Below are 115,343 nucleotides of genomic sequence, written 5' to 3' on the forward strand. Positions count from 1 at the left end.
GTGCCGGCGGCGTCGCCGGAAGCTGCCGCGATGCCGGAACCGGTCGCCGTGATGCAGGTGCCGACCGTGCAGGTGGGGGCGACGACGGCCGCCGACCCGTGCTCGGACCCCGCCGTACAGCAGGCCGTCCAGGCCGGTGACGACGCGGCCACGGTCGCGGGCTTCGGTGGTGGAGCGGCTTTCCGCGAGGCCGTGGTGGCGGGCAACGCCCCCTGTATCTCGCTCCGCGATCCGGCGCGGGTCTGGGTCGTCGTGAACAAGAGCCTCCCGCTGAAGCCTGCGGACTACGAGCCCGGGGCGCTCGACTCGGTGCCGCTGCAGATGACGACGCCCTCGGGCCGGGTGCGGACCGATGTCGCGGCCGCCGTCGGGCAGATGGCCGACGCGGCGGATGCTGCCGGTGTGGGGCGCATCGGTGCCAACAACGGCTACCGGTCGTACGGGCTGCAGGTCACGACCTACGACTCCCACGTGCGATCCCAGGGTCAGGGGCAGGCGGATGCCGGCTCGGCGCGCCCCGGCCACAGCGAGCACCAGACCGGGCTCGCCCTCGACGTCGTCGCGTGCGGCTCGAACTGCGGCGGTCTCGACGGTTTCGGCGGCACCGCGCAGAGCGACTGGGTCGCGGCCCACGCGTGGGAGTACGGGTTCATCGTGCGGTACGAGCAGGTGGGCACGCCGGTGACCGGCTACGCGCCCGAGCCGTGGCACCTCCGCTACGTCGGGATCGACCTCGCCGCCGCGTACCACGACGGCGGATTCCACACGCTGGAGGAGTTCTTCGGACTCCCGGCCGCCCCCGATTACGCGCACTGACGACGGCGCTCGTCGGTGGTCCGTGATGCCGTCAGCCGGCGGGACGCCTCTCGGTGACCGGAGGAGTCTCGGCGGCGTGCTGCGTCTGGGCGGGATCCATGATCACGAGGAAGAACACGGCGATCGGGCCGAAGAACAGTGTCAGCAGGAACCAGATGAATGCGGAGCGATTGCGGGTTCGCGCATATCCGCCCGCGAGGAGGGCGAGCGTCGTCCACATCGCCGAGATGTACGGCCACACTTCTTGCATACGCGGAGCCTACCGGTCGCGTCTGGACGCGTGGCCGGGCGGAAAGCCGCGGAATGACCCGATCTGCGGCATCCGACAACCGCGGTACCCAGTGTCACGATGTTTGGGATGCATTCTCACAACGTCCTGTCCGCGGCAGTGCCCGACACGTAGAATCGCCGGAGCAACGATGCACGATACGTTCAGGAGGACGGCATGGAACGCGACATCTACGACGAGGATCACGAGGCATTCCGGGACCTGGTCAAGGACTTCGTCAAGCGCCACGTGACAGGCGAGGCGATCGAGAAGTGGGACGCCGCGGGTGAGATCGACCGGGCGACCATGCTGGCTGCCGGCGAGGCAGGACTGATCGGGCTGTCGGTTCCCGAGGAGTTCGGCGGTGCCGGGATGCTGCAGGATTACCGCTTCCGCACGGTCGTCATGGAGGAGGTCATCGCCGCGGGCGCCGGCTCGCTCGCAGGCGCCTTCGGCATCCAGGACGACCTGGCCGTGCCGTACCTCGTGCACATGGGAACGCAGGAGCAGAAGGAGAAGTGGCTGCCCCGGATGGCCACGGGTGAAGTGCTCGGCGCACTCGCCATGACCGACCCGGGAGCGGGTTCGGACCTCCGCGGCATCAAGACCAACGCGAAGAAGGTCGACGGTGGCTACATCCTCAACGGCGCGAAGACCTTCATCTCCTCGGGCACGACAGCCGACGTCGTCGTGACCTTCGTCAAGACCGGTGAGGGCAATCGTCCTGACGCCTTCAGCCTGCTGCTCGTAGAGAAGGGCATGGAGGGCTTCGACCAGGGCAAGAAGCTCAGCAAGATGGGTTTCCACGGCTGGGATACGGCCGAGCTCAGCTTCACCGACGTGTTCGTCCCCGACGAGAACCTCATCAGCGGCAAGGAGGGGCAGGGCTTCATCCAGCTGATGCTGAACCTGCCACTCGAGCGTCTTTCGATCGGCGTTGCCGCGGCCGCAGCTGCGCAGGCCGCTCTGGACTGGACCGTCGCCTACACGAAGGACCGGGAGGCGTTCGGCGAGCGCATCGCCGACTTCCAGAACACCCGCTTCCGGCTCGCCGACATGGCGGCGACCACCGATGCGATGTGGGCGTACATCGACCGCGCGCTGCTCGCCTACAAGAACAGCACGCTCACCGCCGAGGACGCGGCGAAGGTCAAGTTCTGGGCTACCGAGCGCGAGTGGGAGGTGCTCGACACGGGCGTGCAGCTGCACGGTGGCTACGGCTACATCATGGAGTACCCGATCGCCCGCGCCTTCACCGATGCTCGGGTGCACCGCATCTACGGTGGCACGAACGAGATCATGCGCGATCTCGTCGGTCGTCAGATCGCCGGCAAGCGCTGACGCACGTCTCGAAGAGGCCCCGGATGCTCTGGCATCCGGGGCCTCTTCGCGTGCAGCCGGGGACGCTGCAGCGCTCGAATGCTCGAGGGAGGCGGGTGGTACCGACGGTGCTACCGAAGTAGTATTACTGCATGTCCACCGCAAAGGTCAGCCTCAGTCTGAGTGAGAGCGATTTGGCGTTCCTCGACGCTCAGGCCCTCGAAGGCGGGTACCCCTCGCGCTCGGCCGTGGTGCACGCGGCGGTTCGCCTTCTTCGTGAGAGCCGTCTCGCCGACGCGTACGCCGAGGCCTACGCCGAGGGATACGACGACGAGTGGGATTCCGCGGCCGACGATGGCCTGGCCACCGCGTGAGCGACAGTGCGGTCTCCCTGCTTCGTCGTGGTCAGATCATCCTCGTCTCGTTCGACCCCACGGTCGGGTCCGAGGCGCGGAAGACGCGACCGGCCGTGCTCGTGAGCAACAACACGGCGAACGCGGTCGCTGCGCGACGCCCGCAGGCCACGGTCACCGTCGTGCCGGTGACGTCGAACGTCACGCGGGTGCTGCCGTTCCAGGTGCTGCTTCCCGCCGCCGCCACCGGGCTGGATCGTGATTCGAAGGCGCAGGCGGAGCAGGTGCGGACCATCTCGACCGCGCGCATCGTCCGTCCGCTCGGCTGGGTGCCGGCCGAGTTGATGGGGGAGATCGACGAGGCACTGCGCGTGCATCTGTCGCTCTGAAGCCCCGCGGGGGTTCCACTTGTACCGGCCGCCGCGGCGCTCCCCGCGTTGCTCCGGGGTCGGATCGACCTTCGAGGGCACTTGCTGTTCCGGGAAATGCCTGACCAGTCGAAATAAATCCGAGGTGAGAGCAGGCGTCGGAGAATTTCCTGACTTGTCTCTTCAGGGGATACAAGTATCGGTCCATGATCGATACATGTCCGGACAGGAGAGTCCGGCTCGGGAACGCAGATGTTCCCGCACCCGCTCACCGAAGAGGCCGGAATGTCCACTCTCAGCCTGCCGCTGCTCGACCGCACGTCGACGGCTCCGATCTGGTTCCAGATCATGCGCGCCATCGAAGCCGAGATCGCCCAGGGCACCTGGGGACCGGGTGATCGCCTGCCCAGCGAGAACGAGCTGCGGGAGCACTTCTCGGCCTCGCGCACCTCGATCCGCGACGCGCTGTCCCGGCTGGAGAGCGCCGGCATCATCTCCCGACAGCAGGGCAAGGGCGCCTTCGTGGAACGAGCCCAGGGTCCGTCGGCCTGGACGCTCCCCTCGGCCCCGAGCCTTCTCGGCGAGTACAGCGAGGACGGCCGCAGCGCCCTGAGCTCGGAGATCCTCCGTGCCGGCATCGAGCCGCTTCCCTCGTGGGCCGCCGCGGTCGTCGGACGCGACTCTCCCGACGGCACGGGCTTCGTGCTGGAGCGCGTGCGCGCCGTGGGCTCGCGCACCGCCGTGCACGTGATCAACTATCTGCCGTCGCGCTTCGCCGGGGTGCTGCCCGACCTCCGCGACCCCCGCGCGAGTCTCTACGCCGCGATCAGGAACGTCGCCGGCGTCCGCATCGCCCGCATGCACAGGACGATCGAGGCCGTCGCCGCCGATCGGGCGCTCGCGGGCCTGCTCGAGGTCGAGCCGGGGCATCCGATCGTCGTCGTCGAGGCCGTCGCCTACGACCAGAGCGGCCAGCCCATCGACTTCTCCCGCGCCTCCGTGCGCACCGATCGCCTCCGCGTCAGCGTCGACACCGGTTTCGATGCGGGAGGCATCTCGACCGAGACCGCCTCCGGTCGTTACCCCGCCGCTCTGCGCTGACCCACCCACTCACGAACCCCGGGAGCCCTGCACATGACCGACCACCGCATCCTCGTCATCGGCGACAGCTACATGACCGCCGAGATCTTCACCCGTGCCTTCGCGCAGCGGGGCCTCGCCGTCGACGCGACGACGATGACGATCACGACGCCGACGTGGGACACCTCCTCCATCCGGGAGTACGAGGGGGACCCGGCGGAGGTCGCGAGCCTCGGCCGCGGCTACGACGTCATCGCCTTCCACGCGGCGCCCGTGACCGCCGACGTCCTGGCCGCGCTCCCCGACCTGCGCCTCGTCGGATGCGCACGCGGCGGCCCCGTCAACGTCGATCTCGACGCGGCGCGCGAGCGCGGGGTGCGAGTGACCACGACGCCGGGGAAGAACGCGGATGCCGTCGCCGACCTCACGATCGGCTTCCTGATCTCCCTCGTGCGCAACGTGCCGGCGTCGCTGCGTGACGTGGACGAGCGGGTCGCCGACGGCCGTCCGCTCGCCGAATCGACCTTCGAGGGGGCCCGCTGGTTCGGCCGCGAGGTGAAGGGACTGCGACTCGGTCTCATCGGCTACGGCAACGTCGCCCGCCTCGTCGCGGCTCGGGCGCGGGCGCTCGGCGCGACCATCACCGCGTACGACCCCTTCGTCGACCCGGCCTCGGTGACGGATGCCACGATCGTCTCCGACCTCGACGCGCTGCTCTCCGCGAGCGACGTCGTCAGCGTGCATGCGCGAGCCACCGACGAGAACCGCCACATGATCGGCGCCGCGCAGATCGCCCGCATGCCGGAGGGGTCGTTCCTCATCAACACCGCCCGGGAATCGCTCGTCGACGAGCACGCGCTCCTCGAAGCGCTGCGCAGCGGCCACCTCGCCGGAGTCGCCCTCGACGTGAACGAACCCGATGGACCGTGGCGGGAGCTCGTCGCGGAACCGAACCTCATCCTCACGCCCCATCTGGCCGGCGCGACGAACGAGACGCTCGTCCGCGGTGCGGACATGCTCGCCGCCGAGGTCGAGAGCTTCCTCACGGATGGGAGCCTGCGATGGGAACGATGACGGACGTCTTCCTCGCCATCGACGCCGGTACCGGATCGGCGCGAGCGCTCGCCTTCGACATCGAGGGCCGACTGGTCACCCGAGCAGCGCGCGAGTGGACGCACACCGCGGTACCGGGGCACCCCGGCGGCACGGTCTTCGACACCGAGAGCGGATGGAAGGCCATCGCCGCCGCCGTCTCGGACGTCGTGGCGCACCTCGGCGCGCGGCGCGTCGCGGCCGTGGCCGCGTCGAGCATGCGGGAGGGATTCGTCCTGTACGACGCTGAGGGCAGCGAGCTCTGGGCCTGCCCGAACACCGACGGTCGGGCACGCGCGGAGGCCGACGAACTGGTCGCCGAAGGTGTGGCCGACGAGGTGTACCGCACGGCGGGGGACTGGGTGTCGATCACGGCCCCGGCCCGCCTGCGGTGGATCGCTCGCCACGAGCCCGACCTCTTCGCGCAGGCGCGCCACTTCGGGATGCTGAGCGACTGGGTCACGACGCGCCTGACGGGCGAGTTCGTCACCGAGCCGACCAGCGGTTCGAGTTCGGCACTGTTCGACCTGCGGTCGAGGAACTGGTCGGACGATCTCGCGGGACTCGTGGGCGTGGACCGCAGCATCCTGCCTCCCGTGATCGAATGCGGCGAGGTCGTGGGTGCTGTCACGCCCGCCGCGGCTGCCGCCACCGGACTCCCTGTGGGCACACCCGTCGTGACCGGCGGTGCAGATACCCAGCTCGCGCTCCATGGCATCGCGGCCCGCGAAGGGGTGCCGACGATCGTCGCCGGCACGTTCTGGCAGACCACGGCCGTCACATCGGAACCGCTGATCGACCCCGAGCGGCGACTGCGCACGCTCTGCCACGTCGATCCGGGTACCTGGATGGTCGAGGGGATCGGCTTCCTCTCGGGACTCGCGATGCGCTGGTTCCGCGATGCGATGTGCCCGGATGCCGCCGAGCTCGGACGCGCAGCCGGAACGTCCGCGTTCACCGTCATGGAGGAATGGGCCGCGGCGGTTCCGGCAGGCGCCAACGGAGTCGTAGCGACCATGGCGAATGTGATGCAGGCGGACGCCTGGCATCACGCGGCCCCCGCGTTCGTGGGCTTCGACATCAACGACGCGGCCCGCTCGTCACGGGGAGCATTCGTCCGCGCGATCGAGGAATCAGCCGCGATCGTGGCCGGCGCGCATCTCGACATCCTCGCTTCCCTCACCGGCGGCCGAGCGGTCGCCGAAGGATCGGTCACCTTCACCGGCGGCTCGAGCGCGGGCGCTCTTTGGCCGCGGGTGATCGCCGGAGTGACCGGACTCGACACCCGCGTGACCCCTGCGCCGGAAGCCACCTCGTACGGCGCCGCCCGCCTGGCCGCGCGCGGTGTGGGCGCCGCCCTGCCGCCGATGGGCGATCCCGACCGCATCGAGCGTGTCGACCCCGGCGAACACGAGCAGTACCGCGCGGTGACCGAGCGCTGGCACCGCGTGTATCGCGACATGCTCTCGATCTCGGGCCCCGACCTGCTCCCGCTCTTCACCCCACCGGGTGCCGCCCGCGGCGCCCACGACCTTTCCCCCACCCGACTCTCGCCCGTCGGCCACGCCGGCTGACGATCACCAGAAGGAGACACCATGGCAGACCTCGAAGGCAACGCCGCAGCGAAGAAGTTCCACTCCGAGACACCGGCCGTGCGCTTCTCGCAGAACATCCGCGGAGCCGCGAACCTCGACTGGGGCATGCAGAACCGCCTCTCCCGCATCCTCGACCCCGACACCGGCCGCACGGTCGTGCTGGCGTTCGACCACGGATACTTCCAGGGACCGACGTCCGGCCTCGAGCGCATCGACCTGAACATCGCCCCGCTCGCCGAATACGCGGACGCCGTGATGTGCACACGTGGCGCGCTGCGCACCTCCGTGCCGCCGGCCACCCGCGCCGGTCTCGTGCTCCGCGCCTCGGGCGGACCGTCGATCCTCAAGGACCTCTCCGACGAATACACCGCGATGGCGATGGCGGATGCCGTGCGCATCAACGCCGACGCCGTGGCCGTGCAGGTCTTCGTCGGCGGTGAGCACGAGAGCCGCAGCATCCGCAACCTCACGACGCTCGTCGACGAGGGCTACGCCGCCGGGATCCCCGTGCTCGGTGTGACGGCGGTCGGCAAGGAGCTCGTCCGTGACTCCCGCTACCTGGGCCTCGCCACCCGCATCATCGCGGAGCTCGGCGCCCAGCTCGTCAAGACCTATTACTGCGACGAGGGTTTCGAAGACGTGGTGGCGGGCTGCCCGGTGCCGGTGATCATGGCCGGGGGGAAGAAGCTCCCCGAGCTGGAAGCCCTCACGATGGCGTCGAACGCGGTCCGCGCGGGCGCTGCCGGCGTCGACATGGGGCGCAACATCTTCCAGAGCGCGGATCCTGCGGCGATGATGCGCGCAGTCCGCGCGGTCGTCCACGATGACGCCGCTCCCGCCGACGCGTACGAGCTGTTCCGCGAGGCCACCGAGACGCGGGTGCTCGCATGAGTGCCGACGTGCTCCGCGCCGCCGATGCCGCGCTCCGGTTCGGCGACTGGGGGCCGGGCTACCTCGCCCAGAGCGACGACGCCGCGTTCGGCGTGGTCGTGCTGCGGCCGGGCGACGAGTTCGGCAATCACCTGCACGAGCACCACACGGAGTCCTTCGTGGTGCTGGAAGGGCGCGCCGAGATCTGGCTCGATCGCGACACCTGCAGGGTCGTCTCCGTCGGTGATGTGCTCCGCGCCGAACCGCACGAGGAGCATTTCGTGCGCAACCCGTTCGACGAGACGTTCCGAGCCGTCTTCGTGAAGACCCCCTGGGTCGATGGCGACAAGGTCGATCGCCCCTGGACGCCGGACCCCGAATCCGCATCCTGACCGCTTCACCCCCTCACCCGAAGAAGAAACATCGAAAGGACAGCACCATGAGTGTGCAACGACGCTCCTCATCCCTCGCGCGCTATGCGCGTCGCTCCCTGCCCGTCATCGCCCTGGCTTCCGTCGCGGGCCTCGTGCTCGCGGGCTGCTCCGGCGACGCCGGCGGATCCTCCGGCGACGGCGGTGACAAGACCCTCAAGGTCCTCATCGCCGCCCCGCAGGAGGGGGCCGGAAAGATCCTCGAGGCCGACTTCGAAGCCGAGACCGGTGTCGAGGTCGAAGTCGAGGTCGTGCCCTACGACCAGATCCAGACCAAGGCGGTCCTCGACGCGCAGTCCGGAACGAACAACTACGACGTCATCCAGTACTGGTACACGTCGGTCGGCGCGCTCGCCGACGCCGGTGCGCTCGCCGACATCACCGACTGGGTCGAATCCGACGAAGACATCGACTCGTCCGACTTCATCGAGGCGATCTTCGGCCCGTACTCGCAGTACGAGGGAGGCACCTACGGCCTGCCGATCGACGGCGACACACACGTGCTCTTCTACAACAAGGCGATCTTCGAGCGGAACGGCGTCGAGGTGCCGACCACGTGGGACGAGTACATCGAGGTCTCGAAGAAGATCACCGATGCCGAGAAGGCGGACGGCGTGTACGGCAACGCCCTGCTCGGCTCGAAGAGCGCGTTCAACATCGGCTCCACGTTCTTCAACAGGCTCGCCACGATGTCGCCCGATCCGATCGACCCCCAGATGCCGCAGCTCGACACCGAGTATGCGGTCGCGGCCGCGCAGTCGATGCTCGACGCCGCCCCCTCGGCCCTGCCCAGCCCGCTGGAGATCGGGTTCGAGCAGGCGCTGCCGCAGTTCCTCTCGGGGTCCGTCGGCATGATCGAGTTCTGGACCGACCTCGGTGTCTTCGCGCAGGATCCCGAGCAGTCGAAGATCGTCGACGGCTGGGGTGTGGCACCGCTGCCCATCGGGCCGGAGGGCAAGATCTCCGGCGCGCTGAACGCCGGATGGGCGATGGGGATCAGCCCCAACGCGAGCGATGAGGAGCTCGCCAAGGACTTCGTGGCCTTCGCCTCCTCGAAGGAGACCAACGAGAAGCTGATCACGACGACCGGCTCCGGAGTGGATCCCACCCGGACCTCGACGCTGGAGAGCCCGGAATACGTCGAGTTCGCCCCCGAGGTGTCGGCGGTCGCCGCGCAGGTGCTGCCGAACGCGCAGTCCTGGCCGACGTCGCCGCAGGCACCGGAGATGATCCAGTCGCTGAGCGACAACCTCGCGCTCATGCTCCAGGGGAGCCTGACCGCCGAACAGGCGATGCAGCAGACCTGGGACTCCTGGCAGTCCCTGGCCGGCTGATCCCCTCGTCGAACCCGAAAGGACCGCTCATGTCGCAGCCCGTCACCCACCGACGCGTCTCCCGACGTGCGTCGTGGACGGGGCGCGCCCTGCTCGCCCCTGCCGTCATCGCGATCGTCATCATCGCGATCTACCCGCTCGGCTACATCATCGCCGCCTCCTTCTCGGAATCGTCGCTGGGACGTCCGTTCTCGGAATGGGTCGGGTTCGACAACTTCGCGGCGCTGCTGGGGGACGGGATCACCCTCCCGTCCCTCGGCAGGTCGCTCCTCTTCGCCATCCCGTCGGCGCTCATCGCGCTGATCGCAGGGTTGGCGGTCGCGCTCTCGCTCGATGCGGCCGTCAAGGGCGGGCGCATCATCCGGGTGCTGCTCCTGCTCCCGCTGATGACACCGCCGGTCATGGCCGGAGTCATCTGGAAGCTCATGCTGGCCCCCACGGGCGGGCTGCTCAACAACATCGGGCAGTCGCTCGATCCGGGCTCCGAGCCGTTCCTGTTCCTCGGGTCCAGTCCCGCCGCGATGATCTCGGTGATCACGGTCGACGCCTGGCAGTGGACGCCGTTCTGCGTCCTGCTGGTGTTCGCCGCGCTGCAGACATTGCCCACCGAGGTGTACGAGGCCTCGCAGGTCGACGGCGCCGGAGTGTGGCAGACCTTCTGGCGCATCACCCTCCCGCTGGTGCTGCCGAGCCTGATCACGGTGCTGCTGCTGAAGCTCGTCGTCTCGTTCAAGGTCTTCGACCTCGTGTTCATCATGACCAGCGGCGGGCCGGGGTTCGACACCACCGTCAGCAGCTACGAGATCTACCGCACCGGTCTGCAGACCTTCGATGTGGGGGCGGCGGCCGCGCAGACCATCGCCTTCCTCGTCCTGGTCACCATCGTCATCCTGCCGCTCAACGCCGTGCGGCAGCGCCTGCACAAGGAGAGTTGACCATGTCGCTCATGCTCCGCGCATCCGATCGCCTCGAGGAGAGCGCGACCGAGACGCTCATCGTCCCCTCCGCCCGTCGCCGAGGGCGCTCCAAGGTGCGCACGTCGAGCACGTCGCGCCCCGGGCGTCCGTCCGCACTGGTCACGGCGGTGAAGTGGGTCGTGATCGCCGTCGCGATCACGCTCGCGCTCCTGCCCGTGCTGTACATGGTCGGCATGTCGTTCAAGAGCCCGGACGACATCCTGTCGACACGGATCCTCCCCTCGCGCCTCGCGTTCGAGAACTGGACCGCGGCCTTCGAGAACTGGCCGATCCTCACCTACCTGCGCAACTCGTTCGGCGCGGCGATCATCGCCGTGCTGGTGTCACTCCTCGTGTCGATCCCCGCGAACTACGCGATGGCCCGGCTGCGCGCCGGCGGGAAGCAGACGCTCGGGCTGATCGTCTCGGCCTACGTCGCCCCGCCGGTCGTCGCGATCATCCCGCTCTTCGTGCTGGTGCGCACGGCGGGGTTGATGGACTCGGTTCTCGGGCTCGGGATCGTCGAGGGGCTGCTGCTCACGCCGGTCGCCGTCTGGCTGCTGGACGGTTTCTTCCGTGCGATCCCGTTCGAGATCGACGAGGCGGCGCAGATCGACGGATGCGGACCGCTCCGCACGCTCTGGGCGGTGATCCTGCCGCTCACCGCGCCGGGGATCGTCGCGGTCTCGATCATCGTGTTCATCCTCGCGTACAACGACTTCCTGATCCCGCTGCTGCTTACGCAGAGCGTCGATTCGCAGACGCTCCCGGTCGGCATCGCTCTGATGCAGGGCGGCCGCGAGGTGATGTTCGGGCAGATGGCGGCCGCGAGCCTGTCCGGGTTGATCCCCATCTATCTGCTGGCGCTCTTCCTGCAGAAGTGGCTCGTCGGTGGGCTGACGCAGGGGAGCGTGAAGTAGCGGGGTTGTCGGGGGTTCTGTGATGACCTGGTGTGCCTGTTGTGGCGTTCGTGGATAGCTTCGAAGCTGGCGAGTCCTGTGGAGGAGAGGTCGCGAGCGTACTGTAGCGGGATTCGGCGGAATTCTGGCATGTAATACGTAGAGATCTTCGAATGTAGCGTGTTAGTCGGTTAGAATGAAGCATGTCCACTTTGGCCGGGTTGCGCGAGGCGATGAGTACCCTCGGCGAGGCGTGGGCGGGTGCGGGCGAGGCGGGGGATCTGTCCCGGGCGCAGTTGATCGCGGTCAGTGACGCGATGGGTGCGCTGCAGCGGCGGGTGGACGCGATGCATGTCGAGGTCGCCGCGCGCCTCGCCTACGAGTCGCGGCCCGAGTTGGGGTCGGAGAGCCTGGCGAAGCAGCAGGGGTTCCGCACGGCGGCGGCGTTGATCGCCGCGACCACCGGGGTTTCCACGGGCGATGCGGCCCGGCTGGTGAAGGTGGGGGAGGCGACGGCGCCGCGCGCGGACCTTCTGGGGGCGCCGCTTCCGGCGAGGTATCCGTTGGTGCGGGCCGCGCTCGGCTCGGGCGCTCTCAGTGCGCCGGCCGCGGCGATGATCATCACGGTCCTGGATCGGTGCCGGGTGACGGCCGGGGCGGAGCGTGTCGCCCAGGGCGAGCGGGTGCTGGTCGAGAAAGCACAGGGGCTCGCGTTGGATGATGTGCGAAAGCTCGTGGTGCGGGCAGAAGCGTGGCTGGACCCCGAGGGGGTGGAGCCGAAAGAAGAGGAGCGGCGGGGGAAGCGGGCGTTGACCCTGTTCGAGCGGGACGGGATGGTGCACCTGAACGCGGTCCTCGACGCCGAGACCGCCGCCCCCGTTGTCACCGCGATCCGCGGGTTCGTGACCGCCGCGTTCGCCGCCCGGCAGGAAGCCCCCGACGCGGAGGCCCCGGATGCGGACCGGCGCACGGTCCCGATGATCCAGGCCGACGCGCTCGCGGTGTTCTGCGCGCACGTCCTCGGCTGCCAGACGCGGGTCCCGGTCGCCGGGGCCACGGTGATCGTCCGGATGAACCTCTCGGACCTGGAATCGGGGGCGGGATCGGCGGCCATCGACGGTCTCGACCAGCCGGTCAGTGTCGGGGCGGCGAGGCGGATGGCCGCCGGCGGAGGGATCATCCCCTGCGTCCTCGGGGCGGACAGTGAAGTGCTCGACTGGGGGCGGGAGAAACGCCTGTTCACCCGCGCACAACGACTCGCCCTCGTGGAACGTGATGGCGGGTGTGCGATGTGTGGGCTCCCACCCGAGATGACGAAAGCGCACCACATCCGCTGGTGGAAACGCGACCACGGGCCCACCGACCTGTCCAACGGGGTGCTGCTGTGTGAAACCTGCCACCACCGTATCCACGACAACGGGTGGGAAATCCGCGTCGACCGGCCCCGACACGGGACCGCGAACGGGGCCGGGACCGGGGGACGAGTGTGGTTCTTCCCACCCGCCTACGTCGACCCCACCCGCACCCCACGACTCGGCGGCCGCGCCCGCTTCGACATCGCCGCCTGACTGTCCGCCTGCGGATGGGTGCGGGCGGCGGATGGGGCGACGGCAGCGGATGCGGCCAGCGTCACGTCAGGATCGCTGCGATCGGCGCCCGCCGACGCCGGCCTTGCGGAGCCGGTCGGCGATGATGATTCCCAGGGCTGTGGTACCGACGCAGCTAGCCAGGGTGATCGAGAAGAACAGGGCCTGCACCGCGAGTGGGAAGCTGCCCAGATCGAACGATGCCCACGCCAGCACCGGATACACGACGCTGACCACGACCGCGCCGACATAGTGCATCCACGTGCCCCAGTACCGCCAGATCACGAAGAGGAACGGCAGCTCGGTGAACGCCGCCCACCACAGATTCGTCGCCACGCTGCCGAACCCGTAGCCGGAGAACGGCACGATCACGAGGCCGGCGAGCAGACCCACCAGGAGTCCGACCAGCGGGCGTCGCAGCAGACGCAGCGCGATGACCGACGGCAGCATCCAGAGCCCGGCCAGCGCCACGCTCGCGAACGGCGCCACGGGGAAGAGCAGCGTCGACAACCAGTTCGCCGGTGCCAGCAGCAGGCCGCCCGCCACACCGAGCGCCGCGCAGGTCAGCAGGATCGCGGTGGGAAAGCGGAACCGCCCACCCGGCTTTCGCGCGGTACCGCCCGATCCTCGCCGGGGAACCGCCGCGTCCGTGCCCGCCGCATCCACACCGCTCATGCCAGCGGCTCCGCTGCTGCCTCGCGAGCGGCCTTCGATGCGGGTGAGGCCGCACCGATCTTCCAGTACCCGCAGAAGCTGACCGCGTTCTTGTCGACACTGCGCTCGCCCACCAGGTGCTTGCGAGCGCCCGAGGCGAGCGCCTGCTCACCGGCCGCATACGCGTGGAACGGGGCATCCGGCAGCGCGGTGCGGCCCAGCGCCTGCAGCGCCAGCGCACCGGGGGCGACATCGTGAGGCCGCACGATCCAGACGACCTCGAGACCGGACGGATGCGGGAATTCCAGCGCATCCTCCGCGCTCGGCACCTCGATGATCGCCGTGCCGGTGGCATCCGCGGGCAGCGAGGCACTGATCGAGGCGATCGCCGGCAGTGCCGTCTCATCGCCGACCAGCACCACGCGGTCCGTGCCGCGCTGCGGGTTGAAGGTGAGCCCCTCGTCGATGATCAGCACGTGCTCGCCCGGCTGGCAGGTCTCCGCCCAGCGCGACGCCGGGCCGGCCGTGCCGTCGGCCGCCGAGCCGTGCAGCACGAAGTCCACGTCGATCTCGGCGCCGGCCTCCGCCGTCGCCGCACGATAGGCGCGCACGCTGTAGTTGCGCATCACGGGGCGTTCGCCGTCGGGGATGCGCAGGAACTTCAGATACCCGAACATCTTGTTCGCCTTGGCGGGCACCCGCTCGAGGCCGGCGTCGCCGCCGATCGGCAGGAACAGGCGGAACCACTGGTCGAAGCCCATCGGGCGGAACTTCTCGATCTCGCCGCCGCCGAGAGTCACGCGGATCCAGTGCGCCGAGAGGCGCTCCGAGCGCAAGACCGTCAGATGGATGAGCTCGGTCGTCTCGGGCTTGACCATCTTGCTGTATGCCATGGGGCGCCTTTCAGGGAAGCTGCCAGGGGAAGAGGGCGACGAAGATGGCGGCGGACGCCAGCAGTGTCGCGAGAGTGAAGACCGTGTCCCGCGTGCGGAACGGCACGAGATGCCGCTCGGTGCGGGTGGGATGAGCGCCGAACGCCCGGGAATCCATCGCCAGGGCGACGCGCTCGGCATGGCGGATGGCCCCGGCGAGCAGCGGCACGATGTAGCCCCAACCGCGCGCGATACGGGCGAACGGTCCGCGCCCGCCGTGGTACCCGCGCACCCGATGCGCCGCGCGGATCACGGCCAGCTCATGTCCGAATCGCGGCACGAACCGGAACGCCGCGAGCGCCGTGTAGCCGACGCGGTAGGGCACCCGGAGCTGCTGCACGCTCGCCCGTACGAGGTCGGGGCCGCTGGTGGTGAGTCCGCCGACGAGGGCGAGCGCCATGATCGAGCCGAGCCGCAGCGCGGTCGCCGCGCCGATCACCAGAGCGCCGCTGTACAGCGTCCAGTCGCCGATCCGCACCACCGGCGTGCTGCCGTCGACGAGCCCGGCATCCACCCACAACGAGAATCCGACCGCGACCAGCAGCATCCCGGCCGGGAGTCCGAGGAGCAGCAGAGCGAGCAGACGTCGCGTGAGGCGGGCGCCGACCAGGATCAGCGCGTATGCGAGCACGAGGAACGCGGCCGGGGTGGCGAGGTCGCGGACGAACACGAGCAGCACCATCGCCGGGGCGAAACCCGCGACCTTGGCGAGCGGATTCAGGGCGTACAGGAACTGCCGGGGCGAGGTCGCCGTCATCCGGGCGTACGGGTCGAAAGCGCGGTCTCCGCCGGCGGCGCCGGTGTTGCGGACGGTGCTGCCCGCGGCATCGGCGCTCATCGGATCACCTCGAGCCCCGCGGATACCAGCACGCGCTGCAGCGCGGGTACGCGGAGCCCGGCATCGGCGAACAGCTGCTGGTCGCGGAACAGCGCTGCGGTGGCGCCCGCCGCCCGCACCTGCCCGCCGGCGAGGAGCACGACGTGCGTGCTGTGCTCTGCGACGAGCTGCAGGTCGTGCGTGACGATCACGATCGTCGTGCCCTCGGCGCGGAGGTTCTGCAGGAGATCGAGGAGCTCGGCCGCCCGTGCGCGGTCCTGCCCGAAGGTCGGCTCGTCCAGCGCGAGGACGCGCGGCCGCGTGATCAGAGCCGTCCCCACCGAGAGCCGTCGCTTCTCGCCTCCTGACAGGAGGAACGGGTGCACGTCCGCCTTGTGCTCGAGGCCGAACCGCGCGAGCATCTCCTCGACGCGCGCGGCGATCTCCGCGTCCGGCACGTGCCGCAGCCGTAACCCGTGCGCCAGCTCGTCGAAGACCGTGTGCGCGATGAACTGGTGCTCGGGGTTCTGGAACACGAATCCGATGCGCGCGGCGAGGTCGCGAGGTGAGGCCGTGCCCGGATCGATGCCGTCGACCGACACCTGCCCCCGCGGGGGTGGTACGACGCCCGCGAGAGCCTGGATCAGTGTCGTCTTGCCGGCACCGTTCGCGCCGACGATCGCGGTGAGGCTTCCGGGCTCGAGGTCGAGGTCGATCCCGTGCAGGATCTCGGTCCGCCGGCGCCGCACGGTCAACCCGCGGGCGCGGATGATCGGCTCGGGTCGGCTGGCGTCCGCGCGTTTCGCGTCGCTGCCCTCGTCGCTGCCCTCGTCGGTCGCCGAGCCAGCCGAGCCAGCCGAGCCAGCCGAGCCAGCCGAGCCAGCCGAGCCAGCCGAGCCAGTCGAGCCAGTCGAGCGAGCGGAGCGAGACGAAACGCCCTCCCGCTCCAGCACAACCGCGAGCGCCTGCGGTGTCAGCGGCAACGGATCGAGCGCGAACCCCTGCTCCCGAAGCCGCAGGGCAGCGAGCGTCGCCGCCGGCAGCCAGACGCCCATCTCGACGAGCTCGTCGGCATGCGCGCGGATGATCTCGCCCGCCGGCCCGTCGAACACGACTCTGCCGTCGCGATCGAGCACGATCGTGCGCGTCACGAAGTCCATCGCCGCGTCGAGGTTGTGCTCGACGAGGAGGATCGCGCGGTCTCCGGCGGCGACCACATCCGCCAGCGCCGCATAGACGTCGTCGATGCCCTGCGGATCGAGGTTGGCGGTCGGCTCGTCGAGCACGATCAGCGGCGAATCCATCGCGAGGGCGCAGGCGATCGCGAGCCGCTGCCGTCCGCCGCCGGACAGGTGGTCCGGGTTCTCGTCCCGCCGATCCCAGAGCCCGACCCGGCGCAGCGCCGCTTCGACGCGACCCCGCACGACGTCGAGTGCGAGCAGGAGATTCTCCGGGCCGAAGGCCACCTCGTCGTAGACGGTGCCGGTGACGATCTGCGAGTCCGGGTCCTGGAACACCATCGCGACGTGCGTGCTCAGAGCGGCGGGCTGCGCGGCGGCGGTGTCGATTCCGCCGGCCTCGACGGTGCCGACCATGGTCGCCGGCAGGGCATGCGGGATCAGGCCGTTGAGGGCGAGCGTGAGCGTCGACTTGCCGGATCCGGAGGGTCCGAGCAGGAGGACGACCTCGCCGGGGCCGATGTCGAACGTCACGTCGCGCGGCGAGGGGTGCGCGGCATCGGCGTGGGTGAGCGAGAGCTCACGCACGCTCAGCAGGGGCGCAGATGGGCGCACGGCGGAGTCCCGGGTCGACGGATCGTACCCGTCTAACTTAGCTGAGCCTTACCTGATCCGCCATCGACCGGCACGGGGCGACCGGCGCCCAGGCGACCGGTGCCGAGGGGTCAGCGCCGAGCGACTCCGGCCCGGCGCAGCGCCGAGCCGATCGCGAGCCCCACTGCGGTCCACGCGATCGGGCCGAGCACCGAGATCGCCAGGTACAGGATCTGCGCCCACGGCGCCATGACCGACAGGTGCGCGGCGAAGAACACGACGACCGCGACGATGACCCCGATCACGGCGGCCGAGATGAAGAAGCGCCACGGCCCCCAGGCGCGGTAGCGGGTGAGGGCGGCGACGCCCTCCTGGATGAGGCCGAACAGCAGGGCGGTGCCGATGAACCGCAGCGCCCACGCCGGGTTGAAGGCACTCGCGATCAGCGCCGCGAACACGTGCGTGATCAGGGCGACGAGCGGCAGTCGCAGCACCTCCTGGGCGATGATCCCCGGCAGCACGTGCGAGCCGAGCACGAGTCCGTAGAGGAAGAGGAGGGGGCTCGCCAGCAGCACGGGAGTCACCCATCCGGCGATGCCCGCGAGGATGCCCGTGGCCACTCCGATCGCTGCGCAGACGAGCAGTACTCGAGTCGACAGGAGGGGGGTGCGGGCCACCTCTCCAGCTTACTGTCGACCTATCGGGAGGGAGGCCGTGGATAACCCTGGCCGATCGGCGAAGGCCGGTTGGCCGATCGGCCAGTTCTCTCTCCGGCGGCGAAGAGCGGGACTATGTTGGCCGCGGTGCAGCAACGCGGTTGCACCGTGATCATCGGGAGCACCACATGGGTCGAACACCCCTCCGGATGGCAGCAGCCACCACCCTGGCGACTCTGTTCATCGCATCGACGGCAACTACCGGCTACGCGGCGACCGGGGAGGTGACGCATCCCGTCCCGGTCGCAGGCACGCCCGGCCACTACATCGTGGTCATGAAGTCCGATCCGCTCGCGAGCTATGAGGGCGACGTCAAAGGCCTGAAGGCGACGAAGCCCGCCGAGGGCGAGCAGCTCGAGACGCAATCGCAGGACTCGCAGCGGTACGTCAAGCACCTGCAGACGCAGCAGACCGACCTGGTCGGCGACATCGGAGTCACGCCCGACAACACCTATCAGGTCGCGCTCAACGGTTTCAGCGCCGACCTCTCCGGTGAGCAGGTCGATGCGCTGCGTGCGTCGAAGGATGTCCTCGGCGTGTACCCGGACGAGGTCCGGCACCCCGACGCGCAGACGTCCACCGACTTCCTCGGCCTCGGCGACGACCGCAAGGGGCGAGGCGGAGTGTGGCAGCAGACCGGCGGCGTCGAGAAGGCCGGCGAGGGCGTCGTGGTCGGCGTGATCGACACCGGCATCGCGCCGGAGCATCCGTCCTTCGAGGGCAAGAAGATCAAGAAGCAGAAGAAGCAGCAGAGCCGACACAAGGGCAACCAGCCCTACACCGACGGCACCAACGTGTACTTCGACAAGTCCGACGGCGGGCAGTTCCAGGCCGCGATGGTCGAAGGCCAGGACTGGGACACGAGCGACTACTCCTCGAAGCTCATCGGCGGACAGTACTTCTACGCCGGGGCCGAGGCCGCCGGATTCGACTTCCAGTACGACTACCTCTCGCCGCGTGATGGCGACGGCCACGGCTCGCACACCGCGAGCACCGCGGCGGGTAACTTCAAGGTCGACGCCGCCATCGAGGGCGTCGACTTCGGGACGGTCTCGGGCGTCGCACCCGGTGCGAAGGTCGCGGCCTACAAGGCCTGCTACGTCGGGCCGGACACGACCGTCACCACCGACGACATCTGCGCTCTGAGCGACCTCGTCGCGGCGATCGATCAGGCGGTCGCCGACGGCGTCGACGTGATCAACTACTCCATCGGCGGAGGGGCGGCGAGCACCGTGCTGTCGCCGGAGGACCTCGCGTTCTTCAACGCCGCGGCCGCGGGTGTCTTCGTCGCGACGAGTGCCGGCAACGACGGCCCCGACCCGGTCACGGCCGACCACGCCTCGCCCTGGTACACGACCGTCGCCGCATCGACCATCCCGACCTGGGAGGGCACCGTGCAGTTCGACGGGTTCGAGCAGGCCGGAGCCTCGGTGAGCGTGCCGTTCGGTGAGAGCGTCACCGGCCCGTCGATCGCCGCGGTGGATGCCGCCGCGGCAGGAGCGGTCGACCCGCAGCTCTGCCTGCCGGGCACCCTCGACCCCGCGAAGGTCACAGGGCGCATCGTGGTCTGCGACCGCGGCGGCAACGCACGCGCCGAGAAGTCGCAGGTCGTGAAGGATGCCGGGGGCATCGGCATGGTCCTCGTGAACGTGCCGGGTGGCGCGGACTCGCTCGACAACGACTTCCACGCCGTGCCGACCGTGCACCTGAACGCCGTGCACCGCGCCGCCGTGCTGGCGTACGTCCAGGGCGGCGTCGACCGTCCGATCACCCTCGTCGGCGAGAACACCACGGGCGTGACCACCCCGACGCCGCAGATCGCGGGCTTCTCCAGCCGCGGGCCGATGCTGGCCGACGGCAGCGATGTGCTGAAGCCGGATGTCGCGGCCCCCGGCGTCGCCATCCTCGCGGCGACGAACAACGGACCCGACGAGGAGCCGACCTTCGGCATCCTCTCCGGCACGTCGATGGCCTCGCCGCACGTGGCAGGTCTCGGAGCGCTGTACCTCGGTGAGCACCCGAAGGCGACGCCGGCGGAGATCCGCTCGGCGATGATGACCACCGCGTACGACACCGTGCTGCCCGACGGATCGAAGAACACCGACCCGTTCGAGCAGGGCGCGGGTCAGGTCGACCCGAAGCGGTATCTGAACCCCGGGCTGCTGTACCTCAACGGGGTCAAGGACTGGGCGGCGTTCCTCGACGGGAAGGGCCTGTCGGACTTCCCGGGGATCGAGCCCATCGACGGCAGCGACCTCAACCAGGCGTCGATCTCGATCGGCTCGCTGGCCAGCGCGCAGACCGTCACCCGCACCGTCACCTCGACCGAGAAGGGCACCTTCACCGCGAAGGCCTCCGTTCCGGGCGTGAACGTCAAGGTCACCCCGCAGCAGTTGAAGTTCGACAAGCCGGGTCAGACCAAGACCTTCACCGTCACGTTCGACAACAAGAGCGCGCCGGTCGAGGAGTGGGCGACCGGTTCGCTCACCTGGAAGAGTGCGAAGAACTCGGTGCGTTCGCCGATCGCGGTGTTCCCGGTCACGGCGGATGCTCCGGCCGAGGTCACCGGCACCGGCGTCGACGGCAGCACGTCCGTGGAGATCACCCCCGGTCTCGACGGCGACCTGGCGCTGAACCTCTCGGGCCTCACCGCCTACGAGCTCCTGACCGACCCGGACAACCCGGTCGAGGGGCACTCGGGCGATGAGAACTCGGGTGATGCGAACAAGGACGTCGCCTGGATCGTGGACGTCCCGGAGGGCACGACGCTCTCCCGGTTCGACCTCGACTCGTCGGACGACGACGGCAGCGACCTCGACCTCACCGTGTACCGCGTGGTGAGCCCGGACGACCTGCGGTATTACGAGAACTGGCAGTCGGCGACCGGCTCGGCGGACGAGCAGGTCACGGTGCCGGCACCGACCGCCGGCACCTATCTGGTGGTGGCGAACGTGTATGCGACGACGGGGCCGATGACGTGGGACATGTCCTACGCCAACGTGCAGCCCGCCGGCGACGGGGCGTTCACCGCGACGCCGAATCCGATCGCCGCGGTCCGCGGTGAGAAGACGAGCTACGACCTCAGCTGGACCGGCCTGACCGCCGGCACCCGCTATCTCGGACTCGTCCAGTACGGCGACTCGGCCGTCCGCACCGTCGTCACGGTGACGACGCCGGACGCCGCGAAGCAGGCGCCGCCGACGGATGCCCCGGAGACGGATGCCCCGCCGACGGATGCGCCGGAGCCGGATGCCCCGGAGCCGGATGCGCCGGAGACCGAGGCTCCGGAGACCCCGGCGCCGGAGAGTCCCGCACCGGAGACGGAGGCCCCGGAGACGCCGAAGCCGGAGTAGCCCCCACAGCACAGCGCCCCGCGGTCTCCCTTCCGCGGGGCGCTGTGTGCGCGCACGGGCATCCGTTCATCGCGTGATCGATGCCGCTCGTCGCAGCATCCGCTCCCACCCCGGCCTCCGGTCTCCGCGTCTTCCTAACGTGGGGGAACGCAATGTCGCGTATCCCGAGGAGACTCCCATGACCGCACCGGGCACCGAACCCGTCATCGTCACCGACCCGAAACTCCCCTCCGTCGCCCTCACCGAGGAGCATCACGAGAAGGCGAACCGCTGGACCCTGCCGAAGATCATCCTCTGGGCGGCGATCGCCCTGCTGGGTGCTGTGGCCTGGACCATGCTCGCGATCGTGCGTGGCGAGACCGTCAACGCGATCTGGTTCGTGTTCGCCGCGGTCTGCACGTATCTGATCGGCTACCGGTTCTACTCGAAGGTGATCGAGAAGTACATCACCCGGCCCGATGACCGCCGGGCCACCCCCGCCGAGGTCCGCCAGGACGGCAAGGACTACGTCCCCACCGACCGGCGCGTGCTCTACGGCCACCACTTCGCCGCCATCGCCGGCGCCGGCCCGCTCGTCGGCCCGGTGCTCGCCGCGCAGATGGGCTACCTCCCCGGTACCATCTGGATCATCGTCGGCGTCGTGCTCGCCGGAGCCGTGCAGGACTACACGGTCCTCTTCTTCTCGATGCGCCGCGGCGGCCGCACGATCGGCCAGATGGCCCGTCAGGAGCTCGGCAAGATCGGTGGCACCGCCGCGATCATCGCCTCGCTGCTGATCATGCTGATCATCGTCGCGATCCTCGCGCTCGTCGTCGTCAACGCGCTCGGCGAGAGCCCGTGGGGTGTCTTCTCGGTCGCCATGACAATCCCGATCGCGCTCTTCATGGGCGTCTACCTGCGCTACCTGCGCCCTGGCAAGGTCACCGAGGTCTCGATCATCGGCTTCGCGCTGCTGATGGCCGCCATCATCGGCGGCGGCTGGGTCGCGGGCACCGAGTGGGGTCAGGCGATCTTCCACCTCGACCGCACCACCATCGCGTGGGGCATCATCATCTACGGTTTCATCGCCGCCGTGCTCCCGGTCTGGCTGCTGCTCGCTCCCCGCGACTATCTGTCGACCTTCATGAAGATCGGCGTGATCGTCATGCTCGCCGGAGCCATCGTCCTGGTGCGCCCCGAGATCACCGTCCCCGCGGTCAGCATCTTCGGCGAGAACGGCATGGGTCCGGTGTTCGCCGGTCCGCTCTTCCCGTTCCTGTTCGTCACGATCGCCTGCGGTGCGCTTTCGGGGTTCCATGCGCTGATCGCGTCCGGAACCACACCGAAGCTCATCGAGAAGGAGCGCCAGACGCGCTTCATCGGCTACGGCGGCATGCTCATGGAGTCGTTCGTCGCGATCATGGCCCTCGTCGCCGCGATCTCGATCGACCAGGGCATCTACTTCGCCATGAACGCGCCGGCCTCGGCGACGGGCGGCACGGTCGAAGGCGCCGTCGCCTTCGTGAACTCGCTGGGCCTGACGGGGGTGAACCTCACGCCCGAGATGCTCACCGGCACGGCAGCGGCGGTCGGCGAGGAGTCGATCGTCTCGCGCACCGGTGGGGCTCCGACGCTCGCCCTCGGCCTCGCGCACATCATGCAGCAGGCCCTCGGCGGTCAGGCGCTCATGGCGTTCTGGTACCACTTCGCGATCATGTTCGAGGCGCTGTTCATCCTCACCGCGGTGGATGCCGGCACCCGCGTCGCCCGTTTCATGCTGCAGGACTCCATCGGCGCCTGGTTCCCTAAGTTCCGTGACGTGTCGTGGCGCCCCGGCGTCTGGATCTGCACCGCGATCATGGTGGCCGGCTGGGGAGCGATCCTCATCCTCGGTGTGACCGACCCGCTCGGCGGCATCAACACCTTCTTCCCGCTGTTCGGCATCGCGAACCAGCTGCTCGCCGCGATCGCGCTCGCCGTGGTGCTGGCCATCGTCGCCAAGCGCGGCCGCAGCTACTTCAAGTGGCTGTGGATCATCGCCCTGCCGCTCGCGTTCACCGCGGTCGTCACCATCACGGCGTCGTTCTACAAGATCCTCTCCCCGGTCCCCGCGATCGGCTACTGGGCGAACCACTTCAAGTACGTGGCGGCCCGCGACTCCGGCGACACCGCGCTCGGTGGGCCCGAGGTGCTCGACGCGGTCATCCGCAACACGGCCGTGCAGGGCACCCTGTCGATCATCTTCGTCACCCTCGCGATCATCGTGATGGTCATGGCTGTGATCGTCACGGTCAAGGCGATCCGCAACGGCGGCGGCGAGAACACCGAAGACGAGCCGGTCGCCTCGCGCCGCTTCGCCCCGGCCGGGTTCCTGCCGAGCACCGCGGAGCGCGAGCTCGAGAAGCAGTGGGAGCCGATCCTCGCCGACGAGCGCAAGGCGTCGTCCCACTGAGATGGCCGACACCATGACTCGGACGGATGCCGCGACCACCCTCCTGCGCGCTCTCCTGGGCGCCGTGGGCCGGGTGGGCCGCGGCATCCGCTGGTACATGACGAACCTGATGGGCGACAGCGCCTATGCGACCTATGTCGCCCATCAGCGCCGCGTGCACCCGGACGAGGAGCCGATGACCGAGCGGCAGTTCTGGCGGGAGCGGATGGACGACCAGGACCGCAACCCCGGTGCCCGCTGCTGCTGAGCGCGGAGCGGCCGATCCGAGGCGAGTTATGACCAGTATGCTCGCCATAACCGCATGTTATGACTAGTATGTTCGTCATAACAGACTGGCGGAGGTGGCGCGCATGGCCGGATATCGGATCGCTCGGGACATGGAGACGTTCGGCGAGCACATCCGCGGATGGCGCATGGTGCTGGGGCTGACCGCCCAGCAAGTCGCCGAGCGAGCGAACATCTCGCGCGACACGTTGCGCAAGATCGAGAACGGCAATGCGACAGTCACGTTCGAGAATGTCGCCCAGGTGCTGCGGTCACTCGGCATTCTCGAGGCGGTCGTGAACGCCGTCGATCCGTTGAGCACCGACATCGGCAGGCTCCGCGCCTCGAGCCTCGAGAAGACGCGCGCTCGATGAGCGACTACGAGGTCTATGGTGACGACCGTGGCGACCTGCAGCTGGTGGGGCAGGCGCATTTCACCAGCGGCAGGTCGCTTGCCACCACCTTCCTCTATGACGCGGCGTACCTCGCCCGCGGCGGCGCGAACATCGATCCGTCGCTGCAGCTCGTTCCCGGACCGCAGTACCAGTCCGGGATGCTGCGGGCGTTCTCCGACAGCTCGCCGGACCGTTGGGGCCGCAACCTCATCGACAAGGCCGAGCGGATAGCCGCCCGCGAGGCCGGTCGCGCTCCGAGGAGCCTCGACGACGTCAGCTACCTCTTGGGTGTCAGCGACGACACTCGCCAGGGCGCGCTGCGCTTCCGTGCCGTGGGCACCGAGGACTTCCTCGGTGCAGAAGCTCATGTCCCTGCGATCGTCGAACTTCCGAACCTCCTGCGCCGCAGCGATGAACTCGCCGGCGACGACGACTACACCGAGGCGGTCAAGCAGCTGCTCGACACCGGAACCACAGGCCTGGGTGGCGCGCGGCCGAAGGCATCCGTGCGTCTCGAGGACGGATCCCTCGGGTTCGCGAAGTTCCCGCATTCCAGCGACGGGTGGGATGTCATGGCGTGGGAGGCGACCACTCTCGGTCTGCTGTCGGACTGCGGAATCGCAGTGCCAGAATTCCGTCTCACACGCCTGGGAGAGCGCTGCGTCCTCATCCTGCGCCGCTTCGACCGGGACGCGAAGCAGCAGCGGATCGGGTACATCAGCGCCATGACCGCGATCGGAGCCGCCGACGGCGAGCACCACGACTACGTCGAGATCGCCGACGCCATCCGCGACATCGCGCGCTCCCCTCGCGCCGCGCTCTCTGATCTCTTTGACCGCGCGATCGTCAATGTCGCTCTCGGCAACACGGATGATCACCTGCGCAATCATGGTTTCCTCAGCGATGGCAACGCCTGGACGCTCAGCCCCGCCTTCGACGTCAATCCGAATCCTGATCTCGCCCGGAGCCGATCGACCTCGATCGCCGGAGCCGACACGTACGACACGGAGATCGAGGGTCTGCTCGCGCTCGCGGACGACTGCGACCTGACGCAGAGCCGGGCTCGAGAGCACATGGCGAGTATCTCCGAGGCGCTCTCATCGTGGCAGGATCGCGCGCGTCGAAATCGCCTCCCCGAGAAGGAGATCTCACGCATGGGCGAATCGATCGCTCCGAGGCTGGACCTCGTGGCCACGGCCGGTCGAAAGTAGTTGATCCCATGACCGACGTCGTTCTCGCCGCAGTGCTCGGCGTGCTCGGCGGCGTCGTCCTGACGCTGCTGCTGCTGCTCGCCCGTCGGCTCGCGCGCGGGGCGACCGATCTCGGCAGCGACGCGGAGCAGGCGGCGCTCACGGCCCTGCATCAGGCGAGCCTCGCCGCTCCGCACCTGCGCGCGGGTCTGGCGGCCCCCGACGTCGTCAAGGCCGCGCGCCACCTGCGGGTGCTGCTCGGCAGCGCCGCCGTGGCGATCGTCAGCGCCGACGACACCGTCTCGTTCGACGGCTCGTCCGACGGGCTGGAGTCGGCGGCGGTCCGTATCGCGGCGCAGGTCCGGGCCTCCGGGCGTCGGCAGGTGTTCCCCGCGTCGGGCCGCGACGACGACCTCGAGGCCGTCGGGGCGCCGATCCGCGTCGACGGCCGTGTGGTCGGCGTCGTCGTCGCGTTCGCGGCACCCGTCGGGGCGGCGCTCGTGCGGGCCGCCGAAGAGGTCGCCGACTGGTGCGCCGCGCAGGTCGAGCTCGGGGTGCTCGACTCATCACGGACCCAGCTCGCCGAGGCGGAGCTGCGGTCGCTGCGAGCGCAGATCTCCCCGCACTTCATCTACAACGCCCTCACGGCGATCGCCTCGTTCATCCTCACCGACCCCGAGCGTGCCCGCGAGCTGGTGCTCGAGTTCGCCGATTTCACGCGCTACTCATTCCGGCGACAGGGGGAGTTCACCACGCTCTCCGAGGAACTGGGCAGCATCCACTCCTACCTCGAACTGGAGCGCGCCCGCTTCGGCGACCGGCTGCGCGTGACGCTGCAGATCGCGCCGGAGACCCTGGCGACGGTCATCCCCTTCCTCTCTGTGCAGCCGCTCGTCGAGAACGCGGTGCGGCACGGGCTCGAGCCGGGTGAGGGCGGCGGCGAGATCCGCATCGCCTCACGCGACGACGGCACGCACACCGAGATCACCGTCGAGGACGACGGTGTGGGAATGGACCCCGAGGCCCTGCGCGCCACGCTCACCGCGAGCGACGACGGCGTGCACGTCGGCCTCCGTAACGTCGACACCCGGCTGCGCCAGCTCTACGGTGCGGACGGCGGTCTGGTGGTCGAGACGAACACCGGCGCGGGTACCCTGGTGCGCATGCGGGTCCCGAAATCTCAGCCGCAGCACGATCCGGACACCGAGTGACGACGATGCCGACGAACAGTGCACCCCCGGTAGACGTCCTCGTCGCAGACGATGAGAACCCTGCGCTCGACGAGCTCGTTCACCTGCTGCGCACCGATCCGCGCATCGGGCAGATCCTCACGGCGTCGTCGGGTGCCGAGGCGCTGCGGCTGATGTCCGAGCGCGCGGTGCGGATCGCGTTCCTCGACATCCACATGCCGGGTCTCAGCGGCACCGACCTCGCGCGGGCGCTGATGACTCTCGCCGCGCCACCGGCGGTCGTGTTCGTCACGGCCGACGACGCCAAGGCGGTGGAGGCGTTCGAGCTGCGAGCCGCGGACTACCTGCTCAAGCCTGTGCGGGCCGCGCGGCTGCGTCAGGCGGTCGACCGCGTGGTCGAGCTCGGCGACACCGCGGCATCCGGCGACGACGAGATGCTGCCGGTCACGGTCGGCTCCGCGGTGCGGTTCGTGCGGCGCAGCGACGTGACCTGGGTGCAGGCGCAGGGCGACTACTCGCGGCTGCACACCGGCGACGGCGCGGGGCATCTCGTGCGCATCCCCATCTCCGAGCTGGAGACGCGGTGGACGGATGCCGGGTTCCTGCGCATCCACCGCTCGTCGCTCGTGCGCATCTCCGCCGTGACCGAGGCCCGTCTGTCCGGCACGGAGGCTGCCGTCTCGATCGGTGGACTCTCGCTTCCGGTGAGTCGGAGGATGGTGCCGGCCGTGCGCGAGGCGCTGGTGCGCGGTGAGGGCGCGGGATGACCGAGAAGCCGAAGCGGGTCCGCGTCACCGCCGATCTCCCCGACCGGCGCCCGGTGCCCCTGACCCGCGGCATCGCACTGCCCGGTGCCCCCGTGGACGAGGCGGATGCCGTCTACGCGCGGGCCCTGATGCGCAGCCAGCTCCGCCTCGCACTGGGGACCGTCGCCGGATTCGTGGTCGTCGTCGTCGCGCTCACCCTGGCGATCGCGCTCATCCCCGAGATCGGACGCATCCTGGTGTGGGGCCTGCCGCTGTCCTGGCTGCTGCAGGCGTACGCGTTCTACCCGATCATCGTCGTCTTCGCGGTGCTGTACGTGCGCACCGCCGGCCGCAACGAGCGCCGGTACCGGGCGCTGCGGGATCGCGAATGAACGCGGTGCTCGACCTCATCGGGGTCGCGCTCGTCATCGTCGCCACGCTGCTGATCGGCGTCTACGGGCTGCGCATCTCACGCACGACGGGAGACTTCTTCGTCGCCTCGCGCACCGTGCGACCGGTGTGGAACGCGTCGGCGATCAGCGGCGAGTATCTGTCCGCCGGCACGTTCCTCGGGCTGTCGGGCCTGGTGCTGCTCGACGGTGCCCGCGGCTTCTGGTTCCCGATCGGCTATGCCGCCGGCTACCTGCTGGTGCTCGCATTCGTCGCCGCCCCGCTCCGGCGCAGCGGCGCGTACACGATCCCCGACTTCATCGAGGCGCGGCTGGAATCGACTTCTGCACGGCGGGTGACCAGCATCGCGGTGCTCGTCATCGGCTGGCTGTACATCGTGCCGCAGCTGCACGGCGCCGGGCTCACCCTGCTCGTCGTGGCCGGCCTTCCCGAATGGGTGGGCGCGGTGACCGTCGCGGTGCTCGTGGCGGCGGCGGTCGCGGCGGGCGGCATGCGGGCGATCACCTACGTGCAGGCGTTCCAGTACTGGCTCAAGCTCACCGCGCTCCTGGTGCCCGTGGTCTTCATCGCCTTCGCCCTGAGCGGGGGACCGCACGACTTCGATCCGGCGCTCGTGTTCCCCGTCGAGGCCGGTCCCTCCGGCTTCGACGTGTACGAGACGGCCTCCCTCCTGCTGGCACTGCTGCTGGGCACGATGGGCCTGCCGCACGTGCTGGTGCGGTTCTACACGAGCCCGACCGGGGTGTCCGCTCGTCGCACGACGGTGATCGTGATCGGCATGGTGAGCGCGTTCTATGCGGTGTCGAGCACGATGGGCCTGCTGGCCCGCATCGCCGCTCCCGACCTCGCCGTGCCGGGGGTGGCGGACACGGTGGTGCTGCTGCTGCCCTCGCGGGTCTTCCCCGGAATGCTCGGGGAGCTGCTGACCGCGCTGATCGTCGCCGGAGCGTTCGCCGCGTTCCTGGCGACCTCGGCCGGGCTCGTCGTGTCGCTCGCGGGGGTGATCAGCCAGGACGTGTTCTCCGGCTCGGTGCGGTCGTTCCGGCTGTCGGCCGTGCTCTGCGCCCTGGTGCCGCTCGTGGTCGCGCTGCTCACGGCACCGGCAGGCCTCGGATCGAGCGTCGGCGTGGTGTTCGTGGTGGCGGCGTCGACGCTGTCACCGGTGGTGCTGCTCGGCGTGTGGTGGCGCGGGCTCACCGCTCGAGGGGCCGTGGCCGGGATGGTGTCGGGCGGATTGGCCGCAGGTCTCGCGCTGCTCGTGCACGCGGCGGTCGGGGGAGTCGGCGTCGCCGCGCCCTACCTCGCGCAGCCGGCCGCCTGGACGATCCCGCTCGCCACGGCGGTGACGGTCGTGGTCTCGCTCCTCGACCCGCGGGGGCCGTCGCCGCGCACGGAACGCTTCCTCGCGCGGGTGCACACCCCGGAGCGCGGCTGAGTCAGGGCTGGAACGCGCCTGAGTCAGCGGGCTGAGTCAGGACCGGGGAGTGCGCAGCGTCCAGGCCGGCCACCAGCCGTCGGGGAGACGCGCGAGGAGGTCTTCGGCATCGTCCAGCTCCTCGGCCGGGAACGACGGGTCGGGTTCGCCGCCGCCCGACCGTCCGCCCCCGTCAGGGGTGCGCAGCTCGGTATGCAGCCAGCGTCGCTGCCCGACGGGGAAGACCTCCCGCAGCCCTCCGGCGGCGATCGCGAGCAGGGTCTCCTCGAGCTGGTCGGCGACACTCTCGGCGGTCTCGTCGCAGGCATCGCAGGTGCAACTGGGCGCGTATTCCCGGGTCAGGGCTCCGGACCGGATGACGACGGATTCGGCCGTCCCGGTGAGGGTGATCTGCGCCCCTGTCGTGGGCCGCAGGTGCCAGACGCGTGCCCCCGATTCGTCGGACCGTCGGTCGACATCGACGTCGTACCAGGTCTCGAGGTGGTCGACGAGTGCGTCGACGACCGACATCACGGGGGCGAACCGCTCCGGATGGGTCACCCGGGAGTAGGCGTCTTCCGGAGGCGAGCCGCCGGCCCAGCGGGATCCGTAGTGGATGACCTTGCCGGACTCGTCGACGAACTCCGGGACCGCGAGCACCGGGCGCGTGAACGGAACCGGGGCGACCACGAAGTCGATGTCGACCTCTTCGCGCCGCAGGGCGTCGAACTCCTCGGCGTCGCGGTCGGCCTGCGGCCAGGACGCGAGCATCTCCCGGAACGGCTCGCGCTGCTCCGGGTGCTCGATGATCCCCCTCAGCAGGCCGGCGACCGGGACCGAGATCGTCGAGGTGCCCACCTCGGGTTCGCTCGTGAAGCGCCACCTCGCCGCCGGATGCGCCACAGCGATCGCGTTCCCCAGGAACCGTGCCGCCGCCTCCGCCGTCTCGGGAGCATCGAGGAGTTCGGGGTGCGCGGCAACGAAGTCCCACAGTGCGCCGAGGTCGGCGGCGAGGACGACGGGGTCGGTGCCGGCGTCCCGCGCTAAGGCCTCGAAGAGCTCGAAGCCTTCGACGAATCGCGGGGGCGCGACCGGCTCGGGGCTCGGCCAGATCAGCATGGCGGACATGGCGTCCGGCATCGGCGCGAGCGCGCCGGGAAAGGTGTTCGACGTCGACATCGGGCTAGAGCTTCCGGCTGCGCGGCATGAGCCGTACGTCGGGGAGCGGCGGGGCCGGGATGCGCACGTCGTGACCCTCGACCGCGCCGAAGCGCGGGGATGCCGCGCCCGTCGCGGACTCCGCCTCCCACTCCTCGCGCGCCGCGACGATCTCGTCATGCGAGCGGCCGGCGAAGTTCCACCACATCACGATGTCGTCCTCGAAGGGCTCGCCGCCGAGCACGAACAGCAGAGCGCCATCGCGGCTGGCCACCTCGACCTCGTCGCGGGAGTCGCCCAGATAGAGCAGCCCGTTCCGGTCGAGCGGATGCTCCGCCACCACGGCATCGCCCTCGACGAGCATGAGGGCGTGCTCCCAGTCGGAGCCCAGCGGCAGTCGCACACGGGAACCCGGGGCGAGCACGATCTCCGCACCGACGATCGGAGTGTGCACCGTGGCGGGCGAGCGCACGCCCGCGAACTCGCCGAGCACGACCGTGGCCTCGGCATCCGCTCCATCGTCAGCCGGGAGTGCGACGGAGGGCAGCTCGGTGTGGCGCTCGAACCCGGCCGCGCCGTGGCGGGCGGAATCCGGCAGCACGACCCAGAACTGCAGGGCGTCGAGGGGCACCGGACCCTCGCCGATCGAGTACTCGGAGTGGGAGATGCCGTTCCCGGCCGTCATCAGGTTCAGCTGACCGCGGCGCAGGTCGGCGTCGCTGCCGAGCGAGTCGCGGTGGCGGATCTCGCCGACCAGGGGCCACGTCACCGTCTGCAGCCCGATGTGCGGATGCGGCTCGACCCGCATCTTCGTGTCGGCGGGCCCGAACCGGTCGAGGAAGCACCAGGCGCCGATCGTCGGCAGGTTGCGGTGCGGCAGTGCCCTCAGCACGTTCATGCCGCGCACCCCGCCCAAAGGCACCTCGCGCGGCTCGAGGATGAGGCGGCGCTGCCCGATCATTCCGCTCGGCCCGTCGGGTCCTCACCCGCGGATCCGGCGGGCCCGGAGGGAGACTTCGGCCAGCGGACCTCAGCGCCCGGCACCTCATGCGTCTCGAGGTACTTCGCGATGTAGGGGCAGAGGGGAACGATCGCCTCGCCGCGCTCGGCGGCATCCGCCAGCGCGGCCGCGGCGAGCTTCCCCGCCAGCCCGTGGCCCTGGAACGCCGGGTCGACCTCGGTGTGGAGGAAGCGGATGGATCCGGGGCGCAGATCGTACGCCGCGAAACCCGCGAGCACGTCGTCGGAGCGGATCTCGTAGCGCGATGCGTCGTCGTCGCGGGTCACGGTGATGTCGGTCATCGGATGCTCCTTCGAACGGGGTGCCTCCAACCTACGCCCGCCGCGCGGGGTGGGCTCCTGTGGATGAGGCGCCGCCCGCGTCGGCGGGGGTCGTTACGCTGGAGGGATGCCGCAGACTCCCCGTGACCCGTACGCGGATCTGCCGTACGCCGACGAGCCGTACGACGACGGGTGGGAGTCGTCCGCTCCTCCGGAGCCCATGGACTGGGAGCCGCAGGGCTCGGGCTATGAACCGCCGCTCGATTGGGGACAGGGGCCGGTCACTCCGGTGGCCTCGGCTCCCTCCGCCGGCCGTGCGCCCGCCGTGCGTCAGGCCACTCCGAGCCGCTATCCGACCGCGCGCGAGGCGCTGCACACGGTGTTCGGCTACGACGAGTTCCGCGGCGACCAGGCCCACATCGTCGAGCAGGTCATCGCGGGCGGCGACGCCGTCGTCCTGATGCCGACCGGTGGCGGAAAGAGCATCACGTACCAGGTGCCTGCACTCGTGCGCGAAGGCACGGGTCTCGTGATCAGCCCCCTCATCGCGCTCATGCACGACCAGGTCGACGCGCTGCGGGCCAACGGCGTCAACGCGGCCTACCTCAACTCCACGCAGGCGATCGACGAGCGTCGCGAGGTCGAGCGGGCCTACCTCGCCGGCGAGCTCGACCTCATCTACGTCGCCCCCGAGCGTCTGTCGAACGCGCAGACGACGGCGCTTCTGCAGCGCGGAACGCTCAGCGTGATCGCGATCGACGAGGCCCACTGTGTGTCGCAGTGGGGCCACGACTTCCGCCCCGACTACCTCACCCTCGGCGACCTGGGCGAGCGGTTCCCCGGGGTGCCGCGCATGGCGCTCACGGCCACGGCGACCGCCGCGACGCACAAGGAGATCACCGAGCGGCTGCGCCTCGACACCGCGAAGCACTTCGTCGCGAGCTTCGACCGCCCGAACATCCAGTACCGGATCGTGCCCAAGGTCGACCCGCGAAAGCAGCTGGTCGCCTTCATCAAGGCGCAGACCCCGGCGAGCGACGACAGCGCGCAGCCCGCGGGCATCGTCTACGCGCTCAGCCGCAAGTCGGTCGAGCAGACGGCGACCTATCTCGCCGCGCAGGGGCTCGACGCACTGCCGTATCACGCGGGTCTTCCCGCCGAGGTGCGGGCCGCCAACCAGGCGCGCTTCCTCCGGGAAGACGGTGTGGTCATGGTCGCGACCATCGCATTCGGCATGGGCATCGACAAGCCCGACGTGCGCTTCGTCGCGCACATCGACCTGCCGAAATCGGTCGAGGGGTACTACCAGGAGACCGGTCGTGCCGGACGCGACGGCGAGCCCGCGGTGGCGTGGATGGCATACGGCCTCGGTGACGTCGTGCAGCAGCGCCGGCTCATCGACCAGAGCCCCGGCGACCGCACCTTCAAGATGCGGATGGGGCAGCACCTCGACGCCATGCTCGCGCTGTGCGAGACGGTCGAGTGCCGCCGCCAGAACCTGCTCGGGTACTTCGGCCAGGAGTCGCAGCCCTGCGGCAACTGTGACACCTGCCTCGACGACACCGAGACGTTCGACGGCCTCGTGCCGGCACAGAAGCTGCTCTCGACGATCGTTCGGCTCAAGCGCGAGCGCAACCAGTCGTTCGGCGCCGGGCACCTCATCGACATCCTCCGCGGCGCCTCGACCGAGCGCATCCGGCAGCAGGGGCACGAAAAGCTCGCGACGTACAGCATCGGCAACGACCTCTCCGACCAGGACTGGCGCAGCGTCGTGCGGCAGCTGCTGGCCCGCGGCATCCTGGTCGCCCAGGGCGACTACGGCACCCTCGCGCCCGGTGAGCAGGCGGCGGGAGTGCTACGGGGCGAGACCGCCGTGCCGCTGCGCAAGGACACGATCGGGCGTCCGGCCTCGTCGTCGCGGGCGCGCAAGGCGAGTGCCGCCGATGCGCTGGATGCCGGTGATCGCGGCCTGTTCGAGGCGCTGCGCGCCTGGCGGGCCGAGACCGCTCGCGAGCAGGGTGTGCCCGCGTACATCGTGTTCGGCGACGCGACCCTGCGCGCGCTCGCCGAGCACCGGCCGGCATCTCTCAAGGATCTCGACGGCATCACGGGCATCGGCGCCAAGAAGCGCGAGGCCTACGGCGAGGGCGTGCTGGCGGTCATCGCCGCCGCCTGACCGCCGCGGCCCAATCGCATAGACCCATAGCGTGCGGTCGGGAGATCGGCAAGAACACCTAAGTACACTGGGTACACAAGAGTTCACAGAAGGGCAGCGATGATCGGCGTGAATCCCTTCCGCCCGACAGCCGGAGCCGAGCCTCCGCAGTTGATCGGTCGTGCCGGGATCCTCGATGAGTTCCGCTACGGGCTCCGCATCCGCTCCGGGGCGCCGGGGCTGCTGACCATCTTCACCGGCGCGCGAGGCATCGGCAAGACCGTCATGCTCGGTGAAGCCGAGGACGCGGCGCTCACTCACGGCTGGATGGTTGTCTCGGAGACCGCGACCCGTGGCTTCCTGGGTCGCATCGGCGAGGCGATGCGCGCCGCCGCAGAAGAACAGGGGCAGGGTCCGGCCGGAAGGCGGATCACCGGTATCGGCGCCGCAGGCTTCTCCATCACGACGCAGCTCCCTCCCGAACAGCAAGCAGGATGGCGACAGGTCGGCGAGAAACTTCTCCGACAGCTCGACGAGAACGGAACCGGGCTGGTCATCACCCTGGATGAGATCCACGGGGCAGACCGGGATGAACTCGCTCAGCTCGCAGCCTCGGTCCAGCATTACATCCGCGATGGTCTCCCGATCGCGCTCCTCTTCGCGGGCCTCCCCGCGGCGGTGTCCGATCTCCTCAACGAGGGGGTCGCGACCTTCCTGCGGCGGGCGGATCGGATCGATCTGCACGCTGCAGCCATCGACGAAGTCGAGAACTCATTCGCAGACATCTTCGCCGTCTGGGACACGCCACTCGATCCTGTGCTGATCAGGGCCGCGGCAGAGTCGACGGGCGGCTATCCGTTTCTGATCCAGCTGATCGGTTATCACCTGTGGCAGGTGGCCGAATCGACGGATCGACCGCTCGGCGCCGAAGACGTCGACCTGGCGCTGTCTGCCGCACACCGCAGAAATGCCCGTGTGGTCATCGAGGCTGCACTGTCCGCTGTCTCCCCGAAGGACCTCGACTTCCTCAGAGCGATGGCCGAAGACGATATCCCTGCGACCGCGGCAGACATTGGCCGTCGCCTCGGTGATAAGAAGAACACGGTCGGCAACTACCGCGCGCGGCTCATCGCTGCGGGCCTGATCCAACCAGCGGGCCACGGTCGCGTCGACTTCGCGATCCCCGGACTGCGGGAACATCTCCGCACTCGTTGAGCCTTTGTCGCGGTCGCCCTGTCGCGAGGCGACAACGGAACGCCGGGATATGCCCGCACGCGGTTGGAGGATGCTCACAGCGGAGTTCGCCCGGGTTTGTCGCAGACCTACCATGGAGGCACCCCTACTTCCCTGGAGGAATGCCATGGTCGACGCTGCCGTCCGTCCTTCGACGACACCCGATGAATCGCCCGCGACCGCGCTCGCCCCGCAGCTCGACGTCGCCCGAGTCAACGAGGCCCTGATGGGCACCTGGGGCGACGTGCGCCGTCAGGCGCGCGAGATGATCAAGGACTCGGCGTTCTGGCGCAAGGACGAGCTCGGTAAGGACGAGCACCGCGAGCGTGTGCTCAGCCAGCTGCACCTGCTGGTCGAGAACAAGGCCGTGCACCGTGCGTTCCCCAAGTCGCTCGGCGGCGAGGAGAACAACGGCGCCAACATTGCCGGCTTCGAAGAGCTCGTGGTCGCCGACCCCAGCCTGCAGATCAAGTCGGGCGTGCAGTGGGGGCTCTTCGGTTCGGCCGTGCTGCAGCTCGGCACCGCGGAGCACCACGAGAAGTGGCTCCCCGGAATCATGGACCTCTCGATCCCCGGCGCCTTCGCGATGACCGAGATCGGCCACGGCTCGGATGTCGCCGCCGTCGGGACGACCGCGACCTACGACGCGGCGACCGAGGAGTTCGTCATCAACACCCCGTTCCGGGCGGCCACCAAGGAGTACCTCGGCAACGCCGCGCTGCACGGTGTCGCGGCGACCGTGTTCGCGCAGCTGATCACCAACGGCGTGAACCACGGGGTGCACTGCTTCTACGTGCCGCTGCGCGGTGAGGACGGCGTCGACTTCCCCGGTATCGGCCGCGAGGACGACGGTCTCAAGGGCGGCCTCAACGGCATCGACAACGGACGCCTCTCATTCGACCACGTGCGCATCCCGCGCACCAACCTGCTCAACCGCTACGGCGACGTGGCCGTCGACGGCACCTACTCCAGCGCGATCGACAGCCCCGGCCGCCGCTTCTTCACGATGCTCGGCACCCTGGTGCAGGGACGCGTGTCGCTCGACGGCGCAGCATCCTGGGCTTCCGCGCTCGGCCTGCACATCGCGATCACCTACGCCACCCAGCGTCGCCAGTTCGACGGCGCGGACGGGCAGGAGGTCGTGCTCATGGACTACGGCAAGCACCAGCGCCGTCTGCTGCCGCGCCTGGCGACCACGTACGCGCAGATCTTCGCGCACGACGAGTTCCTGCAGAAGTTCGACGGCGTGTTCTCGGGTCGCACCGACACCCCCGCCGACCGCGAGGACCTCGAGACGCTGGCCGCCGCTCTCAAGCCGCTGTCGACCTGGCATGCCCTCGACACGCTGCAGGAGGCCCGCGAGGCCACCGGCGGGGCCGGCTTCATGTTCGAGAACCGCCTGGTGGGCCTGCGCGCCGACCTCGACATCTACGTGACGTTCGAGGGCGACAACAACGTCCTGCTGCAGCTGGTGGGCAAGCGTCTGCTGACCGACTACGCCAAGCAGTTCCAGGGCAAGGATGCCGCGGCCCTCGCCAAGTTCGCCGTCGGGATGACCGCGGGCAAGCTGTTCCACGGCGCCGGACTCCGTCAGCTGGGCCAGGCCGTCTCCGACTTCGGCCAGGTGAGCCGTTCGGTCGAGCGGGGTCTCCGCGAAGAGCAGCAGCACGATCTCCTCGCCGGACGCGTGCAGCAGATGGTGGCCGACATCGCCTCCCGCCTGCGCCCCGGCGCGAAGGACAAGGCCCTCGGCGCCCGCCTGTTCAACGAGAACCAGGCCGAGCTCATCGAAGCCGCCCGCGCGCACGGAGAGCTGCTGCAGTGGGAGGCGTTCACCGACGCCGTGCACCAGATCGACGACGCCGACACCAAGAAGGTGCTCACGTGGCTGCGCGACCTGTTCGGTCTGCAGCTCATCGAGAAGCACCTCGCCTGGCACCTGATCAACGGACGCCTGTCGACCCAGCGCGCCGCCGCCGTGTCGAGCTACATCGACCGGCTGTGCGCGCGGCTGCGCCCCCATGCCCTCGACCTGGTGAACGCGTTCGGCTACGAGCCCGAGCACGTGCGGGCGCCGATCGCGAGCGGCATCGAGAAGCAGCGCCAGGACGAGGCCCGGGCGTACTACGCCGACCTCGCCGCCACGGGCAAGGCGCCCATCCAGGAGAAGGCGCTCAAGAAGAAGCAGCGCTGATCGCTCGGCGGCGGGGCGCCGGTCAGGATGACCACTTCGTGAGGTCGATGCCGCGTTCGACGGCCAGCGCCTGAAGGTGCTCGGCGGAATCCGTCTCGACGCAGACGCACGCCTGCAGCCCCGCGGCGTCGTCGTCGCGCAGCAGGTAGTAGCTGGTCGCGTCGGTCAGCAGTTTGCCGTCGGCGTCGCGGAACAGCCAACGCACCTTCACCAGCACGAGCCGATCGGACAATTCGTTCGCGTCGAGGAGCTCGTGCCCGACGGAGGCGAGGCCGAGCTCCCGGTACAGGGGATAGGACTGCTTCAGCCCCGCGACCATCTCCTCCCGGGTGTCCAAGACGCCGGAGACCCGATCGTCGGCGATCATGCCGGGGGTCGACCACAGCTCGACGGCGGCTTCGGCGTCGAACTCCGTCAGGGATGCCGCATAGCGCGCGAGGTACTGTTCGATCCGGTCGGTGTGGATGCTCATGATGTCGAGGGTACGGACCGTTCGCATCGACCGTCAGGGGCCTTGACGGCAGCGGGTGCGTAGGGTGGATCGAACCCCAGAAGAAGGAGTCCCCGTGACCCGCGTCAACGCCTACGCCGCACCCCGCGAAGCCGCCCCGCTGGAGAAGACCGTCATCGAACGACGTGACCTCGGCCCGCTCGACGTGCTCATCGACATCGCGTTCGCCGGCATCTGCCACTCCGACATCCACACCGTGCGCGGCGACTGGGGTCCGCAGAGGTACCCGCTCGCTCCGGGGCACGAGATCACCGGGACGGTCGCTGCCGTGGGAGAGGCCGTCACCCGGCACGCGGTCGGCGACCGCGTCGGCGTCGGATGCCTGGTGAACTCGTGCGGCGAGTGCCGCAACTGCCTGCGCGGCGAGGAGCAGTACTGCACCGAGGGTGCGGTGCAGACCTACGGCAGCTCGGACCGCGACGGCACCGTCACGCAGGGAGGCTACGCCGAGCAGGTCGTGGTGACCGAGAAGTTCGTCCTGCGCATCCCGGATGCCCTGCCGCTGGATGTCGCCGCGCCCCTGCTGTGCGCCGGCATCACGACCTACTCGCCGCTGCGGCACTGGAACGTCGGTCCCGGCACCCGCGTCGCGGTCGTCGGCCTCGGTGGGCTGGGCCACATGGGCGTGCAGATCGCGCACGCACTCGGCGCCGAGGTGACCGTGCTCTCGCAGACCCTGAACAAGAAGGACGACGGCCTGCGGCTCGGCGCCGACCACTATCGCGCCACGAGTGACCGGGACACCTTCCGCGAGCTGCGCTCCTCGTTCGACGTGATCCTCAACACCGTGAGCGCCGTGATCGATGTGCGCTCGTACCTGAGCCTGCTCGACGTCGGTGGTGCGCTCGTGTGCGTCGGCGCGCCTGCCGAACCGCTGTCGGTCGGAGTCATGTCGCTGATCGGCGGCCGACGCTCGCTCGCCGGCAGCAACATCGGCGGCATCCGCGAGACGCAGGAGATGCTCGACTTCTGCGCCGAGCACGGTCTCGCCGCCGAGATCGAGGTGATCCCGGCCTCCGAGATCAACGCCGCCTACGAGCGCGTTCTCGCGTCCGACGTGCGGTACCGGTTCGTGATCGACGCGGCCACCTTCGCCTGAATTTCGGCATTATACGCCTTAATCTCGGTATAGGGGTCAGCTCCGATCTCCGTTGTGTAACATTACACGCGGCCACCGCCTCGAGGTGTGTCGACGAATCGGAGATCGGAGATTGCATGTGCCCTGGTTTTGGTCGGCGAGAGTTCATCGGTTTCGCGGTCGTGTCGGCGGCATCTGCCGCCGTGCAGTTGAGGCTTCCGGCAACTGATCCGACAGCTCGTCGCGCTCTCGGTGGGGGCCCGCTGCAGGCTGCGGTCGACGGGGCTGCACCGGCGCCCACCGTCGCGAAGCCCACCGACGAGACCACCCAGAAGTTGAATGCGCTCCGCACGAAATTCAAGGTGCCGACGACGGAGCTTTCGGATGTGGCCGGGACCATCTCTGCCGACGGGAAGACCCCGATCGGCGCGGTCGCGGTCATGGATCTCGCGGCGGCCTACGCCAAGGACACGAATGTGTCGTGGAGCAAGGCGCTGCAGTTCAGTGTTGACGCGAATGCTCACAACGCCGCCGACACCGACCCCGACGCAGGCTCGGACAGTGGCAAGGCGGCCGTCCTGAATCGCGCACTCTTCGCGAACGCGTCGAACTGCCTGAAGCTGTGCGCGACGGGGATTCTGGGGAATGCGCAGTACACCACCCCTAACACGATCAGCGGAGTAGCGGGCGGAGGGTACAGCTTCCCTGTGTACCCGTCGGATATGACATACATCGTCAACGGCACGACCAATACACCTGGCTCCGGTCAGGCCGAGGCGCTGCGAGTCCTGAGCAGCGCGCTGTCGAACCGCGCGGTCGTGTGCGACTACAGCAACTTCTGCATCGGGGCGACCAACTCGCTGGCGTCGACGTCCGGGGGGAAGACGCCGCCATCGCAGCAGTGGGCGCAGACGCTCTTCGACGCGCGCTCGACCACCGGATACCAGAACTACCTTCGCGAGGTGAACGTCGACGACTCCCTCCGAGACGCCGAGAAGTACTGGCATGCCAAAGAGTCCGAGACACTGAACATCCTCAACGAGGGACTCTCGCTTCGTGTGGGAGCAGTCCAGGCGAGCGCGTACTTGGCCACACCCTTCGACGACATGCTCGCCGGCAAATACCCGGAGCCGGTCGCTGCCTACGATCAGGCCATCCAGCACTACATTCTCGCGAAGGCCCGGGCGACCGTCGCCGGGTCTTCGTCCTCGAGCGTGAAGAGCGTCCTCGCATCCTTCGATGCCCTCCTCACCCTGTTCACCGAGAAGCCCGAGGATGTTCCCGGACTCGAGCAGAGCGTGGCGATCAGGAACGTCTTCATGCGGCTGACCTCGTTCGAGTATCTCGGCAAGTCGAGCGGGATCTTCACGGACGATCAGATCAATGAGGCCCTCGGTGCCGGAGGCAAGCTGATCACCGACAACACGACCGTCAAGGCGAAGTTGAGCACTGCGTTGCTCGCGTTCAACAGCAGCGGGATCCTCGGCAGCATCTCGGCGGTGATCGGAGTCACGCGACTCGTGCTCGAGTCCCTGCTGCTCCACGATGCCATCGGCAAAGGCGAGGTCTCTCCGGCTCAGGCCATCGGCTTCACCGCGCGCATCGTCGCTGTGTACTCGTCGTTCGGAGCGCTCAGGAACCTGACGATGTCGTTCCTGACGGCGGCTCCGACAGCGGCGCGCACGGCGGCTCGGATCCTCAGTTGGAACACTGTCTCTCCCGAGACGTACGAGATGACGACGGGAGCGATGTGGAGCGCGGCGCGGCCCGCTGCAGACATCTCGACCGAGGCGCAGGCGGCGTCGACGAGCTTCGCCGACGCGATGTCCGGTACCTCCGGCAAACTCGTCGATACCGCCGAGGACACGGTGACGGTGTTCTTCACACAGGCCTCGGCGGAGGCCGGCGCCAAGGTGCCTTCCGCTCAGCGTGCCGTCGCCACGCAGGCTCTCACTAGCGCAGTCGAGACCGCGAGCACGCGCATCGTGGAGCAGGCGTCCATCGAGCAGGGAGCCATCCTTGCGAAACCGTCCGCCTCCCTGGCGTCGAAGGTCTTCACCGCGTCGCTCGCGGGGGCGGGCCTCATCGCGGATCTGCTGTTCGTCAGCTCGGACATCGCTGCGATCGTCGCCAGCGGCGGCATGGTCGGGGCTTCCACCTGGCTGTGGCTCGTCTCGGACGGCATCGCCGTCGTGGCGTCAGGAATCGGAGTGGGGATCGCCATGTCCTTGTTCACGGCATCCTCGCTCAACTTCGTCGCGCTCGGACTCACGCTCGCGGCGGCGATCATCGGGCTCATCGCCGGCGCGATCAGTCTCCCGAACGTCGCGAAGCAGACCAGGGATGAGATGACAGCGACGTTCCAGCGCCTCGAGAAAGACGGCTATCTGCGGGAGTGGGGCCGGAAGATCGCCTTCATGGCGGTGTACTTCGACGCCCTCAGCCAGGAGGAGCCCGTGCGCTTCGTGGATCCGTCGAAATCGCTCTTCGATGTGCAGGGGAAGGCGTTCGAGATCTTCGCGGCGTCGAAAGGGGCGACGGACTGGGACAAGTTCAAGGAGTGCCGGAGCAGCCTCGTGGGGGTGGCATAGCACTCGCGCATGTCATGTCCGCCGCCGCGGATAGCCTGAGGGCATGACCTCTCTTCTCACGGGCCCCGATGCCCGCGACCGCTGCGCCTGGGTGGGCGACGACGTCGAGTACCGCCGCTACCACGACGAGGAGTGGGGTGTGCCCCTGCACGGCGACCGCGCCCTGTTCGAGAAGATGGCGCTCGAGGGCTTCCAGGCCGGACTCTCGTGGATCACCATCCTGCGCAAGCGTCCGCGGTTCCGCGAGGTGTTCGCCGGTTTCGAGCCCGAGACCGTGTCGGAGTTCGATGAGGCCGATGTCGAGCGGCTCATGGCGGATGCCGGCATCATCCGCAACCGCGCCAAGATCCTGGCCACCATCGGCAACGCCCGCCTGGTGCGCGCGATGGCGGAGGGCGAACTCGACGAGCTGATGTGGTCGTTCGCGCCGGCGGCATCCGGCACGCGCCCGGCGTCGTTCGCCGAGGTTCCGGCGGTCACGCCGGAGTCGACGGCGATGAGTAAAGAGCTGCGTCGACGCGGGTTCCGCTTCGTCGGGCCGACCACCATGTATGCCCTCATGCAGTCGGCCGGGATGGTCGACGATCACATGGCAGGATGCTGGCGCGCGTAACGGAGGGTGATGGGGATATCTGCCCATCGAGTGATATTCCGCGACGCGGTTAGGATGTACGAGTGCTCAGCGGCCAGTCGGGCCTGCGCATGAGTAATCGGAGAGTGTGACCCTGGGGGGGAACCGGGCATGAAGGCCTTGTCATGGATGCGCGCGCGACCCAAGACGCTGGCGTCCGCCGCCGGCGTCACCGTCGGCGTCATCGCCATCACGACCATGGCCTTCACCTATGAGGGCTTCCCGACCACCAAGGTCGACCTGAACGACGGCGGCGTCTGGATCACCAAGACCTCGAGCCTGCTCGTCGGCCACTTCAACCACGAGTCCACGATCCTCGACGGCGGTCTGCGCACCACCAGCGAGAACTACGACATCCTCCAGGCCGCCGCCAACGTGCTCGTCGTCGACCAGAGCGCGTCCACCGTGACCGCGATCGATCCGGCCCGGGTCTCGCTCGGCGACTCCACGATCATCCCCTCGTCGGCCAAGGTCGCCATGGGGGCGAACACCGCGGCCATCCTCGATGAGAAGTCCGGTGACCTGTGGGTCGTGCCGGTCAAGGGCATAGCCTCCTTCGAGATCGAGGCGGCGGAGCCCATCGCCGAGCTCGGCGAGAACTCCGACGTCACGGTCGCCGACGACGGCACCGTCTTCGCCCTCTCCGGAGAACGCGGCGAGGTCGTCACGGTCCCGGTCGACAACGAAGGTGCGCCGGGCGAGACATCGGCCGCGTCGGTCGGCGAACTTGACCTGTCGGTGCGCCCCACCATCACCGCCGTCGGACGCACCCCTGTCGTGTTCGACGAGGCGGCCGGAGTCGTCACGACGCCCGGAGGCCTCCGCACCGAGGTCGCGGGCGCGGCGGATGCCGTGCTGCAGCAGGCGTCGGCCGAGACCGACGCCGTCGCGATTGCCACCCCGACCGCGCTCGTGCGCGTGCCGCTCGACGGCGGCGAACCGGAGCAGACCTCCGCGGGCGGCGAGGGCACGGCTGCGGCACCGGTGTGGCTCCGCGGCTGCACCTACGGGGCCTGGGCGGGATCGGCGACCTTCATCCGCGAGTGCCCCGGCGAGAACAATGACGTGAACGCCCCGATCGACGGCGCCGAGGAATCCGCCAGCTTGACGTTCCGCGTCAACCGCGACGTCATCATCCTCAACGACGCCGTCGGCGGCGCCGCCTGGATGGCCAACGAGAGCCTGCAGCGCGTCGACAACTGGAACGACCTGACGCCGCCCGAGGGCGAGACGGAGAACCAGGAGGACTCGACCGAGGAGACGGTCGAGACCACACTCCCGGAGCGCAGCGAGGAGAACACGCCTCCCATCGCCGAAGACGACTCGTACGGCGTGCGCCCCGGCGCCACGACGCTGCTGCCCGTGCTCGACAACGACAACGACCCCGACGGTGACGTGCTCGTCGCGGCGCTCGCCGAGGCGCAGCCGTCCATCGGCACCGTGCAGCCCATCAACAACGGGGGCTCGCTGCAGATCACCGTCGGCGAGAAGGCCTCCGGCACCGCCAGCTTCACCTACGAGGTCGACGACGGACGCAAGGGCAAGGACACCGCGGTCGTGACCCTCGCGGTGCACGACTGGAACGAGAACGCCGGTCCCACGTCGAAACGGAAGACCTCGCTCGCGGTCGAGACCGGCGGCACGATCTCGTACAACATCCTGCCGGACTGGATCGACCCCGACGGCGACGACATCTACCTCAAGGAGGTGCTCGCCGCCCCCGGCGACGAGGTCGACTTCAGCAAGGACGGTCAGATCACCTACAAGGCGACCGCGAGCCTGCAGGGGCGTAAAGACGTGCAGGTCACCGTCGCCGACGCCTTCGGCAAGCTCGGCACCGCGACCATCGCCCTCGACGTGCGCCCGCAGGGCTCGACGAACCCCAAGACCAACGCCGACCACGTGATCACGCGGGCCGGCGAGCAGGTCACCGTCGCCCCGACCGCGAACGACACGAGCACCTCCCGCGAGCAGCTGCGTCTGAGCCGGGTGCTCGACACGGCCGGGGCGACGATCGTCCCGAACACGGCGAACAAGACCTTCTCCTTCATGGCGGAGAAGCCCGGCGTCTACTACGTGCAGTACCAGGTCACCACAGGCCCGAAGAACGGCGAGGGCATCGTCCGCGTCGATGTGATGCCCGAGTCGGAGACCGACCTCCCGCCCGTGGCCGTCCGCGACGTCGCGCTGCTGCCCACCGGCGGCGATGTGCTGCTCGGCGTGCTCAACAACGACACCGACCCCGCCGGCGGCATCCTCGTCGTGCAGTCGGTGTCTCTGGAACCGAACAGCGGCATCTCGGTGTCGGTGCTCAACCACGAGACGTTGCGGATCACGGATCAGGGTGCGCTCGAAGAGCAGGTGCGCGTCAAGTACCGCATCTCGAACGGCTCCAAGTCGGCCGAGGGCGAGGTCGTGGTCATTCCGATCCCCGCGCCGGACGAGCTCCTGCAGCCGATCGCGAATCCCGACACGGCGACCGTCCGCGTCGGCGACGTCGTGACCATCCCGGTGCTCGACAACGACACCCACCCCAGCGACGACGTCATGCACGTCGAGCCCGAGCTCATCGAGCCGTTCATCGATCCGGAAGACGGCGAGGCCTTCGTCTCGCAGGACGCGGTGCGCTTCAAGGCGGGCCCCGAGGCGAAGACCGTGTACCTCACGTACGAGGTCTCCGACTCGCGCCAGCAGAAGGCTGCCGGCTACGTCACGATCCAGATCCTGCCCATCGACGAGGAGAACAACGCAGCTCCCCGTCCTCAGGATCTCGTCGCCCGCGCCCTCGCCGGCACCGAGGTGAACATCGCGGTGCCCCTCGACGGCATCGACACCGACGGCGACTCCGTGGAACTCGTGGGCATCGAGTCGAGCCCCGCCAAGGGACGCATCACGAACGGCCCGAACTACTTCACGTACGAGGCGTCCGACGGGGCGTCCGGTGTCGACGTGTTCAAGTACCGCGTGCGCGATCGGCTCGGAGCAGAGGGCATCGCGACCATCCGCGTCGGCATCGCCCCCACCGAGCAGATCAATCAGCCTCCGTACGCGGTGAAGGACGCGGTGGTCGTGCGACCGGGCCGCGAGATCGCCGTGCCGGTGCTCGCGAACGACTCGGACCCCGAGGGTGACAAGGTGTCGCTCCTCAAGGACGGCCTCGAGCTTCCCGACGGGCTGGAGGCGCGCGTCTCCGGTGACCGGGTGCTCGTGCAGGCGCCGAACGGCCCGACCGAGACCTCGCTGCAGTACACCGCGGTCGACGCGCGTGGTGCCGAAGCCACGGCGACCCTGCAGATCACGGTCGACGAGGATGTTCCGCTGCAGGCGCCGGTCGCCCGCGACGACCGGCTGCAGCCGGTGGACCTCAAGGACGGCGGCCTGAGCGCCGACCTCGAGATCCTCGCCAACGACGAGGACCCCGACGGCACCACCGACAGCCTCACTGTCGAGGTCGGTGAAGGGGGAACGCAGCTCGAGAACGGCAAGGTGCGCGTCACCGTCACCGACGAGCTGCAGCTGATCCGCTACACGCTCGTCGACCGCGATGACCAGCGGGCTTCGGCATTCATCTTCGTGCCGTCGCGCGCCGATCTCCGCCCGACACTCACCTCCACGAAGCCGCTCGAGGTCGTCAGCGGCGAGACCGAGGAGGTTCCGCTGTCGGAGTACGTCACGGTCGCCGGCGGCGGCGACGTGGTGATCACTGAGAAGGCGAAGATCAGGGCGAACCACGCCGACGGCTCCGACCTGCTCAAGGATGCGAAGACCCTCGTCTACACCTCGGCCAAGGGCTTCTTCGGACCGGATTCCCTCACGTTCGAGGTGACCGACGGCGATGGGCCGGACGACCCCGAGGGCCGCAAGGCCACGCTCAGCATCCCGATCAACGTGCTGCCGCCCGAGAACCAGCAGCCCACCTTCGTGCAGGGACAGGTCAACGTCGCCCCCGGCGAGCCGGCGACCTCGCTCGACCTGGCCGCACTCACCGACGACCCCGACCCCGAAGACGAGGGCAAGCACGACTACTCCCTCGTCGGCGGCGAGGAGAAGGGCGTCTCCGCCCGCATCGACGGTGACGACAAGCTCGTCGTCGAGGCCGCGTCGAATGCCAAGAAGGGCACCGCCGTCGCACTCAAGATCCGCATCTCCGACGGCACGACCGAACCGGTCGAGGGCACGGTCCAGGTCATGGTCACGGCGTCGACGAGGCCGATGCCGGCGGCGAACACCGACACGGTCGCCGAGGCGGATGCGGGCAAGACCATCACGGTGCCCGCCCTCGCGAACGACTACAACCCGTTCCCCGAGACACCGCTGAAGATCGTGACCGCGGTCGCGGAGTCGGGCTCCGGCGAGGTCACGTTCACCGACAGCGAGGTCACCGTCACCCCGAACGAGTCGTTCGTGGGAACGCTCGTCGTCCGCTACCGCATCCAGGATGCGACCGAGGATGCCGACCGCGAGGTCAACGGCCAGATCGTGGTCACCGTGCAGGATGTGCCGGATGCGCCGGGCGTCCCGGTGATCGCGAGCGTGCAGGACCGCACTGTCGTGGTGTCGTTCTCGGCACCATCGAACAACGGCGCCGAGATCACGAAGTACACCGTGAAGTCGGTCGGCGGCAGCGCGTACACGAAGGAGTGCCAGTCCACCACCTGCACGCTCGACGGTCTCACCAACAACGTCGAGTACACGTTCCAGGTGACCGCGACCAACCGCGTCGGCGAGTCCGATCCGTCCGCCCTGTCGGCGCCCGCACGCCCCGACGCACGTCCGGACACCCCCAACCCGCCGACCCTGAAGTTCGGCGACAAGTCGCTCCAGGTGTCGTGGGTCACCCCCACCACGCCGGGCTCGCCCGTCGATCGGTACACGCTCGAGATCTCGCCCGCGCCGCCTTCCGGCGTGACGCAGAAGGAGGTCACGGGCAACTCGATCACGTGGGAGGGGCTGGAGAACGGCTCGGACTACCAGGTGAAGGTGCAGGCGCACAACAAGGCGCCCGACCCCTCCAGCTGGAGCGGCTGGTCGGCGTCCGAGATTCCGGCCGGACCTCCGCTGGCTCCGGCTGCCCCGACGACGGTCGAGCTCTCGCCCGTCGGCAACCAGGCGCAGATGCAGGTGAACTGGACCCCGCCGGACAAGAACGGCGACGCGATCCGCGGCTACAAGCTCGAAGTGCTGCGCGGCGGCCAGGTCGTGCGCACCATCACCCCCGGCCCCGAGGCGAGGAGCCAGGCGGTCGTCGTCGACACCTCGGAGACGGCGTACACCTACCGCATCCAGGCCTACAACAAGGCGGGCTGGGGCGACATGAGCGCCCCGTCGGCACCGCGCCGCGGCGTGATCGCACCGGGCGCGCCGACGAGTCTGAAGGTCACCAAGGAAGCCGATCGGGCACTGGTCATCGACTACCGTCCGGGGTCGAGCGGTGGCGCGTCTCCTGGCGAGATCACCTACCAGTACCGGCTGAACGGCGGCGACTGGAACACGATGCCGGGCAACAAGACCATCGGCGGACTCACGAACGGTCGCGACTACACCGTCGAGGTGCGGGGCGTCACGCGCCTCGCCACAACGGACTTCGACGGGTCGACCTATGCCGGTGCCGTCTCGAATGCCGCGAAGGGCAACCCGTACGGGAAACCGAACCCGCCGGAGGTCAGCGCGGAGTCGCTCGAGAGCCAGGTGCGGTTGAACTGGAACGCGAACGGCTCAGACAACGGACGAACGATCACCGAGGTGCAGGTCAGCATCGACGGGGGTGGGTGGCAGGGTGTCGGCATGACCGGTTCGACCAACGTGGGTACGTACAGCGAGAGCCACAACATCAAGGCGCGCGCGAAGGACAGCACGGGCGTCTGGTCGAACGAGAGCCCCACGAGAGGCGCGACCGCGCAGGCCAAGCCGCAGCCGCGTTGGTGGGCGTCGCAGGGTCCGGACTCCGGCAACTGCAACCCCGATACCTGTTACAAGCTCAACCTCAACACGGCGAACGTCCCCGCCGGCAGCTACATGATCCGCTGCCTCGACAACGGCCAGCCGTACCGCTCGTCGTCCGGTCAGACCTCGACCTACAACCGGTACAACGTGCCGGCGAACGGCACGATCACGCTCTCGTGCTGGCACGGCGGTATGAACCGCACGCTGCAGGCCGACATCCAGGGCGTCGGTTGGTCCGAAGGCACCACCTGGCCGTAACAGCCACGGCTCCCGCTACACGAACTCCCTCACGACAAAGGAATCCTACCCTCATGACAATGACCCCCGAGCAGGCCGCCTGGTTCCAGGGCACCTTCCAGCGACTGGTCGAGAACGTCGACAAGGCGGTGCAGGGCAAGAAGGAGATCGTCGGTCTCGTGATGGCGTCGATGCTCGCCGAGGGCCACGTGCTCCTCGAGGACGCCCCCGGCACCGGCAAGACGAGCCTCGCCAAGGCGCTCGCGGCGACCGTGCAGGGCACCAGCGCGCGCATCCAGTTCACGCCCGACCTGCTGCCGTCCGACGTCACGGGTGTGACGATCTACGACCAGCAGTCGCACCGGTTCGAGTTCCACAAGGGCCCGATCTTCGCGTCGATCGTGCTGGCCGACGAGATCAACCGCGCCTCGCCGAAGACGCAGTCGGCGCTGCTCGAGGTCATGGAGGAGTCGCGGGTCACGGTCGACGGCGTCACGCACGAGGCCGGTCGCCCGTTCCTCGTCATCGCCACACAGAACCCGATCGAGCAGGCGGGAACCTACAAGCTCCCCGAGGCCCAGCTCGACCGCTTCCTGATCAAGACGTCGATCGGGTACCCCGACCTCGCGGTCACGGAGAGCATCCTCGCCGGAGCATCCGACCGCAACCCGTCGGCCGGCCTGTCGGCGATCATCACCACGAGCGCCGTCGCCGACATGGCCGACCTCGCTGCGACCGTGCACGTCGAGCCGGCCGTGCTGCGCTATGTGGCGGAGCTTGCCGAGGCGACCCGTGAGGACGGCGCGATCCGCCTGGGCGTCTCGGTGCGTGGTGCCATCGCGATGATCCGCGTCGCCAAGGTGTGGGCCGCTGCGCAGGGCCGCCACTTCGTGCTGCCCGACGACATCAAAGCCCTCGCGCGGCCCGTGTGGCAGCACCGTCTGCTGCTCGACGCCGAGGCGGAGTTCGCCGGTACGAGCAGCGACACCGTCATCGCCCGCGTCCTCGACGGCGTCGCGGCACCTCAGGCCCGAGCAGCGGCCTGATGACCGCGGAGGCTCTTCAATCGGCGCCGCCGCAGACGGAACGCGACGCCGGATGGCGTGACATCGCGGCCGTCATCGGCGCGCGCGTGCTGACGCGCCTCCGGAAGATCACCGCGGCGATCCGCCCGCTGGCCTGGGTGCTGATGGCCATCGCCGTCGGCTTCTGGGTGATCGGGCAGATCGCCGGCTGGTCGGAGTTCACGATCGCCGCCGCAGTCATCGCGATCGCCGTGGGCGTGTGCGCGCTGTTCCTCATCGGCCGCACCGCCTACGACGTCTCGCTCGACCTCGCCCGCACCCGTGTGGTCGTGGGGGAGCGCGCGGTCGGCGCTCTCACCCTGGCCAACCGCGGCAGCCGGGCCATTCTGCCCTCGCGCGTGGTGCTCCCCGTCGGCTCCGGCCGCGGCGAGTTCGGCATCCAGCGGCTCGCACCGGGGGAGGAGGCGGAGGAGCTCTTCGCCATCCCCACCCAGCGCCGCGGCGTGGTCAAGGTCGGCCCGGTGAGCGTCGTCCGCGGCGATCCGCTCGGACTCTTCGAGCGCGCGCACCGCCGTGACGATCCGGTCGACCTGTTCGTGCACCCGCGCACCGTGCTGTTCGACGGCCAGTCGCTCGGCTACCTGCGCGACCTCGAGGGGCTTCCGGCCGCGGACCTCTCCCGTGACGACGTCTCCTTCCACGCGCTCCTGGAGTACCAGCCCGGAGACGACCTGCGTCACGTGCACTGGAAGTCCACCGCCCGGACGGGCACGATGATGGTCCGTCAGTACGAGGAGACCCGTCGCTCGCACTTCGTGATCGGCCTGTCCCGCTCCCTCAACGAGTACGCCACGGCCGATGACTTCGAGCTCGGCATCTCCGCCGCGGGCTCGATCGGCCTCCGTGCCCTCCGCGACTCGCAGCGCGTCGACGTGCGCGTGCAGGGCCGGGAGCTGCCCGCCGGCACCGGCAAGCAGCTGCTCGACTCCCTCGCCGCCGTCGAGAACAGCAAGGCGAAGGAGGGCGGGATCGCCGACCTCGCCGGCATCGTCTCGGCCACGATGCCGCTCGCCAGCGTGGTGGTGCTCGTGTGCGGCTCCCGCGTGCCCTCCGACGACCTCCGCCTCGCCTGCTCGCGGCTGCCCTTCGGCGCCAAGGTGCTCGCCGTCGTGACCGACACGACCGCGACCGCACCGACGCTGCGGCGTATCGGCGATGCCGACGTCGTCACGGTCGGTGCGCTCGAACAGATTCCCCTCGCTCTGCAGAAGGTGCTCGCATGACCGCGCCCGCCACCGCGTCCGCCACGCTGACCCCGCGGCGTTGGATCCTCGACCTCGGGGCGACGGCTCTCCTGGTCGCGACGTCGATGGTCGGATTCTGGCCGACCTTCGCCGGACCCTCCTTCCTCCCCGCCGTCATCGGCGGCATCCTGCTCGGCCTCGCGATCGCGGCCGTCGCGACGTGGCGGCGCTGGGGCATCCTGATCGTCGCGGGGCTCACCGTGGCCGCGTACTTCGTGTTCGGCGCCGCGTTCGCGCTGCCGCAGACCGCGATCCTCGGATTCATCCCCACGCTCGAGACGCTGCAGAAGCTCGCGCTGGGCACGGTCACCGCGTGGAAGCAGATGCTCACCACGGTCGCCCCGGTGGCAGCGGCCGACGGGCACCTGATCGTCCCGTTCCTGCTGGCGCTCGTGGTGACCGCGCTGACCGCCTCGCTCGCACTGCGCCTGTCGCAGGTCGCGTGGGCGCTGCTGCCGGCCGGTGTGCTGCTCATGCTCGTGATCGCGCTGGGCACGCCGGAGCCGGCCTTCCCGCTCGTGCAGGGGCTCGTGTTCGCCGTGGTGAGCATGTCGTGGCTGGCACTGCGTCAGCTCTGGGCGCCGCAGAACATGGCCGTGTCGGTGAGCGAGGTCGATCCGTCCCGCGCGGCGCACATGCGCACTCGGCGCCTGCTGGCCGGAGTGGCCGTGCTGGCCGTCGCAGGTGGGGCGGGCGTCGCCACGGCCGCGGTCGCGACCCCCGCACAGCCGCGTCACGTGTTCCGCGACGTCATCATCCCGCCGTTCGACATCCGCGACTACCCGAGCCCGCTGCAGGCCTTCCGCAAGAACGTGCGCGATGAGGCCGAGGAGACGCTCTTCACCGTGCAGGGTCTGCCCAAGGGCGCCCGCATCCGCACGGCTGTGATGGACCAGTTCGACGGCATGGTCTACAACGTCACCGACGGCGGTCCGACGTCGTCGAGCGCGTTCGCTCCGCTGCGGTCGAACATGGCGCCGGAGGCCGAGGGCGTCCCCGTCACGCTGAAGTTCGAGATCGACGAGTACCGGGGCGTGTGGATGCCGACGGCCGGCGAACTGTCCGAGATCCGGTTCGACGGCGACCGCGCGGAGGACCTGCGCCGCGGCACCTTCGTCAACACGGTGACCGGCACGGCCGTGGCCACGCCGAAGCTGACTGCGGGCGACGAGTACGCGGTCGACGCCGTGATGCCGAGCGAGCCCGACGACGAGCAGCTGGCCGAGGTGGCGTTCGGCAAGGTGTCGATGCCGAAGCCCAGCAACGTGCCGGAAGAGCTGACCTCGCTGGCCGCCGAGACCGTGGCGGGTGCCGAGACGCCGATCGAGCAGGTGCGGGCGCTGGAGACCTTCCTCTCCGAGGGCGGCTTCTTCAGCCACGGCCTCGAGGGTGAGGTGCTGTCGCGTGCCGGCCACACCGCCGAGCGCATCTCGACGCTCGTCGGCGCCGACCAGATGATCGGCGACGATGAGCAGTACGCCGTGGCGATGGCGCTGCTGGCCGGGCAGCTCGACATCCCCGCCCGCGTCGTCATGGGGTACTACCCCGACGACGAGCAGGCGGGAGAAGCGGTCTTCACCGCCACCGGCGACAACGTGCACGCGTGGGTCGAGGTCAACTTCGAGGGCGTCGGATGGATGACCTTCAACCCGACCCCGCCCGAGGACCAGGTCCCCAACGACCAGAACACCAAGCCCCGCGTCGACCCGAAGCCGCAGGTGCTGCAGCCGCCGCCCCCGCCGCAGGAGCCGGTCGACCTGCCGCCGACGCTGCCCGACGACCGCGAGTCGGAGGACGAGAGCCTGAACCTCGCCGGCATCATCGGCGCGATCCTGCTGATCGGCGGGATCTCGCTCGCGGTGATCGCCGTGCTCGCCTCGCCGTTCATCGTGATCGGCGCGTGGAAGGCCGCGAAGCGTCGCTCCCGTCGCGCCGCCGCCCGCACCTCCGACCGCATCAGCGGTGGCTGGGACGAGCTGACCGACCGCGCCGTCGACTACGGAGCGCGTCTGGCCCCCGGCGGCACCCGCATCGAAGAGGCCGCCGTCGTGGCGTCCGCGCTGACGGTCCCGCAGGTGACCGCGCTGGCCGAGCGCGCCGACTCGGAGGTGTTCGGTCCTGCCGAGCCCAGCCCGCAGGACGTGGAGTCGTTCTGGCACGAGGTCGATGAGATCGTCGGCGGACTCGGCAAGGAGGCCGGCTTCTGGAAGCGCGTCAAGGCGCGACTGAGCGTGCGGTCCCTGGTCGGCGGCACGGCGGTCTCGAACGGACTGCAGAACCTGAAGGAAGCGGCGGCCGCGCGCGTTCGTCGCGAACCTGGCACCATCAAGAACAGCACGACGACTTCGTCCTCCGAGAGTGAGACCCCATGACGCAGCCAGCGCTCGATCAGATCGCGCCGATCTCCCGTCGCGCGGTCGCCTACGTCATCGACGCCCTGATCGCCGGCGGACTCGGCCTCGTTCTCGGCGGTGGCCTGCTGCTCGCCTCGATGCTCTCGGGTGGACTCGAGGCCTCGATCACCGTGCTCCTCATCGGCGGCCCGATCGTGAGCCTGGTGCTGCTCGCCTGGTTCATCGTGTACACCGTCATGCAGGCGGGTAAGGGCTCGATCGGGATGCGGGCGAAGGGCCTGCGCCTGGTCTCCGCCGCCGACGGAGAGCCGCTCGGGTTCGGGCGCGCGCTGCTCCGCAACATCATCTTCGGCCTCGCCGGAGCCATCGTCGTCGGCTACTTCAGCCCGCTGTTCGACGGCTCGGGCCGCTTCCAGGGATGGCATGACAAGGTCGCGTCGTCGCTGATGCTCGACGCCCGGGTGCCCGCACCGGAACCCGACGTCGAGGAGGCACCGGTGCCCGAGGCGCCACCGCTCCTGCCTGCACCGTCGTTCGAGCGCCTTCCTCCGGCACCGATGCCGGGATTCGCTCCGGCGGCGCATCCCGCAGCCGCACCGGCACCCGCACAGGCCGCGGAGCCGGCCCCGCCCGCTGCCCCGGCGCCGGTCGCTCGGAGCTACATGGCCCCCGTGCAGGACTCCGGCATGATCGCCTACGTCCCCGGGGTCACCCAGCCGTCGTCGCCCGCGAAGGCTCCGGCACCCGCAGCGCCTGTCGCCCCTGTGGCTCCCGCAGCTCCTGCGGCTCCCGCGCCGGTCGCGGCTCCGCCCGCCCCGCCGGCGCCCGTCGCCGCCCCGCCGGTTCCGCCCGCACCCGCGGCACCGCCCGTGCCACCCGCGCCGGTGACGCCGGCAGCACCGCCGGCACCGCCGACCCCTCCGGCCGCACCCGCCGCCGCAGCACCGGCTGCGACCGCACCCGCTGCCGCGGCGCCGACACCCGCGCCGGCGGACGACGACCTCGAAGAGACCCGCATCAGCATCCCGGGGCACCGGCTGGTGTTCACGTGGGACGACGGGACGCGCATCCCCGTCTCGCGTCGCACCGTGTTCGGGCGCAACCCCGCCCCCGAGGAGGGCGTCGTGGTCGTGCCCGTGCGCGACGAGACCCTCTCGCTGTCGAAGACGCATTTCGAGGCCGCAGCCGAGACCTCGGGCGGCTGGATCCTCGACCGTCACTCCACCAACGGGCTGACCCTCGTGCGCGAGGGTCAGCGCATCTCCTGCCCCGCAGGCCAGCGCGTGCCGATCAAGCTCGGCGACGTGATCGAGATCGGCGACCGCGTCGTCATGGTCGGAGGATACGCATGACCCGTCCGCTCATCGTCGCCACGGGCGCCGCGACCCATTCGGGCCTGCGCCGCCCGCTCAACGAGGACTCGTACATGGCGAGCCCGCCACTGTTCCTCGTCGCCGACGGCATGGGCGGGCACGAGGCGGGCGAGCGCGCGAGCGCGACCGTCATCGACGAGTTCGCGCGCTACATCGGCCGGGTCGACCTCGAGCTGGAGGATCTGCTCGAAGCGCTGGCCCGCGCCCGGTCGGCGGTCGAGGCCCTGTCCACCGACGGCAGCGGCCGGGCGGGCACCACGCTGAGCGGCGTCGTCGTCGCCTCGGTCGAGGGGATGGGCTACTGGCTCACCGTGAACATCGGCGACTCGCGTACCTACCGCCTCGCCGACGGCGAGCTCGAGCAGATCAGCGTCGACCACTCGGTGGTGCAGGAGCTCATCGAATCGGGCGAGCTCACCGCGGCGGAGGCTGCCACGGATCGTCGCCGCAACATCATCACGCGGGCGATCGGCGCCAGCAGCACCGGCGACGCCGACTACTGGCTCTTCCCGGCGGAGCTCGGCGATCGGATGCTCATCTGCTCCGACGGTCTGACCACCGAGGTCTCCGACGAGCGGATCACGCAGATCCTGGCCGCCGAGCCCGATCCGCAGCGGGCGGCCGACATTCTGGTCGACGAGGCCGTGCAGGCGGGCGGTCGCGACAACATCACCGTGGTCATCGTCGATGCCGTGTCGGTGGCGGCGCGCCGGGGGGCGCTGCTCCAAGCCGACGACGTCGATGCCGACACGCGTCCACGAGAAGCCGCAGCAGGAGGGGTTCGCTGATGCAGACGATCTACCGACCGGGACAGTGGTACCTGATCGTGATTCCGGGCGCCCTGGTGGCGCTGCCACCCGACGCGACGGGTGAGACCGTCGCCGCGCTGTGGGATCGGCTGCCGCGCGAGCGGAGCCTCGCCACGGTCATCGACGTGCTCACGACGCAGGCGGGCGGTTCGTTCGCCGACATGCCGCCGTTCGTCGCAGCCGTGCTGGAGGGCACCGACGCCAGGGTCGCCGTGCGCGGCTCGCTCGCCGTGCGGGTCACCGGCGCGGACGCCGAGGCGCAGACGTTCTCCGGCGCCGACGTCACCACGTGGAGCGAGCGCTTCGTTCCGGGGGTCTCGAAGGTGGAGATCACGGTCGACGAGGGCGGTTCGGGCTCCGCCCTTCCCGTGCAGAGCGGCATCGTGCTCGCGGCAGCCGTGAGCGCCGACATCGAGCCGGCCGACGCCGAGGCGATCGCGGTCGCCGCGGGCCCGGCGCCCGTGCTCGATCCGGCATCCGCACCGGCGTCCGCGCCCTCCGTCGTCGCTGCGCCCCCGGCTCCGGTGGCCGGCACCTCGGTCCCGCTGCCGCCGCCACCCGGGGCCGTGCCCGTGGTGTCGGTGCCGGCGCCCGACGCCGCATCCGACCTGCCCGCTGTGCCCCCGAGCGACGTCGCCGACGAGACACCGGATGCCGATGCCGAAGCCGACGCCGAAGCCGCGGCAGATGTGGCCGACGCCGACATGATCGAGTCGACGCTGGTGCCGGGGGAGGCGACCTTCGCTCCGCCGGTCGACGAGTTCGACCACCTGTGGGGCGCGACCGTGCACACCCCGATCGAGGCCGCCGCGGTCCGCCCGAGCGAGGAGCCGGAGACGCCCGCCGTCGACGCCGGTGCCGCGACCGGCGATCACGACGGTGCGACGATCTCCGCCGAAGAGCTCCGCAGTCTGCGACAGAGCGCGCCCGCGGCACCCGAGGCTCCCACCGAGGTCATCCCGGTGGCCGCTGCGGCCCCGGCGTCCTCGGGGCGCATCCGGGTGTCGTCGGGGCAGGTGGTGACCCTCGACCGGACGGTCATCATCGGACGCCGACCGCGCTCCACCCGCGCGAGCGGGGCGAACCTGCCGCATCTGATCGCGGTGGACAGCCCGCAGCAGGACATCTCGCGCAGCCACCTCGAGATCCGGCCGGAGGGCGACACGGTCGTGGTCATCGACCTGCACACCACGAACGGCTCGACGCTGCTGCGTCCCGGCGCCGACCCCATGCGACTGCACCCCGGTGAGCAGACTCTCGTCCTGTCCGGGGATGTGGTGGACCTCGGCGACGGGGTGACCGTCGCGTTCGAGGACCTGCCGTGAACCGACGCCCCTCGCCGCCGCCCTCGCTGCCCGGCTTCACCTATGTGGAGCCGCTGGGCACGGGTGGGTTCGCCGACGTGTTCCTGTACGAGCAGGAGATGCCGCGGCGTCGCGTCGCGGTGAAGGTGCTGCTCGCCGACCGCATCTCCAGCGGTGCGGCGCAGGAGTTCGCCGACGAGGCGAACGTCATGGCGATGCTGTCGACGCATCCGGCGATCGTCACGATCTACCAGGCGGGTGTCGCCGGCGACGGCCGTCCGTACCTGGTGATGGAGTACTGCCCGCGGCCGAACCTGCAGATCCGCTCCCGCAAGGAGCCGTTCTCGGTGGCCGAGGCGCTGCGCGTCGGCATCCAGGTGGCCGGAGCGGTGGAGACCGCCCACCGTGCCGGGGTGCTGCACCGCGACATCAAGCCGGCGAACATCCTCGTCACCGAGTACAACCGTCCGGCGCTGACCGACTTCGGGATCGCGTCGACGACCGGTGCGACGGGCGAGTCCTCCGGGATGTCGATCCCGTGGTCGCCGCCGGAGTCGTTCGCCGAGCCGCCGCAGAGCGGTCCTCGTACCGACGTTTGGGCGCTCGGTGCCACGCTGTACACGCTGCTGGCCGGACGCTCGCCGTTCGAGCGGCCGAGTGAGCGCAACTCCAGCGCCGACCTGATCGAGCGCATCGAACGCGCCGCCCTGCCGAATCTGGCCCGCCCCGATTCGCCCGACAGCCTGCAGCGCCTCCTCGACCGTGCGATGGCGAAGAACCCCGACGACCGCTTCCCGAGCGCCGTCGCCTTCGCTCGTGCGCTGCAGAAGGTGCAGATCGAGCTCTCGCACTCGGTGACGCCGATCGACATCGTCGACGATCACCCGCCGGCGGAGGACCTGGAGGACGACGGCGACGGGCTCACCCGCGTGCGGGAGATCGTCAGCATCGACCCGGGGACGCAGAGCGCGACCCGGCCGTCGGCGATGACGCAGCCGAAGGGTCCGTCGGTCGTGGTGCCCGACGCTCCGCGCTTCGAGATGCCGCCGCGCCCCGAGCCGGCCGTCGAGCAGACGCAGCGTCGCCGGGATGTGGAGGCGTCCGTCCCGGGCGCGACTCCGTCTCCCGCCGCCCCGGTGGTGCCCGATCGCGATGACCGCACCATCGTGCGGCCGCCGCAGGTCGTGCAGCCGCAGGCGCCGGTCGCGGCGCCCCGGATCGAGCCGGCGGCGCCCGCCGCATCGGCCGCCGCGCCCGCCCCCCTCGCCGAGGCGGCCGACCACCCGCAGCGCAGCCGCAGGGGACTGTGGATCACTCTGGCCGCCGTGGCAGCCGTCGTCGTGGTCGTCGGCGGGATCTTCGGCCTGAACGCCCTGGTCGCGAACCTCGGCACCGAGCCCCAGCCCGAGGCCACCGCGCAGGAGGTCGACCCGCAGGACCCGGTGTCCGACGCCGTGCCCAAGGTCACCGAGCTCACCGGCACGCGGCAGGGCGACCAGGTGACCTTCACGTGGACGAACCCCGATCCGGTCGAGGACGACAGCTTCATCTGGTCCGAGACGGGTGGTGCGGCAGACGGCGCCGTCCGGCAGGCGCCCGACGAGACGGTCACGTTCACGCCCGCGTCGACGGGCGAGGTGTGCATCGAGGTGATGCTGCGTCGCGGCGACGGGCGTGCTTCCGAACCCGTCACGGGGTGCGTCGGATGACCGCGCCCGCGGCAGTCACCGTCGAGTTCGCGGGGGAGTACTTCCCGATCGAACCGGGGAGCCGCTTCATCGTCGGGCGCGAGGGAGACCTCGAACTCGACGACAACCTCTTCCTGCACCGCCACTTCCTCGAGATCAGCGACGGCGAGGGGCTCTGGTGGCTCGCGAACGTCGGCACGCGCCTCACCGCGACCGTGACCGATTCGGCGGGCGGTGTGCAGGCGTGGCTCGCCCCCGGTGCGCGGCTGCCCCTGGTGTTCGAGACCACGACGATCGTGTTCAGCGCCGGTCCCACCACGTACGAGCTGGTGCTGCACGCCGCCGAGCCGACGTTCCGCGCCACCAAGCGCGAGCACGACGACGGGGGCGCCTCGACCATCGGCGACGTTCCCCTCACGCAGAGTCAGAAGCTGCTGATCCTCGCGCTGGCCGAACCGCAGCTTCGTCGCGACGGCACCGGCATGAGCGAGATCCCTTCATCGGCGGCCGCCGCCGAGCGTCTGGGCTGGACCGTCACGCGCTTCAACCGCAAACTCGACAACGTGTGCGACAAGTTCGACCGCATCGGCGTGCCGGGTATGCGGGGAGGTCAGCGCAGCTTCGCGACCAACCGCCGCGCGCGACTGGTCGAGCACGTCATCGCCTCACGGCTGGTGAGCAAAGACGACCTCCCGCTGCTGGATGCCCCGCAGCCGAGTGAGGCAGAGGGAGAGAACGAGTGAAGGTACGGCTGACCCTGCTCCGTCAGGGCGCGGCATCCAGCGACATCGAGGTCACCGCTGAGAACACGGCGACGATCGGCGAGATCGCCGCGATGATCGTCCGGGCGGACCCGCTCGGATCCTTCGCCACCGCCGATCCGACCGCGGTGACGCTGGAGGCGTACAGCTCGGTGGTCGCCGGCTCGGGTGACCTGCTCGCGCCGGAGTCGACCTTCGCGCACGTCGGTCTCGCGCACGGAGCGACCGTCCGTGTGGTGCCCGCCACGTATCAGCAGCGCCCGGTGATCGGTCGCATGGAGGTCGGCACGGGGCCGGGAGCGCGATCGATCGCGCTCACCCGCGGCACGATCGTGCTCGGTCGAGACGACACCTGTGATGTCGTGATCGACGATCCGCTGGTGTCCAAGCGCCATGCGCGGCTTGAGATCGGCGATCGCGTCGAGATGATCGACCTGAACTCCGCGAACGGCATCCTGATCGACGGGGCCTCTGTCGTGCGTCTGGTCGCCGCAGAGGGGGAGCTCGCCGTCGTGATCGGCGACACCCCGATCACGGTCAAGGTCGAGCCCGATGCCGCAGCGCCCTCGCCGGCCGTCGCCTCGATCCGCCAGGTCGAGTTCGTGCGATCGCCGCGCGTCGAGGAGCGCTACCTCGGCGAGGAGCTCGACGGCACGGATCTGCCCGTCCCCGCCCGCAAGCAGCCGTTCCCGATGCTCGCGCTCGTCGCCCCGGTGCTCATGGGCGGCGCGATGTTCGCCTTCACCCAGAGCCCCATGTCGCTGATGTTCGTGGCCCTGTCGCCGCTGCTCATGATCGGCACCTGGGTCACGACCAGGAACCAGAACAAGCAGGAGCTCGAAGAGGACAAGAAGCGGTTCGAGGAACAGCTGGAGCGTCTGGACGCCCGCCTGCAGAGCGAGCGCGAACGCGAGATCGACGTGCGACGGCGCGAGGTTCCGCTGCTGCGCGAGGTCAGCGACGCCGCGCTCGCGGCCGGACCCACCATCTGGACGCGTCGAGCCGAGCACTGGTCGTTCCTGCACGTGCGACTCGGTATCGGCGACACCGGCTCCCGCAGCTCCGTGAAGGATTCCAACGGCCGGGATCGTGCGATCCCCGAGTACGTGGAGAAGCTCGACGCGGTGATCGATTCCACCAGGATCGTGCCGCAGGTGCCGATCCTGGAAGACCTCAAAGACGTCGGCGCGCTCGGCATCGCCGGCCTCGGCGGTCGTTCCACGGGATACGCCCGAGCGCTCCTCGCCCAGATCACCGGCCTGCACGCGCCCGGTGACGTCGGCGTCGTGGGCCTGTGGGGCCCGCGCTGGGGTGCGCAGCTCGCCGACGCGAAGTGGCTGCCGCACGCCTGGTCGGCGCAGGCCGCGCTCGGTGTGCAGCCGATCGGCGACGGTCCGTCGTCGGCGGGGCAGATCGTCGCCCGTCTCGAAGAGCTGATCGACACGCGCTCCAGCCGTGGCGGTGAAGCCGTCGAGCTCGGTGCACTCCAGGCCGAGAAGGCCGCGACGAACAGCGGCTCGAAGGTCGGCGAGGATTCCTCGCGCAACCGGAACGACTCGGTGCCGAAGCCGGCGATCGTGGTGCTGATCGCGCCGGATGCGCCGATCGACCGCGGCCGCCTCATCCAGCTCTCCGAGCGCGCCGCCATGCGCGGGATCTTCCCGGTGTGGCTCACCGAGGATGCGGCCGCACTCCCGGCATCCTGCCGCACGTTCGTGGAGCTCGGTCAGACCGACAGTGCGCACTTCGTGCGACTCGGTGAGACGGTGGACAACCTCTCCGTCGACGAGCTCACGCGCGAGCAGTTCGCCGTCTTCGCCCGCGCCCTGGCCCGCCTGACCGACGCCGGCGAGGTGGCCCTCGACCGCAGCGACGTGCCGCGGACCATCTCGATGCTGCACCTCCTCGGGCGCGACATGGCCACCCAGCCCGAGAGCGTCGTCGACCGCTGGACCCAGAACGACTCGCTCCATTCCCGGCGCAAGTCGGGTTCGGCGCGGCGCTACCAGCCGAAGCTGCGCGCCCTGGTCGGCGCCGGCGCAGAGGGTGCGTTGCAGCTCGATCTGCGCCAGCAGGGACCGCACGCCCTGGTGGGTGGGACGACGGGCTCCGGCAAGAGCGAGTTCCTGCAGGCATGGGTGCTCGGCATGGCGACCGAGTACAGCCCGGAGCGCCTGACGTTCCTGTTCGTCGACTACAAGGGCGGCTCGGCGTTCGCCGACTGCACGAGCCTGCCGCACTGCGTCGGCATCGTGACCGACCTGAACGAGCACCTCGTGCGCCGCGTGCTGGTGAGCCTCCGGGCTGAGTTGCACTACCGCGAGCACCTGTTCAACCGCAAGAAGGCCAAGGACATCCTCGAGCTCGAGCGCGCCGGCGACCCTCAGGCCCCGCCCGCGCTGGTGCTGGTGATCGACGAGTTCGCCGCTCTCGCCAAGGAGGTCCCGGAGTTCGTCGACGGCGTGATCGACATCGCGCAGCGCGGTCGTTCGCTGGGCATCCACCTGATCATGGCCACGCAGCGTCCGGCCGGTGTCATCAAGGACAACCTGCGGGCGAACACGAACCTCCGTGTCGCCCTGCGCATGGCGGATGAGACCGACAGCAACGACGTGATCGGCACGAAGGACGCCTCGCTGTTCGACCCGGGCACACCGGGTCGAGGCATCGCGAAGACCGGCCCCGGCCGCATGACCCTGTTCCAGTCGGCGTACGCCGGTGGCTGGAGCCTCGGCGAGAGCGACGGCGTCGATGTGGCGATCGCCGCATTCGGCACCACCGACCAGGGGCCGTGGGAGCTGCCCATCGACGAGAACGCGGTCGTGGTCGATGAGGACCTCGGTCCGAACGATCAGCAGCGGCTCGTCAGCACCATGGTGCTCGCCGCTCAGGCGGCCCAGGTCGAGAAGCCGCGTCGGCCGTGGCTCGACGAGCTGGCGCCCACGTTCGACCAGCTCAAGCTGCCGCAGCGCACCGACGCTGCCCTGCTGCTCGGCGTCGTCGACCAGCCGGAGCGCCAGGAGCAGGTGCCGTTCCATTTCCTGCCCGACACCGAGGGCCACATGGTGATCTACGGCACCAGCGGCGCCGGTAAGAGCGCCGCGCTGCGCACCCTCGCGGTGTCGGCCGGCATCACGCCGCGCGGCGGCCCCGTGCACGTGTACGGGCTCGACTTCGGCTCCGGCGCGCTGCGGATGCTGGAGCCGCTGCCGCACGTGGGCTCGGTCATCTCGGGCGACGACGCCGAGCGTGTGGCCCGGCTGTTCGCGACGCTGCGCAGCGAGCTCGATCGTCGTGGTGACGCCTACTCCGCGGTGGGCGCGGCGACCCTGACCGAGTACCGCGCGCTGTCCGGCAAGTCCGACGAGCCGCGCATCGTGGTGCTCATCGACGGCTTCGCGGCGTTCCGCAACGACTACGAGGCCGTGATCGGTCGCTCCGACACCTACAACGCCCTGCAGGAGGTGCTCTCCGACGGACGAGCGGTCGGCATCCATGTGGTGCTGTCGGCCGACCGGTTCCAGAGCATCCCGAGCGCGCTGAACGCGATGATCCAGCGCCGCGTGGTGCTGCGCATGTCCGACACCGACGCGTACAACATCCTCAACGTCCCCAAGGACGTGCTGAACCCGGAGTCGGTGCCCGGACGCGCGATCGTCGGCGAGAACGAGGCGCAGATCGCGATCGTCGGGGGCACGCGCAGCATGAAGGAGCAGTCCCTCGCGATCGAGCGGATGGCGGCATCCATGTCGCGCCGTGGTGTGCCGGATGCTCCGCCGGTGCGGGCGCTCCCGCTGAGCTACCGCATCGACGAGGTCCCCGCTCTCCTCGGCGACCAGCTCGTGGTCGGGCTCTCGGACGCCGATCTCGGCCCGTTCGGGATCGAGCCGACCGGCACGTTCGTGATCGCCGGCCCTCCCGCGAGCGGGAAGAGCAATGCGCTCGCGGCGATCACCCAGCAGATGCTGCGGGCACGGCCGGGCACGCCCACGCTGTACCTCGGGTCGTCGCGCTCGCCGGTGAAGAACGCGGTGGCGTGGACGGCTTCGGCGGCCGACGGCATCAGCGGCACGGCGGCCGTCGCCGAGATCGTCGAGAAGGCCGAAGCCGGTCTCAAGCCGGTCGTGGCCGTCGAGGGCGTGGCGGAGTTCGCGTCTTCGCTGCTGGAGATGCCGCTGTCCGACCTGGTCAAGCGGGCCGGTCGCGGCGAGCTGCTGCTGCTGTTCACGGGCGACACGAGCGAGTGGACGAGCAACTTCGGTCTGCTCGGCGAGATCAAGCAGTCGCGCCGCGGCGTGGTGCTCCAGCCCGAGACGATCGACGGCGAGCTCGTGCTCAAGGCGCCGCTGCCGCGGATCGGTCGGGGCGAGTTCCCGGTGGGTCGCGCGGTGCTCGCGCAGCGCGGAAAGGTGGTGCGTGTGCAGTTCCCGCTCGTCATCCCCGAGACCGTCTGAGCGCACATCCGAGACCCGATGGGGACTTCTCCCCATTTGCAGACCAGAACCGCTTCGTTAGTCTCGAAGCACAAGAACTCTCCGGCACCCGCCGGGGCGACCGGAAGGTAACACCATGACGAACCTCAAAGTCAGCTACGCCGACATGAAGGATGCTGCTGGCCGTCTCCGCACGGGCCAGCAGGACATCGAAACGCAGCTGAAGAACCTCCGCGCATACGTCTCGCAGCTCGTCTCGGGCGGCTTCGTGACCACGTCCGCCTCTGGTGCGTTCGACGCGTCGTACGCGCAGTTCAACCAGGGCGCGACCGCGACCATCGCCGGTATCGAGGGCATGGCTCGCTTCCTCGACGTCGCAGCCCAGTCGCTGCAGTCGACCGACGAGCAGCTGGCCGCGCAGATCCGCCAGTAATCGCCGCACACCACACGAGGGGATGCCGACCTCGGCATCCCCTCGTGTGCGCCTGCACGACCTTCATCCACTCCGGGGGGAACGATGAGCGACCTCACGCTCGAGAGCAGTCTGCTGGACGCGTCGCGTTCATCGATCAGCGCCGCCATCCAGACGTTCGCGAACGCCGACCGGTTCGGCGATGACGTCGCCGGGCTCACGGGCCACAGCGGGCTCTCCGGCAAGGTGCAGGACTTCGCCGGCAACTGGGATCGCAAGCGCGGCCAGCTGCAGAAGAGCCTGGAAGGCATCCGCGACACCCTGCAGGCGATCGCCGACACCTTCGGTGACCTCGACCGCAACATGGCGAAGAGCGTCACCGACGGGATGAAGCACGTCGAGCGGCCACAGGGCGGCCCGGCTGAGACGCCTCCCACCGTCGGCGGCGGTCCGGATGGGGCCACTGAGCCGACTCCCGGACCTGCTCCCGGCCCCTCGCCGGCTCCTGCGCCGGCCCCCGGCCCTGCGCCCGAACCGATTCCTGCGCCGTTGCCGTCTCTTCCCGACCCCGGTATCGGTGGCGGTCCTGCGCCGGTGCTGCCGTCGCTTCCGGATCCGATTCCCGGGCCGTTGCCGTCGCTTCCCGACCCCGGTATCGGTGGCGGTCCTGCGCCGGTGCTGCCGTCGCTTCCGGATCCGATTCCCGGGCCGTTGCCGTCGCTGCCCGAGCCCGGCATTGGTGGCGGTCCTGCGCCGGTGCTCCCGTCGCTTCCGGATCCGATTCCCGGGCCGTTGCCGTCGCTGCCGGGTGGGGTCGCCGGCCCCGACTTCCCCGACCTGATCGCGGATCCCCCGCGGGTGGATGTGCCCTCCCTTCCCGGCGCGCCGATCGCGCCCGCCCCGGGCATCGGTCTCCCGACGATCGAGGCGCTGCCCATGCCGTTCCCGGTCGCCGATCTCCCGGCCGCTCCCGAGTTCGTGACCCTCCCCGCCGAAGCCGTGCTGCCTCCCGAGAACCTCATCGCGTTCTCCGCGCCGGCCGAGCGCATCGACACGGTCCTCTCGGATCTCGGCTCCCTCATCGACATGCGCAGCGAAGGCGAGGCTCTCCGATGAACGGTCTCTGGAACCAGAACGACTGGTCGCAGTTGCTCGAGGGCGACCCCGGCACGCTCGAGACCCGCTCCGGTGCCCTGTCCCGTCAGGCCACCGCGATCAACGACGCCGCCCTGGCGCTGCAGGACATCGTCTCGGGTCAGCTGAGCAAGTCGACGACGGCGCTGCGGTCGACCGCCGCCGAGCTGCAGACCTCGATGTCGCAGGCGTATCTGCGCTACGACGAGACCGCCACAGCGCTGCGCACGTACGCCGTGACGCTCGCGCCCATCAAAGAGCAGGCGGCCAGGGACATCCCCGCCCTCGAGGCCGCGCAGGGGCGATTGGGTACGGCCGAGCACGCGGCCGGCGATGCGCAGCGGCGGCAGTGGTTCGAGGGGCTGAGCAACTCGCCACAGGACGTGCGTCAGGACACCGCCGACGACCTCTCCCGCGCCGAGCGCCAGGCGACCGCCGCCCAGTCCGACATCAACGCGATCGTCGCTCGTCTCCGCGCCGGAGCACAGAGCAAGGAGGATGCGGCCCAGGCCGCCATCCGCGCGATCGAGAGCGTCATCAGCCAGGGCAAGGACTCGGTCCTCGACAACATCGCCCAGTTCTTCGAGGGCGTGGGAGATCTGCTCGCCAGCATCGGGCGCTGGGTCACGGATGTCATCAAGGGGGTCCTCGACACCCTCTCCGACATCTGGAACGCGCTGCTGCCGAAGATCATGACGGTGCTGTTGCTCGCACTGATCCCGATCGTCCTCGGGCTGGCGGGACTCCTCCTCGGCGGACCGCTGCTCGGCGCCGTGCTCGCCCTCCTCGGCGGTGCTGTCGCGCTGACGATCGGCGGGGTGCTGATCACCCGCATCCTCACCGACGTGCTCGCACCCGACCCCGAGGTCACCCCCTTCGAGATCAATGAGCGGGACAACCCGATGCCGTCGCGCGCGGACTACGCGAGCGACGCCGAATACCAGGCGGCCCTCGAGGCATGGAAGGACCAGACCTCGACGATCGGCGATCCCTCCCTCGAGAACGCCTTCGCAGAGGCCGGCCTGGTGGACTGGCTCGGTGGCACCTCGCCCGCCGATGAGCAGGGCGTCATCCGCGTCGAGCAGGTCGTCGGGGCAGACGGAGTCACCCGCTGGCGCGTGGTGCTTCCCTCCACACAGGACTGGGTCATGAGCCTCGACGGGATCAACGACGCAGGGGCGACCAACGACCTCGACAGCAACCTCGCGCTCATGCTCACGCCCGAGCTGCAGACGCAGTACGAGCGTGCCGTGATGCAGGCGATGCAGGATGCCGGCATCGATCCGGGCCCGAACGGCGACCCCGTGATGCTCGTCGGGTTCAGCCAGGGCGGCATCATGGCGGGGCATCTCGCGGCGAACCGGTCGAGTGCCTACAACTTCGAGGCCGTGATGGCCTGCGGTTCTCCCATCGATGCCATGCGCATCCCGCCGACGACGCAGGTCATCTCGATGCAGCATCAGGGTGATCCGGTGCCGATGCTCGACACGCTCACCAACGGCGCGGTGAATCCTCGGCAGGAGGAGAACTGGCGCACATTCACGCCGGTCGCCCCCGGTCACCAGCCGGCCGCGATCGACGCCGGCGCGCATAACGCGGCTCTCTACAACATCAGCTGGCAGGAGCAGCTCGCGAATCTGCCTGCCGACGAGCGTGCGAGACTGGAGCAGTTCTACGCGCACGACGGTGCGACGGTCGTGACCGAAGAATATGCATGGAGTGAGTGATGTCCCGACGTCTGACACTGACCGCCGCAGGAATCGGCGTCGCCGGGTTGCTGTTGACCGGGTGCTTCCCGACCGGTGCGCCCGCGCCGGAGAAGACTCCGCCCGCATCCACCCAGGAGGCTGAAATGACCGATCCCGCACCCGTTGTCGACTCGGTGAAGTCCGCGCTCCCCGATGCGCTGCAGGTCGAGGTCGAACCCATCAGGGACGGCCTCACCGGCGGATGGCTGATCCACGCCGAGGTACCACTGGGCTACGTCGTCACGGGCGATGCGCTGCAGTCGGTACTGGTCGCCGCCTGGAACGCCTCGGAGCCGAAGCCGGCGTTCGTCGCGTTCAACCCGTGGTCGACGTTCGAGGGCAAAGAGGGTGCGATCGAGGCCCAGCGGGCGGCCGACGAGCTCGGCATCGACTGGAGCCCGAGCTTCTCCGTGGGCGTGAACGTGCCGGACTACGAGATCGAGAAGCTCGCCGGTGAGTGAGGTCGCCGTCGAGGCGGCGACGCCCGAGCTGCGCTTCCGACTTCTCGGCGCCTGGCACCCGGTGCTGCTGAACGACCTCGACAGCGGTCCGCTGGTCTCCGACTTCGTCGACGAGGTCTTCGGCCGTCGCGACGAGGATTCGACGCTGCGGGCGCTGACCCGCCGTGACCTCACCGAGGCGGTCGCGAGTGCTCGCGCGCTGCACGCCAAGGCGATGTTCCTGATGACCGAGCTGCGCCCCGGCACGCCGCTGCCGGTGACCCTCACGGTCTTCGAGCAGCCCGATCTGCGGATGTCCCCGGCGATCGGGGTCTCGCCGCAGGCGGTCGTCGCGACGCTCGAGAAGGTGTTCACCGAGCTGCAGCGTCCCCACCTCGACACCGCCCACCGACTGCAGATCCCCGGCTCCGCGATCCTCCGACTGCACAGCATCGAGGAGCAGAAGCTGGCCGACGAGGAAGACCTGCGTGAGGCTCCGGAGGAGTTGGCGGCTGAGGCGGGGGCGGCCTCGATCCGTCGGCTGTCCGCCGACTACTGGTACACGGTCCCCGGCTCGAAGCAGGTGCTGCTCGTGAACCTCTCGACGCCGGTCGGCGACATCCCGCACGTGCTGCTCGGGTTCTTCGACAGCATCGTCGAGGCGTCGTACTTCGAACTGCCGGCTGCACCGTCGGGGGCGTTCGCCGAAGCCTGAGCCGCCCTGGTCCCAGCGCGGTCAGCGCGTGGCGGCCGCGGCGTCGGCGAGGTGCCGCGCGTTGTGGCTGAGCACCTTGACGATGATGCCGTGGCGGCGGAGTTCCGCGACCGTCCTGGCGCCCTCGTCGCTGTCGCGACCGAGAGCGGCGATCGACACGACGACCAGCACGTCACCGGGACGCAGGGTGCCGATGAGGCGGGAGAGGCGGTCGCTCCAGCTCTCCAGGATGTCGGGGGCGGGGTGACGGAAGCCCTCGATGGGCACACCGAACCGTGTGAGATCGGCGCGCTGCTCCACGACCGACGGCATGTCGTCGCGGGAGACCACGAGTCCGACCAGGCGTGAGCCGTCGGGGCGGGCGAGCCAGAAGTTCCGGTTCTCCTGCAGTTCCGTGAAGCACTTCGGGCACACCGCCGCGTCATGCGGAAGGTGCAGCGGGCTCGTCAGGGCAGCATCAACGGATGCCGCCTCCGTGGGTTCGATCGTCTCGCTCATCGCGCACCTCCGCGTTCCATTCTGCCCTGTCGCGGGTGCGGATGCAGACCGTTGTCAGGGGGTGCCGTTGTTCGCCGAGTCCGTGATCTCGGCTTCCTGCGTCTCGAATGCGGTGGCGGAGTCGCGGGCGACCACGCCGGCGCCGGCGGTCATGCTCTGCAGCTGCAGGAGCGAGGCCTTGGCCCACATGGCCCAGGTGTCGGCGGCGGCCGAGACCGTGGAGCTGCCGCAGCCGGCGAGGGAGAGGTCGACGTCGAGGCTCATGCCCCATGCCGTGCTCTGGAGCGTGCTGCCGGTGGCGCCGACGGCGTCGGAGTCGAACTGGAGATCGGTCATCACGGCACCTTCACATCGTCGGGAGAATAGGTCTCGGTCGGGTCGGGCTGCGGGTCGAAGAGGGCGATGCTCGCGTCTGCGATGTCGCAGTCCTTCGTGGTGACGGAGTCGGTCTCGACGAGGTGGGTGTCGTCGTCGCGGATCACGCGGTAGACGACCTCGCGGCCCTCGGTGGGCTCCGGCGCGGAGGTGCGGTCGGCGTCCAGGTACCAGTCCTGCGCCTGGCAGACGGTCACGAGCGCCTCGTCACCCTCCTCGTCGACCGAGAGCGGGATCATCGGAACCGGGCCGGGGTAGGTGAAGAACCGGTCGGCCTTCGCCTCGTCGCGCTGCCACTGGGCCGCAGCGTCGATCGCCGCTGCGGTCGTGGTGTCCTGCAGCTCGTCGGAGGTGTAGTCGCGGGTGAACGCCGCGATGCTGAGGGCGGTGTCCGATGCGCGGACGGCCTGCACCCAGGGGCTCGACTCGAGCTCACCCGAGGGCTCGCCCGATTGCCAGCTGACCGACGGCGGCTCGACCGCTGCGGGGGTGCACCCCGTCAGCGCGAGACCGATCGCCGCGATCCCGACCACTGTCAGACCCATGAGTCGACGCCTGTACTGCATTCTCAATGCCCCTCTGCCCACGACGAGCTGGCCTCGACGCCTCGCTGATAGTCCGCCAGCATCTCCTCGGCCAGATCTGTCGCCTCCGCCGGGGAGAGCCCCTCCGTCATGCCGAGATCGGCGAGCATCTGCTCGATCGTGTTGATCATCGCGATCTCGCGGCCGGAGGCGCTGTTCTGCTGCTCCTCCAACAGTACTTCGTGCGAATTGCCCCACGCCGCCTCGGCATTGCCGAAGCCCCAGTCGGAGACGCCGCCGATGACGGCATCCTGCACGACATCGATCGCGACGCTGCCGCCCTCGACGAGGACGTCGCCGACGGCCGGGATCGGGATCAACCCGACGACCGTGCTCACGCCGTCGATGGCCTCCTGGACGGCCGCATCGTGGCGTCCGGCCTCTCCGAGCGCGGCGCCCTCCCCCGATCCGTCGAGCCAACCCTGCAGCTCGACGGCGCGCTCGAGGGCGTCCGCGGCGAAGGCGCTGCCGGGAGGAGCGATGTCGGCGAGCGCGATGAGCGCATCCTGGTACTGACGCACCGACTGGGAGATGACATCCGCACCGGCTGATGGCGAATCGCCATCGCTCCAGGTCGCGGTGCCGAGAAGCTGGGACAGCTGCGCCTGCGTGACGTTGGGGATCGAGCGCGGGTCGGTCGTCCCGATGAGTGCGTCCTGGATCGACAGCGCACTCGCGGTGCGGGGGTCGCTCTCGCTGAGGTTCTCCGAGAAGTACGGCATCGCGACGGAGATGCCCTCCGCGATGCGCACCTGTCCGATGCTCGTGAGGTTCTCCGGCAGGAAGCTCTCGTTGGTGGTGAGCTCCCGCACGATCTGGGTGGTGAGCTCCGCCACGCGGTCCCAGGTCTCCGGGTTGTACGTGTGCGTCGCGTCGGCAGGGCCGCCCGCGGCCTGCTGCGCACCGGCCCAGAGCGCGCCCGGACCCTCGAAGCCGTCGCCGCTGCCGTCGGCACTCCAGTCGCGGTCGCCGTACCAGTACTCGACGCGTCCGGGGCCCAGGTCGCCGTCGCCGTACGGGTCTTCTCCGGTCGCCGTGAGCCAGTCCAGTGCCGCGTCGGGGTAGGTGCCGAGCGTCGAGAAGACGCGGCCGGCGAGGTCGTCGACGCGGTTGCCGTTGAGCCCGGTCGTCTCGCCCTCGAGCTGCGCGAGGAAGCGACCGCCCGCGTTCGGCGAGGTGTCGTACCAGCCGCCGTTCTGCATGCTCATCGGGTCGCGTTCGATGCGGTCGATCTCGTCGGCCATGGCCACCGTGAGGTTCACACCCAGCGGGTTGTTCTTCTCGTCCGAGAAGAGGAAGCCGATCGCCGCGACCGCGCCGCCCACGGTCGAGGAGGCGCCTTCGAGCATGCTGTCGGCGAAGTCGCTCGAGGTCGACGGCATCCAGATCTGGGAGCCGGTCGACAGGCCCCCGCGGATCATGGTCGCGAGCGCGAGTGCCGCTGCGGGGTCGAAGCCCTCGGTGATGGCCGCGTCACCCAGGTTGTCGATCATCGAGACGGTGCTCTCGCCGCCGACCTCGAGGAAGAACTGCGACATCACGAACGTGTCTTCGCCCCAGACCGAGAAGAAGTCCTGCAGGGCCTGCACGTTCTCGTCGGTGACGTCGCCCTCGGCGATCTCGTCGGCGAGGTTCGCGAACGCGTCTCCGAGGTTCTCGAAGGTGAGGTCGTCGATGTCGTCGATGCCCGCGGCGCTCAGCGCCGACTGCATCTGGTCCCACCGCGCCGATGCCGGCGGCTGGAGCGCCGTCGTGAGCGTGCTGTCGGCGGTCTCGCGCTGGTCGGCGAGGGTGCGCAGCTGCTGTGCGGCCATCCGCATGTCGTACAGGCCGGGCTTGTTCCCGCTCGGCACCCAGAGGTTCGACCCCAGGGTGGCATTCGGCGCGTTGGGGGTGAAGGCCGACGGCAGGAACGGGCTGTCCTCCTGCTCCGCGGCCTTCCACGTGGCGTAGCCGGTGGCGTACGCCTGGTGCGCCGCCGTGGTGGCGACGCGGATGCGGTCGACCTCGGTGGCGTAGGCGGAGAGGGCGGACTGCACGGCGGCGAACTCCGTCTTGAGCTCGTCGCACAGGGTCTGCGGCTTCGCCAGCGACGTGCGGAACGCGGCGCCCGCGTCTCCGGCCCAGATCTCCTCGGTCGTGCCGGTGGCGGCGTTCGACAGAGCCGTGCGCACCGTCTCGGTGCCGGTGTTCCGGTTGCTGACGCGTGTCGCGGCATCGTTGACCGCCCCGGTGTTCCCCCGGCCTGGATGCAGTTCGTCCCACTGAGTCATGTCGTGCGCCCCTCCTCGACGGTGTTCCCGTCCCCCAGCAAATCTAGCGGGGGTGACGAAGACCGGCGATGGGCAGAACTCCCCATGCGCCTGACCGCTCGTGCGCGGTCAGGCGATCACAGCATGCCGAGGGCGCGCACGGCTTCGCGTTCGTCGACCAGCTCGGCCACCGAGGCGTCGACGCGGGCGCGGGCCCAGTCGCTCAACTCGAGGCCTTCGACGATTCGCCACTCGCCGTCGACGGAGCGCACGGGGAACGACGAGATCAGACCCGCAGGAACCCCGTACTCGCCGTGCGAGACGACGCCGGCCGAGGTCCAGTCGTCGGTGCCCTGCACCCAGTCGCGCACGTGGTCGATCGTCGCGCTCGCCGCGGATGCCACGGACGACGACCCGCGCACCTGGATGATCTCGGCGCCGCGCTTGGCGACGCGCGGGATGAAGGTCTGATCGAGCCAGGCCGGCACGTCGCCGACGATCTGCTCGAGAGCGTCGCCGACCGGCTTCCCGCCGACGGTCGCGTGCGAGATGTCGGGGAACTGCGTGGCCGAGTGGTTTCCCCAGATGGGCACCCGGCGCACGGTGTGCACCGGAACGCCGAGCGTCTGCGCCAGCTGGGCACGAGCGCGGTTCTCATCGAGCCGGGTCAGGGCGGTGAACCTCTCGGCGGGCACGCCGTCGGCTGCCGCGGACGCGATCAGGGCGTTGGTGTTGGCGGGGTTGCCGACGACCGTGACGCGTACGCCGGATGCCGCGTTCGCCGCGATGGCCGCGCCCTGCGGGCCGAAGATACCGGCGTTGGCCGCGAGCAGGTCGGCGCGCTCCATGCCGGGGCCGCGCGGGCGGGCACCGACGAGCAGTGCCAGATCGGTGCCGTCGAAGCCGACGGCGGCGTCATCCGTCACCTCGACGTGCTCGAGCAGGCCGAACGCGCCGTCCTGCAGTTCGAGCGCCGCACCCTCTGCGGCGCCCAGCCCCTGCGGGATCTCCAGCAGCCGGAGCCGCACCTTCTCATCGGGTCCGAGCAGGTCGCCCGCCGCGATGCGGAACAGCAGTGCGTAGCCGATCTGTCCGCCCGCGCCGGTGATGGTGATCGTGGTCGTCATGCCCCGAGCCTACGACCGTTCGGCCGATCTCCGCGCGGAGTACCCTCGACGCATGACCTTCAATCCCGACGCCGACATCTCGGGCAACACCACGCGTCGACGCGGCCGCAACGGAGCCATCGCAGGTGGCGTGGGCGTGGGTGTGCTCGGCATCATCGCGCTCATCGCCGGACCGCTGCTCGGCATCGATCTGACCGGATTGATCGGCGGCGGCGCGCCCGGCGGCGGCAGCGAACCCGCCGGGGGATCGGTCATCGAGAACTGCGAGACCGGTGCGCAGGCGAACGCCGATGTCGACTGCCGCATGGCGGGAGCGCAGCTCGTGCTCGACGAGTTCTGGGCCGACGAGGTCGAGGGCTACCGCAAGCCCGGATTCATCGTCGTCGACGGGGCGACGAACACGGCCTGCGGCACGGCATCCAACGCCGTCGGGCCGTTCTTCTGCCCCGGCGACGAGACGGTCTACATCGACCCGACCTTCTTCCAGCTGATGCAGGAGCAGTTCGGTGCATCCGCGGGCGAACTCGCCCAGCTGTACATCGTCGGGCACGAGTGGGGTCACCACATCCAATGGATCACCGGGGTCATGGACGATTACCCGAACAACGGCACCGGTCCCGGAAGCAACGGCGTCCGCACGGAGCTGCAGGCCGACTGCTATGCGGGTGCCTGGATCGGACGGATCTCGGAGGAGACCGACAGCGAGGGCATCCCGTACCTTCAGCCGACCACCGAGAAGCAGCGCATCGATGCCCTGAACGCGGCGTTCGCGGTCGGTGACGACCACATCCAGGAGCAGTCCGGCTTCTCGAACCCGGAGAGCTGGACGCACGGCTCCAGCGAGCAGCGGCAGCGCTGGTTCGCCGAGGGGTATCAGAACGGCCTCGGCGTCTGCGAACAGGTGCTGACGCTGCCGACCGACCAGCTGGATCCATAGCCCCAGCGTGACCCGCTAGCGTTGACGATGAAGTCTGCACGACCGGCCGGGGGACCGAAGATGAAGAAGACGGATGCGCTGTATCCACCGATCGAACCGCACGAGACGGGGGAACTGCTCGTCGGCGACGGCCACCGCGTGTACTGGGAGGTCAGCGGCAACCCCGAGGGTAAGCCGGTGGTGTTCCTGCACGGCGGGCCCGGCAGCGGCACCTCGCCCTGGCAGCGCCGGTTCTTCGACCCGAAGGTCTATCGCATCGTGCTGTTCGACCAGCGCGGCTGCGGACGCAGCACGCCGCACGCGAGTGCGCCGGATGCCGACTTCCGGTACATCACGACCGCGCACCTGATCGCCGACATCGAGCTGCTGCGCAAGAACCTCGGCATCGAGAAGTGGCAGGTTTTCGGCGGGTCGTGGGGGAGCGCCCTCGCGCTGGCGTACGCGCAGGCGCATCCGGATGCCGTGACCGAGCTCGTCCTCCGCGGGATCTTCACGCTGCGTCGCGTCGAGCTCGAATGGTTCTACGAGGGCGGCGCCGCCGCGCTGTTCCCCGACCTCTGGGAGAGCTTCCTCGCGCCGATCCCCGTGCTCGAGCGCTCGCACATGATCGAGGCCTACCACCGGCGGCTGTTCGATCCGGACCCCGCCGTGCACGTGCCGGCAGCCATCGCCTGGTCGACCTGGGAGGCGGCGACCGTGACGCTGACGCCGGATGCCGCGCAGATCGGCGCGAAGTCCGACCCCGAGAAGGCGACCGCGTTCGCCCGCATCGAGAACCACTTCTTCGTCCACCGCGGCTGGTGGGAAGAGGGGCAGCTGATCGCCGGGGTCGACGTCATCCGTCATATCCCGACCGTCATCGTCCAGGGACGGCACGATGTCGTGACGCCGATGATGACCGCATGGGACCTGCACTGCGCCTGGCCCGAGGCCGAGTTCGTCGTGGTCGACGATGCCGGGCACGCGGCCACCGAGCCGGGTACTCAGAAGGCGCTGCGCGCCGCGACCGACCGCTTCGCCCGCGCCGCCCGCTGAGCCTCAGGCCTGCAGCGCCTTCGCCAGCGTCTTCAGGAGTCCCACGACGCCGCCGTTCGCGCGGTGGCGGGTCAGCCCCTCGCTCACGGCCGCGCCGGTGCGCGCCGACACGAACCACGGCGGCTTCGGCAGGATCGTGAGGCGTCCGCCGCCGTTCGCGATCGGCAGCGACCGCGGGAACGGGCGGAACGGTCCGCGAAGCACCGAGCGCTCGACCCCGTCGAGCAGCAGCGCGTTGTGAACGACGCCGATGCCGCTGCCGACGTCGTCGATCGTGCCGCCGGGGAACGCGCCCCAGGTGAGGGTCGGGGTGATGAACGCGAAGGCGGTCCAGCCGTTGATCGCGATCGAGCCGTAGCGGAGCGCCGCGATGGCCCGCTCGAAACCGGCGCCGAGCGCCTTCTCGGTCGCCGGGTCGATCAGCAGGTTCGCGCCGAGGGTGCCCTGGAGCTTGTCGTTCGCGTGGGCCACGGCGGCATCGAGGAACTCCTGGCCGGTGCCCGCAACGGTGACCACGCCCAGCACCGGCGCGAAGTACTCGGTGGTCTCGAGCGCAGCCGCGTCGTCGTCGGCGTCGATCTCGACGAGCAGCCGGTCGCCCAGCACGAGCGCGTCGGGGTAGGCGTCGGTCGCGAGCTCCATGCGCGAGGGAGAGCCGGGGTACCAGATGGGGCGCTCCGGGGCGTTGGCGTATGCACGTCGCAGCGCGGCGCGGAACGCGTCGGCCTGGTCCCAGTCGGACGACATGATGACGACCTGGCCGGCGATGCAGTTGTGGCCGGAGTTCTGCAGGCGCATCGTTGCGATGTGCTCGGCCTGATACGTGAGGTCGGCATCGGTCCAGGCGCCGGGTACCACGATGATGGGGGAGACTCCCCCGAGCTCGGCGGTGATCGGCTTCTTCAGCTTCGGGCGGTTCTCGCGCCGGCGGCGCTTCGTCGCTGCTGCGCCATCGCCCTTCGACGGCCCCCAGACGATCGTGTCGAAGGTCGCGGCAGACCCGGTGATGTGCACGTGCACCAGGTCGGGATGGCCGGTGAGATAGGCGCCGACCGCCGGCCCGCCGCGGACGATGCGGAGCAGTCCCGGTTCGACGAGGGGCGCGAGCGCGCGCTTGTATACCGGCACCAGAGCATCCTGCGTGGGGTTGACCTTCAGCAGGGCGGTGCGGTTGTGGGCGAGCAGTTCGTACAGCACGTCGAGCACCGGGATCGAGGTCACGTTGCCGGCTCCGAGCACGAGTCCGACTCCGCCCGATTCGGTGGGGGTGCGCTGGGTGAGGCCGGCGCCCGCGCGCGCGGCGCTCGGGGTGATGCCGGGCTCGAGCCACACTTCGCCGGTGAAGCCGGACAGCAGGAACCTGTCGATGCCGGTCAGGGGGAAGGCGTGCACGCGCGTGCGTCCGCCCGGAGCGCGGTCGATGGCGATGCCGTCGAGCGGGTTCGCGCCCTTCGCCAGACGGGAGAGCGTCTCGATGTAGGCGTCGAGCGCGCCGAGCACGCTGTAGGGTCCGCTCAACCACTCCTCGCCGCGCAGCGGGTGCTTCCCGTCGAGCCCCTTGGAGGCGGCGGCCGTGTTCGCCCAGTCCTCGGCGGTGGCGGCGACGCTCGTGCGCACCGCGCGCAGCAGCGTGACCCGTTGCGCCACAGTGAGGGCGGACCACGTGCGCGATCCGGCCTGCAGGTCGTCGATCGCGGTGTCGAGACGTTCCTGCTCGCCCTCGCTCAACGACGCCGACCCTGCCGTCGGTGTGCTCTTCGAGGCGGATGCGGGGGCGGGGGCTGTGCTCGCAGAAGTCATCGGCGTCTCCTTCGGACGGGATCCCAGCTTAGGCGTCGGAGGTTCCGACGGCCTCGATGTCGGCGCGACGGAGGCGGTAGTGCCGCAGCGTCAGCAGGCTCGCGGCCATCAGCACGGCGGGAAGGATGCTGAAGCTGAGCACGATGCCCGTGATCGCGGCCTCCGGCTGCTCGACCGTGGCTCCGGCGACGGTGGAGATGTAGCCGGTCGCGGCGAGGGTCAGCGACACCGCGGTGGCGCCGAGCGCGAAGCCGACGGTCTCACCCGCCGTCCAGATGCCGGTGAAGGTGCCGGCCTGTCCCGGACCGCTCGTGCGCTCGTCGTGCGAGATCACGTCGGGCAGCATGGCCATGGGCAGCGACTGGAGCCCGGCGTAGGCGATGCCGGCGACGGCGACCGAGGCGTAGATCCAGGCGCCGGGCACCCAGACCGCGAACACGAGCGTCGCTGCGGCGGCGGTGAACAGGACGCTGGCCATCGCGAACGCCCGCTCCTTGCCGATGCGCCTCGCGATGACGGTCCACACCGGGGTCGCGAGGAGCGCGGGCCCGACGAGGGCGACGAACACGAAGGTCACGGCGTCCTCGCTGCGCAGCACCCACGTCGCGACGTACTGCGCGCCGGCGAGCATCGTCCCCGTGGCGAGGGCCTGCAGCACGAACGTGCCCAGTAGTGCGCGGAACGGCTGGCTGCGCTTCAGGGCCCGGAAGCCCGACATGTACTGATCGCGCCAGGTCGAGTCGGCGATCGCGGCCGGCGCCGCCTCGGTGCGCCGGGCGGCGATCGTCGCGGTCCGGGAAGCGATCAGCATGCCGATCCCGATCACGAGACCCGAAGCGATGCCCATCAGGAGATACCCCATGACGGGGTCGTCGCCGGCATTGCGCAGCGCGGGGCCTCCGGCGCCGAACAGCAGGATCGCCGCGGTGAGCACGACCACGCGCCAGCCGAGCAGACGGGTGCGCTCGTCGTAGTCGCCGGTCAGCTCGGCGGGCAGGGCGACGTACGGCACCTGGAAGAGACTGAACGCCGTGGCGGTCGCGAGGAACGCGAGCAGCACGCTGATAGCTCCGGCGACCGGTCCCCAGGAGGGCGGCACGGCGAACGTGAGGGCGAAGAACAGGGGGAGGGCCAGAGCACCGGTCACCATGAACCCGCGACGGGAACCGGTGCGAGCGAGCTGGCGGTCCGACGCGGCGCCGATCAACGGATCGATCAGGACGTCCCAGATCTTCGCGGCCGTGACGATGAGTCCGGCCGCGAGCGCGGCGACGCCGAGGTTGTCGGTGAGGAAGTACGTCAGCACCAGCCCGGGCAGGGTGGCGTAGCCGCCGGTCCCCAGTGACCCGATCGCGTACAGCACGATCGTGCGCGGGGAGAGACGGACAGATGCTCGTTCGGGCCGAGCCTCAGTGCTCATCGCGCCAGTGTAGCGGCGCGATGCGAGCCACTCAGATCAGTGCGAGCTCGCGCAGCTTCGACTCGACGTCGGCGTTCGACGGCTCGACGTGGTGTGAGGCGTCGGGGTACACGACGACCGGGATGTTCGTGCGACCGGAGATCTCCTTCGCGACGTCCGCGGCGGCGGGCTCGGCGACGAGATCGACGTAGGTGTACTCGACCCCGAGCGCATCGAGCTGCTTCTTGGTGCGGATGCAGTCGCGGCACCAGTCGGCGCCGAACATCGTGATGGTGTCGGAGGCAGGAGAAGTCATGTCTCCAGCCTACGGCCGCCCGGATGGAGTGGCGCTGAGCGTCAGCCGGGTGCTCGGCGACCGGTGTCCACCTCGCGGGGCAGATGCTCGACGGGGATCACGACCACGTCCTGCATCTTCCAGTCGATGTCGGCGATCCCCTCCGCGGCGGCGGTGAGATCGTCGAGCGTCACCTTTCGGCGATGCGGCACGACGAACGCCTCGATGTGGAACACCTGACCCTGATCGCGCATCCGCACTCCGGCCTGCGCGACCCAGGGTCGACTCCGCAGGTACGACACGATGTCGGCGGCCAGCGGATGCGGATGCTTGCTGTCATAGGTGCGCGCGCGCTGATCCATGAGGTCGACCACGGCCGTCTTGGTGTTGCGAAAGCCGTCCCAGATGATGCCCAGCGAGATGAAGAGGGCCGCCGCGCCGTCCAGCCACCACGCGCCGACGCCGATGCCGAGCACGCCGACCACCGACGCCGCCGTGGTCTGCCAGTCCGCCTTCGCCATGTCGGCGTCGGCGTACAGCAGCTTGTTGTGCAGCACAGGGGCGAGCTTCGACTTCGCCGGGCCGTAGAAGAACACCGGCCCGATGATCACGACCACCATGACGCCCACCATGAGCCATCCGAGCCAGATCGTCTGTCCGAACAACTGCACCGTGCCGATCGTGGCGTGCTCGGCCGCGATCAGCCCGGTGACGGCCTCGACGGCGAGGTTCAGGCCCACGGCGAGCAGCGCCACTCCGGCCACGAGATGCCCGACGCCCATCGCGCGATGCAGTCCGTAGGGGTGCTTCCTCGTGGGGCGACGGCGCACGAAGATGAGCGCCGTCAGGAACGCGAACTGCGGGATCAAGGAGAGCATGTCCTCGATCCAGGCCGTCCGCATGGCCTGCGACTCGCCCACCACGAGCGCGATCACCGCGATCGTGATCGACGTGTAGACGATCGTGAAGATCTCCCACTTCACCGCGCGACGAACCGCCCGCGCCTGCTCCGGCGGCAGCGTGGTGCGGCCGAACTGCCGGGTCTCGGTCATCCGCCGACCTCCTCGTCGAGGAAGGTCTCCAGTGTCGACAGGAAGGCGTTCTCGCCGAGCGGCACCAGCATCACGAGCTCACGCCCGTCGGAGCCCTCGATCCCGCGATAGCCCCGGGTGACACCCGCCTTGTCGATCCACGGGGTGTCGGGGGTGATGCCACCGGCGATGAGGTCCAGGTCGCCTGCCTCGAGCTCGGTCACGAGGGTCTCCTCCGACGCGACGGTCCACTCCGTGTCGGCGTCGATGCTGTCGGCGAAGCGGTCCACGAGGTCGACGATCGTTCCGGTGGGGTCGCCCTGGCTCACCTCCACCAGCTCGCCATCCGGGGACGTTCCGACGCGCAGCACCCCTCCCGTGACGGCGTCCAGGGTGCCGTCAGGGTCGGCGGGGATCGAGAGGCCGCACCCCGCGAGAAGGGCGACGGCGGCAAGCGCGACGAGGGAGGCGACCGGGCGCCGGATGCGCCGTCGCTGCGGCATCGCAGATCTGTCCACGCCCCGAGAGTGCTCCGCGCGGCGTCGTCCCGCAAAGCCGTTGACGAGTGGCACGGCTGAGCGCTAACACCACGCGGATCGGGACCCATCCCTTGTGGGTAAGGGTACCCTTACTTATACTCGAAACCATGAGCAGCGCATGTGAGCACCTGCAGGATCCCGACTGGGACGACATCGAAGGTGCCGTGCTCATCGCCGGCGACGCGGCCGATGCCGGCATCATCGCGAGCATCGCCGCGCGGTTGCCGTGGGACGCGCAGGGCGTGATCATCCTCGAGGCGGCGGCGCGCATCCAGTTCCGCCACATCGACGTGCCCGAAGGGGTGTCGGTGCGCTGGTTGGTGCGCGGTGACGGCATCCGTGCGCACACGCGTGGCGAGCGGCTGGCGAACGCGGTGCACGGGTGGTGCGTTGAGTGGACCTGCTCCGAGCCGCCGTCGCAGTGGACCGTCTGGCTCGGGCCGCACACGCCGCCGCATGTCGCGCGGATGGCGCGCAGCCTGCTCGGCGTCGCGAACTGACCGCTCGGCGACGATCCGATCAGGCGATCAGGCGCTCAGCGAACCGCGGCCACCGCGGGAGCGTTCGCGCCCGCGGTGATCGCGTCGAGGGCGCGGCGCAGCGATGAGCTCGACGTGTGCGCCGTGTACGGGAAGTACACGACCTCGACCCCGACCTCGGCGAACTCGCTCTCCAGGCGCAGCCCCTTGTCGGTGCCTCGCCAATCGTCGCCCTTGAAGAAGTGCGTGAACTGCACGTCGCGCCACGAGTCCATCTTCGACGGCGTCGTCTCGACGTAGACGTCGTCGACGAACGAGATGTGCTTCACGATCTCTGCACGCTCCGCCGTCGGGATGACGGGCTCGATGCCCTTCACCTGACGCAGCATCTCGTCGCTGACGACGCCTGCGATCAGAATGTCGCAGTGCTGCTTGGCGTGACGAAGTAGATTCAGATGCCCGACGTGAAACAGGTCGAAAGCACCAACGGCATAGCCGATACGCGTCCCCATGATCTCCCCAGATCAGTAATTCCCCAGTAAGCGGATCCCCATCCGCTTCGCGACTCCCACAGCCGCGGTTCGACAGTCTAGCAGGTCTGGGTTTCGTTCCCCACAGCAACCCATGGAACGATGGAGGCCGCACGCGGTGCGTGCGCGGAACAGGGGGCTGACGTGGGGACACCGGTCACGGTCATCGTGCCGACGTTCAACGAACGCGAGAACGTCGCTGAGCTGGTCGCCCGCACCGCCGCCGCGCTCGCCGGGTGGGAAGCCGAGATCCTGTTCGTCGACGACAGCACCGACGACACCGCGGCCGAGGTCGAACGGGTCGCGATCGACGCCCCGATCCCCGTGCGGGTCATCCACCGTACCGAGAACACCGGCGGTCTGGGCGGGGCCGTGGTCGTGGGACTCGAAGCCGCGGCAGCCGACGTCTGCATCGTGATGGACGGGGATCTACAGCATCCACCGGAACTGCTGCCCGTGCTGCTCGAACGTCACGCCGCAGGGGATGCCGACGTCGTGGCGGCGTCGCGCTACATCGGCGGAGGCGACACCAGTGGGCTCGGCACGGCGGTGCGCTTCGGCGTCTCACGCGCGGCGACCTGGCTGACGAGGGCGATGTTCCCGATCCGTCTCGCGCGCAGCACCGACCCGATGACCGGCTTCTTCCTGGCCGACCGGCGTCAGCTCGACCTCACGGCGCTCCAGCCGCAGGGCTTCAAGATCCTCCTCGAGATCCTCGCGCGCAACGACCTGCGCATCGCCGAGGTGCCGATGGAGTTCGCGGAGCGCCGGCACGGCACCTCGAAGGCGAGCCTGCGTCAGGGGGCGACCTTCATCGCGCACCTCGCCCGCCTGCGCTTCGGGAAGATGTCGCTGTTCGCGCTCATCGGCGTGATCGGCGCGGCCGCGAACCTCGGGATCATGTGGGCGCTCACCGCCGCCGGCGTGCCCTACGTCTGGGCGGCCATCATCGGCGCCGAGGTCACCATCATCGGCAACTTCCTGCTGCAGGAGCGGTTCGTGTTCGCCGACATGCGCACGGATGCCCGCGCCCTCGGCATCCGCTTCGCCAGCTCCTTCGCGTTCAACAACGTCGAGGCCGCCCTGCGCATCCCGGTGATGGCGCTGATGGTCGAGTCCTGGCACATCTCGAGCGTGCTCGCGACCGCACTCTCGTTGATCGTGGCGTTCTTCGCCCGGTTCCTGTTCCACTCGCTCGTCGTCTACGCTCCGCAGCGGCGGCGCAAGGGCGATGCCGCGGGGGCCGAGCCGCCGACGGACACCGCCGCCCTGCGGGTCATCCGCGCGATCGATGCCGAGGCGATGAAGCCGGGCGAGCTCTAGCTGCTCGCGCCGAGGTACGTCTCGAGGGCGGCATCCGCATCCCGCGGCGTCCATCCCGTCGCCTCGATGCGGCCGAGGTCCAGCACGCTGTTGAGCGGACGCGGGGCGATCGGGCCGGCCTGGTCGGCGAAGTACTCCGTGGTGGTCACGTCGGTCACGCCGGAGGGATCATGCCCGGTCAGGCGGTATACGGCGCGCGCGATGTCGGCCCACGAGCGCGGCTCTCCCGCGCCGGTCACGTTGTAGACGCCGTAAGGAGCGGCGGTCGACAGCAGGTGCAGGATCGCCGAGGCCAGATCTTCGGTGAAGGTCAGGCGCCCGATCTGGTCGCCGACGACCCGCGGTGCGATACCCCGCTCGGCGAGCGAGGCCATCGTGCGCACGAAGTTGCGCCCCTCGCCGATGACCCACGACGTGCGGACGATGTAGTGCCGCGGCACCGTCGCGACGACGGCGTCGCCCGCGGCCTTCGTCTGGCCGTAGACGCCGAGCGGGCGCACCGGGTCGGACTCCGTGTACGGGCCCGCCTTCGTGCCGTCGAAGACGTAGTCGCTGGAGACATGGACGAGCGTGATGCCGTTCTCGGCGGCGATGCGTGCCAATGCGGTCACGCCGGTGACGTTCGACGACCAGGCGTCTCCGCGGCCGTCGTCGGTCTCGGCGAGATCGACCGCCGTGTAGGCGGCGGCGTTGATGATCGCGCGATAGTCGCGCCATCGCCGCGCTGTGGCGAGGTCGTCGGCACGCAGGTCGAGGGTCTCCCGCGTCGTGTACTCCACGTGCTCGGCGTCGCCGAGCGCGGCGCGCAGGGCGAGTCCGAGCTGGCCCGCGCCGCCGAGGACGAGGATCTTCTTCGGTCCGATCGGCGTCACATCGGCGAGGCGCGGGTGCGCGAGGTCCTTGGCCGACACCTCGACGTCGGCGAGCGGGATCGGCCACGCGATGGCCGCGGTCTCATCGGCGAGGTTGAGGAACGAGTACTCCGCGTCGGGCGACCAGTGATCGTTGACGAGGTACGTGTAGGCCGTGTCCGCCTCGAGCGTCTGGTACGAGTTGCCCACGCCGCGGGGCACCAGGATCGCGCGCGACGGATCGATCTCCGTCGTGAAGACCGTGCCGAACGTGTCACCCGCGCGAAGATCGACCCATGCGCCGAAGATCTTCCCGGTGGCGACCGACACCCACTTGTCCCAGGGCTCCGCGTGGATGCCGCGCGTGGTGCCGACCGCGTCGTTGAACGAGATGTTGTTCTGCACGGGGCCGAAGTCGGGGAGACCGGCGGCGACCATCTTCTCGCGCTGCCAGTTCTCCTTGAACCACCCACGCGAATCCCCGTGCACCGGCAGGTCGACGACGAGCAGACCGGGGATCGGCGTCTCGGTGACCGTGAGCGCCTTGCCGAACTCCGTCATCACTGGCCCTTCGCCGCGTAGAACGACTCGGTCGCATCCTTCGCCGGCGCCCACCAGTCCTCGTTCTCCCGGTACCAGTCGATGGTCGAGGCGAGTCCCGACTCGAAGTCGGAGAACTGCGGCTCCCAGCCCAGCTCGGTGCGGAGCTTCGTGGAGTCGATCGCGTAGCGCAGATCGTGGCCCGCGCGATCGGTCACGTGGTCGTAGGCGTCCGCGGGCTGTCCCATCTGCGTGAGGATGAGCTCGACCACCGACTTGTTGTCCTTCTCGCCGTCGGCGCCGATCAGGTACGTCTCACCGATCTCGCCCTTGTCGAGGATCGTCAGGACGGCCGACGAATGATCGTCGGCGTGGATCCAGTCGCGCACGTTCTGACCTGCGCCATACAGCTTCGGGCGGATGCCGCGCAGCACGTTGGTGATCTGACGCGGGATGAACTTCTCGACGTGCTGGTACGGCCCGTAGTTGTTCGAGCAGTTCGAGATCGTCGCCTGCACTCCGAACGACCGCACCCACGCGCGCACCAGCAGATCGCTGCCCGCCTTCGTCGACGAGTACGGCGACGAGGGGTTGTACGGGGTGTTCTCGGTGAACCGCTGCGGATCGTCGAGCTCCAGGTCGCCGTACACCTCGTCGGTCGAGATGTGGTGGAAACGCCGCTCGTGCCGACGTGCGGCCTCGAGCAGCGTGTAGGTGCCGATGATGTTCGTGTCGAGGAACGGCCGCGGGTCGTGCAGCGAGTTGTCGTTGTGCGACTCCGCCGCATAGTGCACGACCGCGTCGGCTTTCGCGAACAGCCCGTCGACGAGCTCGGCGTCGGCGATGTCCCCCTCGACGAGCTCCACGCGGTCGGCGGGGAGGCCTGCGAGCGATGCCCGGTTTCCGGCATAGGTCAGCTTGTCGAGCACGGTCACGTGCGCGTCGGTGTGCGCCACGACATGGTGCACGAAGTTCGATCCGATGAAACCGGCGCCGCCGGTCACGAGCAGCCGGGTCATCGCTTGCCTCGTTCCAGGAGCTCGAGCAGGTAGGAACCGTACCCGGATTTCACCAGGGCTTCGGCGCGCACGCGCAGTTCGTCGTCGTCGAGGAAGCCCTGGCGCCAGGCCACTTCTTCGGGCACGCCGATCTTCATGCCGGTGCGGCGCTCCATCGTTCGCACGTAGTCGGCGGCATCCGTCATCTGGTCGAACGTCCCGGTGTCGAGCCAGGCGGTGCCGCGGGGCAGGACCTCGACCTGGAGCTTGCCGCGCTCGAGGTATTCGCGGTTGACGTCGGTGATCTCGTACTCGCCGCGGGCGCTGGGAGCCAGGTTGCGGGCGATCTCGATCACATCGTTGTCGTAGAAGTACAGGCCGGGCACCGCGTAGTTGCTCTGCGGATGCTTCGGCTTCTCCTCGAGCGAGATCGCCTGGCCGGCATCGTCGAACGCGACGACGCCGTACGCCTCGGGCTCGGCGACCCAATAGGCGAAGACCGCGCCGCCGTCGATGTCGGCGAAGCGCTTGAGCTGCGTGCCGAGGCCGGGGCCGTAGAGCAGGTTGTCGCCGAGGACGAGTGCCACGCTGTCGTCTCCGATGAAGTCCGCGCCGATCGTGAACGCCTGCGCGAGCCCGTCCGGCGACTCCTGCTGGGCGAACGCCAGCGAGATGCCGAACTGCGAGCCGTCTCCGAGGAGTCGTTCGAAGTGGGCGGCGTCATGGGGCGTGGTGATGACGAGGATGTCCCGGATCCCGGCGAGCATCAGCGTCGACAGCGGGTAGTAGACCATCGGCTTGTCGTAGACCGGGATGAGCTGCTTCGAGACCCCCAGTGTGATCGGATGCAGTCGCGTGCCCGAACCGCCCGCCAGAATGATGCCCTTCATGATCCCCCTCGTGAAAACGTCGATGTCCATGGTGGCGTCACAGAAGGGACGGCCATCCCCTGCCGTCCGACGACCCCCACAGTCGTACGTCCGACTCTAGCGGGTCACCTCGCCGGCGGGTGAGTGGATGCTGTGACGTCCGGTGCGGGATCTCCGTGTCCGTCCCGGAATCGGCTCTTGCCAGGGTGCCCGGGGAGGTCCATAGTTGGCTCGTGGAATCCGAGGGTGGTGCCTCGCTGTCTCTCACTTGGGCTCATCGTGCCGAACAGTCGGTGCCGGCCTGGGAGCGGAGCCATGCCAGGGGAGAGGTCCCGAGCGTCTGGCCCTACGGACTGGATGCGCTGCGTGATCACGCGGCCGTGGAGGTGGTCGATCTCCCGCCGCCCGGTCGGGTCGCTCGTGTGCGAGCGCGGCTGGGCATCGAACCTCGCCCCGTCGAGGGCCTGGCCGTGACGTGGGACGAGAACACCGCGTATCGCCTGCAGATCCTGCATCCCCGCGTCCGCTACGCCACCGGGGTGATCTGGCTCACCGACATGGCGCAGGCAGGTCCCGCTCCGGCCCGCCTGCTCTCGATGCTGGGCGGGGCCGAATCCGCGTGGGTGCTCAGCGAAGGGCAGATCGACCCGCTCCGGCGCCTGCTGGGGAGCCGGGGTCCGCGGGTCTTCCCGATCCCGTTCGGCATCGACAGCGACTTCTTCGGCGCGCAGCCCTCTCCGACGCAGCCGCGGATCGTCAGTGTCGGCAACGACCGTGACCGCGATCCGGCGACGCTCTACGCGGCGCTCGCGCGCGTGCTCGCCGCGCGGCCGGACACGGAGGTCGTGGTGCAGACGGGTTCCGATCTCGTGCCGCCCGAGGGGGTGCGGGTGGTCCGGCACATGCCGCACGCGGAGCTTCGGGATCTCTATGCGACCGCCAGCGTCATCGTCGTCCCGACCAGGCCGAACCTGCACGGCTCGGGGATGACGGTGGCTCTGGAAGCGCTGGCGACCGCCCGCCCGGTCGTCGTCTCGGATACGCCCGGCATGAGTCAGTACGTGAGCGAGGGGCGGACCGGCCACCTCGTGCCGCCGGGGGACGCGGAGCAACTCGGGAGGGCGGTGCTGGGCCTGCTCGATGATCCGCAGCGCGCGGCCGAACTCGGGCGCAACGGCCGGATCGAGGTGGAACGCAGCTTCACGACGCAGATCATGGTCGCGGCCCTCGTGCAGGGGCTGCTGCAGCGGGTGTGATCGTGGTGGACGGGCGACGCCACCCGGGCCGACCGGAGAAGGGGTCAGCTCGACGTGGCGACGTCGCTGATGATGTACTTTGTCTTGCCGCCCGTGTACGGCAGGGCATCGACGTATTCGACGCTCACCGGTACCTCGTTCGCGATCCGCTCGCGCAGCGAGGTGACCGCGCTCTCGATCTGGTCCCGCGCCTGCGCACCCTCGCCGACGACGACGCGGATCACGATCGAGTAGTCGGAGAGCTGGTGGATCTGGAAAAGCCGGACTGCTTCCGGGTGTGCCGCGAACATCCCCATGAGGCGATGCGCGAGCACGGTGCCGCTGGGCAGGCGGATCAGGTCCGTCGTCCGGCCCTGCGGCTGCTCCATGAGCGGGAGCGCACGGCCGCAGCGGCAGGGTTCCGCCCGCAGGATGCCCTTGTCGCCCGTGCGGTACCGGATCATGGGAAACACCCGGTTGCGAAGGTCCGTGATGACGAGGTCGCCCAGCTGACCGGGCGCTGCGGGGGCGCCGTCTTCGTCCACCACCTCGACGCGTCGGACATCCGCGAACACGTGGAGACCGTCGCGGTGGCCGCATTCGCCGGCGATCCAGCCGAACTCGGAACCACGGTATTCGTCGTAGACGGGAGCGCCGAAGACGGACTCGAGGCGGGTGCGGACGGATGCGGTGAGCGGCGCAGCTGTCGTCGCGATCGCGGTCGGTGCGGGGACGCTCAGTTTTCGGCGTTCCAGGAAGTCGGCGAACTCCAGCATCGCTCCCACGTAGCCCTCGATCAGGCGCGGTCGTGTCGCCATGAGCTGGCGATGGAACGTCTCCATGGTCTGCGCTGAGATGAGACCGGCGTCGAGGTAGACCTGCTTGGTCGGCCACCACGCCACGTCGTTCTTGAGTGTCGCCAGGCGGCCGAAGTTCCAGCGACCCACGCGGGCGAGGTCGTCGGACGGCTCCACTCCCCACCAGGAGTACATCCGCCAGCTCAGCGCGAGAGACGGCACTCGTGCGTCGTGGAACGTGGCCAGCGGTTCCCCGGTGCTCCCGCCGGTCAGCGCGGGACGAGCGTTGGCGTCGGTCGCCTCGGCGGTGCGGAACTCCGCCGCGTGCTGTTTCACCGTGGCACGATCGAGGATCGGCAGCGCCGCCCATGCCTCCGGATCGGTCAGGGAGTCCGGGCGGATACCGAGCTCACCGTAGTGCCTGCCGTAGAACGGCGAGGAGTCCATGGCGAACGCCGCGATGTCGCGTGCGAGCCGGTTCTGCATCTGAGCGAACTCGTCCGGGGCCAGCCGCTCGTTCGCGAGGAGTTCGCGGTGAAAGGAGCCCGCTTTCGCGCGCACGGTCGCCGCCTTCGCGCGGAAGAACGCGCGTCTCATGGGTGTGGACATCAATACAGCCTCTCGTCGTCGAAGGATGCGCTCGGGGATACGGCTCAGCGGAGCCGTCTTTTGTGGGCGACGCCCTCGCGGAACGCATCCCGGTGCGCACGGCCGGCATCCGCCCAGTCACGGCGCGACAGGTCAGGCGAGCCGGTCAGCGTCGACGCGGCACGCCACGCCTCCACGACGGTCGGCGCGTCGAGGTCGCCGTCGTACATGAGCACCCACGCGGCGCCCACTTCGCGCGCCAGCGCCTCGTTCGCCTCGTTGCGCGGCACCAGTACCGGGCGCGCCATCGACAGGGCGGCGAGCACGCTACCCGAGTTGTGCATGAACCGGTACGCCAACACGATGAGCTCGGATGAGCTCGCAAGCTGGACGAGTTCGGCATCGGTGAGGAAGTCGAGGTGCAGCTCGACGCCGGGAAGGCCCGCGGTCCGCGCCCTCAAGTCGTCGCCGAGTTCGGGGGTGGACGGGCGCCCGCCGATCTTCAGGCTCAGCGTCGGCTCGGTCGTGACGGCCTCCGCATAGGCGTCGATGAACCCTTCCAGGCCCTTGTAGCGGCGGACCCCGCCGAATGATCCGAGTCGACCGGGCACCCGCTCGGCCGCCGGGAACTTCGCGTACCAGTCGCGGTAGTGCCCGTGCAGGATCAGGCTGTGCGGCGTCCCCGGCGGGAGCGGCGTCGTCTCGTTGATGACGATCCGGTAGTCGGTGTGGCGATCGATGAAGCGCAGCAGCCACAACCGTGGCGCGTTGTCATCGGGGAGCTCGATGTTGTGCACCGTCCGCACCACGGCGATCCGCCTCGAGAGGCGGTGCCGGAAGACGAGCGCGGTGGTGAGGAGGAACTTACCGGTGGACTTCCACCAGGTCGAGCCGTGCAGCTTGGCCTCGGGCCAGTGCCAGTGGAAGGCGTCGTAGCGCCCGAAGAGTGCCGTGCCCCACGAGAAGCGCAGCCGTTCGAGGCCCTCGGTGGACCCGAGCGCTTCGTCGAGCATCTTGTTGTACGGGTTCGTCGTCGGGCGCGGTGCGCCGAGCGACTGCATCACGCGGATGGTCGATGCGGGGTCTGTCATGGTGGTGTCATCCTCCGATGGGCGGCGGTACTCGTCGTAACGGCGGCCGAAGGCGGCTGCGACCATCCCGCGGCCGCGGTGCGCGATGCGGGTGCCTCTGGCGTGATGGTCGATGTTCGAGGTGACCGCGCCGAAACCCCGCCGAAGGACGCCGGCGACGATGCGGATGACACCGCCCAGCAATGCGCGTACGCGCAGCGCGCCTCGGCGCAGCGCACCGTCGGTCAGCTGCAGCTCGATCCTCGTGTTCGCGTTCGCAGAGCTGAACGCGCGCTGCGCGGCCCAGGCCCGGCTGAGTCTCGCGGCGACGACGAGGTCCTCGGTCTCGGACTCGTTGCACCACACGATCAGGCCGCCCCGGCGCGCCAGCTGCCGAGAGAAGAGGGTGTCTTCGCCGCCGCCGAGCCCGAGCGTCTGATCGAAGCGGAGGCCGAGCCGGCGGATGCAGCGCAGATCGAGCAGGAGGTTTCCTGCCGCCGCGACTTCGAGGACGGTGCCGGTCTTTCGTATCGGTCGTCGAAAAGTGCCGGAGGTGAGCAGCCAGGGATCGACGTCCTCCTCGAAGACCGAGATCACGCGTCCCATCACCGCATCAGCGTTGTGGTCGCGCCAGACGGTGAGGAGAGACGAGAGCCAGTGCTCCCGCGGGATCTCGTCGTCGTCGATGAAGGCGACCAGATCGCGTCCGTCGCATTCATCCAGGATTCGGTTGCGGGCTGCCGCGATACCCGGGGTCGGTTCGACGACGTAGCGCATCGGCAGATCTGCGCGCTCCGCGACCTCGCGCGCGGACCCAGTGCCGTCGTTGTCGACGACCAGCACATCGATCTCGACCCCGAGCGCAGCACATTCCGCGATGCGCGGAGGGAGCGCGAGGAGCAGCGCCTCCAGGAGCTCCGGCCTCCGGTAGGTAGGTATGCCGATCGTCACCGCGATCATGTCGCTCGATTCCGGTCCCCTGGTCATCCGCACCATCCCCATGGCAGTCTCGCGCCTTCACTCCGGCGCGCGGCTCATCGTACCGTGATCCTCCGAAGCCGTTACGCGGAGACGCCTCTCGCGTATAGTCATTCTCCTGGGAGTCGACGTCGGTCGCGACTCTGGGGAATTCGGCCGGCGACCCGAGGTGATCCGCAATGCGGATCCGGGGGGAGAGAATCGCGTGTCAACCGAGCACGGTCGGCTCGCCGTGGTGGTCGTGAACTACGCCTCGGCGAAGCTTCTGCAGCGCAATCTGGTGGTCGTCGCGCGCGAGGCGCGGGCGATCGACCCCGACGCGACGGTGATCGTGGTCGACAACTGGTCCACCGCTGACGAGCGTCGAGCCGCGGAAGACGTCGCGAGGGCGAACGAGTGGACGCTGATCGCGCCCCAGTCCAACACGGGCTTCGGCGGCGGTGTGAACATCGGCGTGGAGCGCGCGCTCGCCGATGGGGCGACCGACGTCCTCGTCATCAACCCGGATGCGCACATCGACCGCGAGTCGCTGCGCCTGCTGGAATCCACCACTGCGGCTTCCCGGACGACACTCGCCTCACCGGTCATCTCCGACTCGGATGGGCGTACGTGGTTCGCCGGTATCGATCTCCTGCTCGACGACGGAACGATGCGCGCGCGACGTAAACGCGTGGCGGGCGACCCGCAGCCGTTCGAACCCTGGCTGAGCGGCGCATGCCTGTGGATCACGCGCGAGGTCTGGGAGCTCGCGGGCGGATTCGATGACGACTACTTCCTGTACTGGGAGGATGTCGACTTCTCGCGGAAGGTCGTGTCGGCCGGCGGATCGCTGGCGCTCGTCGAGGACGCGAGTGCGGTCCACGACGAGGGCGGCACGCAGCGCGCCGACCCCGGGGTCTCGCGAGCGAAATCGGAGACCTACTACTACTACAACATCCGAAACCGGATGCTCTTCGCCGTACGTCACCTCGACGAGGCGGGCGTGCGTCGCTGGCGCCGCTCGATCCCGAGGACAGCTCGCGAGGTGATCCTCCGCGGCGGACGCCGTCAGCTGATCCAGTCGGCCGCTCCGATCCGCGCCTACCTTCGCGGGGTGCGAGAGGCTCGGCGGATCGCACGCACCCCGGAGACCGATCGGAAGGGCAGGAAATGGTCGTAGACGCATACCGACGTCTCGCGCGCGCGCAGAAGGGCCATGCGCGTGGCGCCCCCGCGTACTCCGTGTACGTGAATCGTCGTATCGGACGAGTCCTCGCCGCCGTCGCCTACCGCATCGGGCTCACGCCGAACCAGGTCTCGATCATCAGTGCGGTGCACTCCTTCGTCGCGATCGGGCTGATCGCCTTCGGACCGGTGAACGTGCCCATGGGCTTCCTGATCGCCGTGCTGCTCGTGCTCGGCTATGCCTGGGATTCCGCCGACGGCCAGGTCGCGCGTCTCCGCGGCGGGGGCAGTCCGCAGGGCGAGTGGCTCGACCATTTCATCGACACGCTCAAGATCGCGTCCCTCCACCTCGGGGTACTGATCGGGCTCTACCGGGTCCTCCCGGAGACACCGGTACTGCTGCTGATCCCGATCGTGTTCAGCATCGTCGCCTCGACGACCTTCTCCGGGATGCTCCTCAACGACCTCCTCAAGGGGAAGCACGCTGTGGCGTCGACCCACGAGCGCGGCGGAGGCACGCTCGTGCGATCGCTCGTCCTGCTGCCCACCGACTTCGGCCTCGTCTGCCTCGTCTTCGTGCTGTGGGGGTGGACGCCGGCGTTCCTCATCGGCTACGGCCTGCTGTGTACCGCCGCGGTCCTGTTCCTCGCGCTCGCCGCGGTCAAGTGGTTCCGCGAGATCGGGAAGCTCGGTGCCGACGCATGACCGGTGAGAAGATCCTGGTCGTGTGCGCCGCGAACGTCTGCCGGTCGCCGTTGGCGGAGCTCGGCCTGCGGCGGGGATTCGGTGCGGACTCATCTATATCGGTCAGCAGCGCGGGCGTCCGCGCGACCGAGGGTGATGCGATCTGCGAGCTGGTCTCGTCGCTCCACGATGACGAGGGATGGCGCGAACAGGCGCAGTCCCACCACGCGCGGCCGGTGACCATCGAACTCATCGAGCAGTCCACCCTGATCCTCACGGCGTCACGGGACATCCGTGGCGAGCTGGTGCGGCTCGCGCCGCGCTCGCGCGATTGGATGTTCACCCTCAAAGAAGCCGCCCACCTCGGAGCGGGCTTCTCCTCCACGGGGCCCGACCGCGTGGCGGACTACGTCGCGTATCTGGACCGAGCGCGGTCCCGGGCGACGCCGCTCGCCGGCAGCGACGGAGCCGGGAGCAGGATCCGACGGCTCTTCGGCAACCGGGGAGCCGTCGATCCGACCAGCATCGCCGACCGGCACGGCAGCCGGGGCCACCGGGAGACCCTCGCCGAGGTTCAGTCGTCCACGGCGACGATCCTCGCCCAGCTCGGCGGGCACCGTCGGCACGCATCCTGAGCAAAGCCTTGTGGTTTCCCACTCCCCGCACTATCATTAGCCGATGCCGCGTTCTACGCGGTGGGGGACCGAGGCCGAGGGGGCTTCGGATGGGGATCTGGGTTCTGGGGAGCTGCAGTGTTCAATGTTTCATCATGCCGTTCTGGGGACGGCCCTTCGCGCTCGAGACGCGCGATGTTCATCGCGCCTCTGGTGGTGCTCGCACTCGTGACGGCAGGCTGCACGGCAGCCCCCGACGCCTCCGAGGAGCCGACGCCCGAGGGCACCAGCACCACCGACTGGACGCCGCCCGCCGAGGATGAGGCCGCAGGGCCCACCGAGGCGCCGTCGCTGACGGTGCAGAGCGGAGCGCTCGACGAGCCGATCGCCCTGTCGACCGACATGGTCGTCACGATCGACAAGATCTCGACCATGACCGTCGAGCCGGAGACGCCGGGAGAATACGCCGGTCCGGCCGTGGTGGTCGACGTCTCCGTGTCCAATGACTCGAAGCGGGCGCAGAGCATCGAATCCGCGGTCGTCAGTCTGACGACGGACGACGGAGACATCGGCGTGGCCACGACCGCGGGGCCGAACAAGCCGCTGACGGGCGATCTGGCCGCGGGCGCCGAGGCCACCGGAACCTACGTCTTCATGCTCGATCCGACGAAGGGGCGCTCGGTCAAGATCAGCGTCAACTACGCCGCGGGCGAGCCGGTGGCCACATTCGCCGGCACGCTGTCCTGACAATGGGTGCGCTGCCGCGCACCGATCTTTCATCGCACTTTCGCAATTTCATACTCAAGAACGTTCTGCGGCTGGGGAGTCACTAATGGGGAACACAACAATCACGAAGCGGGCGCTGGGAGCGCTGGCTTCTGTCGTGACAGCAGCGTTGCTGGTCGCGGGGATGACGACGCTGGGGGCACAGGCGGCTTCGGCTGCCGACGTGTCACCGCCGCCGTTGCTGCAGCGTGACGAAAACGTCGTGACGTCGGATCCCATTCCGACGGTGCAGATCGACAACGGCTACGTCTGGTCGCAGACGACGATCGGCTCGACCGTGTACGCGGTGGGCAAATTCGACAATGCGCGCGCGCCACTGGCGGTGCCGGGGACGAGTCTGACGGCGCGGTCGAACGTGCTCGCATATGACATCAACACGGGCCAGCTGCTGTCGTTCGCCCCGCAGGTGAACGGCGTGATCAAGGCGGTCGCGGCCTCACCCGACGGCAGCCGCATCTACATCGGTGGGTCGTTCAACTCGGTCAACGGGCAGGCGCGCTGGAACTTCGCGGCGCTCGACGCGGTGACCGGCCAGCTGGTTCCCGGCTTCAATCCGTCGATCGGCGGAAGCGGCGTCTACGCGATGGCCACGTCCGGGTCGAGTGTGTACGTCGGAGGCTTGTTCACGCAGGGCAACGGCACGGCGCGCAAGAACCTCGCGGCGTTCAACGCTGCCAATGGTGCACTGCTGGGCTGGGCGCCGCAGACCGACCTGCAGGTCGATGCGATGGTCATGGACCCCGCAGGGCAGAACGTCATCGCCGCCGGCCGCTTCTCTCAGGTCAACGGCGACCTGACGATGCGCGGCGCTGTCGCCCTCGACAAGTCGACCGGCGCTGTGGACACTTCCTGGGCGCTTCCGCAGACCGTCAAGAACGGCTACAACACCGGCGCGAGTTCGGGCAAGGCCGGTATCTTCGGGCTGGCGGCCGACTCCACCGCCGTATTCGGGACCGGCTGGGTCTACGCCAGCGCCGACGTCGGCAACCTGGAAGGTACTTTTGCGGCTGAGGCCGGGACCGGCCAGGTGCGTTGGATCTCGGACTGCCTCGGCGACCACTACGGCGTCTACTCCACGGGCAAGGTCGTCTACACGACGAGCCACACTCACGCCTGCAGCACGCAGGGCATGCACCCGGAGCAGAACCCGCGCACTCATCGCTACTCCGAGGCGTACACGGCGGATGCCCGCGGAACGCTGGGCAATCAGCCCGCGGCAGGCAGCACCTACAAGAACTGGGCCGGCACTCCGGCGCCGTCCGCATACGCCTGGACCCCCGACTGGGCGGTCGGCGTGACGACGGGCATGGGGCAGGCCGGCCTCTCCATTACCGGTGCCGGCAACATGATCTCGATCGGCGGAGAGTTCCGCTCGGTCAACAACGGCCGTTTCGAGGGCCTCGTGCGCTTCTCGACGACGCCGCCGGCCGGGGCGAAGGACGGTCCGCGTGTCTCCGGAGCGAACTGGACCGCCACGGCGCAGTCCTTCATCCCCGGGCGCGTGCGCGTCTCGATCCCCTCGAACTGGGATCGCGACGATCTGACGCTCACGTACGAGCTGCGGCGCACGGGCACCGCGACGCCGGTCGCCACGCTGACGGCCGACGCGACCTGGTGGAACCGCCCCACGATCAGCCTCGAAGACAAGACGGCGCCTCCCGGAACACAGCAGGAGTACACCGTCGTCGCGAAGGACGGCAACGGGAACGCGGTGAGCAGCCAGGCCGTCAGTGCGACGGTGACGGCAGGAGCTGCCTCCACGTACGTGGACGCCGTGACGGCCGACGCGCCGCAGCTCTACTACCCCCTGGGAGACTCCAGGCAGGATTGGGCCGGTGCGAACACGCCCGTCTTCGGCTCGGGCGTCTCGACATCCACGTCCGGCGTTGCGAACACCGCGACGGGAGCATCGACGTTCACCGGTTCCTCCACCGGACGCGTCGCGACGACGAACAAGGTCGCCGCACCCTCCGAGTACTCGACCGAGGTGTGGTTCAAGACCAACTCCACCACCGGTGGAAAGCTGATCGGCTATGGGAGCGCCGCCTCCGGCGACTCCACCAGCTACGACCGTCACCTCTATATGACCAACAACGGTCGGCTCGTCTTCGGCACCTATGACGGGAGCACTCGGACGATCCAGAACAGCACCGCCTTGAACGACAACGCCTGGCACCATGCCGTGGCGACGCAGAGCTCTGCGGGGATGAAGCTGTACGTCGACGGCACGCTCGTCGCATCCGACGCCTCCGGCACCACCGCGGAGAACTACCTCGGATACTGGCGCATCGGCGGGGACAACCTCAGCAGCTGGCCTTCGGCGCCGAGCTCCAAGTACTTCAAGGGAGCCCTCGATGAGGCCGCTGTCTACCCGTACGCGCTGACGTCGACCCAGGTGCAGACGCACTACGGCGTCGGCAAGGGCTTCGAGGCGCCGACCGCCTCCTTCACGGCGACCGCGACGGACCTCGACGTGGCCTTCGACGCCAGCGCGTCCGCTCCGGCGGGCTCTGCGACGATCACCGGCTACCGGTGGGACTTCGGCGACGATTCTCCGGCGGGCACGGGCGCGACGACTTCGCACACCTACACGGCCTCCGGAACGTACACGGCGAAGCTCACGGTCACCGACAGCAACGGGCTGGCCGCGACGACGGAGAAGCCGGTCGTGGTCCAGGCGGCGAACGTGTTGCCGACAGCGTCCTTCGAGGTCACCGGAACGGGACTCTCGGTCTCGGCCGATGCGTCCGCATCCACCGATTCCGATGGCACCATCTCCTCGTACGCATGGAACTGGGGTGACGGAACGACGTCGACCGGCCAGGTCGCCAGCCACGTGTACGCCACGGCGGGAACGCGCACGGTGACCCTGACGGTCACGGACAACCGCGGCGGCACCGCGTCGACCACGCGTCAAGCGGTCACCACTCACGCAGATCCGGTCGCGACGTTCACGTCGACGGCTTCGGGCATGACCGTGAACGTCTCGGCGGCCGGGTCGAGTGCCTCCGACGGGGCGACGCTGTCCTACTCCTGGAACTGGGGCGACGGTACTCCCGCCGGTTCGGGAGCCACCGCCGGTCACACCTACGGCCAGGCGGGTGCACACGACATCACCCTGACGGTGACCGACAGCCTCGGCGGGTCGGCGAGCGTCACGAATTCCGTGACGGTGCAGTCTCAGGTCTTCGCGGCATCCGATTCGTTCGGTCGCGTGGTCTCGAGCGGTTGGGGTGCAGCTGACGTCGGTGGCACGTGGGCACCCATGAGCGGTTCTGCCGCCATCGCCTCCGTCGCAGACGGAGTGGGCAAGCTCAATCTCGCACCCGGGGATACCCGCGAGATGCTTCTGCAGGGCACGTCTCTGCTCGACACCTCGGCACGGATCAACTACACGCTGTCCTCGGGGCCGTCGACGGGCATCGCCTATGAAGGGCTCGGTGCGCGTCGGTCCGGTTCCAACGGCTATCGTGCACTTGCATGGCACCGCGCCGATGGCAGCACGTGGATCGTGATCCAGCGCAACGGCACGGCGATCGCCAGCACCGCTGTCGCGGGTCTCACCTGGACAGCGGGCAGCACGTTCAACCTGGCGATGGAGACGACCGGTTCCACGACTACCACCATCCGCGCCAAGCTGTGGGCAGGCGGAGCCGCAGAACCCGCCAGCTGGCAGCTGTCGACGACGGACGCGACGGCGGCCCTCCAGGTCGCGGGAGCACCCACCGTGTACTCGTACCGTTCCGGTACGGGAACCGGGAGCAACCTCGCCAGCTTCGACGACTTCACGCTGAAGAACCTCGGCGCCGTGGCGCCGGATCCGGAGCCGGAGCCCGAGCCCGAGCCCACCAACGTCGCACCGGTGGCCGCTTTCTCGGCGACCGCGACGGCGTTGACGGCCAGCGTAGACGGCACCGCGTCGACGGATTCGGATGGCACCATCGCCTCCTACGCCTGGAACTTCGGCGACGGCTCCACGGGCACGGGTGCGACCAGCTCCCGAACCTACGCCGCGGCCGGAACCTACACCGTGACGCTCACCGTGACCGACGACAAGGGGGCGACGCACACCGCGACCAAGCAGGTCACGGTGGCTGCGGCTCCTGTCGATCCGGATCCGGAGCCCGAGCCCGAGCCCGCCCCGCTGGCCGGCGACGAGTTCGACCGGACCTCCGGTCCCGGCTGGGGCAGCGCGGTCGTGGGCGGCGCCTGGACGATCGCCGGCGGCTCGCAGGCAGCGGCTACCGTGGCGGACGGCCAGGGCAAGATGGCCCTGATCGCCGGGGATACCCGCCACGCGACGCTCAACACGACCTCGATCACCGACGCCGTCCTGCAGACGCAGTTCCGCGTCGATCAGGCCCCGGCAGCGGGCGGCGCCTACATCGGAGTCATCGCGCGTCAGTCGGCCGCAGGTAAGTACCTGGTCCGTGCGTGGCTGCGTCCTGACGGAACCATCTGGCTCGTGGCTCACCGCGATGGCACCGTGCTGCTCGCGCAGCCCGTAGCGGGGCTCGCCTTCACGGCGGACACCTCCTACACGCTGAAGGTCTCTGTCACCGGTGGGTCGCCGACCGCGATCTCGGCGAAGATCTGGGCGACGGGCGGCACAGAGCCGGCGAACTGGCAGCTCAACACGACGGATGCGACGCCGTTGCAGGGGGCGGGATCGGTCGGGCTGAGCGGCAACCGCTCGGGGAACGCGACCGCGGCACTCGGTGTCTCCTTCGACTCGTTCCGGGTGACCGCCCCGTAGCGGCGGAGTGACGCGCCGCACGTGAGGTGCGCTCCCGTCCGTCGGTGCTCACGCGCCGGCGGATGAGGGCGCGCCTCACTTGTTCGAGGCTGCTGACGTGTTACACATTGACAGCGCCCCGAGCGCACAGCGCACGGTGACACCGGCGGGGAGGGCGGTCCCATGAGATTCGTTCCGCGCCACCACCTCCGAGTAGGATCCTGACGCATGGCCACTGCTGTTCCGATCGTGCTCCTCGCAGTCGGAGGTCTCGCCGCACTGGCCCTCGTCGTACTCGTGCTCCGGATGATGCCCCGCGCGGCATTCGTCGTCTGGGCGTGCGTGCTCTTCTTCGTCCCCCTCTGGGTGGGGGTGAACATCGGCTTCTACTGGGCCGCGATCACGCTCCTCACGGCGCTGCTTATCGTCGTCAACTGGTCGATCGTCCCGCTGCGGGCGGCCGATGCGTGGGTGGCGGTGTTCATCATCGTCACCGTCGGTCTCTACGCCTTCGGCTCCGTGGACCTCGCGTCCCTCGTCGCCGCGCTGCTCGAATGGGTGATCCCCTACATCTGGGGCCGCGTGGTGCTCGCCCGGGTCGGCACCGCATGGGTGACCTCCACGATCGCGATCGTCGCCGTGGTCGCCGCGACCCTCGCCGTCGTGGAGTTCTTCACCTCGTTCAACCCGTTCGTGCTCATACCGGGGTCGGGGGTCATCTACGACACCTGGAGCCCGCTGCAGGAGCGCGGAGGGGTCCTGAGGGCGGAGGGTGCTTTCGGGCATTCGATCGCACTCGGTGCGGCCCTGGCCATGTCTTCGGCGTTCGTCGTCGCGACCAGGTGGCGGCTCGTTCCGAAGATCAGCGGGGTGGTGATCATCGCGGTGGCGACGGTCCTCACTTTCAGCCGTGTGGGTCTCCTGACGCTCGTGCTCACGCTCATCCTGTCCACGTTCCTGATCGTCGGCGTCTCCACTCGTTTCCGGGCGACCGTCGCCGTGGCCGGTGTGATCGGAACGGCCATCGTCATCCCCATCATCGATACGGTCTTCGGGGCAGCGGGGGAGGAAGCGGGCGGCAGTGCGGACTATCGAACGGACCTGCTCGTGCTCCTCGAACAGGTGCAGGTCTTCGGCAACCCGGGCGACTGGCACTCCCTGGTCTCGGGCGACTATTACCTCGGCTACTTCGCCAGATCCGTCGACAATGCGCTGGTCCTCACCCTGCTGAGGTACGGATATGTGCCGACCTTCCTCATCATGGCTGCCGTCGTCTGCGCTGCGTGGATGGCGCTGAGGCGTTCGACGCGAAGCCCCGCAGCGCTCGCGGTCGTCGGACAACTTCCGAGTCTCGTGGTGGTCGCCCTCATCACGCAGTACAGCATGTTCCTCTGGTTCTGCGTGGGCCTGGCCATCACCTGGGCCAGAGACTCTGCCGTGCTCCGAGGGCCCGACGAACCGGCCACGCGCGTCGATATCGGCGCACCGGAGGGGCTGCGGCTGCCGAACAACGCCCCGCCGTTGTACCCACGAGCGTGAGGGTGCGGAAACGTTGACTCATCTAGAATCGAAATCTCAGGGGGAATGGGGAACCATGGGCGAGAGCCGGGTCAGTCTGCGTGTCATCGCGAGTTCGTTGCGCAAGTTCTGGTGGCTGATCGTGCTGTCCGCCGTTCTCGGCGCAGCGGGGTCCTACGGATACGCGTCGCTGCAGACGCCGCTCTTCCAGGCGACGACCTCCCTGTATTTCGCTCTCAACCAGGGAACCAGCGCCTCAGACCTCAACCAGGGATCGGTGTACACGCAGAGCCAGATGCTGTCGTTCGCTCAGCTCGCCACCAGCTCGCGCGTGCTCGATCCCGTCATCGAAGAGCTCGACCTCGACACCACTGCGCGTGCTCTGGCCCGGGACATCGAGGTGTCGATCCCGCAGAGCACTGTCACGCTCCGGGTCACCGGAATCGCGGACGACGCAGAAGCATCGGCCGACCTGGCGAACGCCGTCGCCGACCAGCTCATCGTGGCCGTCAAGGACGTGGCTCCCAAGGATCCGCAGGGGGAGTCCACGATCACCGCGCAGGTGATCGACGACGCGGTCGTGCCGGAGTTCCAGTTCACCCCGAGCAAGCCTCGTGATGCCCTTCTCGGCGGCTTCCTCGGCGGGGTGCTCGGCCTGGCCGTCGCCATCCTGATCGGGGTGCTCGACACCCGGGTGCGCAACGAGGAGACGCTCACACAGGCGGGGGGCGACCCCGTGCTCGGTGTCGTGTCGAAGTCCCCGCTGCTGGTCACGCGCGGCATCGCCGTGGCACAGGAGCCGCTGGGGCACACCTCGGAGGAGTTCCGTCGCATCCGCTCCGCGCTCGCATATGCGAATGTGTCGTCGCGCGTGAAGGTGCTCCTGGTCACGTCGGGCATGCCGGCCGAGGGCAAGTCGACGGTGTCGGTGAACCTGGCCATGACGCTCGCGGGTCTCCGCAACTCCGTGCTGCTGATCGACGCCGACATGCGCCGCCCGCGTGCGCACGAGCACGCCGGCATCGACGGCTCGATCGGTCTCACGAGCGTGCTGCTCGACGAGGTCGAGTTCGAGGTGGCCAAGCACAGCGTCGCCGACAGCACGCTGGACATCCTGCCCGCCGGCACCGTGCCTCCCAACCCCGCCGAACTTCTCACGTCGTCGCGCATGGCGCAGCTGCTCGATTTCGCCGCAGCGGAGTACGACTACGTCGTGATCGACTCTCCCCCGACGCTGAGCGTCGCGGACGCGAATCTCTTCGCCACCCAGACCGACGGTGTCATCCTCGTCGTCGACGCGACCAAGACGCGCCGTGCCGCGCTGACGAAGAGCATCAGGTCGCTCGAGTCGGGTGGCGCACGCATCCTCGGGACCGTGCTGAACAGGGCCCGCCCCGACCGTCATCGTAGCGAGTACTACAGCGATTGACCGCCGACCCGGGTTCACGCCATCATGGCGTGTATATCGGCCGGAAGGCGGTGCCCGTTTGTCTTTGCCTCCTGAGCCGGTTACTCTTCATGAGTTGCGAGGGGGACTCGCACTTCACCGCCGGGGTGTAAACAGCGGCGTGGTGCTGGTTGATCGTTGAACCTGCCCCAGAAAACGGTGACATCATGTCCTTTCCGTTCCTTGAGCTCGCCTCATCCCCAAAGAAATCCCGACGACCTCCACAACACCGCCGGCGAGCGGTCGCCGGCGCTCTCGCCGCCGTGCTGGGAGTCACAGCCGCGCTGACGTCTGTACCGGTAGCCGCATCGGCGGATGTGTCGCACGGAGCGACGCGACCTGCAGCGGCTGCTCCTGCCCCGGTCATCGACGACGACATGGACCGCACCGTCGGCTCCGGGTGGGGATCATCGGCCGTAGGCGCGTGGCGCGTCATCGAGGGCGCCTCCAGTGTCACGGGAGACGTGGCTCTGCTGGCGAGCCGTAAGCCGGGGATCACCGCGCGGGCGAGCGTGACCGGCGTCTCGGCAGCCGACGTCGACAGCAAGTTCTCGCTCTCGATCCCGAAGCTGCCCGTCGGCGGTCCGATCTACCTCGCGCAGGCGGTGCGCGTCTCCGGGAAGGACTCCTACGGCGTGCGGGTGCGTGTGCACCCCGATGGCTCGGCCTACGTGTCCGTCGTTCGACTCACTGACCTCACCGGGGTCCAGAGCCTCGCCGAGCGTCGCCTTCCGGTGACCGTGAAGAGTGGAACCTCGCTGGACGTCGCGTTCCGAGTGGCCGGCACCAACCCCGTCGCCCTCTCGGCGAAAGCCTGGGTCTCGGGTGCCGCAGAGCCGTCCGCCTGGCAGGTCTCGCACTCGGATGCATCATCCGCACGCCTGCAGAAGCCGGGTGGATACGCCTTCGCGCTCTACACCTCTTCCGGGGCGAAGTCGGCAGTGCCCGTCGGCATCGACGACATCCGCGCCACCGCCATCGCTGCTCCGACGCCTGCTCCGGCGCCTGCGCCGGCCCCCACGCGTCCGCCGGCACCGGCTCCGACGCCGGCCCCGACCCCTGCGCCGGCCCCGACCCCTGCGCCGGCGCCCGTTCCCGTCACTCCCGCGACGCCGGCAGGCGTGCGCGGTGAGCCGGGTGCACGAATCCCGGGCTCGCTCTCCTACGACGCCCCGTCGACGGCGATCTATGCCGCGCCCACGGGCTCGGATGGCGCTGCCGGCACCAAGAACTCGCCGGTCAGGACGATCGAAGCCGCGCTGCGCCTGGTCCCGAACGGGGGGACCATCGTTCTGCGCGGAGGCACCTACCACGAGCAGATCGTGATCCCGCCGCAGAAGAAGGTCACCATCCAGCCGGCGTCGAACGAGGCGGTCTGGCTCGACGGAGCGAAGCCCGTCACCGGGTGGAAGCCCTCGGGAAGCACCTGGGTGGTCGACGGCTGGACGACGAAGCTCGACTCGAGCCCGACCTACACCAAGGGCGCCCCCGACTACACCCAGGCCGACTGGCGCTTCATCGACCCCGCGCATCCGATGGCTGCTCATCCGGACCAGGTCTGGGTGGCAGGCGCGCAGCTGCGCGAGGTCGGCACTGCGGCGCAGGTGAAGGCGGGGACCTTCTTCGTCGACGACGCGGCGAAGCGACTCGTGATCGGCACGAACCCCACGGGTAAGCCGGTCGAGGCGAGCGTGCTCTCGCAGGCCCTCTCGATCCGCTCGGCCGGGTCGGAGATCCGCGGGATCGGGGTGCGTCGATACGCCACCTCCGTCCCCGAGATGGGCACGGTGATCGCGGCGGCTGCCGACGTGTCGCTCACCGACGTGACGATCCGCGACAACGCCACCACCGGTTTCTACTCGTGGTCTCCGCGCACCAAATTGACCCGGGTGTCGTTGATCGGCAACGGACTGCTCGGCGGAGGAGCCTCGCAGGCCGACGGGCTCAAGGTGACGCAGATGCTCTCGACGGGGAACAACTCCGAGGGCTTCAATCACTCTCCGGTGTCGGGCGCCTTCAAGGTCACGCGAACTCAGAAGGTGACGGTGGCCGACAGTGCGTTCACCGCCAACAACGGGCGAGGCCCGTGGTTCGACGAGTCCGTCGTCGACATCGCCTTCACGGGCAACGACGTGATCGGCAACACGGGGCACGGCGTCATGGTCGAGCTGTCCGAGCGTGCGGTCGTCGCCGACAACATCATCGCGCGCAACGGCGACTTCGGGCTCTTCGTACTCAACTCCGGGAACGTGAAGATCTGGAACAACACCTTCGTCGGTAACGCGAACCGCAACATCAGCATCGGGCAGGACGCGCGCAGCGCCTCCGATCCGAACGCGGCGGGCCACGACCCCCGGACGAGATACGCGCCGCTGGCGTCGTGGACCGTGCGCAACACGGTCGTATCGAACAATGTCATCGCGGAGAGCGCCGGCAACTGCCTCGTGTGCGTGCAGGACTACTCGCTGAGATTCACCGGCGCGCAGATGGTGTCGAGCATCGACGGCAACCTGTATCACCGCACGGCGCCGGGCACACCGAGATGGTTCTCGGCATGGTCCCGAGGCGCGGTGTCGAAGGATCCGACGGTAGCCGACACGCTTGCGGCGTTCACCGCCGCGACCGGGCACGACCGGCGATCGCAGTTCGTCGAAGGGGCGAGCGTCGTCAACGACAGGTTCATGCTGCTCGCCACCCGGGCGTCCGCAGGGGTCCCGGTGCCGGCGGATATCGCCTCGGTATCGCGACTCCCCGTCAACGGCGCGTCGCTGGGAGCCCGGCAGCGGTGACGATGTAGGTATGGGTTCACTTCTCGCTGTCGGCGCCCGCGCGCTGACGATGGTCATCGCGCTTGTCTGTGGCGTTCTCACGACGCGCATGATCATCGGAGGCGCGGGCGTCGACAGCTTCGCCCTCTACACACTGCTCACCACGATCCCCTCGCTGCTGACGTTCACCGACCTCGGCAGCGGGGCGGTCCTGGTCAACGCCGTCGCGACGAGCGACGACGTGCGCACCGACGAGAAGCTGAGGTACCAGCTCACCTCCGTCGGACGCGTGCTGCTCATGTTCGCGGCCAGCGCGATGGCGATCAACACCGTCCTCGTCCTCACCGGCGCTTGGGAGCTGGTCTTCGGAGAGGCCGGGGGACGCCCCGGCGCGTCGCTGGCGGCGTTCTACTGCGTGACGATCTTCTGCCTGGGGATCCCGCTCGGCGTCTGGGTGCGCATCATGCTCGGACAGCGTCGCAACCACGTCGTGATCCTGCTCCAAGGCTTGATCTCGCCGCTCACGATGGCCGGGGTGTGGCTGATCCTCACGTTCGGCGGGGAGAACCTCCATTCGTTCGTCGCGATCGCCTCGTTCGCTGCGTCCTTCCTCGTTTCCGTGCTGGGCCTCCTGATCACGGCGCGCACGACGTCACCGCTGATCCCGTCGGCCGTGCGGATGGTTCTGCGTCCGCGACGTTTTCCCGGCGTGCGCGTGATGGACGTCGGTTGGCCGATGCTCGCCCAGATGGTGACGTATCCCATCGCCGTGGGATCCCAGCGATACGTCATAGCTCAGCTCGGCGGACCGACCGATGTCGCCGAATACGGCGTGGCCGGACAGGTCTTCTTCGCGCTGAACGGGCTGGTGATGGCCGGTGGTCTGGCTCTGTGGCCGCATTTCGCTCGAATGCGGCACGACGGCGGTCTCCGGCGTGGCCCGTTCCTGCTCTCCGCCTTGTTCGCCGCCGCCATCGCTGCCGCGACAGTCATGGTCTGGCTGGTCGGACCGTGGCTCTTCGGATTCATCACGCAGGGCGAGTTGACGGTGCGTCCGAGCACCATCTTCGCCTTCGGCCTCATGATCATGATGACCGCGGCGGTGTACCCGCTGGGAATGTTCATCATGGACAAGCCCGGCATCCGCTTCCAGGTGATCCCCACCCTGAGCATGGCCGCTGTGGGAATCGGACTCTCCTTCGTCCTGACGCCCGTGCTCGGAATCGCCGGACCTCTGATCGGCGTCGCGTTCGCGTTGCTGGTGTGCCAGCTGATCCCGTTCTCGATCTACATCGTGCGGCACAAGACCCGGCTCACCGTCGGCAGCCAGGAATCGGTGCCGCAGCCGAGCGACGACGTCGCGTAGACGGGGGTCCGCGCGCTGCCGCAGCCGGTCAGGGCAGGACGTGTGCCGTGATGCTCGCGCGATACACGTCAGGCGCGTGGCGGCGGAGTGCCTCCGCGCGGCTGTCCGCGACGGTCGACACGATCTCGTTCCACCGCGCGTGGATGTCGGTCAGCGCGGCGGCGATCGATTCCGCATCGCCTGGGGTGACCAGTTGAGCGGTCGCGTAGCCGCCCGCTGCCTCTCGGAGCCCGCTGCTGTCACTCGCGATCACGGGGCGCAGAGCAAGGATGCCCTCGACCGCGGTGTTCCCGAACGGCTCGTCGACGCGGGACGGGACGACGAGCACATCCGCTTCGGCGAGGAACGGCCAGATCGTGGAGTGGAAGCCGGCGAAGTCGACGGAGACGCCCGCCGCTGCGGCCTGTTCGCGAAGGTCGCGCTCGAACCACTCGTATCCTTCGAAGACCGCACCGAGGAGCGTGACCTCGACCTCGCGACCCGTGGTGTGCAGCGCCGAGGCTGCCTCGATGACGAGGTCCGGACCCTTACGCGGAGACAGCCGACCGATGTAGAGCACACGGAGGGCCCGCTCGATGCGTGGACGGGGTGAGATCGGTTGCGGAGGCGAGGCGACGCCGTTGTAGACCACGTGTGAGCGGCGGGCGAGAGCGGGCAGCGCGGTGCGGATCGTGTCGAGACTGAACCGGCTGTTCACGATCGTGCGCTCAGAGGCCAGGTGGGGGGAGTAGAGGATGCCGTTCACCAGCTTGTTGCCCGACGCCTCGGCCTCGTGTACATGGCTCACCGAGCGGGTCCGCCTCAGCCGGGCGACCAGCGGCCACTGGGGGATGATGATCGTCGAGACGTACACGACGTCGGGGCGCAGCCGGCCGATCAGGCGCCAGGCTGCTCCGAGACCCCGGAAGGTGTCGCGGAAGAGGCGGGGCAGTCCGCGCGGGGTCAGCAGGACCTTGCGCAGAACGAGCATCGGGAGGATGACGACTTCGGCACCGGCCGCGCGCAGTTCCGGGACGAGAAGCCCCGAGCTCGGCAGTGCGACCACGACCCGTGCGCCCGCCGCGACGAGGCCGATCGCGCTCTCGAGCAACATGCGGTCCGAGCCGAACAGCTCGGCGCCGGGGTGTACGAGAAGGACCGTGCGCTGGTCTCCGTCGCCGCTCATCGCGTCGCCGGATCCGCTGGAGTGGGCGACCAATCGGTGGTGCGCCGACGTGCCTGTCGAGCTGAGGAGTGGATGCTCGATCCCTCCGCGAGCCTGCGCGCGAGCGCTTCGTATTCGTCCGCGACATCGTCCCAACGGAACCGGGTGCGCGCGATCTCCTGCACGGTCTTCCCGTGTGAGGCGGTCAGGTCCGGGGCGGCCTCCGCCGCGACGACCTGAGCTGCGACGTCGGCGGCGTCGGTGAAGAACCACCCGTTGCCGTCGAGCACTTCGCGGTTGAAGGGAACATCGAAGCCGATCACTGCCGTTCCGGCACCCATGGCGCGCAGGAGGGAAGGGTTCGTGCCACCCACCGAGTGGCCGTGCAGGTACGTCAGCGCATTCGCGTACAGGGCGTCGAGCAACTCCTGGTCGTATACGCCGCCGACGAGCCTGATCCGGTCGTCGCCGTCCGCCACGCGCTGGATCTCCTGGGTGTATCCGGCGCTGTACGGTGCCGACCCGACGACGACGAGCGGCAGCGTCGCGTCGCTGTCACGATAGCCTTCGACGATCTCCAGCACGTGGTTCTCGGGCTCGAACCTGGCCACGACCAGGTGATAGCCGCCCGGCGTGACTCCCATCTCGGCGACACCGCGTTCGGGGAGCTCTTCGAGGATCGGGGCGCCGTAGCGGATCATCTCCGTCGGCACGTCGAACTGATGGCGATAGTAGTCGGCGATCCCCGGCGCATCCGCGATCAGGGCGTCGGCGGTGCGGACGCCGAACTGCTCTGCCCAGCGATAGTAGGCCCTGCCGCGCGGGCCCCATTTCGACCGCCTCCACTCGAGTCCGTCCATGTGCAGGGCGACGGGGGCGCGACGCATGCGGAGGAGCGGGAGAAAGGGCGAGTTGGCGGCATTGAAGACGAAGGTCGCATCAGGACGGCGCCGAAAGACGAGGTGCAGCGCCGAGAGCCCGGTGTGGCTGAGCGTCTCGATCTGCTTCACGGGAACGGCAGGAAGGTGTACGACCCTCATGCCGAGGTACTCCTTCTCCCGTCGCTCCGATCCGCGGGTGTAGACGACGACGTCGTGACCGCGGTCCGCGAGACGGCGGCCGACTTCCTCGACCGCCGTCTCGAATCCGCCGTAAGCCGCGGGCACTCCTCGGGTCCCCACCATCGCGATGGTGAGGCGGTTCGAATTGCTCATCCGATCAGTATGCCCCGCTGGGCTGCACCATGACCTTGGCGGTGCGCCACATGATCTGCAGATCGTTCATCACGGACCAGTTCTCGACATACCGCAGATCGAGTCGCACGCTCTCGTCCCAGGAGAGATCGCTGCGCCCGGAGACCTGCCACAGACCGGTGATCCCGGGCTTGATGTAGAGGCGGCGGAAGACCGTGCCGTCGTATGCGGTGACCTCGCTCGGCAGCGGCGGGCGGGGCCCGACGACGCTCATGTCGCCCACGAGGACGTTCCAGAACTGCGGCAGTTCGTCGAGCGAGAGCTTGCGCAGCACTCGTCCCACACGGGTGACGCGCGGGTCGTCCTTCATCTTGAAGAGAAGGCCGGCGCCCTCGTTCTGTGCCTTGAGCGCGGCGAGCTGCTGCTCGGCGTCGGTCTTCATCGAGCGGAACTTGACCATCTTGAAGCGGCGTCCGTCACGGCCGACCCGCTCCTGGAAGAAGAAGACCGGTCCCGGCGAGTCGAGCTTGATCAGCAGCGCCAGCACCGGGGCGAGCAGAGCGATCGGGATGAGCGCCACAGTCGCCACTGCCGCGTCCAGCGCGCGCTTGAGCAGGTGCTGGCCTCCTTCGTACCGCGGGATCTGCACCTGGATGAGGGGCAGTCCTTCGACGGGGGCGAAGGAGATGCGCGGACCAGCCACATCGGTGAGTCGGCTCGACAGCACGAGTTCGGCAGCGGTCCCTTCGAGCTGCCAGCTCAGCTGCTTCACGAACTCGGGCTCGCCTTCGGGGCGGCTCGCCACGATGATCGTGTCCGCACCGACCTCGGCGGCAACCGACGACACGGAGTTCACGTTCCCCAGAACCGGGAACCTCGTGTCGCCGACCTCGATGTCACGCGCGTTGCCGTCGAGCAGCGTCGCGCCCACCACCTGGTAACCGGAGGCGCCGATCGGGTGCAGCGTGCGCACCACGTACTCGACGTCGTCCCGGTTGCCCACGACGAGCGTCCGGGAGGCGAACCGCCCGTGCGAACGCTGCGTCTGCAGCCAGTGGCGCCACATCCACCGGGTCACGAGAAGAGTCAACACACCGATGGGCAGCCCCAGCAGCAGCATCGGTTGCATCGACTCCCATGCGAGCAGCACCGCCACGATGGCGATGATCCCGAAGGCGAGCCCGCTGGCGTGGACCACGCCTCGGTACTCGGTGGCACTCGCGCGGAACAGCGCGGCGTCCCGCGTGTGCAGCCCGCTCAGCATGAGGTACCACAGAGCGGCGAGCGGAACGGCGCCGCTCAGCACCTCGATCGCCGAGACGCCGATGGACAGCTGGACTGCTGCCGCCAGGCCGACGGCGAACAGGATGACGGCTGCATCCGTCAGCCGCAGCCGGATCCGGTAGCGACGTTCCCACTGTCGGCGCCTCTCCAAGGTCGCCGAAGTGCGCGGTGTGACCACCGTGCGCGTCACCGACTTGGTGGCTCGCGGAGCCGCGACCGGCACGAAGCCCGTACGAGCGATGCTCAGAGCATCCTCGACGGAAGTCATGCCGAGGCCCCTTGAGCCGTGAATGTACGCAGAATTCCCCAGTGCGTCATTTGATTCCCCAGATTTCCCCAGACCATGAACCCCACGTTCACGGCATTCGTCTGCGTCCCGACCCCTCGGGTCCTGCTGAAACTCTCTGTGATTCCCACATCACGGAGGGCGTTTTCACCGTCCCACACGGTGATCGCTGACAGCAGGCACTGCAGACTTTCTTACTGTAGCGGAACCTCCCTATGAATCGGAAGTATTTCTTACGAATGGATGAAACCGGCCTCCGAACGGGTGTCGGGCGAGCGCTATTCTGTGGCGGTGACCGCCGAATCCACCGCCTCGCGCTTCCGGCTCCGCACGATGTCGCCACGCGATCCCGCACAGCCGCATCGCACCGCGAGCACCCTCGAGCTGTTCTTCGATCTGGTGTTCGTCGTGGCGGTGAGCATCGCCTCCGCGCAGCTGCATCACTCGCTCGGTCACGGGGACTTCCTGCACGGCGTCACGTCCTACGCGATGGTGTTCTTCGCGATCTGGTGGGCGTGGATGAACTTCACGTGGTTCGCCACCTCGTTCGACACCGATGACTGGCTCTACCGTGTGACGACGTTCGTCCAGATGGGAGGAGTCCTCGTTCTCGCCGCCGGCATCCCCGGCGCGTTCGTCGAGGGGGACTTCACGGTTCCGGTGCTCGGCTACGTCGTGATGCGGGTCGCGATGGTCGCGCAGTGGCTGCGTGCCTCGCGCTCCGCCGGAACACTGCGTTCGGCGACGCGACGCTACGCGTTCGGTATCGCGGCGGTGCAAGTGCTGTGGATCCTCTTCCTTCTCATCCCGACCGGACCCCTGCAGTTGACCGCATTCGTGGTTATCGCTCTCATCGAGATCGGTGTCCCGGTGTTCGCCGAGTACCGCCGGCAGACTCCGTGGCATCCGCATCACATCACGGAGCGGTACGGGCTGTTCACGCTGATCGTCCTCGGCGAGAGCCTGCTCGCGTCGGCGAATGCCATCATCGATGCGCTCGACGAGGTCGAGTCCCTCGGCCCGCTGATCGCGATCGCGGTGCTCACCCTCGTGGTCACGGCGTCGCTTTGGTGGATCTACTTCTGGCCTCCTCATCACCGCGCGATCACGACCTTCCGCCGGTCGCTCCGCTACGGCTACACGCACTACTTCGTGTTCGCGGCTGCCGCGGCCTTCTCCGCGGGGATCGAAGTGGAGATCGACGTGCTGACGGGGGAGAGCCATCTGTCCAACCTGGCCGCTTCCTTCACGGTCACCATTCCGATCGCGATCTTCCTCATCGGCATCTGGTGGATCGCGATTCGAGAGAACGCGGACCGCGTCGTGAACACCGTCGTCCCTCTGGGGGCGGTCCTGGTGCTGCTCGACCCCGTGCTCCCGATCCCGGTGACGCTGACCGCCTTGATCCTCGTCGGCATCGTCGTGGTGCTCGTGGTCCGTCCGCCGGTGGTGCGGGAGCGCATAGACAAGGCATAGGCCGAGCAAAGGGCTCTGATCAGGTGCTCGGGGACCATGGTGACGCACCATCACCGGTCCGCCCGAGAGGAGCCAGATAATGAGCATTCCCGAACCCACCCAGACCCCCGACGGCCCCGCATACGAGGGGCGACTGCTCGACCGCGTCGATGAAGAGGTCGTCGACCAGGGCGCCGCATTCGACATCCGCACGCTGATGAGCAGGCGGGGCGTCCTGGGGCTCGCCGGTCTCGGCCTGGGGGCCGTCGTGCTCGCGGCCTGCGCGCCGGCGGCCTCTGGCGGCGCGTCGAGCACCCCCGCACCGACTGCTTCCCCCGGCGGTGATGCGGGCTCGGCGAGCGTGACCGAGATCCCCGACGAGACGGCGGGGCCCTATCCGGGCGACGGGTCGAACGGCCCCGACGTGCTCGAGGACTCGGGCATCGTACGGCAGGACATCAGCTCGTCGATCGACGGAGCGGCGACCGCCGACGGCGTGCCGCTCGTCTTCGAGCTGCAGATCCTCGATCTCGCGAACGGGGGCGTTCCCTTCGCCGGGGTTGCGGTCTACGCGTGGCACTGCACTGCTCAGGGCGAATACTCGATGTACTCCTCCGGCCTGGAAGACGTCACGTACCTGCGTGGTGTGCAGGTGGCCGACGCCGACGGCACGGTGTCGTTCACCTCCGTCTTCCCCGGCTGCTACTCCGGCCGCTGGCCGCACATCCACTTCGAGATCTACCCGGACGTCGCGTCGATCACCGACTCGACGACGGCGATCGCCACGTCGCAGCTGGCCCTTCCGCAGGCGGCCTGCTCGGCCGTGTACGCCGAGTCGGCGTACGACGGATCTGCACGGAACCTCGCGCAGATCACGCTCGCGAGCGACAACGTGTTCGGTGACGACTCCGGTGCCCTCCAGGTCGCGACGGTCAGCGGGAGCGTTTCGGCGGGCTACGCCGCCTCCCTGGTGGTCGGCGTCGACACGACGACGACACCCACTGCCGGCGCCGCGCCCGGGGGCGGCGAGGGAGGACCGGGAGGCGGCGGGGAGCCCCCGGCGAACTGACCGCGACACGGGCAGTTTCGAGGCCGGAGGATGGTCTGCTATGCTGATCATGCAACGTGTGTGCTTCGCCCCTCTCGGCCGCCACGTCGCCACTGATCAGGGCCGTAAAGGACCGCGCACATCGATGCGTGCGGTATCCGCCTCGATCTCACATCTTGCGGAGCGCCGACGCGTGTCCGCCACACAGCAATGAGCATCACCATGAGCACGACCACCTTTCCCCCATCAGATCCGTTGACCTGGAAGCAGGCCGACACCGATGTGCACGTCGCGACGCGTGCCGGCGAATTCGCCGGCTTCGTCGAGTTCGACGGCACCACGCACCTCGTACGCGACAACCACGGTGCCGATCTCGGTGCCTTCGAGGCCCTCGAGGATGCGTTCCGCGCACTCGAGGACGCGCACGCGCCCACGCGTAATGGATCCGCCTTCTCCCCGATCCTTCCGCGGGCATGGCGGCGCAAGACGCGCCGCGCTCGCGCCTGAAATCAAGGGCTTCACGCACACTGAAAGCGGTCCGTCAAGGGGTGCGGATGTATTCCCGAAGGCGCATGCGGGCAGGGCTACTGTGAGGTAAGCGTTGGGCAACTGCCTTGGGCTTCCACAGCTCAAGGGCTCCGATCGTCAGGAGAAGATCATCTCCATCACACAGATCGAACCGACCGCGGCAACGCTGGGTCCGATTCGTCAGACGTACTCCGGCAACGCGGACTTCCCCCCGATGGCCAAGGCATACAAGCAGGTGTCCCAGGTCGTCAAGGAGACGGGACTCCTCGGCCGCACGCAGTGGTTCTACGTCTTCGTCGCCGCCGGGCTCGCCGTCGCCCTCGGTGGCCTCATCACGGGCTTCATCCTGCTCGGCGACAGCTGGTTCCAGCTGCTCATCGCCGCGGGACTCGGCATCGTCCTGACTCAGATCGCGTTCCTCGGACATGAGGCCGCGCACCGTCAGATCCTCACCACAGGGCCGGCGAACTTCAAGCTCGCCCGCATCGTCATCGCCAGCATCGGCATGAGCTACTCGTGGTGGGACTCGAAGCACACCAAGCATCACGGAAACCCGAACCAGGTCGGCAAGGACCCCGACATCGAGGTCGACACGATCTCGTTCCTCGAAGAGGACGCCGCGAAGGCGAAGGGCCTGATCAAGCTGATCACCCGCAAGCAGGGCTGGCTCTTCTTCCCGTTGCTCACGCTGGAGGGACTGAACCTCCACTTCCTCGGCCTGAAGTACCTCCTCACCACGAAGAACGTGAAGGGTCGCTGGACCGAGCTCAGCATCATCACGCTGCGATTCGCCCTCATCCTCGTTCCCGTGTTCATGATGCTTCCGCTCGGTATGGCATTCGCCTTCATGGGCGTGCAGATGGCCGTCTTCGGCGTCTACATGGGAGCCGCATTCGCACCGAACCACAAGGGCATGCCGATCATCGAGCCCGGTGCCCGTCTCGACTTCTTCACCAAGCAGGTCCGCACCTCCCGCAACATCAGCGGTGGATGGTGGACGACCTGGCTCATGGGCGGCCTCAACTACCAGGTGGAGCACCACCTCTTCCCGAGCATGCCGCGACCGCACCTGGCGAAGGCGCGCGAGATCGTGCGTGACTACTGCGCGGCGAACAACGTGCCGTACACGGAGACCAGCCTCGGCCGCTCGTACATGATCGTGATCGAGTACCTGAACCGTGTCGGACTCTCCGCCGGCGCAGACCCCTTCGACTGCCCTGCAGTGGCGCAGTTCGGGCGGCCGTAGCCCTCAGACATCACCGGGCCTGATCAGTCCGGCAACGACAGAGGCGCGAGCAGGAATCCTGCTCGCGCCTCTGTCGTTCGTGCGTCTACTTTGAAGACTTCTTCTTTGTCTCCACGACGTCGATCGTGATCTTCTCGAGCGGGCGGTCGTCGTCGAGTTCGTCTTCGAGAACCTCATCGCCGAGGAAGGTGTCCTCCGGCGTCTCGTCTGCGGCAGCCTCCGCGGGGGTCGGGGCGGCAGGTGCATCCGCGCCGGTGATCTCCGTGGGCAGGGAGTCGTCGGAGAAGATGCCGTCGGGTCGGATGAGCTCCTTGACCTCGGCCATGAAGCTCGACAGCTGCTGCTGCTGCCACCGGAGCTGACGGGTGCGGTCCTCGGCGTCGTGCAACACCGCGGTGGTGTGCCCGGTGACCGAGTCGACGATCTTCTGGGCCTTCGCGCGGGCACGTTCGAGGGTCTCGCGGGCACGGACCTGGGCTTCGGCTTCGATGGCCTGTGCCTGCGAGCGGGTCAGGCGCTCGTAGTCCTCGGCCCGAGCGGAGATGCGCTGGGCGTGCTCGAGCGATGCCGAGACCTGCTCGTTCGCGTCGTTGGTGATCCGCTCGGCGTGCGCCACGGCCTGGTTGTGCAGCACGAGGAACTCCTGCTGCGCGTCGTCCTGGCGGCGGGTGAGCGTCTCCTCGAACTCCAGCACGCGGGCGTTCATGTCGCGGACGTCGCGCTCGGCGTCGGCGCGCAGCTGAGTGGTCTCGCGGGTGACGAGGGAGCGCAGGGCTGCTGCGCCCTTCTCGGCCTCGGTACGGATCGCGGTGGCCTCCTGAGCGGCCTGGTTGACCTTTTCTGCGGCATGGGCGGCTTCGCGTTCGATGCGGGCCTCGTGTGCCGTGTACTCGGTGTCCATCTTCAGGCGCACCTGGTCGGCGTCGCGCTGCGCCTGGGCGGTGATCCGCTCGGCGTCGGCCTCGGCCTCGGCACGCTGCGCGGTCACCTCCTCGCGGGCGGAGGTCATCAGACGGTCGGCCTGCACGGCGGCGTTCTGGATGAGCACGTTCGCCTGCTCCTCGGCGACCCGCAGGATCGCCTCGAACTGCTGGCGCGACGGAGCCTCTTCGCCGTCGGGCTGCGGAGCGTCGACGAGTTCGGAGGTGAGAGTCGCGACCTGCTGCTCGGCATCGGATGCCTTTGCGTTCGCCGCCGTCAGCTCGCTCTCGAGCGCTTCGCGGGCCTTGCGCTCCTCTTCGCGCACCGCTTCGACGGCTTCCTCTTCGCGGGCCTGCGCCTCGGCGACGTCGGCGGCGGCCTGCTTGAGCTGGTTGCGAAGGGCCGCGAGCGCGGCGTCGACCTCTCCCTTGTCGTAGCCGCGGAAGCCCACGGTGAACGCGCCCTGCTGGTCACGGGGCGGGGTCTCGATCAGCTGATCGAAGAAGTCCGGCGAGCGCTCGCCGTCGCGGTCGGCGGTTCCGGAGGATTCGCTCATGAGGTTCATGCCTTTCTGGCGTGGCCACACGGCGGAGCTGCGGCTCCATCCCGATGGACGGGATCGTGCGACCGGAGGAGGAGGTCGTCTGGGCTCACGCCACGACCGTGACCCGGCGGAGGTCCGGCAGGGCGGGGCGTGCCTCCCAGCCTAGTTGCGGAGGCCGAATGTTGGGTGTGCGGTTTCAGCGGGCAGCTGCACGGTGCCCCGTGGGTGAAGACGGATACGCCGGTTCCTCGGCGGCGTTCACGGAAGGAGAGCGCAGCCCTGGTACGGTGACGGCGGAGGGCATCACGTCCTTGGGGCCGCCGAGCAAGAGAGAACTTCGAGATGAAGCGACCGTCCCGCGTGCGCCTCGCCCGCATCGGGATCGCCACCGTGCTCGCGGTTGTGATCGGAGCAGTGGCACCGTCCCTGTCGGCGACTACCTCCGCGACTGCTGCCGTCAACGATCAGATGGTGTATCCGTCCTCGGGCAACATCCAATCGAAGGTCGGCGACGGCTGTCGGGGAAACTACCGTGCGCACGACGGCATCGACATCGGCGGCGGGGGCGGCACGCCGATCGTGGCCTCCTACGGCGGAGTGATCAAGTCCCGGACCGCCAACAGCGGCTACGGCAACTACACCGATGTCGAGCATCCCGGCGGTTACGTCACCCGGTATGCACACATGGCCTCGCCCGGCATGTACGCGCCCGGCACC

At 69.2% G+C, this 115,343-nt stretch carries 92 protein-coding genes (2 of these 92 only partly in view); 62 read left to right on the forward strand and 30 right to left on the reverse strand.

The window, feature by feature from the left end:
• Positions 1 to 816, forward strand: partial view of a M15 family metallopeptidase gene (locus ACCO44_RS02725; RefSeq protein WP_105710797.1) — the 3' portion only. The gene continues 114 nt to the left of window position 1, outside the view; only the last 816 of its 930 coding nucleotides appear in the window; its start codon lies off the left edge, out of view; it ends in the stop codon at positions 814 to 816.
• Positions 817 to 847: 31 nt separating this feature from the next.
• Here the strand turns inward: ACCO44_RS02725 and ACCO44_RS02730 are convergent, their stop codons facing one another.
• Positions 848 to 1,066: a hypothetical protein gene (locus ACCO44_RS02730; protein ID WP_105710798.1), complete on the reverse strand. Its 219-nt coding sequence runs from the start codon at positions 1,064 to 1,066 to the stop codon at positions 848 to 850.
• A gap of 195 nt (positions 1,067 to 1,261) precedes the next feature.
• On the opposite strand from ACCO44_RS02730, the gene ACCO44_RS02735 reads away from it, so the two are divergent.
• From ACCO44_RS02735 to ACCO44_RS02790, 12 genes are all read left to right on the forward strand, one after another.
• Positions 1,262 to 2,425: an acyl-CoA dehydrogenase family protein gene (locus ACCO44_RS02735; protein WP_105710799.1), complete on the forward strand. Its 1,164-nt coding sequence runs from the start codon at positions 1,262 to 1,264 to the stop codon at positions 2,423 to 2,425.
• Positions 2,426 to 2,556: 131 nt separating this feature from the next.
• Complete coding sequence (locus ACCO44_RS02740; protein WP_262002710.1) at positions 2,557 to 2,778, forward strand: ribbon-helix-helix domain-containing protein; 222 nt, start codon at positions 2,557 to 2,559, stop codon at positions 2,776 to 2,778.
• The gene (locus ACCO44_RS02745) at positions 2,775 to 3,146 is read left to right on the forward strand and encodes a type II toxin-antitoxin system PemK/MazF family toxin (RefSeq protein WP_372468237.1); all 372 of its coding nucleotides are present in this window, start codon (positions 2,775 to 2,777) and stop codon (positions 3,144 to 3,146) included. The genes ACCO44_RS02740 and ACCO44_RS02745 overlap by 4 nt, the downstream gene beginning before the upstream one ends.
• Positions 3,147 to 3,410: 264 nt before the next feature.
• Positions 3,411 to 4,226, forward strand: a complete 816-nt coding sequence (locus ACCO44_RS02750) for a GntR family transcriptional regulator (RefSeq protein WP_168380816.1) — start codon at positions 3,411 to 3,413, stop codon at positions 4,224 to 4,226.
• A 33-nt stretch (positions 4,227 to 4,259) separates the two neighbouring features.
• The gene (locus tag ACCO44_RS02755) at positions 4,260 to 5,279 is read left to right on the forward strand and encodes an NAD(P)-dependent oxidoreductase (protein ID WP_372468238.1); all 1,020 of its coding nucleotides are present in this window, start codon (positions 4,260 to 4,262) and stop codon (positions 5,277 to 5,279) included.
• A complete protein-coding gene (locus ACCO44_RS02760) occupies positions 5,267 to 6,871 on the forward strand; it encodes an FGGY family carbohydrate kinase (protein ID WP_372468240.1) in 1,605 nt (534 codons plus the stop codon). Before ACCO44_RS02755 ends, ACCO44_RS02760 begins: the two co-directional genes overlap by 13 nt.
• Before the next feature lie 21 nt (positions 6,872 to 6,892).
• Positions 6,893 to 7,783: a 3-hydroxy-5-phosphonooxypentane-2,4-dione thiolase gene (gene lsrF, locus ACCO44_RS02765; RefSeq protein WP_372468242.1), complete on the forward strand. Its 891-nt coding sequence runs from the start codon at positions 6,893 to 6,895 to the stop codon at positions 7,781 to 7,783.
• Positions 7,780 to 8,154, forward strand: coding sequence for a cupin domain-containing protein (locus ACCO44_RS02770; RefSeq protein ID WP_372468243.1), 375 nt, complete (start codon positions 7,780 to 7,782; stop codon positions 8,152 to 8,154). Before lsrF ends, ACCO44_RS02770 begins: the two co-directional genes overlap by 4 nt.
• 47 nt (positions 8,155 to 8,201) lie before the next feature.
• The gene (locus ACCO44_RS02775) at positions 8,202 to 9,527 is read left to right on the forward strand and encodes an extracellular solute-binding protein (protein ID WP_029261286.1); all 1,326 of its coding nucleotides are present in this window, start codon (positions 8,202 to 8,204) and stop codon (positions 9,525 to 9,527) included.
• Positions 9,528 to 9,556: 29 nt separating this feature from the next.
• Positions 9,557 to 10,462 (forward strand): carbohydrate ABC transporter permease, encoded by a 906-nt coding sequence (locus ACCO44_RS02780; RefSeq protein WP_091032410.1) that lies wholly within the window; start codon positions 9,557 to 9,559, stop codon positions 10,460 to 10,462.
• A 2-nt stretch (positions 10,463 to 10,464) separates the two neighbouring features.
• On the forward strand, positions 10,465 to 11,403 hold the full coding sequence (locus ACCO44_RS02785; RefSeq protein WP_105710808.1) for a carbohydrate ABC transporter permease: 939 nt from the start codon (positions 10,465 to 10,467) through the stop codon (positions 11,401 to 11,403).
• A gap of 182 nt (positions 11,404 to 11,585) precedes the next feature.
• Positions 11,586 to 12,950, forward strand: a complete 1,365-nt coding sequence (locus tag ACCO44_RS02790) for a DUF222 domain-containing protein (RefSeq protein ID WP_372468245.1) — start codon at positions 11,586 to 11,588, stop codon at positions 12,948 to 12,950.
• Between the two features lie 66 nt (positions 12,951 to 13,016).
• Here ACCO44_RS02790 and ACCO44_RS02795 read toward each other — a convergent pair whose 3' ends face one another.
• From ACCO44_RS02795 to ACCO44_RS02815, 5 genes are all read right to left on the reverse strand, one after another.
• Positions 13,017 to 13,643, reverse strand: a complete 627-nt coding sequence (locus ACCO44_RS02795) for an ECF transporter S component (protein WP_372468246.1) — start codon at positions 13,641 to 13,643, stop codon at positions 13,017 to 13,019.
• On the reverse strand, positions 13,640 to 14,515 hold the full coding sequence (locus tag ACCO44_RS02800; protein ID WP_372468248.1) for a siderophore-interacting protein: 876 nt from the start codon (positions 14,513 to 14,515) through the stop codon (positions 13,640 to 13,642). Before ACCO44_RS02800 ends, ACCO44_RS02795 begins: the two co-directional genes overlap by 4 nt.
• A gap of 10 nt (positions 14,516 to 14,525) precedes the next feature.
• Positions 14,526 to 15,311, reverse strand: a complete 786-nt coding sequence (locus ACCO44_RS02805; RefSeq protein ID WP_372469441.1) for an energy-coupling factor transporter transmembrane component T — start codon at positions 15,309 to 15,311, stop codon at positions 14,526 to 14,528.
• Between the two features lie 77 nt (positions 15,312 to 15,388).
• Positions 15,389 to 17,164: an ABC transporter ATP-binding protein gene (locus ACCO44_RS02810; RefSeq protein WP_372468250.1), complete on the reverse strand. Its 1,776-nt coding sequence runs from the start codon at positions 17,162 to 17,164 to the stop codon at positions 15,389 to 15,391.
• A gap of 110 nt (positions 17,165 to 17,274) precedes the next feature.
• Entirely contained in the window at positions 17,275 to 17,820 is a 546-nt protein-coding gene (locus ACCO44_RS02815; protein ID WP_105712044.1) for an ECF transporter S component, read from the reverse strand.
• A 188-nt stretch (positions 17,821 to 18,008) separates the two neighbouring features.
• On the opposite strand from ACCO44_RS02815, the gene ACCO44_RS02820 reads away from it, so the two are divergent.
• The 9 genes from ACCO44_RS02820 (at position 18,009) to ACCO44_RS02860 (ending at position 29,274) form a co-directional block, all read left to right on the forward strand.
• A complete protein-coding gene (locus tag ACCO44_RS02820; protein WP_372468251.1) occupies positions 18,009 to 21,212 on the forward strand; it encodes a S8 family serine peptidase in 3,204 nt (1,067 codons plus the stop codon).
• 178 nt (positions 21,213 to 21,390) lie between these two features.
• On the forward strand, positions 21,391 to 23,643 hold the full coding sequence (locus ACCO44_RS02825; RefSeq protein WP_372468252.1) for a carbon starvation CstA family protein: 2,253 nt from the start codon (positions 21,391 to 21,393) through the stop codon (positions 23,641 to 23,643).
• 1 nt (position 23,644) lies between these two features.
• Positions 23,645 to 23,890, forward strand: coding sequence for a YbdD/YjiX family protein (locus tag ACCO44_RS02830; RefSeq protein WP_372468253.1), 246 nt, complete (start codon positions 23,645 to 23,647; stop codon positions 23,888 to 23,890).
• Positions 23,891 to 23,993: 103 nt separating this feature from the next.
• The gene (locus tag ACCO44_RS02835; RefSeq protein WP_372468255.1) at positions 23,994 to 24,281 is read left to right on the forward strand and encodes a helix-turn-helix domain-containing protein; all 288 of its coding nucleotides are present in this window, start codon (positions 23,994 to 23,996) and stop codon (positions 24,279 to 24,281) included.
• Positions 24,278 to 25,513, forward strand: a complete 1,236-nt coding sequence (locus ACCO44_RS02840; RefSeq protein ID WP_372468256.1) for a type II toxin-antitoxin system HipA family toxin — start codon at positions 24,278 to 24,280, stop codon at positions 25,511 to 25,513. Before ACCO44_RS02835 ends, ACCO44_RS02840 begins: the two co-directional genes overlap by 4 nt.
• A gap of 8 nt (positions 25,514 to 25,521) precedes the next feature.
• The gene (locus ACCO44_RS02845) at positions 25,522 to 26,703 is read left to right on the forward strand and encodes a sensor histidine kinase (protein WP_372468257.1); all 1,182 of its coding nucleotides are present in this window, start codon (positions 25,522 to 25,524) and stop codon (positions 26,701 to 26,703) included.
• 5 nt (positions 26,704 to 26,708) lie between these two features.
• A complete protein-coding gene (locus ACCO44_RS02850) occupies positions 26,709 to 27,449 on the forward strand; it encodes a LytR/AlgR family response regulator transcription factor (protein WP_372468259.1) in 741 nt (246 codons plus the stop codon).
• Positions 27,446 to 27,820: a hypothetical protein gene (locus ACCO44_RS02855; protein ID WP_029261300.1), complete on the forward strand. Its 375-nt coding sequence runs from the start codon at positions 27,446 to 27,448 to the stop codon at positions 27,818 to 27,820. Before ACCO44_RS02850 ends, ACCO44_RS02855 begins: the two co-directional genes overlap by 4 nt.
• Positions 27,817 to 29,274 (forward strand): cation acetate symporter, encoded by a 1,458-nt coding sequence (locus tag ACCO44_RS02860; protein WP_372468261.1) that lies wholly within the window; start codon positions 27,817 to 27,819, stop codon positions 29,272 to 29,274. Before ACCO44_RS02855 ends, ACCO44_RS02860 begins: the two co-directional genes overlap by 4 nt.
• 36 nt (positions 29,275 to 29,310) lie before the next feature.
• Here the strand turns inward: ACCO44_RS02860 and ACCO44_RS02865 are convergent, their stop codons facing one another.
• The 3 genes from ACCO44_RS02865 to ACCO44_RS02875 are packed head-to-tail and all read right to left on the reverse strand — an operon-like array spanning position 29,311 to position 31,713.
• Positions 29,311 to 30,432 carry a DUF6226 family protein gene (locus tag ACCO44_RS02865; RefSeq protein WP_372468262.1) on the reverse strand — a complete coding sequence of 374 codons (1,122 nt, stop codon included), beginning with the start codon at positions 30,430 to 30,432 and terminating at the stop codon, positions 29,311 to 29,313.
• Positions 30,433 to 30,436: 4 nt separating this feature from the next.
• Positions 30,437 to 31,372 (reverse strand): pirin family protein, encoded by a 936-nt coding sequence (locus ACCO44_RS02870; protein ID WP_372468263.1) that lies wholly within the window; start codon positions 31,370 to 31,372, stop codon positions 30,437 to 30,439.
• Positions 31,369 to 31,713: a GNAT family N-acetyltransferase gene (locus ACCO44_RS02875; protein ID WP_372468264.1), complete on the reverse strand. Its 345-nt coding sequence runs from the start codon at positions 31,711 to 31,713 to the stop codon at positions 31,369 to 31,371. The genes ACCO44_RS02870 and ACCO44_RS02875 overlap by 4 nt, the downstream gene beginning before the upstream one ends.
• A gap of 106 nt (positions 31,714 to 31,819) precedes the next feature.
• Between ACCO44_RS02875 and recQ the strand changes: the two genes are divergently transcribed.
• The 3 genes from recQ (at position 31,820) to ACCO44_RS02890 (ending at position 37,274) form a co-directional block, all read left to right on the forward strand.
• On the forward strand, positions 31,820 to 33,868 hold the full coding sequence (gene recQ, locus ACCO44_RS02880) for a DNA helicase RecQ (protein ID WP_372468265.1): 2,049 nt from the start codon (positions 31,820 to 31,822) through the stop codon (positions 33,866 to 33,868).
• A 99-nt stretch (positions 33,869 to 33,967) separates the two neighbouring features.
• The gene (locus ACCO44_RS02885; protein WP_029261306.1) at positions 33,968 to 35,062 is read left to right on the forward strand and encodes an ATP-binding protein; all 1,095 of its coding nucleotides are present in this window, start codon (positions 33,968 to 33,970) and stop codon (positions 35,060 to 35,062) included.
• Positions 35,063 to 35,207: 145 nt separating this feature from the next.
• Positions 35,208 to 37,274, forward strand: coding sequence for an acyl-CoA dehydrogenase (locus tag ACCO44_RS02890; RefSeq protein ID WP_372468266.1), 2,067 nt, complete (start codon positions 35,208 to 35,210; stop codon positions 37,272 to 37,274).
• A 22-nt stretch (positions 37,275 to 37,296) separates the two neighbouring features.
• Here the strand turns inward: ACCO44_RS02890 and ACCO44_RS02895 are convergent, their stop codons facing one another.
• On the reverse strand, positions 37,297 to 37,746 hold the full coding sequence (locus ACCO44_RS02895; protein ID WP_105712087.1) for a hypothetical protein: 450 nt from the start codon (positions 37,744 to 37,746) through the stop codon (positions 37,297 to 37,299).
• 94 nt (positions 37,747 to 37,840) lie between these two features.
• Here ACCO44_RS02895 and ACCO44_RS02900 point away from each other — a divergent pair, with 94 nt between their 5' ends.
• The 18 genes from ACCO44_RS02900 to ACCO44_RS02985 all read left to right on the forward strand — a co-directional run bounded on the left by ACCO44_RS02900 (position 37,841) and on the right by ACCO44_RS02985 (position 67,765).
• On the forward strand, positions 37,841 to 38,884 hold the full coding sequence (locus ACCO44_RS02900; RefSeq protein ID WP_105712056.1) for an NAD(P)-dependent alcohol dehydrogenase: 1,044 nt from the start codon (positions 37,841 to 37,843) through the stop codon (positions 38,882 to 38,884).
• Positions 38,885 to 39,000: 116 nt separating this feature from the next.
• Positions 39,001 to 41,454: a hypothetical protein gene (locus ACCO44_RS02905; protein WP_372468268.1), complete on the forward strand. Its 2,454-nt coding sequence runs from the start codon at positions 39,001 to 39,003 to the stop codon at positions 41,452 to 41,454.
• 43 nt (positions 41,455 to 41,497) lie between these two features.
• Positions 41,498 to 42,067, forward strand: coding sequence for a DNA-3-methyladenine glycosylase I (locus ACCO44_RS02910; RefSeq protein WP_372468270.1), 570 nt, complete (start codon positions 41,498 to 41,500; stop codon positions 42,065 to 42,067).
• Between the two features lie 129 nt (positions 42,068 to 42,196).
• Entirely contained in the window at positions 42,197 to 48,286 is a 6,090-nt protein-coding gene (locus ACCO44_RS02915) for an Ig-like domain-containing protein (RefSeq protein WP_372468272.1), read from the forward strand.
• Between the two features lie 53 nt (positions 48,287 to 48,339).
• Entirely contained in the window at positions 48,340 to 49,311 is a 972-nt protein-coding gene (locus tag ACCO44_RS02920) for an AAA family ATPase (RefSeq protein ID WP_372468273.1), read from the forward strand.
• Positions 49,311 to 50,573: a DUF58 domain-containing protein gene (locus ACCO44_RS02925; protein ID WP_029261314.1), complete on the forward strand. Its 1,263-nt coding sequence runs from the start codon at positions 49,311 to 49,313 to the stop codon at positions 50,571 to 50,573. Before ACCO44_RS02920 ends, ACCO44_RS02925 begins: the two co-directional genes overlap by 1 nt.
• Positions 50,570 to 52,966 (forward strand): transglutaminaseTgpA domain-containing protein, encoded by a 2,397-nt coding sequence (locus ACCO44_RS02930; protein WP_372468275.1) that lies wholly within the window; start codon positions 50,570 to 50,572, stop codon positions 52,964 to 52,966. Before ACCO44_RS02925 ends, ACCO44_RS02930 begins: the two co-directional genes overlap by 4 nt.
• Positions 52,963 to 54,300, forward strand: coding sequence for an RDD family protein (locus ACCO44_RS02935; RefSeq protein ID WP_372468277.1), 1,338 nt, complete (start codon positions 52,963 to 52,965; stop codon positions 54,298 to 54,300). The genes ACCO44_RS02930 and ACCO44_RS02935 overlap by 4 nt, the downstream gene beginning before the upstream one ends.
• The gene (locus ACCO44_RS02940; RefSeq protein ID WP_029261272.1) at positions 54,297 to 55,109 is read left to right on the forward strand and encodes a PP2C family serine/threonine-protein phosphatase; all 813 of its coding nucleotides are present in this window, start codon (positions 54,297 to 54,299) and stop codon (positions 55,107 to 55,109) included. The genes ACCO44_RS02935 and ACCO44_RS02940 overlap by 4 nt, the downstream gene beginning before the upstream one ends.
• On the forward strand, positions 55,109 to 56,455 hold the full coding sequence (locus tag ACCO44_RS02945) for an FHA domain-containing protein (protein ID WP_372468279.1): 1,347 nt from the start codon (positions 55,109 to 55,111) through the stop codon (positions 56,453 to 56,455). The genes ACCO44_RS02940 and ACCO44_RS02945 overlap by 1 nt, the downstream gene beginning before the upstream one ends.
• On the forward strand, positions 56,452 to 58,143 hold the full coding sequence (locus tag ACCO44_RS02950; RefSeq protein WP_372468281.1) for a protein kinase: 1,692 nt from the start codon (positions 56,452 to 56,454) through the stop codon (positions 58,141 to 58,143). The genes ACCO44_RS02945 and ACCO44_RS02950 overlap by 4 nt, the downstream gene beginning before the upstream one ends.
• On the forward strand, positions 58,140 to 58,865 hold the full coding sequence (locus ACCO44_RS02955; RefSeq protein ID WP_029263897.1) for a hypothetical protein: 726 nt from the start codon (positions 58,140 to 58,142) through the stop codon (positions 58,863 to 58,865). The genes ACCO44_RS02950 and ACCO44_RS02955 overlap by 4 nt, the downstream gene beginning before the upstream one ends.
• The gene (locus tag ACCO44_RS02960; RefSeq protein ID WP_262002132.1) at positions 58,862 to 63,337 is read left to right on the forward strand and encodes an FtsK/SpoIIIE domain-containing protein; all 4,476 of its coding nucleotides are present in this window, start codon (positions 58,862 to 58,864) and stop codon (positions 63,335 to 63,337) included. Before ACCO44_RS02955 ends, ACCO44_RS02960 begins: the two co-directional genes overlap by 4 nt.
• Positions 63,338 to 63,452: 115 nt before the next feature.
• Entirely contained in the window at positions 63,453 to 63,749 is a 297-nt protein-coding gene (locus ACCO44_RS02965; protein ID WP_017204355.1) for a WXG100 family type VII secretion target, read from the forward strand.
• Between the two features lie 84 nt (positions 63,750 to 63,833).
• On the forward strand, positions 63,834 to 64,844 hold the full coding sequence (locus ACCO44_RS02970; protein ID WP_372468283.1) for a hypothetical protein: 1,011 nt from the start codon (positions 63,834 to 63,836) through the stop codon (positions 64,842 to 64,844).
• On the forward strand, positions 64,841 to 66,589 hold the full coding sequence (locus ACCO44_RS02975) for a hypothetical protein (protein WP_372468284.1): 1,749 nt from the start codon (positions 64,841 to 64,843) through the stop codon (positions 66,587 to 66,589). The genes ACCO44_RS02970 and ACCO44_RS02975 overlap by 4 nt, the downstream gene beginning before the upstream one ends.
• The gene (locus tag ACCO44_RS02980) at positions 66,589 to 67,071 is read left to right on the forward strand and encodes a hypothetical protein (RefSeq protein ID WP_372468286.1); all 483 of its coding nucleotides are present in this window, start codon (positions 66,589 to 66,591) and stop codon (positions 67,069 to 67,071) included. Before ACCO44_RS02975 ends, ACCO44_RS02980 begins: the two co-directional genes overlap by 1 nt.
• On the forward strand, positions 67,064 to 67,765 hold the full coding sequence (locus ACCO44_RS02985; RefSeq protein WP_372468288.1) for a hypothetical protein: 702 nt from the start codon (positions 67,064 to 67,066) through the stop codon (positions 67,763 to 67,765). The genes ACCO44_RS02980 and ACCO44_RS02985 overlap by 8 nt, the downstream gene beginning before the upstream one ends.
• Before the next feature lie 21 nt (positions 67,766 to 67,786).
• Here the strand turns inward: ACCO44_RS02985 and ACCO44_RS02990 are convergent, their stop codons facing one another.
• The 5 genes from ACCO44_RS02990 to ACCO44_RS03010 all read right to left on the reverse strand — a co-directional run bounded on the left by ACCO44_RS02990 (position 67,787) and on the right by ACCO44_RS03010 (position 72,601).
• Entirely contained in the window at positions 67,787 to 68,263 is a 477-nt protein-coding gene (locus ACCO44_RS02990; RefSeq protein WP_029262894.1) for a recombinase family protein, read from the reverse strand.
• A 54-nt stretch (positions 68,264 to 68,317) separates the two neighbouring features.
• Positions 68,318 to 68,599 (reverse strand): hypothetical protein, encoded by a 282-nt coding sequence (locus ACCO44_RS02995; RefSeq protein WP_029262893.1) that lies wholly within the window; start codon positions 68,597 to 68,599, stop codon positions 68,318 to 68,320.
• Positions 68,599 to 69,183: a hypothetical protein gene (locus tag ACCO44_RS03000; RefSeq protein WP_372468290.1), complete on the reverse strand. Its 585-nt coding sequence runs from the start codon at positions 69,181 to 69,183 to the stop codon at positions 68,599 to 68,601. The genes ACCO44_RS02995 and ACCO44_RS03000 overlap by 1 nt, the downstream gene beginning before the upstream one ends.
• A gap of 23 nt (positions 69,184 to 69,206) precedes the next feature.
• The gene (locus ACCO44_RS03005; protein ID WP_372468292.1) at positions 69,207 to 71,495 is read right to left on the reverse strand and encodes a DUF6571 family protein; all 2,289 of its coding nucleotides are present in this window, start codon (positions 71,493 to 71,495) and stop codon (positions 69,207 to 69,209) included.
• Between the two features lie 116 nt (positions 71,496 to 71,611).
• Positions 71,612 to 72,601, reverse strand: a complete 990-nt coding sequence (locus ACCO44_RS03010) for a malate dehydrogenase (RefSeq protein ID WP_029262890.1) — start codon at positions 72,599 to 72,601, stop codon at positions 71,612 to 71,614.
• Positions 72,602 to 72,653: 52 nt separating this feature from the next.
• Here ACCO44_RS03010 and ACCO44_RS03015 point away from each other — a divergent pair, with 52 nt between their 5' ends.
• Both ACCO44_RS03015 and pip read left to right on the forward strand, forming a co-directional pair.
• Positions 72,654 to 73,538 carry a neutral zinc metallopeptidase gene (locus ACCO44_RS03015; RefSeq protein ID WP_372468294.1) on the forward strand — a complete coding sequence of 295 codons (885 nt, stop codon included), beginning with the start codon at positions 72,654 to 72,656 and terminating at the stop codon, positions 73,536 to 73,538.
• Between the two features lie 27 nt (positions 73,539 to 73,565).
• Positions 73,566 to 74,573, forward strand: coding sequence for a prolyl aminopeptidase (gene pip, locus ACCO44_RS03020; RefSeq protein WP_372468295.1), 1,008 nt, complete (start codon positions 73,566 to 73,568; stop codon positions 74,571 to 74,573).
• A gap of 3 nt (positions 74,574 to 74,576) precedes the next feature.
• On the opposite strand, the gene ACCO44_RS03025 is transcribed toward pip, so the two are convergent.
• From ACCO44_RS03025 to ACCO44_RS03045, 5 genes are read right to left on the reverse strand one after another with little or no spacing between them, the layout of a single operon-like run.
• Entirely contained in the window at positions 74,577 to 76,373 is a 1,797-nt protein-coding gene (locus ACCO44_RS03025) for an aldehyde dehydrogenase family protein (protein ID WP_372468296.1), read from the reverse strand.
• 28 nt (positions 76,374 to 76,401) lie between these two features.
• Positions 76,402 to 77,793 carry an MFS transporter gene (locus ACCO44_RS03030; protein ID WP_372468297.1) on the reverse strand — a complete coding sequence of 464 codons (1,392 nt, stop codon included), beginning with the start codon at positions 77,791 to 77,793 and terminating at the stop codon, positions 76,402 to 76,404.
• A 31-nt stretch (positions 77,794 to 77,824) separates the two neighbouring features.
• A complete protein-coding gene (locus tag ACCO44_RS03035) occupies positions 77,825 to 78,088 on the reverse strand; it encodes a glutaredoxin domain-containing protein (RefSeq protein ID WP_029262885.1) in 264 nt (87 codons plus the stop codon).
• Positions 78,089 to 78,129: 41 nt separating this feature from the next.
• A complete protein-coding gene (locus ACCO44_RS03040) occupies positions 78,130 to 79,119 on the reverse strand; it encodes a cation transporter (RefSeq protein ID WP_372468299.1) in 990 nt (329 codons plus the stop codon).
• A complete protein-coding gene (locus ACCO44_RS03045; RefSeq protein WP_372468300.1) occupies positions 79,116 to 79,616 on the reverse strand; it encodes a transporter substrate-binding domain-containing protein in 501 nt (166 codons plus the stop codon). The genes ACCO44_RS03040 and ACCO44_RS03045 overlap by 4 nt, the downstream gene beginning before the upstream one ends.
• Before the next feature lie 128 nt (positions 79,617 to 79,744).
• Here ACCO44_RS03045 and ACCO44_RS03050 point away from each other — a divergent pair, with 128 nt between their 5' ends.
• On the forward strand, positions 79,745 to 80,137 hold the full coding sequence (locus tag ACCO44_RS03050; RefSeq protein ID WP_372468301.1) for an SIP domain-containing protein: 393 nt from the start codon (positions 79,745 to 79,747) through the stop codon (positions 80,135 to 80,137).
• Positions 80,138 to 80,172: 35 nt separating this feature from the next.
• Here ACCO44_RS03050 and ACCO44_RS03055 read toward each other — a convergent pair whose 3' ends face one another.
• The gene (locus ACCO44_RS03055; protein ID WP_372468302.1) at positions 80,173 to 80,628 is read right to left on the reverse strand and encodes an adenylyltransferase/cytidyltransferase family protein; all 456 of its coding nucleotides are present in this window, start codon (positions 80,626 to 80,628) and stop codon (positions 80,173 to 80,175) included.
• Between the two features lie 120 nt (positions 80,629 to 80,748).
• Between ACCO44_RS03055 and ACCO44_RS03060 the strand changes: the two genes are divergently transcribed.
• Positions 80,749 to 81,969, forward strand: a complete 1,221-nt coding sequence (locus ACCO44_RS03060) for a glycosyltransferase (protein ID WP_372468304.1) — start codon at positions 80,749 to 80,751, stop codon at positions 81,967 to 81,969.
• Here the strand turns inward: ACCO44_RS03060 and ACCO44_RS03065 are convergent.
• The 3 genes from ACCO44_RS03065 to rfbA are packed head-to-tail and all read right to left on the reverse strand — an operon-like array spanning position 81,966 to position 85,248.
• Positions 81,966 to 83,381, reverse strand: coding sequence for a sugar nucleotide-binding protein (locus ACCO44_RS03065; protein ID WP_372468305.1), 1,416 nt, complete (start codon positions 83,379 to 83,381; stop codon positions 81,966 to 81,968). The two genes, ACCO44_RS03060 and ACCO44_RS03065, sit on opposite strands and share 4 nt — an antisense overlap.
• Positions 83,381 to 84,379, reverse strand: a complete 999-nt coding sequence (gene rfbB, locus ACCO44_RS03070) for a dTDP-glucose 4,6-dehydratase (protein WP_372468306.1) — start codon at positions 84,377 to 84,379, stop codon at positions 83,381 to 83,383. Before rfbB ends, ACCO44_RS03065 begins: the two co-directional genes overlap by 1 nt.
• A complete protein-coding gene (gene rfbA / locus ACCO44_RS03075) occupies positions 84,376 to 85,248 on the reverse strand; it encodes a glucose-1-phosphate thymidylyltransferase RfbA (protein ID WP_372468307.1) in 873 nt (290 codons plus the stop codon). Before rfbA ends, rfbB begins: the two co-directional genes overlap by 4 nt.
• Positions 85,249 to 85,460: 212 nt before the next feature.
• Here rfbA and ACCO44_RS03080 point away from each other — a divergent pair, with 212 nt between their 5' ends.
• Positions 85,461 to 86,483, forward strand: coding sequence for a glycosyltransferase family 4 protein (locus ACCO44_RS03080; protein WP_372468308.1), 1,023 nt, complete (start codon positions 85,461 to 85,463; stop codon positions 86,481 to 86,483).
• 44 nt (positions 86,484 to 86,527) lie between these two features.
• On the opposite strand, the gene ACCO44_RS03085 is transcribed toward ACCO44_RS03080, so the two are convergent.
• Together ACCO44_RS03085 and ACCO44_RS03090 are read right to left on the reverse strand one after the other, a co-directional pair.
• Positions 86,528 to 87,868, reverse strand: a complete 1,341-nt coding sequence (locus ACCO44_RS03085; protein WP_372468310.1) for a phenylacetate--CoA ligase family protein — start codon at positions 87,866 to 87,868, stop codon at positions 86,528 to 86,530.
• 44 nt (positions 87,869 to 87,912) lie between these two features.
• Positions 87,913 to 89,904, reverse strand: a complete 1,992-nt coding sequence (locus tag ACCO44_RS03090; protein WP_372468311.1) for a glycosyltransferase — start codon at positions 89,902 to 89,904, stop codon at positions 87,913 to 87,915.
• A gap of 196 nt (positions 89,905 to 90,100) precedes the next feature.
• Between ACCO44_RS03090 and ACCO44_RS03095 the strand changes: the two genes are divergently transcribed.
• The 9 genes from ACCO44_RS03095 (at position 90,101) to ACCO44_RS03135 (ending at position 104,977) form a co-directional block, all read left to right on the forward strand.
• Entirely contained in the window at positions 90,101 to 91,054 is a 954-nt protein-coding gene (locus ACCO44_RS03095) for a glycosyltransferase family 2 protein (RefSeq protein ID WP_372468312.1), read from the forward strand.
• The gene (locus ACCO44_RS03100) at positions 91,045 to 91,764 is read left to right on the forward strand and encodes a CDP-alcohol phosphatidyltransferase family protein (protein WP_372468313.1); all 720 of its coding nucleotides are present in this window, start codon (positions 91,045 to 91,047) and stop codon (positions 91,762 to 91,764) included. The genes ACCO44_RS03095 and ACCO44_RS03100 overlap by 10 nt, the downstream gene beginning before the upstream one ends.
• Positions 91,761 to 92,378: a hypothetical protein gene (locus ACCO44_RS03105; RefSeq protein WP_372468314.1), complete on the forward strand. Its 618-nt coding sequence runs from the start codon at positions 91,761 to 91,763 to the stop codon at positions 92,376 to 92,378. Before ACCO44_RS03100 ends, ACCO44_RS03105 begins: the two co-directional genes overlap by 4 nt.
• Before the next feature lie 174 nt (positions 92,379 to 92,552).
• Positions 92,553 to 93,104, forward strand: coding sequence for a DUF4352 domain-containing protein (locus ACCO44_RS03110; protein WP_372468315.1), 552 nt, complete (start codon positions 92,553 to 92,555; stop codon positions 93,102 to 93,104).
• An 85-nt stretch (positions 93,105 to 93,189) separates the two neighbouring features.
• The gene (locus ACCO44_RS03115) at positions 93,190 to 97,899 is read left to right on the forward strand and encodes a PKD domain-containing protein (protein ID WP_372468316.1); all 4,710 of its coding nucleotides are present in this window, start codon (positions 93,190 to 93,192) and stop codon (positions 97,897 to 97,899) included.
• A 207-nt stretch (positions 97,900 to 98,106) separates the two neighbouring features.
• Positions 98,107 to 99,417: a hypothetical protein gene (locus ACCO44_RS03120; protein WP_372468317.1), complete on the forward strand. Its 1,311-nt coding sequence runs from the start codon at positions 98,107 to 98,109 to the stop codon at positions 99,415 to 99,417.
• A 55-nt stretch (positions 99,418 to 99,472) separates the two neighbouring features.
• Positions 99,473 to 100,825, forward strand: coding sequence for a polysaccharide biosynthesis tyrosine autokinase (locus ACCO44_RS03125; protein WP_029262868.1), 1,353 nt, complete (start codon positions 99,473 to 99,475; stop codon positions 100,823 to 100,825).
• A 395-nt stretch (positions 100,826 to 101,220) separates the two neighbouring features.
• Positions 101,221 to 103,632 carry a right-handed parallel beta-helix repeat-containing protein gene (locus tag ACCO44_RS03130; protein ID WP_372468318.1) on the forward strand — a complete coding sequence of 804 codons (2,412 nt, stop codon included), beginning with the start codon at positions 101,221 to 101,223 and terminating at the stop codon, positions 103,630 to 103,632.
• 10 nt (positions 103,633 to 103,642) lie between these two features.
• The gene (locus tag ACCO44_RS03135) at positions 103,643 to 104,977 is read left to right on the forward strand and encodes a lipopolysaccharide biosynthesis protein (protein ID WP_029262866.1); all 1,335 of its coding nucleotides are present in this window, start codon (positions 103,643 to 103,645) and stop codon (positions 104,975 to 104,977) included.
• Positions 104,978 to 105,005: 28 nt separating this feature from the next.
• Here ACCO44_RS03135 and ACCO44_RS03140 read toward each other — a convergent pair whose 3' ends face one another.
• The 3 genes from ACCO44_RS03140 to ACCO44_RS03150 are packed head-to-tail and all read right to left on the reverse strand — an operon-like array spanning position 105,006 to position 108,866.
• Positions 105,006 to 106,142 carry a glycosyltransferase family 4 protein gene (locus ACCO44_RS03140; protein WP_029262865.1) on the reverse strand — a complete coding sequence of 379 codons (1,137 nt, stop codon included), beginning with the start codon at positions 106,140 to 106,142 and terminating at the stop codon, positions 105,006 to 105,008.
• Positions 106,139 to 107,335, reverse strand: coding sequence for a DUF1972 domain-containing protein (locus ACCO44_RS03145; RefSeq protein ID WP_372468320.1), 1,197 nt, complete (start codon positions 107,333 to 107,335; stop codon positions 106,139 to 106,141). Before ACCO44_RS03145 ends, ACCO44_RS03140 begins: the two co-directional genes overlap by 4 nt.
• Positions 107,336 to 107,339: 4 nt before the next feature.
• Positions 107,340 to 108,866 (reverse strand): sugar transferase, encoded by a 1,527-nt coding sequence (locus ACCO44_RS03150; protein ID WP_105711021.1) that lies wholly within the window; start codon positions 108,864 to 108,866, stop codon positions 107,340 to 107,342.
• 351 nt (positions 108,867 to 109,217) lie between these two features.
• Between ACCO44_RS03150 and ACCO44_RS03155 the strand changes: the two genes are divergently transcribed.
• The 4 genes from ACCO44_RS03155 to ACCO44_RS03170 all read left to right on the forward strand — a co-directional run bounded on the left by ACCO44_RS03155 (position 109,218) and on the right by ACCO44_RS03170 (position 113,161).
• Positions 109,218 to 110,360, forward strand: coding sequence for a low temperature requirement protein A (locus ACCO44_RS03155; protein WP_372469442.1), 1,143 nt, complete (start codon positions 109,218 to 109,220; stop codon positions 110,358 to 110,360).
• Between the two features lie 79 nt (positions 110,361 to 110,439).
• Complete coding sequence (locus tag ACCO44_RS03160; RefSeq protein ID WP_372468322.1) at positions 110,440 to 111,408, forward strand: intradiol ring-cleavage dioxygenase; 969 nt, start codon at positions 110,440 to 110,442, stop codon at positions 111,406 to 111,408.
• 201 nt (positions 111,409 to 111,609) lie between these two features.
• Positions 111,610 to 111,894, forward strand: a complete 285-nt coding sequence (locus ACCO44_RS03165) for a hypothetical protein (protein ID WP_136025630.1) — start codon at positions 111,610 to 111,612, stop codon at positions 111,892 to 111,894.
• A gap of 94 nt (positions 111,895 to 111,988) precedes the next feature.
• Positions 111,989 to 113,161 carry a fatty acid desaturase gene (locus tag ACCO44_RS03170; protein WP_372468323.1) on the forward strand — a complete coding sequence of 391 codons (1,173 nt, stop codon included), beginning with the start codon at positions 111,989 to 111,991 and terminating at the stop codon, positions 113,159 to 113,161.
• Between the two features lie 85 nt (positions 113,162 to 113,246).
• Here ACCO44_RS03170 and ACCO44_RS03175 read toward each other — a convergent pair whose 3' ends face one another.
• Entirely contained in the window at positions 113,247 to 114,638 is a 1,392-nt protein-coding gene (locus ACCO44_RS03175) for a cell division initiation protein (protein WP_262002162.1), read from the reverse strand.
• Between the two features lie 330 nt (positions 114,639 to 114,968).
• On the opposite strand from ACCO44_RS03175, the gene ACCO44_RS03180 reads away from it, so the two are divergent.
• A protein-coding gene (locus ACCO44_RS03180) for an FG-GAP-like repeat-containing protein (protein ID WP_372468326.1) crosses the window boundary here: on the forward strand, positions 114,969 to 115,343 show its 5' portion. It continues 951 nt past the right edge of the window; the window shows 375 of its 1,326 coding nt (coding positions 1-375); the start codon lies at positions 114,969 to 114,971; its stop codon lies off the right edge, out of view.

It is taken from the genome of Microbacterium maritypicum (assembly GCF_041529975.1).
GTDB lineage: Bacteria > Actinomycetota > Actinomycetes > Actinomycetales > Microbacteriaceae > Microbacterium.

Excerpts from the sequence above, each read along its gene's own strand:
- ACCO44_RS03060 (WP_372468304.1), top strand. The coding sequence starts at position 80,749 with ATGGAGGCCGCACGCGGTGCGTGCGCGGAACAGGGGGCTGACGTGGGG.
- ACCO44_RS02825 (WP_372468252.1), top strand. The coding sequence starts at position 21,391 with ATGACCGCACCGGGCACCGAACCCGTCATCGTCACCGACCCGAAACTC.
- ACCO44_RS03110 (WP_372468315.1), top strand. The coding sequence starts at position 92,553 with ATGTTCATCGCGCCTCTGGTGGTGCTCGCACTCGTGACGGCAGGCTGC.
- ACCO44_RS03145 (WP_372468320.1), bottom strand. The coding sequence starts at position 107,335 with ATGAGCAATTCGAACCGCCTCACCATCGCGATGGTGGGGACCCGAGGA.
- ACCO44_RS03000 (WP_372468290.1), bottom strand. The coding sequence starts at position 69,183 with ATGGGTCTGACAGTGGTCGGGATCGCGGCGATCGGTCTCGCGCTGACG.
- ACCO44_RS03050 (WP_372468301.1), top strand. The coding sequence starts at position 79,745 with ATGAGCAGCGCATGTGAGCACCTGCAGGATCCCGACTGGGACGACATC.
- ACCO44_RS02970 (WP_372468283.1), top strand. The coding sequence starts at position 63,834 with ATGAGCGACCTCACGCTCGAGAGCAGTCTGCTGGACGCGTCGCGTTCA.
- ACCO44_RS03065 (WP_372468305.1), bottom strand. The coding sequence starts at position 83,381 with ATGACGGAGTTCGGCAAGGCGCTCACGGTCACCGAGACGCCGATCCCC.
- ACCO44_RS03135 (WP_029262866.1), top strand. The coding sequence starts at position 103,643 with ATGGGTTCACTTCTCGCTGTCGGCGCCCGCGCGCTGACGATGGTCATC.
- pip (WP_372468295.1), top strand. The coding sequence starts at position 73,566 with ATGAAGTCTGCACGACCGGCCGGGGGACCGAAGATGAAGAAGACGGAT.
- ACCO44_RS02790 (WP_372468245.1), top strand. The coding sequence starts at position 11,586 with ATGTCCACTTTGGCCGGGTTGCGCGAGGCGATGAGTACCCTCGGCGAG.
- ACCO44_RS03010 (WP_029262890.1), bottom strand. The coding sequence starts at position 72,601 with ATGACGACCACGATCACCATCACCGGCGCGGGCGGACAGATCGGCTAC.
- ACCO44_RS02850 (WP_372468259.1), top strand. The coding sequence starts at position 26,709 with ATGCCGACGAACAGTGCACCCCCGGTAGACGTCCTCGTCGCAGACGAT.
- ACCO44_RS03115 (WP_372468316.1), top strand. The coding sequence starts at position 93,190 with ATGGGGAACACAACAATCACGAAGCGGGCGCTGGGAGCGCTGGCTTCT.
- ACCO44_RS02820 (WP_372468251.1), top strand. The coding sequence starts at position 18,009 with ATGGCAGCAGCCACCACCCTGGCGACTCTGTTCATCGCATCGACGGCA.
- ACCO44_RS03140 (WP_029262865.1), bottom strand. The coding sequence starts at position 106,142 with ATGAGCGGCGACGGAGACCAGCGCACGGTCCTTCTCGTACACCCCGGC.
- ACCO44_RS02730 (WP_105710798.1), bottom strand. The coding sequence starts at position 1,066 with ATGCAAGAAGTGTGGCCGTACATCTCGGCGATGTGGACGACGCTCGCC.
- ACCO44_RS02775 (WP_029261286.1), top strand. The coding sequence starts at position 8,202 with ATGAGTGTGCAACGACGCTCCTCATCCCTCGCGCGCTATGCGCGTCGC.
- ACCO44_RS02865 (WP_372468262.1), bottom strand. The coding sequence starts at position 30,432 with ATGTCGACGTCGAACACCTTTCCCGGCGCGCTCGCGCCGATGCCGGAC.
- ACCO44_RS02895 (WP_105712087.1), bottom strand. The coding sequence starts at position 37,746 with ATGAGCATCCACACCGACCGGATCGAACAGTACCTCGCGCGCTATGCG.
- ACCO44_RS02835 (WP_372468255.1), top strand. The coding sequence starts at position 23,994 with ATGGCCGGATATCGGATCGCTCGGGACATGGAGACGTTCGGCGAGCAC.
- ACCO44_RS02750 (WP_168380816.1), top strand. The coding sequence starts at position 3,411 with ATGTCCACTCTCAGCCTGCCGCTGCTCGACCGCACGTCGACGGCTCCG.
- ACCO44_RS03160 (WP_372468322.1), top strand. The coding sequence starts at position 110,440 with ATGAGCATTCCCGAACCCACCCAGACCCCCGACGGCCCCGCATACGAG.
- ACCO44_RS02915 (WP_372468272.1), top strand. The coding sequence starts at position 42,197 with ATGAAGGCCTTGTCATGGATGCGCGCGCGACCCAAGACGCTGGCGTCC.
- ACCO44_RS02930 (WP_372468275.1), top strand. The coding sequence starts at position 50,570 with ATGACCGCGCCCGCCACCGCGTCCGCCACGCTGACCCCGCGGCGTTGG.
- ACCO44_RS03005 (WP_372468292.1), bottom strand. The coding sequence starts at position 71,495 with ATGACTCAGTGGGACGAACTGCATCCAGGCCGGGGGAACACCGGGGCG.
- ACCO44_RS03100 (WP_372468313.1), top strand. The coding sequence starts at position 91,045 with ATGGTCGTAGACGCATACCGACGTCTCGCGCGCGCGCAGAAGGGCCAT.
- ACCO44_RS02995 (WP_029262893.1), bottom strand. The coding sequence starts at position 68,599 with ATGACCGATCTCCAGTTCGACTCCGACGCCGTCGGCGCCACCGGCAGC.
- ACCO44_RS03125 (WP_029262868.1), top strand. The coding sequence starts at position 99,473 with ATGGGCGAGAGCCGGGTCAGTCTGCGTGTCATCGCGAGTTCGTTGCGC.
- rfbB (WP_372468306.1), bottom strand. The coding sequence starts at position 84,379 with ATGACCCGGCTGCTCGTGACCGGCGGCGCCGGTTTCATCGGATCGAAC.
- ACCO44_RS03120 (WP_372468317.1), top strand. The coding sequence starts at position 98,107 with ATGGCCACTGCTGTTCCGATCGTGCTCCTCGCAGTCGGAGGTCTCGCC.
- ACCO44_RS02785 (WP_105710808.1), top strand. The coding sequence starts at position 10,465 with ATGTCGCTCATGCTCCGCGCATCCGATCGCCTCGAGGAGAGCGCGACC.
- ACCO44_RS02800 (WP_372468248.1), bottom strand. The coding sequence starts at position 14,515 with ATGGCATACAGCAAGATGGTCAAGCCCGAGACGACCGAGCTCATCCAT.
- ACCO44_RS02840 (WP_372468256.1), top strand. The coding sequence starts at position 24,278 with ATGAGCGACTACGAGGTCTATGGTGACGACCGTGGCGACCTGCAGCTG.
- rfbA (WP_372468307.1), bottom strand. The coding sequence starts at position 85,248 with ATGAAGGGCATCATTCTGGCGGGCGGTTCGGGCACGCGACTGCATCCG.
- ACCO44_RS02740 (WP_262002710.1), top strand. The coding sequence starts at position 2,557 with ATGTCCACCGCAAAGGTCAGCCTCAGTCTGAGTGAGAGCGATTTGGCG.
- ACCO44_RS02955 (WP_029263897.1), top strand. The coding sequence starts at position 58,140 with ATGACCGCGCCCGCGGCAGTCACCGTCGAGTTCGCGGGGGAGTACTTC.
- ACCO44_RS02965 (WP_017204355.1), top strand. The coding sequence starts at position 63,453 with ATGACGAACCTCAAAGTCAGCTACGCCGACATGAAGGATGCTGCTGGC.
- ACCO44_RS03175 (WP_262002162.1), bottom strand. The coding sequence starts at position 114,638 with ATGAGCGAATCCTCCGGAACCGCCGACCGCGACGGCGAGCGCTCGCCG.
- ACCO44_RS02905 (WP_372468268.1), top strand. The coding sequence starts at position 39,001 with ATGTGCCCTGGTTTTGGTCGGCGAGAGTTCATCGGTTTCGCGGTCGTG.
- ACCO44_RS03105 (WP_372468314.1), top strand. The coding sequence starts at position 91,761 with ATGACCGGTGAGAAGATCCTGGTCGTGTGCGCCGCGAACGTCTGCCGG.
- ACCO44_RS02735 (WP_105710799.1), top strand. The coding sequence starts at position 1,262 with ATGGAACGCGACATCTACGACGAGGATCACGAGGCATTCCGGGACCTG.
- ACCO44_RS03015 (WP_372468294.1), top strand. The coding sequence starts at position 72,654 with ATGACCTTCAATCCCGACGCCGACATCTCGGGCAACACCACGCGTCGA.
- ACCO44_RS03030 (WP_372468297.1), bottom strand. The coding sequence starts at position 77,793 with ATGAGCACTGAGGCTCGGCCCGAACGAGCATCTGTCCGTCTCTCCCCG.
- ACCO44_RS02940 (WP_029261272.1), top strand. The coding sequence starts at position 54,297 with ATGACCCGTCCGCTCATCGTCGCCACGGGCGCCGCGACCCATTCGGGC.
- recQ (WP_372468265.1), top strand. The coding sequence starts at position 31,820 with ATGCCGCAGACTCCCCGTGACCCGTACGCGGATCTGCCGTACGCCGAC.
- ACCO44_RS02805 (WP_372469441.1), bottom strand. The coding sequence starts at position 15,311 with ATGACGGCGACCTCGCCCCGGCAGTTCCTGTACGCCCTGAATCCGCTC.
- ACCO44_RS03055 (WP_372468302.1), bottom strand. The coding sequence starts at position 80,628 with ATGGGGACGCGTATCGGCTATGCCGTTGGTGCTTTCGACCTGTTTCAC.
- ACCO44_RS02910 (WP_372468270.1), top strand. The coding sequence starts at position 41,498 with ATGACCTCTCTTCTCACGGGCCCCGATGCCCGCGACCGCTGCGCCTGG.
- ACCO44_RS03040 (WP_372468299.1), bottom strand. The coding sequence starts at position 79,119 with ATGACCGAGACCCGGCAGTTCGGCCGCACCACGCTGCCGCCGGAGCAG.
- ACCO44_RS03025 (WP_372468296.1), bottom strand. The coding sequence starts at position 76,373 with ATGACTTCTGCGAGCACAGCCCCCGCCCCCGCATCCGCCTCGAAGAGC.
- ACCO44_RS02945 (WP_372468279.1), top strand. The coding sequence starts at position 55,109 with ATGCAGACGATCTACCGACCGGGACAGTGGTACCTGATCGTGATTCCG.
- ACCO44_RS02830 (WP_372468253.1), top strand. The coding sequence starts at position 23,645 with ATGGCCGACACCATGACTCGGACGGATGCCGCGACCACCCTCCTGCGC.
- ACCO44_RS02935 (WP_372468277.1), top strand. The coding sequence starts at position 52,963 with ATGACGCAGCCAGCGCTCGATCAGATCGCGCCGATCTCCCGTCGCGCG.
- ACCO44_RS02885 (WP_029261306.1), top strand. The coding sequence starts at position 33,968 with ATGATCGGCGTGAATCCCTTCCGCCCGACAGCCGGAGCCGAGCCTCCG.
- ACCO44_RS03155 (WP_372469442.1), top strand. The coding sequence starts at position 109,218 with ATGTCGCCACGCGATCCCGCACAGCCGCATCGCACCGCGAGCACCCTC.
- ACCO44_RS02755 (WP_372468238.1), top strand. The coding sequence starts at position 4,260 with ATGACCGACCACCGCATCCTCGTCATCGGCGACAGCTACATGACCGCC.
- ACCO44_RS02890 (WP_372468266.1), top strand. The coding sequence starts at position 35,208 with ATGGTCGACGCTGCCGTCCGTCCTTCGACGACACCCGATGAATCGCCC.
- ACCO44_RS02855 (WP_029261300.1), top strand. The coding sequence starts at position 27,446 with ATGACCGAGAAGCCGAAGCGGGTCCGCGTCACCGCCGATCTCCCCGAC.
- ACCO44_RS03165 (WP_136025630.1), top strand. The coding sequence starts at position 111,610 with ATGAGCACGACCACCTTTCCCCCATCAGATCCGTTGACCTGGAAGCAG.
- ACCO44_RS02780 (WP_091032410.1), top strand. The coding sequence starts at position 9,557 with ATGTCGCAGCCCGTCACCCACCGACGCGTCTCCCGACGTGCGTCGTGG.
- lsrF (WP_372468242.1), top strand. The coding sequence starts at position 6,893 with ATGGCAGACCTCGAAGGCAACGCCGCAGCGAAGAAGTTCCACTCCGAG.
- ACCO44_RS02975 (WP_372468284.1), top strand. The coding sequence starts at position 64,841 with ATGAACGGTCTCTGGAACCAGAACGACTGGTCGCAGTTGCTCGAGGGC.
- ACCO44_RS02795 (WP_372468246.1), bottom strand. The coding sequence starts at position 13,643 with ATGAGCGGTGTGGATGCGGCGGGCACGGACGCGGCGGTTCCCCGGCGA.
- ACCO44_RS02845 (WP_372468257.1), top strand. The coding sequence starts at position 25,522 with ATGACCGACGTCGTTCTCGCCGCAGTGCTCGGCGTGCTCGGCGGCGTC.
- ACCO44_RS02980 (WP_372468286.1), top strand. The coding sequence starts at position 66,589 with ATGTCCCGACGTCTGACACTGACCGCCGCAGGAATCGGCGTCGCCGGG.
- ACCO44_RS03035 (WP_029262885.1), bottom strand. The coding sequence starts at position 78,088 with ATGACTTCTCCTGCCTCCGACACCATCACGATGTTCGGCGCCGACTGG.
- ACCO44_RS02760 (WP_372468240.1), top strand. The coding sequence starts at position 5,267 with ATGGGAACGATGACGGACGTCTTCCTCGCCATCGACGCCGGTACCGGA.
- ACCO44_RS02875 (WP_372468264.1), bottom strand. The coding sequence starts at position 31,713 with ATGACCGACATCACCGTGACCCGCGACGACGACGCATCGCGCTACGAG.
- ACCO44_RS02860 (WP_372468261.1), top strand. The coding sequence starts at position 27,817 with ATGAACGCGGTGCTCGACCTCATCGGGGTCGCGCTCGTCATCGTCGCC.
- ACCO44_RS02920 (WP_372468273.1), top strand. The coding sequence starts at position 48,340 with ATGACAATGACCCCCGAGCAGGCCGCCTGGTTCCAGGGCACCTTCCAG.
- ACCO44_RS02770 (WP_372468243.1), top strand. The coding sequence starts at position 7,780 with ATGAGTGCCGACGTGCTCCGCGCCGCCGATGCCGCGCTCCGGTTCGGC.
- ACCO44_RS03090 (WP_372468311.1), bottom strand. The coding sequence starts at position 89,904 with ATGACCAGGGGACCGGAATCGAGCGACATGATCGCGGTGACGATCGGC.
- ACCO44_RS02870 (WP_372468263.1), bottom strand. The coding sequence starts at position 31,372 with ATGATCGGGCAGCGCCGCCTCATCCTCGAGCCGCGCGAGGTGCCTTTG.
- ACCO44_RS02925 (WP_029261314.1), top strand. The coding sequence starts at position 49,311 with ATGACCGCGGAGGCTCTTCAATCGGCGCCGCCGCAGACGGAACGCGAC.
- ACCO44_RS03150 (WP_105711021.1), bottom strand. The coding sequence starts at position 108,866 with ATGACTTCCGTCGAGGATGCTCTGAGCATCGCTCGTACGGGCTTCGTG.
- ACCO44_RS03130 (WP_372468318.1), top strand. The coding sequence starts at position 101,221 with ATGGACCGCACCGTCGGCTCCGGGTGGGGATCATCGGCCGTAGGCGCG.
- ACCO44_RS02990 (WP_029262894.1), bottom strand. The coding sequence starts at position 68,263 with ATGAGCGAGACGATCGAACCCACGGAGGCGGCATCCGTTGATGCTGCC.
- ACCO44_RS03085 (WP_372468310.1), bottom strand. The coding sequence starts at position 87,868 with ATGTCCACACCCATGAGACGCGCGTTCTTCCGCGCGAAGGCGGCGACC.